Genomic DNA, 115,343 nt, shown 5'->3' with positions numbered 1-115,343 from the left:
GCCAGCCTGAAATTGAATTTACCCATTATGATGTGGATGGAAATGAGGTCTACTCAGCTAATTTCCAAGCTGTAATGTGATGAATGGAATCATCTTAAATTGGTAAGAGCCATGAATAAGGACTCTATTACCGCATAAATACATAGCAAAAATTAAAAAAATGAAAGCAAGGACAATTGTTTTAATGAGTTTAATAGCAATTATAGTATCATCTTGTATATCAAAACAAGAAGGAAAACATTTATTTATACTTTCCGGTCAATCTAATATGGAAGGATTAAGACCTGAGGAGTCCTTTACTCCTGCAATCAAAGATGAATTTGGAGAAGAAAATGTGATTATTGAAGAATATGCAAAAGGAGGTCAACCCATACGACGTTGGTATCGGGGTTGGAAACCATTAGTAGGAGAAGAACCTAAAGCTCGACCTGAATTGTACGACTCCTTGATGACCAAAGTTTATAAAGGTATCGAAAACGAAAAAATCGCAACAGTAACGTTTGTTTGGATGCAGGGAGAGCGTGATGCAAAAGAAAAATTAGGAGAAGTATACGAAAGAAGTTTGATAGGACTTTATACCCAGCTAAGTAATGACCTGGAACGCAAGGACATAAACTTTATAATTGGGAGATTAAGTGATTTTGATATGTCAAATGAAAAATATCCCCATTGGACTATGGTTAGAGATGTTCAGGTAAAAGTGGCTGAGTCTAACCCTCGCTTTGATTGGATTAATACTGATGACCTTAATGATGGAGTTAATAGAAAAGGAAAAGAAATAAAAAATGATTTACATATGTCGTTAGAAGGATATGTAATTATGGGTAATCGCTTTGCAGACAAAGCAATTCAGTTAATTGAAAATACGAATTAACAAAGCCCTTTGAAAAATTAAACAGGTGTTTATTAAAGCCGTTGTACTTCATTTTGGAAAGTGTACTGCATACAAAGATTTTAAATTTAAATAAATAGAAAATATAACAAGCCATGAGATTTAATAGAGCCATATGCCTATTAGTAAGTGTTACCTTAACTAATTTAAGCAACAAATGCTTTTGTCAAATTTCTAAAAATGTTTCTCCTCGTTATAATATCACGTTGGACGAAGCTCATATTGGAAGTTTAGAAATAGACAGCATGTTACTTAATAGTTGTGAGAAATCACCATCAAATATGACTAAATTCTATCTTGATTCACGAAAATTATTTAAAAAAAAGCAAGGTCGATTTTACCGATAGACAGATTGTTGAGGCTGCGTTAAATAATAATATAAGATTAATGGGTGGGCCTATGCTGGGCGATATAACAGAAAATGGAGTAAGTATTTGGTTCAGGCCATCCAATAAATTGCCAATTCATATAAAAGTAAATGCTTTAAATAGCAATGAAGAAAAGGATTATACTTTAAAACCTGATGTTGCAGGCAAGGAAAAGCGGATTGTATTAAAAGATTTATCTTCTTCTACGAAGTACACCTATGTAGCAAAACAAAAAGGGATTGAAATAGCCGAGGGAACTTTTCGAACATCACCAAAATTAGACGAAAATAATCAGATAAGACTGGCTTTTGGTTCAGGTTTTCATAAAATAGGGCTTCATAATCCAAACCTCATGAACACCATATTAAGAAGGGAACCAAATGCAATGTTGCTTTTAGGGGACATTGCAGTTGATGATCGGGAAAATAATTTTAGCATGCACAAGTCTGATTATTTACTTCGTGATGTTTCCAATGCATGGAAAAAACTCGCTTCCAATATTCCTGTTTACGCAAGTTGGGATGACCACGATTATCTTAATAACGACCTAAGTGGGGTTCCCAAAAGATTTACGGAAAAAGACAGAGAAGAACTTAGAACATTATGGCGTCAAAACTGGAACAATCCTCAAAATGATGGGGAAGGAATTTATTTCAGTACTCGAATTGGTCAGGTTGAACTAATAATGCTTGATACAAGGTCGTGTCGTACAATTGAAAAACTGGGTCAATATGGTTCCTATTTGGGTGCAGAACAATTAAAATGGTTCAAGGATATCTTAAAAAAATCCACGGCACATTTTAAGGTTGTCTCAAGTGGAACTATGGGGAGTGATTATGTTTCAAATGGTAAAGATTCATGGGGTACTTGGGATACAATGGTTCGCGAAGAAATCTTCAATTTTATGGAGACGGAAAATATACCGGGTGTGCTATTAATAAGAGGAGACCGGCATGGTGCACGGGGTTTTACAATTCCCAGAAAATCAGGATTTAAATTTTACGAATTTGAGGCGGCATCTTTAGGTGGAGTGCCCGGGCTGGATGCAATTGCAAAAGACGCAACGAATCAAATATTCGGTTATCATGGCAATGGATTGAAGGCTTTTTGTGAATTTACTTTTAACATGGAAGAAAGTGACCCTCAAGTTGTGTTTAGATTAATTGATGAATTTGGGAATGTTATGGAACAACATACTTTGCTATATGATATGTTGACCCCAAGAAAACAATAAAGTAGTGTGTTTAAAATTGTTGAACAATAAGAATTAGTTTCTAACAAAGGATTCTATAAAAGTCCTTTATCAAAAAATGGAAACCTAGTTAAGTCATTAAATCCATTGGAATTAAAAAATATGTGAAAAATAGAAGCTAATGATAATTAAAAAAGATGGGTGATTACAGGGAGAAGGTTTTGTAATTTTATATCTTTATAAAATCAAAAGTAAGTCATCTTACTTTAAGTTCATTTAAAATACCCTCAACAAATCGGTCAACAGTTAAGTTTTTTAATCTGTAATTAATTGATATATAATAAAATATGCGGTAAGGTTCTAATCCTGCCACCCCGACGAACCTAGAAATAGGTAGTAACAAAAACACTGTTAATCAATTGATTTTCAGTGTTTTTTGTTTTTACACATTTTCTTTGATATCAAATGATATCATTTGTGCACACCTAATTAGGTGTGCAAATCGGTGTGCAACTGTTCACTGGAATTGTAGTAACTTGAAAGAACTTTAGGGTAGTATTTGACTTTTTTCCTTAGTGATCATTGTCTAACTAAAGCGTTTCAAATGAAAACAAACCAGACCTTTACGGTAATCTTTTTTACTAGAAAATCAAGGAGTGTTGCGAACCTCTTATCCATTTATCTCCGTATCACCATTTTGGGCAAACGTGCGGAGATCAGTTTAAAGCGAAAGATCGATGTGGGCCAATGGGACTGTGCCAAGGGCCGGGGCAAGGGCAGGTCGGAAGAGATCCGAAACCTAAATGCCTATCTGGACCAGGTACAGGCCAAACTTCTACAGTGCCACGCCCAACTTGTCCAAGAAGACAAGGTCGTGTCCTCCAATGCCATTAAAACACGTTTCCTTGGGGAAGATGAGGTTAGCAGGACATTGATGGATCTTATCGAATACCACAACGGGAACATGGTCCATGTCTTGAAGCCCGGTACCATGAAGAACTATTATACCACGGAAAAGTACCTAAAGCGATTCTTGAAGTACAAGTTCAAACAGGAGGATATCCCTCTGAAGCAGCTCAATTATCGTTTTATATTGGACTTGGAACATTATTTAAGGAAGTGCACGGACAAAAGGAAACGGTTGTGCCTCAACAATAATGGGGTGATGAAACATTTGGAACGGTTCAAGAAGATGGTGAACCTTGCCGTTAAACTGGAATGGGTAAACAAAAATCCTTTTGATAGGTTCCAATTGAAGTTCAACAAATTCGACCGGGTGTTCCTGACCCAAAGAGAATTAAAGCTTATTGAGGAAACTGAATTCAAACAGTACAGATTACAACATGTAAAGGACTGTTTTGTATTTTCCTGTTATACCGGACTTTCCTATGTGGATGTAAAAGAACTTACTTGGGATAAGATCACCAAGGGGATAGATGACAGGAACTGGATCTATACCAAACGGGAAAAAACGGACGAGCTGGTCAAAATACCCATACTGCCCCAGGCCTGGGAGATTTTGGAAAAGTATAGGGATTACCCTACCCACAATGGATTGCTTCCCATTTGTTCCAACCAGAAGGTGAATACCTATCTTAAGGAGATAGCTGGGGCTTGCGGTATGCATAAGAACATTACCTTCCATGTGGCCAGGCATACCTTTGCCACGACCGTCATGTTGTCCAATGGGGTGCCCATAGAAACGGTCTCAAAACTTTTGGGCCATACCAAATTGTCCACCACGCAGATATACGCTAGGGTAGTGGAGTCCAAGATAAGTGAGGATATTGGTAATCTATTGATGAGGTTTAAGGAAAGGGAGAGCCAAAGTGCTAAGGAAATGGGCCATTAAAATTATGCAAGTATCTATGGTCGAAAAGAACTTAGCAAACGTAATAAATTGGATTTTAGCTGTTGAAAAGAAAGAAATATTTAGAGACTAGCCAATAGCCCAATTGCTGGATTGAAAGGTCAGTATTATAGTCTTACCTTTCACTGATAGACTAATATGTTAGGACTAAAACTTGAGAAGTTGGAATAGAGGTAACTCCAACGCAACTGCAATGGCGTTTAAGGAATAAATAGTAGGGTTGACCTTTCCGTTCTCCAACTTTTCAATGGCTTGTCTGTCCTTACTGCATGCTCGGGCCAGATCGGATTGGGTCCATCCTTTCTTATTGCGCAACTCTACTATACGCTTCCCAACCTTTTTATTTAATTGATCTTTGGTCATACAACAAATGTCATTCTATTATATGACAATCGAATTTAGGCATGCCGCGTAATTTCAATACTGGAACAAATTATGAAATCTAAAAAGAAAAGTCTAAATGTTTTGAACGACATTCATAAGTTGCATAAGAACCTAATTGGGCTCTTAAAACAGGATTCAGGTAATCCATCTAATACTTATAAGGTCTCAATTGAAGTCAAAGATAACAGTGATCTTCTGTTGAACATAGCAAGCCTATTGGAAATATGTGTATTTGCTTTGGACGGAAACGGAATGCTCTTGTCTCCAAACAATCAGAATGTGACCAAACATGACAGCGTTTGCAGGGTATTGGAACTGGTCCTGAATATACTGCCCCATAGTCAAATGGATTTTATGGATTACGTGACCGAAAAGCTGAACGGCTTGGACATTCCCAAAACAAAATCATCTATAAATTAATATCTATGAACCCAAACGAACAAAAGCTGATCAATAGTTTAAGATTCCAGGCCATGGATCATCATCCAACCTTGAAGCCCCACTCCTTCTTTAAAAACAAGTTTGAGGTCAGTCTCTTTTACGTGGATAATCATGTAGACCTAGTATTAACAGTTCGCGCCCTACTTTACTTGGCCATGAAGGCAATTGACCCTGAAATATGTGATGATATAAATAAGAAATATGTGATGATATAAATAACAGGTACGAAAAGGAATATATCCGTCAGGCACTTACAATTGCCAATAGGTTATTGCCGCAAGGCGAAGAGGCGCTCTTAGACGACCTTAACCTTTATTACAGGGAGGAAAAATTAAGGGAGGGATTGCAATAGCAACTTTAAAATAAGATGTTGGACCTCATGAATAAAACCATATATCAAAAAGATAGACATTATTTATTGGCTCAAGAAAAAAACAAATTACAGCGATAAAGTAAGACCTATACCTCACCCATCAATTCTGTTACCGTTTTCCAATAAACCCTGGACGTGTAAGTTTTTTTTTCTGCAAGATGTGCCAAACCGAGAAGATTGTTCTTAAAAAGTAGGTCGATCGGTATGGCAGCCCTAAAGACGGGGTTACAACACGTTAATTATCAATAATATGCAGTTAACGTTTATAACGGTTAACCGAAATATAAACTCGGTTCAAAATGCCATTTTTAAAAGCGTTATTTGGTGACTTTTGCTATACAAATATATATAATTAATCCACTATTTAAAATAAGGGGGGAAATTCTACAGACACTATTAATTACTTTATCTAATTGCTAATTTATTTTGATATTATGGAGAACTAGGGAATTTTAAAGTAATCACAGTACCCTTGTTTAATTCTCCAGTTGCGCTGATTGTTCCACCAAATATTTTCATTATTTTTTTGCACAGGGCCAAGCCCATTCCTGAACCGTTATATTCCTCAATAGAATGTAATCTTGTAAATATATTAAAAATAGATTCCGCATATTTCTGATCAAAACCGATGCCATTATCCACAATTGAAATATAGTGAGTAAATTCATTTCGCGAGTTGTCCAAGATTTCTGATTTTTTTATGACATTTATTTTTACAGTTGGCGCTCTCTCTGGAGAAGCATATTTTAAAGAATTATGTATAATTTGCTGAAACAATTGTTTCATTAAAGATTTGTTGCCAACGGTATCGGGTAAATTTTCATATTCTATAACTGCTCCACTATCTTTAATAATTTCTTTTAAATCATCCAGCGTTTCTTCCATAATAGAGTTTATATTAATTATCTCAAGTTTACCCTGGAAATGATTTAGACGGTTATATTTAAGAATATCTTGAAGTAGCCTTTGCATTCTATTCGCAGATTTTGATGTTCGAAGTAAATATTCCCTAGATTTCACGGCCGGGATATCCTCAAATTCTGACAGGATTCTTGAAATTAATATTTGAATCTTTCGTAAGGGTTCTTGTAAATCGTGTGTACTAATCCAATTAATATTCTCCAGTTCTGCATTTGTTTCCTTCAAAATTTGACTTTGACTTCGATACCTTTTTTGCTCTTCATTAAGCATTATCAGGATAATTTGATTATAAAGTGAATGCACATATTTGGCAGTGCTATTTAATTCTGGTTGCAACCAAGCACTACTTCGATTTTTGACAATTTGTTTCCATAGATCAAAAGAATTTCTTGGATGAAGTCCATTCCTATCTTTTATAATTGCTTTTTCTGGATCGCCCCCCCATTTTACTTCAGAAATTGTCTCAGGTTTATACCATAGGATACTATTACCATTTCCTAAGGAATGATAGATAATTCCGGCTACGTCTGGTCCACAATTTAGTTCAGGAAAATAATCATGAAGTTTATTTGTAATAAAAATTTTTCTGTCAGTATATCTGGTGATTTCCTTAATAAGGTTAAGTATTTGATCATTACTTGGCGTTAGGCCATTTTTATGAATTTTATCGCCTATAATTATTGAAACACCCGCTGCATTACATAACAACAATAAATTTTTATTTAAAACATACGTTTCAAAATTATCCATTCCCTCTGGAAGATTCAGGCCAGTAAGTCTTTCAAGTGCTAAGGAAGTCTCGCGCGCAATTTTATATTCATCATTGGATTGACGTAAATCTATTTGGGATGTAAGAAATTGTCCTTGAAGTTTGGCCGCTAATCTAATTTCCGCTGAAATATTTTTAGCTGTATAATGATGACATGCTATCAAGCCCCAAAGACGACCTTGATGAATTAGGGAAATGGTAAGGGTAGCCCCTACGCCCATATTTTGCAGATATTCTATATGAATTGGGGAGGAACTTCTTAAAATGGATAGACTTAAATCCAAATCTTTATTCTCCTTATGATTACCATCATCAGTTGTGAAAATAGGAACCGGCTTATAATCGACATCAACTATTAAGCGAATCTGGTTCCTTAAATATAATTTCCGTGCCTGAGCTGGAATATCTGTATGCGGATAATGCAAACCTATAAAAGGTTCTAAATCTTCCCTGCAATTTTCAGCAAATACCTCCCCATTATACTGCTCATCAAAGCGATAGACCATAACTCGATCGTATCCTGTTATTTGGCGGATTCCCTCAACCACAAAACCACACAGTTCTTTGAGTGAAGTGGTCTTGTTCATATAGGCTAAAAACTGCATGTTTTGGGTGTAAACATCGGTAAGATTTGCTGTTTCTAAAAATTTCGGTTCGCCTTCCAAAACGTAATTAGAATTACTCCTATGTATACTCAGCTGAAAAGCTTTACCGAGAAGATGTAATTCTAAAGGAAAAATGGATAAAAATTTACCATTACTTATAAAATCCTGTAATAAATTATGAGCTTCTTCTCCAAAAATCGCTTCAAAATTTCGCCCTAGTATTTCTTTTAATTGGACATCAACAAAGGTCGAAATATTTGCAGAACAATAGTTGATATTCCAGCCTGAATTAAGACTTAATAAAAAACCGTGAGGTTGAATGCTTCCCGGAATGTGAATGGGCTCATGCTCGCAATTGGTTAAAGTCGCAATATTCCTATTGACTATATCTTTAATTTTCATTTTTTTCCGTAATTAAAAAATGATCATAGATACTATCAAAGGCAAACATTGCGCCCTCTATAATCTCATTTTCACAATTATTTTCATTTTCATATTGGATTAATTTATTTAGAAATGATTTCCACTTACTACCGGTCTTTGTACCGTAACCCTTGAAATATGAAACTCCTTTCCCTTTATTAAGACCTGGTGTAGTTTCAATATTCTTTAAAATATATCTTCCTCCAAGACTCGATCCCTCAACAACATACATTATACCCAATGCAAAAGGAATTGTACATTTTGGATCTTTAAATACTGATTTCGAACCAGGGAGGTTATAATTGAGAAATGAAAGATCTTCCTTTATTAGATGTGTCTTTTTCCTAAGTTCTATATTATCAATTATCTCCGTAAGTAAAGGGAATACCTTTTCTTCCAAATCTCTGTGTACATTATACATTAAGTATAAATAATGTGTGTAGTTTTCTATCTCCATATCAGGAGAAAGTAACAACGAAGAAACTGGTAAACTTTCCAATTTTTTGTGAGCGGGTGCTGTTTGCTTTTTTAGATTGGTCAATAAATCTTGTGAAGTAGAAAGAGTCAATATTGTTCTCATTATAATTTAAAAGCTTTGAAAAGATAAGATTTGTATAGCAATTACCGTATTACAACCTTAAATTTTAAATTATAACCAATGATTTAAAGTAAAATAATTACTTTAAATTTTGATTATCAGTAGGTTAATTTACACTTATTTTAAATATAAGTCAAACGCAAAGTACAAAGAATTTTTAAATTAAAAATAATCATAAGCTCAACTATGCCACTATCTCTGAAGACGAACTCAAAACGAACCATCTGGCATTTATCAATTATTCCTTACCAAAGAATTTATATAAAATCAGGAATTTTTTAGATTCTATATCGCTAGGGATTTGCATTTGCTTAATTATGGTAGATTGATTCAAAATATTAACCAAGTGTCAGAATTGACATTAAATTTTTCTTTAATAAGTTATAATTTTCTTACCACTAAAATGTAAAACTTGGAATTATATCCGAAATATCCCTCTGATTACCATAATTATTTCTGAATCGTATAAAGGAAGAATATCTAAATGAAGCATTTCAATTCTAACAAATGCATTAAGTGAAATTTGCATCTGATTTGATAGTCGAAATATTACGATAAATCAACCTTATTTTAAACTAGTATATTTAAAAAAGTTGAGAGGCGTAAACTAATAAGCATTTATGCCATAAAGAGTTAGCTCTGATATCATTTATAGTAGTAAGTCTACAATTAAAATAAAGGCACAATGAGAATACTTGTTTTGTTTCTATTTTTCTAGTAGCATTTGATAAATCTATATTTAAAACACTGACAAACTTTTTCAATTTTGATTCTCTATTTATTTTTCAATCCCACATCATTTAGATTAGCTTCCGAATAATTCAAGGTTTAAAAAGGATAATGTTGATGTTGAAAAGAGGTCCGTTGGAGACTCATAACTACAAATTATGTTTATAACTTTAGGGTATTCAAAGAAGAATGGGGTGAACTAGCCCCAAATCTAGGTTAACGGCCTATGGTAAGTATTAGTCTCCGTTCTTTTCTAACCCGGTTACATGGACCATATAGAATTTTAGGAATTTACCTGCTAAAGGTTTTAGTCAACGTAACCATCTAAACAGGATAAAGTTATGAAAATCATGGAAACCGTCGGCATCGATGTCAGTAAAGTGACCCTTGATGTCTGTATTCACAGCAACCAGGAACCGGCGACCTTCGAAAACTCGAACAAAGGCTTTACCCAACTGCTTAAATGGGGCTATGGATCCAGCCCCCACCCAAAGGAGCAAATTTTGTTAGCCTTCGAACACACGGGGCTTTATTCGGAACGGTTATCGAATATCTTTCCGAAAGGGACATTCCCCATGCCATGATCTCGGGATTGGAAATAAAAAGATCCTTGGGGATCGCAAGGGGAAAGGACGGTCGGATCAATGCGTCCAAGATTGCTCTGTATGCCTACAGGCCGCGGGATGAGATACGACCTTCACTTGCGCAGTCGAAAGAAATCAGGACCATAAAAAAACTACTTTCCCTTAGGGACCGTCTAATAAGGCAAAGGGCCGGCTACAAGGTAGGTTCAAGGGAACAAAAGGACATCCTCAAACGAAAGGGCAACGAACTTCTTTTCATAGTCCAGGACAAGATGATCAGGGAGCTCTCAAAACAGATCAAGGAAATCGAAAATGAAATGCAACAGATCATAAAAAGTAGCCCTGAACTCGATCATATATTTGTTCTACTGAAGACAACAAAATGCATAGGCGATCAAGTTGCCCTGTTCCTATTGTTATATACAGGGGCCTTTACCAAATTCAGGAATGCCCGCCAGTTTTTTGCATATTACGGAGTGGCTCCCTTTCCCAATCGATCGGGAACAAGTCTTAGGGGGAAGACCCGTGTAAGCCATCTGGCCAATAAGAAGATGAAAAGTCTGCTCGATATGTGTGCCAAATCGTGGATCTGCTATAACATGGAAATAAAGGATTATTATTATTATTATTATTTCCGTAGACTGGCAGAAGGGAAAAGCAAAATGAGCACAGTGAACGTCATACGGAAAAAGCTTATATTACGGGTATTCACCGTAATCAATCGGGACACACCATACGTTGACCTATGGAAATACGCCTCTTAAAAATTATTTTCTCCTCAATATCGCCCCCCACAAAAAGGATGGGGTGTATTGAGGGGGAAATAATCGATCAATTAAAAAAATAATGAAATTTTATTTGGAAAGTTCATAGAATACTTACCATAACTAACCTGCGCATGGATCCTGATTCAATTTTATAGCGTTCGGGAAGATAAGCGTTAAGTAAAATCGAATTAGGGCGCAAGGTGCTTATGGTGAAATGCGGTATTTCCTAAAAAGGGTAAGGCTACAAAAAGCGTAAGGCCACAGGTCGAATTCTGTCATTCTACTGCACCTAACGGTTTATGTGTTTGAAAAGTAGCGTGTACAAAAACGCTAACTTTTAGGATTAACTCAGAACCGAATTTTTAGGGTTTGTTTTCTCTTATTCAATATAAGGAGCCAAATTGAAGAATGTGGCGGCCTATTTCCAGTAAGCAAAAACCTCTAGGAAGGCTTTTACGACCTATGTTTTATACGCAGCCTCGTTGTAAATGGTTATTTTATTGGGTGTGTTAATTCTCTATCTTCTAAATAATTGTACTCTTCCATCAAAACCAACACGTATAAACACATAAACACAATTCCGTAGGATAATTGCCAAATAAGATGTTGTTTTAATCCCTCATCCGAAGTTTTAAAATCGCTTAAGGTCCTTTCGATATTATCATGGTCAATTTTGAATCCTTTTTCTTTATATATTCTCTCAAGTTTTAATTTCTTAAATTTCAGTAGATTATTCAACGACAGTTCACCAACTAGATAACTAATATTATCCTCAAATTCATTCATCTCACGAATTATTGTTGCGTTCTCCGCTAAATTAAAATCATCATATGAGTGAGCTGCTAGATTTCTTATTTTTCTTAATTTGTTTAGAGATGCATAAAATTTATTTCCAATATATCTAAATCCATAAAGCAACTCAATTTTGGAGGAAAACGAACTTAATGGACCTGGGTAATTTGTTAATCTTTTGGTATATGCATTGGAAGTTTGAGGAAGTATTTGTAAAACCAATTTTTCAAGATACTCTTCGATTTTACTTGTTCCGATTAAAACAGCACCTCTTTCCGATTCATTGGTAAGTTTTAGTATAATATCCGCATTTAAGTCTGGATATAAATCACTATCTAATTTCTGAATTATTTTTTCTTGAATAGTCATTTTTCAGTACAACGGTTGCGACTCGTGGCAAGTATGGCAGGCAAGGAAACTTTTCGTTTCCGTCTGGTCTACGAGCAAGAGTTTTTTGATTTGTAATTATTTTTTCTTTTGTTAATTGTCAAATCCAAAAGATTTGGTGGACTCAGCAAATACGCCCAAAGCTTTAAAGACATCACTTTTTGCCCTATTTATTATGGAATTACTAGCAAGCGTTTTTTACTCCACTTCAATACTCAGTCGATTAAATTTATCAAAATAGTTAATATTCAGCTCTTCAAGTTCTTCATAAGTGACCACTTCAATGCCATTAAACATTCGATTTAAGTCTCTTGAAAATTTGTCTTTCATTTCAAGTTTTTCCTCTTTTCTGCCTGCAAGTAAAATATGGTCGAAATTTTTGGTTTTATACCCCAATTTTGATTCTATTTCTAGTTGGTTTTCTTTGTTTTCTGAATATTCTTTGTATCTCCTAACTTGTTCTAAATGAGACAAATAGTTGCTGCTAAACTGAGGTCTTTTTGTTTTCTTTTTTACATAAAAAGTTACATCTTCTTTTTTGACTTCAAAAAATGTTGTTTTTAGAAATTCAGGAAACTCAGTTTTGAGGATGTAATCACATTCTTCATTTGTTTTTTCATGTTCAAAATCAATGAATGCGTCTCTTAAAAGAATCATTTTATTCTGATTAAAAGACTTGTGTAAAATTGTGCGTTCGTTATTTTTTCTGTCGTACTTGATATGTTTGTTGTAGGTTGAATTAAACTCCATTATTGATTGTTCGATTTCTTTTCTTTTTATGATTAACCAATCGTAAATCAGTGATGTTGGTAACTTAATAAATTCTTTAGACACGATTCCGGTTTTGAGTACAAAATAATTTTCAAAATTTTTACTGATTTGATTTTTGTAGTGATTTTTATAGAAAGTTGAATCTTGGAAATTGTGAATGTTTTTATTTAGTATTTCTAGATTTTCTAAATCTGTTATTAATCGTTTGCGCCAAGTCCTTATAGCATTTTCAAATTCTAGAATAAAATAGTCGTGTTGACCAACTTTATTTTTTTGTACAACAGCTTGCCATATATCTGGGGAGATAGTTCCCCTCGTTTCTATATCTGTGTAAAGTATTACAGGAATTGAACTTATTCTAAAATTTCCCTTCGAGTAAGACGTATCGAAACTTTTCTGAATCTAAGAATTTTTGATGCTTGCAGACTATCTAAATTACCTGTAGATGATTCGTTAGTTATTATTGCATCTATATGAAGTTTTTTGTTTTCTAATTGCTCAACAATGAATAATTTAAGGTTTTCAAATGAATTACAAAAGATTAATTCGTTTTCTTCATATCCATAATTCCTGAAAATATTCTTGTAAGTTTCCTCGGATGATTTAAAATCATTAATTAATATTTTCATTTTTCGGCAAATGTATGCTAACGTCTCCGTTAGCATACCTCTTTTATAGTTCTTTAATCTTTAATGTTTCGTCTGGTTTCAATACCTCAAAAGTATAAGTTGAAAATGACATATTATATGTTTCTGAATTCGGGTATTTATGAGCAGGTTTACAAGATATTTTTGAATACAACTTAAATTTCGGGTATTTACTTATTTTTTCATTGACATATTTTTTAGTGGTAGAATCTAACTTATTTAAATTAAAAGTCAATTTGCTTTGGCTAATTTTTGTAATCTCATTTTTTTTGTTTGATTCTTTATTGTAATAGATATCAATTTCTGAAAAAAGAGTTTCTATTTTTTTATCAAACCCTGCCAACAGAAAATAACATTTAAGATTTGAATGACTTGAAAATAAATTCTGTAAACGAATTAAGTCCCAAATTAATGATGCTAAGGAAATTGTAGAGTGTCCAATCCATTTAGATTCTACTGCATATTTCCATTCAGCTTTTTCTGATAGTACAAAATCTACTTGAAGTGGTCTTCCTTGACCTCCATTGCCTAAGGGATGATTAATTTCTGCCTGAGTTTTAAAATCAGTAATACTATTGAGAATTTGACCAATAGGATAGGATAAGTATTTTTCGCTAAAGAGTAGTCCTCGAAAACAATGAAATTCAAAAAGTAGCCATCCAGAAACTCCTTCGCTAATTTTTCTTTGAATATTATTTAGGTTACTCATTAAGTTTAAATTAAAATGGCAAAGAGCATTAGTGTCTCGAGTAGGATTCGAACCTACATCTGATGGTTAAAAATCTTTGCTCTTTGCCTTAAATGCCGCCAGGTTTTACCAATTAAACTATCGAGACATCTATTATTTTCTTTTAAAGAACTGACTTTTCTTATATGCGTTAACGGTTTAGCTCTATGAACAGTACTGGAGCAAACTAGCGTTTACGTTCCGCAACGCACATAGCGAAATCTTTTTGTTTTGTTTTTTCTTTGTCCCGTTTAAAACCTAAATCCATAAAATTTTGTGGACTTCATAAAAATACACAAAACTTAGCGTTTAAAACTTAAGTCCGTACTGTTTGTAGGTTTTTTTTTGGAGGCAGTTTTTTATTTTCCACATACAGGACAAGAGGCAGAGTTGATTGGTCCTAAGCTTTTTCTTAGGTTTTCATTCACTTGTCCTTTTTCAAACTCACTCTTTCCATCGAATTCGTTAATGAACTTTTTTAATTCTTGTTTTTCAGAAGAAGTTAATTTTGTGTACTCAATCTTTAATCCTGTTAATTTATTGCTCATAATCTATTTTTTAAAGTATTTTTAAATTTACCACAAACTGGGCAATTAGAAGATTCCATAGATGTGGGTGTATTTTTGCATCCTACACACTCTTTTTGATATTCTCTTAATGCATATCTCATTCCCATTCTAAGCTCCCAGTCCTTTATGTTATGTTTACTATCTTGTTCCGTTCTTGCTTTTAGACGAGTATTGATTATTTCAAAATTTAAATCAAACTCAGTAAAGTTACTTGGTGGAAATTCTGCTAATTTTTTAAATCTATCGTTTAAGAAATAATGAGCTTGGGCGGCTTCACTTGCGTAAGAAAGTTCATCACTCCATTTGTAAACTACGGAAATTATTGAAATTAAAAGCTGAAGAATTGAAACAGGAACTGCAATTGCCATTAATGCTTTTAGAAAACTGTTATTCAGGCCATATCCCATAGCTGTTGCGCCAATCGTAACTGGAACTAATATTCCTAAAACCGTAATATAACTAATAAGCCTGCCATAGTGATTAGCCCTTTTTTCGAAAATATAGGACTTGCCAAAAGAATGAAATCCATTATCGTGAGATTTAGTTCTCAATCTATCTATTTTAACTTCGTCTGTTTCCATTTTTTTTTAAATTGCCCCCAACTAGAGTGTAAGTAACTTGTGCTTATTTATCCATTATCTAATTTAGTATTTTTTTGTCGCTTATGTATATTTGTTAAACTTGATCCACTTAATTTAAAACTATGCCTTCTTTGAGGAAATCTTCTTGTGCAGGGAAGGACACCAATCATTAAAGTAACATGATGAATTTATAACCTAACAATTGAAATCATAAATATTATGATTTTTAATGTTGGGAATTTAGGACTTCGATGGTTGCAAAGTAGGGCGACAGAATTGGTACTCGCGTCAACAGGAGAACAAACAGAATACTGTTATAATTTAAATATAATTAGTCCAGAATAGTTACCCTTCATTTCCACTTAAATGTTCAGAAAAACTTTTATGAATCCTTTAAAAAAGAGTGTTTTTTACGGTAAATCCACGAAAAAACATTCTAGTACTATAATTTTTAAAGTTACAAGACTTTAATTTTCTTGCCTGATTGGGGTATAGGAATTCTGTTCAATTTAGACGGTTTTTTGGCTTAAATTTTATCGTAATAACCATTCCCATCCAATACCCTCCTGTCGCCTTATGAAGAACGCATAGAAAAGAAATTCATTTTTAAGCTCAAAAAAATATGGGTTCATATTAGGTTTGAACGGAAAATTAGTTCTTCAATTGGACATCAAAATAAGAAAACCCACGCCGTTGTATATGTTGTTCACATTTAGTGAGTGTCAATGACCCCACCTTACGGGTGTACAAGCACCCTCAATAATAAATGGATTAGCCTACAATTAGTTCAATACCTGCTTTCTCAGCCTTGTATTTTAATTTGGTCATGAGCTCGTAATAGCTCCAGTTTCTCAATACAAATTCTTCCTTTTTAGCAATATCCATCTTATCATCCTGATTTAATAAAATGAGCGTTCCTGCCCGATGCTTAGTACAGAGATCAATTAACCTTCGGCTGTATACATGTATACGATGGTGCACATAATCACTTTCTGACTTTCGAAGCCAGTCCACCGCTTTAAGTTTTCTTTTACGTCCTTTGCCCGATTTACAATATGTCGCCCCAATTTGTGCTCGTTTGTACGCTGCCTGAATTGCCAACCTCCGATACAAAAATTCTTCTTTCGAACCAATGGTAAGTTTTGTTTTGCCGACTTTCACAATTATAGGGTATTCCAGGGACAGGGAAGCCTCCGCTATTAACGCCGGATCTAGACTATTCCTTTCTTTTTCAATTTCAAATACTGCCAGCCAATAGGTTTTTCCATCTTTGAGTTTAATGTTTGAAGTGCAAAGCTTGATGTCCCCTTCGACCAGACGCTCCAAAAGTTTATGTTTGTCAGTGAAATCCTTTCCCAAATAGGTTTTAAAGGGAATGGAGAATAAGCGAAAACAAAATGCTTTTTTATCCGGATTATAGGATATCCGTCCCATGCTTTTTGGAGGGAACGGAAATGCCATTTCCCTTTTAAAGTTCTTTAATGAGCACTGCCCCTGCCAATATTCCGATTTGTTTTTATTAAAAGTGGATAAAAGGTTATTGTTCAGGCTCGATAAAATATCGGTAGGGATTTCTCCTTTAAAGCGATCGGATATCATTCGGTAAGTGGTATTGATCCGGGAACGTTGCAAGATGCCGTCTTCCTCTTTTCTTTCATCGGCCAGTTTGTACTTGATCCCTTCGGAAAGATAAAAGAAGTCTTTGATCATTTCCTGTACGTACATGTGGGAGACAATAATGTTCGCCGCTCTAAAGCACCGATTTTGATACTGGTAGAGTTTGTCCAGTTTCTCCTTACGCTCTTCTTTGGTAGGTAGATCTATCAGTAACTGGATTCTTCTAGTGAGTTTAATAGTTGATTTTCCCATATTAAGCCAATTCTAATTTTACTTCCTGACGGACATTCGATAGCTTGTATGCCGCTATAAACTCTTTATGAACTTTTTTTTGGGGTAGGTTCAGGACTTCGGCAATAAAAGCAAAGGAATACTTCTTGTTGCACCGCAACTCCAATACCCTTTTCTGTTCCTCGGTCAATATTCTTGGGACTTTTACTTCATTACCGGAACACTTTTGGTCATTTACACGACTGCTCCCAAAATGGATAATCTTTCTAATTTCCTGAATAGCCTTTTTTACATCTTGACTGGTCTTGCTAATGCTTGTTCCCATTACCTCGGCAATGGCTTTATATTGGAAGCCATATTTTAAACAGAGGTTGATCAGATGTCTCTTTTCTGCGGTTAATAAGGGCAGTACAACTTTGATTTGGTCGAAGGCTTTTTGTTGTGACTCCTGATTTCGTAAATGTTCATTGTCATTAAGCGGGTCATAGCCCATCATATAGTCCTGGTAATTATCGTAGCCTTCTAAGGAATAAACTTTCCTAAAGAACTTGTTTTTTGGCTTGCTGTAGTATGAAATACATTCTCTTTTCATGACAAACCTTAAGAAGTAGAAGATATGCTTTGGGCTTTCGATATGGTCCCTATGGATCCATAGCTTTAAAAAGGCATCTTGAACCAAGGACTCAATTACAAATTCATCATCTATAAATCGCTTGCCCACCCAAAATATATTTCTGCTGTATGTAGCATGAATTTGTGCAAAGGCGGATGTGTCACCATTTTTTAACAGTTCAAAATTTTTTAGAAGGTGAATATTGTTCTTCATAGGTTTGATTTTTGGCGATTATGATTCTCTAATAAAATGATTGATCTTTGGTCTGGGAACATGTTCTTTTACTTTGTCCCTAAAGGACATTCGCTCCCATACCGCTCCTTCATCCCTGCGAAATACTTCTTGGAAGCTATCCAGTTTTGATATCAGAAAGGATACCATGTTTCCGGGGATATGCACTTCTTCTATATCTTTGCATATAGTGTTAAGCTTAAGCAATAGATATCTGGGATGGCAATAGTTTTTTGATATAACGGTCCACTCAAAATATCTCACTATGGCTATAGGTTCCTGACCGTTTATCAAATCTTTTATTTCCGTGCTTTTCATTTTTTGAACTAACCTTGATTCTTAGCCATAAAGTAACAATGCTGTTTTGCGGTACCGAACCAAAACCATTGGTATGTTACCAAATGGATTGGGTATTTTACCAATAATGTTTGAGGATTTTCCACTATCTTTACCTACACAACATATAGGATAAGTTATTATATTTGATATATGAGCACAGCAACAAAACCAAACCATATCGGCAGAAAGATTGGTCGTATCAGGGAATTACGCGGCATGAAGCAGGAAGCCTTGGCCATGGAGTTGGGCATTAGCCAACAAAGCGTTTCTTTATTAGAGCAAAGTGAAACTATAGAGGAAGAAAAACTGGAAAAGGTTGCCAAAGCCTTGGGCGTTACTGCGGAAGCGATCAAAAATTTTTCGGAAGAATCTGTACTTAATATAATTTCAAATTCCTTTCATGATAATTCTGTTTTGAATGGCGTTTTATACAATCCAACATTCAATCCTATTGATAAAATTATAGAGCAATCTGAAAAGATTGAGGAACTATATAAAAAATTGTTAGCTGCTGAAAAAGAAAAGAATCTCTATTTAGAGAAGCTATTGAACAAAAAATAGATTTCCTTTTTTACAGAGAGTATAGAATTTTAAAACCATATCCGTTTTCATTTAAAAAGGAACCGGTTATGGTTTTCTTTTTTATTAAAGATCATAAGTTCTTTGCAACCATCGGGAGCCAATCAAGATCGTCTTTGTGGCAACAAAGACACATCTTGAATTCTCTATTTGCCGTAAAAATTTGCCTAAAAATGGAGCTTTCGGAAGCTTTTGCCGTAAAAATCTATTATCAACATAGACTTTTTCGGATTAAATACTTGATAATCAGTACAATATATGCAGTAACACCGCTTTAGCGTGTTACCCTCTTGCTGTCACTCTTTTACTTATCAAGGTTCTTTTTAAAACGTATTTCGCCAAATACACCAACTACATTTCACACCGATCATTAATTAAAAATATTATTTTCACCTCTACCGTCACCCGGCATTTTTTTGTTTCAACTCATTTTGGTGTCCGGATAAAGGAGTTTATGTTTTAAATTCTGACATATTATTAAATATTAATACCGAAATCACACATCCAAATCACAAAAATTTCTCCAATTCGGGTAGGCCTAAGTCCCTAAAATAGATTGGGCAATGTATACTTTTTATTATTTTTACCAAGTAAACAGTTAATTTAATATGTCCCCTCTAAGCAAAATTCATAAAAATCTATTTATTTTAATTTATCTAAATGAAATAGCCCCACTTTCCGCTGAATTAAAATCATTTTTGGGCAACAAAATAAAAAGCAAGGTTTACGCTAAAAATCATATCATTAACAGAGAAGGAGAAATTTGCAATAATTTACACGTCATAAAAAAAGGAATGGTCCGCGGTTATTTCATCAGTGACAGTACCGACATTACGACATGGATAAGTAGTGATGGAGATATTTTCACTTCGATTACAGGTTTTTTTAAAAATGAACCCGCCAAGGAAAATATACAGTGCCTTGAAGACACCTATTGCGAGTATTTGGAATATCAAGACTTTCACTATTGTTTGAAGAATTTTCCAGAAATGCGGGAAATAAACCGTATCATGATGGTGGAGTATTATATTCATGCTGAGAACCGAGCATTTATGACCAGGATTCCCAATGCGAAAAGTCGTTTGAGCTATTTTTTAAAAAATGCGGATCCAAAAGTGGTAGAAAGGATTTCGAAGAAATTTTTAGCTTCTTTCCTTGCGATGCGTCCAGAAACACTTTCCCGAATATTAACCTACCCTTTCTTACCAAAGTAGTTGCCTACTGCAAACTAAGGAAATTTCAACAACATAAAGACCAATTCAAGTCTAAGTCGTATTAACAAAGCATGTTTGTTAACTACGGTCATTATGGTTTTAGTCCTATATGGTATAGAGCATTTCTCCTTTGTACTAATACCGTTTCACTTCAAACAGCCATTTAATTATTCCTCCGACTTTTGAGTGTTAGAACTTAAAAAAAAAGATCCACTTGACATTTGTCAAGTCTTGGAAAGATTACATATAATACAACAATACCTACGTCGTTATAATCCAAAACAAACATAGATGTAAAGAAAAATACTACAAAATGAATTTTTACAAATCAACCGCTAAACAACCATTTCAAACTACAATTATGAAAACCACAATTAAAACAATCTTATCGACTTTTATCATCCTAATGGTCTTGGGATGTGGAAAGGCTATAGCTCAAACTGATATTCTTGTCGTAATAGATCAGGATTATGCCAAAAGGAATGAGGTACTTTCACAACTGCCCTCTGGTGCGGCTGTAATAAATCTAAAATCTAATTCCAATCCATGGAAGGATATTCGTGAAAAGCTAACTTCCGATAAAGACTTAAAGCAAATTCACCTTTTTGTTGAATCTGGATTTAATTCACTACTTATGGCGGGAATTGAATATAATGCGGAAAAAGTTCAATCAGAATTTGAACTTTCCATGCTGGAAGGTATATATACAGGAATCCACTATCAATTATACCTCTATACTTGCAACCTGCCTTCCAACCCTGAAGGACTTGAACTTATAAAAGAATTGGGTAACAAGACTTATTTTAATATTGCCGCTTCTACAAATTGTCAAGAAGGAGCAGACCATGATTTTAACTTCGATTATACTACTCTAGACCAGCCTATTGCAGGTTCTATTTTCAAAATCTAAACCAATCAATAAAATGAAGAATTTTTTTAAACGACTCGTCGTAATGGTCTTTCTATGTCAAATAGGAATCATTCTTGCCCAAAATGTTGGGATGACTGTACAGCAAGGCCCCAATATAGATGTAATGTTAACGGTAGGAGCCGCCAATATTGACCTAAGTACATTTGAATCAGATTTGGAACAGGCAATGCACACCAAAGGGATCCCGCTTGGGAAATTAAGAGTGGAGGCATTCCAAAGAAGTTCCATATCCTCTGATCAGGCCGATGCCAGTGATATATTCAATAGTTGGAACAAAATGAACTTTAATGGGACTGAACCTCCAGTTCATAGCAGTTATACCGGAAATTACTTTTCCTTTGATGCAAATACCAATAGAGTTTTTGCGGATTACGTTAGTCGGTATAATGGATATGGATATGCCATGTATGATCCTTCCGGTGATATTTCCGATGGAACAATTTCGGCTACTTTTGGACTCAACGGGGCGCCTGGGGCCCATGCAGAAGTTGGATTTATTTTCCGTAAAGTAGATAATAACAATTTTTATGCATATATCATTGACAACCACACAGCATGTGGGAACTTAATGAATTATGCAAATGGAGATGGCTACCCTGCGGAAGCTATTTTGAAGAGAGAGAATGGTGTTACAACCATTCTTGCCGTGAATACAAATAGTATAAGAACAGGCTTACCTAGCGGTTGGAACTCATCCCGATCTGATATGTTTGCTGCTTACTATGACGGTCAACAAATAGATTTTAAAATCGAAATGGCCGGAGATAATATAAAAGTATCCCGTAGGGGTGGTGGCGGAAACGCAGGTACAGATTGGATTCAATCATTTGATATTACAGAAGATGCTCATGCTGACGGTAGTTACGGTTTTTACGTCCATGAACAATCCGGAGCTTACTTTAAGGACATTGAAATTACAAAGTTATCGCTAAGGGCATTCAAAGATGTTTTACGTGAACCACAATGGCGTAGCAAGGCTTTACGTTTCAACGTAAACCTGGATGATCTGGAAGTTGCGGATTTCGAAGATGACAGTGATCTTTCCGAAATCCTAATGAGGACAATAAACGAGGACATCCATTATTTGGGTTGGGGTGTAAATGCCAATCAGGCCCAATTTGAAAGGTTTATTAGCCAAAATAATACTCAAGGAATTTTTGTGAACCGGGACACCAGTTCATACGCCAGCTCTGTAGATCAAATTGCACAATATATCTTTGAGCAATACCAAGTTGGAACCATTAGTGAAGGAAATTATTTTATTGCAGGTACTACCGTAGAAATTGATGTAAATCCTACACAACTTAAGACTAATACAGCCAACGCTAATTATCCTGCAGGCCGTTGGAAAATAAGTCATGACGAAACTCATTTTCCAAATAATACGGGTAAAGTATCTTGGGATGGCCTTTACTTGGAGGATGTACCGGAACTCTATAATAAAACTGGTAAATATACTTTTACCTTTGAAGACCTTCCAACTGCACCAACGACTCTTTATTTTCATAGAAAACCAGTGGCCAGTTTTACCTATAGTCCAAATTCAGGGCTTATTAGCGATACTTCCTATGATCTGGATGGAGGTTCGAATAACGGAATCGCACAGGCAGAATGGAAATGGAAAGAGGTAAATGCCCAGTCAACAAATGATTGGAATTTAGGCCAGTTTGATAAAAATAGTGTTCCGAATGGGCAATATTTAATAATGTTGAGAGTTCAGGACCACCAAGGTGTTTGGAGCAGTCCAACGAGCATTTTTGTTGAGAAATCTGCGGCCACCGCAGGAACAGAAGATCTTCCGATCGCACAGTTTAATATTAGTCCAGATGTATTGACTACCTATAATGGTGCCATGGCCATTACTATAGCCAATAACTCGGTGGATCCTTATTCCAGAACCCTGGATAATGAAGAGTGGATAGTTGTCAAGAGAGTATATGATGTCAATGGCGATCCAACGGATACGGAAATACACAATACCTCCACTCCGCTTACGGATTTCACTGCTTATAACAATGAGAGTGCCGAGTATATAATTAGCTTAAGAACCAGAACGGATACTGGGGTATGGTCCCAACCGTTCTATAGAACTTTGACGATTATAGATGACAGTACTGCCCCTACTGCCAATGCAACCCCTCAGAATGGAGTTGTGAACACAGAGGATATTATTACATTGGCTTTTCAAGATGAATCTACCGGAAGTGGATTTGATGTACAGCGATATGCCATTACTCAAAGTAATTCAGCACCTGCCAATGAAGCTTCCAGCTGGAAGTCTTGGAGCAATAGCCAGACCAAGGACATTACCTTCTCTTCAGGAGGTAGCGGCTGGTACATTCATGCTGAGGTAAAGGATAATGCGGGAAATTTGGGTACAGCAACTTTTGGACCATATGATGTAACTTTGATATTAACAGCGGTAGCTGACCTGGCACTTACCGATGAGGACACAGCATCCTCTCCTATTAACATCCTTTTTAATGATAAATACGACCTTAACAGTGTACCTGTAATTAGCATTACTGTACAAGGAACAAAAGGTACTGCCGTAGTTGATGGGAACAACAATATTGTCTATACACCTAATCAAGACCAAAATGGAACAGATACGGTAACTTATTTGTTGGAAGATTCAGGAGAGAGTTCATCTGCAGATATTACCATCTCTATTCAGCCTGTGGATGATTTGCCTCTTGCTGTTACCGATAATTTTGAAGTTGATGAAAATGGAACAATTAATAAAGACGTCGCAACAAATGATATAGAAGTGGATGGGGATGACCGTGTTTACCATTTGGTGGATGGGCCGGCCTATGCTTCTAACTTGACTTTTAATACTGACGGCACTTTCACTTATGAACATAATGGTGATGAGCAGATCTCAGATTCCTTTACCTATAATTTTGAGGATGCAGTATCCTTTTCAGAAACGGTGACGGTTAACTTAACTATTAATCCTGTTAATGACCTCCCTACTGGTGGTGATGTAACTGGAAATGTAGTTGAAGATGTACCTACCGCTTTTTCGGTGGATAATTTTACATTCAATGATGTGGATACGGAAGATAACTTCAATGGAATCCAAATTATAACTTTACCCACTAAGGGAACATTGTTTTATAATGGAAACCCAGTGGCATTGAATGATTTCATTAACGATGTTACTTTGTTGACCTACACTACTGAGCCTGGTGAATTTGGGACCAATTATGCTTCCTTTAAATTTAAGGTGAAGGATCAAGCTGACGCAGTGAGTACAACAAGTTACGATTTTGGCATAACGGCTTTGGAAGACATGGATGGTGATGGTCTTCCAGATCTCTCTGATCCTGATATTGATGGTGATGGAACTTCCAATGATGAAGATGACTTTCCAAGAAATCCCAACGAGGATACCGATACCGATGGTGATGGTACTGGAGATAACGAGGATACGGATGATGATGGTGACGGCACACCCGATACCGAAGATGCCTTCGCATTGGATCCCAACGAGGATACCGATACCGATGGTGATGGCACTGGAGATAACGAGGATACGGATGATGATGGAGACGGCACACCCGATACCGAAGATGCATTCCCATTGGATCCCAACGAGGACATAGATACGGACGGTGATGGTACTGGGGATAACGAGGATACGGATGATGATGGTGACGGCACACCCGATACCGAAGATGCCTTCCCATTGGATTCCAACGAGGATACCGATAGCGATGGTGATGGCACTGGGGATAACGAGGATACGGATGATGATGGTGACGGCACACCCGATACCGAAGATGCCTTCCCATTGGATCCCAACGAGGATACCGATACCGATGGTGATGGCACTGGAGATAACGAGGATACGGATGATGATGGAGACGGCACACCCGATACCGAAGACGCCTTCCCATTGGATCCCAACGAGGACATAGATACGGACGGTGATGGTACTGGTGATAACGAGGATACGGATGATGATGGAGACGGCACACCCGATACTGAAGATGCCTTCCCATTGGATCCCAACGAGGATACCGATACCGATGGTGATGGTACTGGGGATAACGGGGATACCGATGATGATGGAGACGGCACACCCGATACCGAAGATGCATTCCCATTGGATCCCAACGAGGACATAGATACGGACGGTGATGGTACTGGGGATAACGAGGATACGGATGATGATGGAGACGGCACACCCGATACGGAAGACGCCTTCCCATTGGATCCCCATGAGGAGACAGATACGGACGGGGACGGCACTGGTGATAATCACGACAATGATACCGATGGAGACGGTACACCCGATACCGAAGACGCCTTCCCATTGGATCCCAACGAGGATACCGATACCGATGGTGATGGTACTGGGGATAACGAGGATACCGATGATGATGGAGACGGCACACCCGATACGGAAGATGCCTTCCCATTGGATCCCAACGAGGATACAGATACGGACGGGGACGGCACTGGTGATAATCACGACAATGATACCGATGGAGACGGCACACCCGATACGGAAGACGCCTTCCCATTGGATCCCAACGAGGATACCGATACGGACGGGGACGGTATTGGAGATAACGAGGATAACGATGATGACGGTGATGGTACACCGGACAGCGAAGATGCATTCCCACTTGATCCCTATGAGGAGACAGATACGGACAGTGACGGAACTGGTGATAATACCGATAATGATTTGGATGGTGACGGTACTCCCAATGAGGAAGACGCCTTCCCATTGGATCCCAATGAGGATACCGATAGTGATGGTGACGGTACGGGCGACAACGAGGATAACGATGATGATAATGATGGGCTTCCTGATGAGGATGATTATTTTCCTATCAATGCCCAGCCCACTTTAATACCAGCCCAGGCCTTTACACCAAATGGTGACGGAATCAATGATTCCTGGATGATTCCTGGTATAGAGAATTATCCCAATTCACTAATTAAGGTCTATAACAGGTGGGGCCACGAAGTATTTGTTAGTAAAGGATATAGGAACGATTGGAATGGCTCCTATAAATCGAACAGCAACAAATTACCTTCCGGATCGTATATGTATATCATTGACCCTGCGAATGGTTCTGCACCTATTCAGGGTTGGTTGTTCATCAATTATTAAAACTATTAGTTTATCAAATAAAATTTAAAATGAAACTTAAAATAATATATTTTGTCCTAACCGTTTTATTGAGCGTTGGTGCTTTATCGGCCCAGCAGGACCCTAATTTCACATTTTACCGATATAATATGAACCTTATAAACCCTGCTTTTGCAGGGTCTAACGACGTAAGCGATATTGGGGTCGGAATTAGGAGTCAATGGGCAAGTATCGAAGGTAGCCCGGAAACCCAGACCGTTTTTTTTGGTACCCCTGTTGGAAAGAATCTTGGTCTTGGAGTATCAATTATAAATGATAGGACGTTCATCGAAAACCAAACATCGGTTGCGTTAGATTTCTCATATCACCTGCAGTTAAATGATTACATGCACTTATATTTGGGGATAAAAGCGGGTTTAAACTCTTATAGAGTAAACACAGATGGTTTAGTGACGTATGGTATCCAATCCGATCCAAGTTTAATGGATATTGATGGTGGTTTTACCCCGAATATCGGATCCGGTGTCTACTTAAAGGGGCAATCCTTTTATGCATCCTTATCGGTTCCAAAAATATTAACCCCAAACAGGTTGGACAACGACAATGGAATTGCAAAACAAGGAGAGGACAAGATACATGTATACGCTTCTGCAGGTTATGATATTCCATTGAATGGCAACATCACCATTAAACCGTCTATACTTGCCAGATATGTAAATTCATCACCAATTTCAATTGACCTAACTGCGGCATTTATGTTAGGGGAGAGATTTGAGCCTGGCGTGGCGTATCGTTTGAATGAAGGGTTTGGCGGATTTTTTATTTTTAAAGCCAGTAGAGGTCTACACATAGGATACGCATACGAAACGGCACTTGAAAATGCCGTTTCCAACTTGAACAATGGCACCCACGAGATACTTTTAAAAATAAAAATATAATCATGCAATGTACGTTTCAATATATCACAACTGCTTAACTTTCTATTACTTTAACATTGCTTTATGTGCAGGCAATTTTCAATTATTGATTGGTTTACTTGAAATGTTTAAAAGTAGTTGTGGAATTAGGCTTAATTAATTCTATTTGTAACTTTATAGCACTAAAGAACAGCAAATAATATCTTTAGAGTTCTTACTTGTTATGTAGTGTACAAATAGGTGTGTAAAACGAAATGTAATCTCATAAACAATTAAAATACAGTGCTTTAGGTATAGGTAGTTAGGTCTGCCACCCCGACGAACCATGGTTTTGTTGATGCAAACAAAACCATAATGTATTAAAAACCAGAAGATTAATATTTTCTGGTTTTTTTTATATCCAATTGAAAACAAGGGTGACGATGTCCTATACGATGTCCTATTTTTGTCGGGCAGGATTTCGTAAATTGCACATCCTGATTCGATTTTTCGTGTGATTTGACTTTCGCTTAACGGATTGTTCCACTTAAAGCGAAACATATGAAAACTTCTAACTCGTTCAGTATCAACTTTTGGCTAAAAAAGACGGCCAAAAAAAAAGACGGACAGATTCCCATCTACGCCCGCGTCAGATTTGAGGGCAGATATTCGGACATCAGTGTCCATAGATCGACATCTGAGGAATGTTGGTGTCCTATTTCTGGTAAAATCGACCATCGGGTCAAAAGTGCCAATAGTATCAACAAATACCTTGACGATGTACACGCTAAACTATTGGAATGTCATAGGCAGTTATTTGCAGAGGGTACGCCGATTACTTCACAGGCCATCAAACTGCGGTATCTGGGAAAGGACAAGCCCTTCAATACCCTTGGGGACATTATCCGATATCATCGTTCCCATGAAACCTCCAGACTTGAGAAAAGTACGGTCAAAAACTATGCTGCCACCGAGGAGTACCTGAAACGGTTCATCAAGAAAAAATTCAACGCCGCCGATATTGGCCTTCCCTTTATCGACTATACGTTTGTCATCGGGTTTGAGAACTACCTCCGTAGCTGTTCCCCGATCCAGAAACACAGACCCTTGAACAATAACGGGATCATGAAACATATGGAAAGGTTCAAGAAACTGGTGGGCATTGCCCATAAGTTTGGTTGCGTGCAACAAAATCCCTTTGGCTTCTATAAAATGAAGTACGAGGAGTACGACAGCGATTTTTTGGAAGAACATGAGATAAGAAAAATTGCGTTGCTCAAGGTACCGGAAGCCGGGATTGGGTTGGTCAGGGATATTTTTCTTTTTGCATGTTATACAGGGCTGAGTTACATTGAGGTCAAATTGTTGATGCCAAAGGATATTGTAAAGGGTATCGATGGCGAACTTTGGATCAACGTTAGGCGTAAAAAGACCAAGACTCCGGTGAGAGTGCCACTTCTTTTCCAGGCAAAAGAGATTTTGGATAAGTACTCGGCCCATCAGAATTTGGGAAATGGAGATTTTCTTCTGCCCGTATATTCCAATCAAAAATCCAACGGATATCTGAAGGCCCTGGCCAGACGGGCTAAGATCGACAAACATTTGACCTTCCATGTTGCCCGGCATACCTTCGCTACGACCATAACCTTAATGAACAACGTTCCATTGGAAACGGTTTCAAAGCTATTGGGACATACCAAGCTCTCCACGACCCAGCGATATGCCAGGGTAGTGGAGAAGAAAATCAGCAAGGATATGGGAATGTTGAAAGAACTGTTGGATAAAAAAAGGGAAAACCACCCAATTCAAAATAGAGACGGGTTTGCTCCTTTAAGGGTAATAAAGTAAGGCAATATATTCATGGAAACAAAAGCTGAACAGGACGGAACAGTAAAGAGAGACTGCGGGCCTTAAAAAGGGAGCACAGGACAAATTCACCAATAAATCCCACTATATACCAGTATTTTAAATCTTTACTTTCAGACTAAAATTTGTTTTTTCCAATATGCAAATATTAGAAAAATCAAAATGTGCTAAGATTAGCAAATATAATCGTGGTAAAATTAGTAAATTCAACCGTCATTACCATTTTTTGGGATATGTAGGTTTGCTTTCCATTACCGGGTAAGCTTTTTTACACTTTCAGCACTTAAATTTCTAACAACATTTATTTCTGTTAAGCGGATGATTGGTTTAATGAAAGATTGACTTTTTGAGTTATCATGTTAGATTATAATGTAGTTTAACGTTTGAACATAACATAAGCGTTTTTGATAACCACCAATAGGAGGGAGATGAGAATAATAGTTTTTAATGAACTTATCATGGCTTGTCATTTATTGTTTCCAATTAAGATTTCCATTTTTGTCGAACATTTCGATAGATGGATTCCCTAAACTGTCAACCTTTAAGATAATTCTTGGTATCTCGTTGGCATCTTTCATAATCAGAGCGGTATTTCCGTTTTCTGTTATCAGGTTAATTCTATTAATATTGTGACCTGGTTTGCCTGACAAGTCTTTGTCATTAATAATCAAACCGGCTTTAAAATAATTATCCTCTTTATTATCCTGAGCGAGAACACCAACAGCATCGGCATTTTGATAGTCTAAAGCTATAACATTTAAATTTGTGGTTTCATTATTAGTTATGGCAATACCTCCTCGTTCATCACCGATTTTATTCCGCTTAAATGCATCTCTTTAAACAACATAGTTACAAGCTCCTTACATACTTGCTCAAACTTATCGGTTTTCTACCAAGCAATTTTTCAAGTGAATCCGATGTAAATGAAAATTCACCCGCTTTAATCCCGTTTGCCATACTTACTAATAAATCTGCTACTTCAACAGGCATTTGATAGCTCATCAATTCTTCTTTAAAATCGGTATCCGCAATGTCAATGTGCTGAATATTCATTTTCTTTTCAGCGTTTATTAGCTGTGCCAATTCGGCAAATGAATACGCTGTATTTCCTGTGATTTCATAGGTTTGGTTTTGGCGTGTGCGTTCGGTCAGTACGTTTGCAATGGCTTCTGCAATATCAGTCCTTGAAACAAAACTTACTTTTCCTTTTCCAGATGGATAACGGATTTCGTTGGTCTGCAAGGCGTTTCCAATCAGTTCGGGTATGGCTTCCATATACATACTGTTTCTGAAAAACGTGTAAGGGATATTTGTTTTCTTTATCAGTTCTTCCGTGTGGTATTGCGTTTCCGTTCCTTGAAAAATAGTGTTCGGTCGGGCTTGTACCATACTTGTATAAACAATGTGCTTTATGTTGTTTTTTGCCATTGCATTTACTACATTTTTTTCCTGCTGTTTGGCTGTCTCCACATCTACCCCAATAGTAGAAATCTGTAATACTTTTTCTACACCTTTAAAGGCTTGTTTGAGTGTTTCATAATCGTTGTAATCCGCTTGCCTGATAATTACTCTCTGTTCCTTAAAATCGTTTATCGTTTCGGGATTTCTCACGATGGCAACAATGTTTGTCGGTGCGACTTTCTGCAATAAAAATTGAATAGTCGCTTTTCCCAAATGTCCGTTTGCTCCTGTGATGGCTATCATAATTATACTTTTCCTGCAAAGTTATCAGCCTGTTTTGTCTTAAAATTGGATAAAACCGACAGCCATTAAACCTTCCATTCAGGAAAATTCGCAACTTGTTCGTTGGCCTTGTCTATAAAATGCTTCGGGCTTGTTCCTGCAAACTCCTTAAAATCCCTGATAAAATGCGATTGGTCAAAATAATCGTTTTGATAAGTAATGTCTGTCAACTTATTAAATTGGGTTTGACGTATGTTTTCCAAAGCGGATTGAAAGCGGTTTATCCTTGCAAATAGCTTGGGAGAGATACCAATGTGCTGTTTAAAATACCGTTCCAATGAACGTTCGGATAAGTTTAGTTCGTTTTGTATGTTCGGTAAGCTCACGCCTTTTTGTAGTTGGGTAGTTGCAAAATTTACTTTTTCGTTTTCCGCTTTTCTTTGTTCAGCCTGTTGTATCAAAAAGGACGATAACAATTTAATTCTTTGTTCGGCAGTAGCAGTATTTAAAAGTTGGTCGGTTATATTGATTTTAATCAGTTCGTTGATGTCAATATGTTGGTTGGTCAGTTCGTTTGCATCTATTCCAAAAATAGATTTTAATGCAGTAGGTTGAAAATAAATGCCAATGTTACGGAAAGGTTGTACTGCTTTATGTTCTGTATATCGTGTCGTTTGTCCGTACAAAAATAACTGTGGTAGCTTTTTATTACCTTTATCAAGAAATGCTTTTTTGTTCTCTTGAAAAATTAGCCCTGGCAAGCCGTCCGACATTATTTTAAAAGTCTTTTCCGAAAAATTTAAAATTTCGTCTTCCAATATCCAAAAGTATCTAACGTACTTTCTCAATGATTCTATCGAATATATTTGTTGATAGTTCACTTTGCCAGTACTATTTTTGTTTGCAAGGATGATTGATAAATAATCGCTAACGCTATATTAGTAAGGAGTCACTCATGGGTTAAGTTCAACATTTGAAACGAATTTAAAGTCTTGATTTTAGTATTGGATCTCCTTTACTTTTAGCGTTTAGATGTTTTCAGTTTTGTTTTTATCGTTTTGACCGTACAGCTTTTATTTTTTTCAATTTCTCGTCAGCAATATACTTTTCGTATTCCAGAGTTTCTACTCCATAAATTGCAATTTTCCCATTACCATCAAAATGAATTCCAAAGCCATATCTTTTGGCTAAAGGAGACGTTCTCAAACAAGCTTGTCCTTTGGAGAAAAAAAGTTCTCTAGCTTCTTTATATTCAGTTTTGGTCAAATCATTTCTATCTGCGAATACCATAAATAATATGTCATCAGAGGTATACTTGTATGGATTTTTCGCAACTAGCTCAAATTGAATTTCTGCAATAGTTCTTTTTTCTTTAGCAGGAGGTTTTGTCCCACATTCAGCCTTTGAGTCTTCTGAAACTTCTATAAAAGTGTCAAAATAATTTGTCGTATGAACCTTCATTATCCTAAATTATAAAAATGATTTTCCTGAATGATTTTACCATTCTTCCAACGCTGAACCGATATTTGTTTGTAATCAAGTCTGCCAAACATTTTATTGGTAAAAATGTAATGCCAATGAGCAACAGATAAATTTTCTTCAATAATTGTAGAAAGTAATTCAAGTTTTTCAACTTCTGAATTGGAAATAAAATTTTCAACCGCCTTTCGGAAATTTTCCATTCCTTTGGTTGGTTCATTACTGTTGTCTGTTGAAATAATTTCTTGGTCATAGAACTTATCAACAGCTTCAATAAATTTATACTGCTGAACAAGAGAGTTAAACTCTTTTACTGTTTCTGTGAATGTTGTCATTTTAATTGTTTTTTGTGTGTTTCAAAGGTCGTCCTACAATGACCGCTAACGCAGCGCTATGTGTAGTCCGCGATATTTTATGGAAATATAGTGAAAACCTTTTTTGGTTTTCGACGGTATTGGGAATAAAATGTGGCGGTCCAGATTACATATAGTGACTTGATATGTTGCGTTGGTTTCTTCCGTTAAGCGTCGTTCTTAGAAAAAGTACCCTTATCCTACGGTTTTATGTGATCTGACATAGCGCTGCGATGATGTTGCATTTCCCTTTGTGCGGGAATCGAGGTACGAGATGTAGCACATAGGGTCGACGTAGGAGAATGCAACATCATCGGTCTCGTGTATGAGCAGTAGCGGATTTCAACCCACTAAACTGTCAGTTAGCACCGACCTTTGGTTTATAGTTTTACGTTTCAAAATAGCACTGAACTCGCTATTGCTTATACACATCTTTGTTAGCGGGTCGTTTTTTATTTGTTTTTCACAATTCTAAATCCCAAATCGTCAATTTTGAATGAAAAAGGATGGCTTCTTCTTCGAGTTGTCGCCATAACACTTCTTTCTTGGTCGCACCATCCACCACCACGGAATACACGATAAGAACCGTAAACAGTTTCATCATAAATATCCGTACACCATTCCCAAACATTTCCCAACATATCGTACAGTCCCCAATTATTTGGCATTTTTTGTCCGACTTCTTGCGTGTGATTATTGGAGTTTTCTTTAAACCAAGCGATTTCACTCAATACTCCATATCTAATGTCTTTGGTTCCTGCTTGGCAAGCAAATTGCCACTCTGCTTCTGTTGGCAATCGAAATCCATTTGCTTCTGAATTCAGCGTTACAATTTCAGTGACCAAATCAATTTCATAGCATTTATCTTTTCCTAAAGATTCAGAAAGAGTGTTACAAAAACTTACTGCATCAATCCAAGAAACTGTTTCAACCGGGAGCTTGTCGCCTGGAAATGTACTTGGGTTTTGATTGGTTACTGTTAAATACAAATCTTGTGTTACCGGATATTTTAAAATGAAAAACGATTTAATCTCTGTTGTCCATTTTTCTTTTATTCTGTCATCACGTAATTCTATTGTTCCTTTTGGAATTTGAATCATTTGCTCAGCAATAATTGCTTCTATGTCTATCTTTGTAACATTCACTTCCCTGACAATTTTGTAAATGCTTCATTCGTTGATGAAACAAAGCTAATTTGGTTTCCCTTATTGCTTTCATAAACGAAATCTTTCAGGCTCTTGCTATTGAATGTCGAAAAATCTCCCACAATAGCCAATTGAACACGATAAGTTGAAAATTTTTGAAGGATTTCTCCCGCCATTCGATTTTTGAGTTCAAAAAAGTCTGGAGTAATATTTTTTTGATGAATGACAATTTTATCAAATCCTTGATAGTAAACGTTCCCTAATAAATTCAGTCCATCATCTACGTTGTTTATGAGGATTTGTTCTGATGAAAGTTCAGCAATCTTTATGTTATTTATCTCGTGTGTATTTGTTTTCATTTCAATCTCTGGCGTATGTTTTTTTAAATGTCACGTCCTAAAATACGGCTACAGATTAATATTTGTTTTTAAGCGGCATATTGATGCACGTAATTAGGTGTTTTATACTTTAAAGATAAATGTAATCGTTTAGTGTTGTACAATTTGATCGCATTTTTGGTCGCTTTCTTAGCTTGAACGACACTGGCAAAAGTTTGGTCGAGATAGAATTCATCTTTGAGTATTCCGTTGACCCTTTCTGCTATTGCGTTTTCATAGCAATGGTTCTCTTCGGTCATACTGATATCTATCTTCTTTCTTTTTAAAATTTGCGTATAAATATTGCTGCAGTATTGAATTCCCCTGTCAGAATGGTGAATAAGTTGCTTTGTGTTTTTAGCATTGTAAATTGCTTTGTTCAGTGCCCTTACACAGCCTTTTAGTTCCAGACTGTCACTTAGGTCATACCCGACTATTTTACGTGAGTACATGTCCGTGATCAAGGCCAGGTAACAGAATCCTTTAATGGTTCTGATATAGGTGATATCTGAGGCCCAAACTTGATTTGGCCTGTTGATTTTCAGGTCTTTTATGATGTTCCCGTATTTATAGAACCTGTGATGGGAGTTGGTGGTTCTAGAAGAATATTTTTTTCTTCTTATTAGCAACCCGTTCTCCCTTAGGATACGGAACAGTTGGTCCCTACCGATTTTCAGGTGTTGCCCTTGAAAGTCTTCATGTAGGGACTTGATCAGTTTCCTGGTTCCTTCCCTGGGTAGCGTTCTTCTACTTTTTCTAACGAGCCCGACAACGGTCTGTTCCATCTCTTTTTTAGTGTTATAGCGTTTATGGAATTTGTAATAGGCATCTCTTTTTAAGGAGAAGGCATCACAAATAGCCTCGATCGTGAACGGTCTGTCCTTTCTGTTTTTAGGAGCTGTTTTCATTAGGGCTCGATGTTTAAGTTTTTTTTTAATTCTTCTACATCTTTGTAGCCAAGCTTACTGGCCGCTACTTTGAGATAACTGTCATCAATAAGCTTATCGAGGTCTTTCTTTATGAGAAGTTCCTTTAGCTGTTTAAGCTCTTTTTGCAGGGCTTTGATACGGCTTAGTTCATCATCTGTTTGCACGGTTACACGGGTGTTCATTAAATCCTTGCGATCATACTTTTTGATCCATACGTTTATAGTACTGGATTGTATACCGTAAGTTAATGCAATTTGTCTTTTGGAATGGTTTCCTTTGGAAAGTTCTGCCAATACTTTGAGTTTAAAGCTCTCGCTATAACGTCTCACATATCCATCATTTTTATACATATACATTTGGTTTTTTGTATACATATTTCAGGACGGGTCAAAATGCCCGCTAACGGTAAACTGTATGAGTAGTGGTGGATTTGCGTGCAATTTTCCGTCCATATTTTTTTGCATTCCGTCAATACTTTCGGTTTGATTGTGGTGGAAGCCTTGTTATATCAATTATTTGTTGATTCTATCTGTTCTTTTTCAATCAAATTTAAGGCAATTTGCAACGCTTTAATTCTACGTTCAAGTAAAGTTTGTTGAGAAGAATTTTCCTTTAAATTAGGTAGTGCTTTTTCACATTTGCTTAGAAGTGACATAATTGCAACATTGGCTTCATTCAATTCTTCTTTTCTATGATTCATTTTTGATAATCTTTCGTATGTTGTTTATTACGAACAAGTTGAGCTGAAAAAAGTTTGTTTTTCAGCTTCCATGATTTCCTCTTTGTTCATTTTTATTTTGTTGATACTACAATGATTTTATTGTTTCCAATTAACATTTCCATTTTTGTTGAACATTTCGATAGAAGGATTCCCTAAACTGTCAACCTTTAAGATAATTCTTGGTATCTCGTTGGCATCTTTCATAATCAGGGCGGCATTTCCGTTTTCTGTTATCAGGTTAATTCTATTAATATTGTGACCTGGTTTGCCTGACAAGTCTTTGTCATTAATAATCAAACCGGCTTTAAAATAATTATCCTCTTTATTATCCTGAGCGAGAACACCAACAGCATCGGCATTTTGATAGTCTAAGGCTATAGCATTTAAATTTGTGGTTTCATTATCAGTTATGGCAATACCCCCTCGTTCATCACCGTTTTTATCATAAAAAATAATCCCTGCTGGATTAACTGCCCTTTGAAATGTTTTACCATTGATAATGGGAGGCGGAATATTATCCATATTGGAAATTACGATTCTGTTTTTCCCGTTTTTGTCTTTAATGTTAATCCTTTCAGCGTCCATAAATCCATCTGAGCCATTTAGTAGTATGAAACTTAAAGCGGTTAAGAGTGCGATATTGAATACGACAAGTGTATAAAACGGAATTTTAAAAGTTTTTGATGTTGTTTGCATGGTTTAAAAATGTATTTAGATTGATGATGTATGCTGCTTTTTTATCCTTCGTATATGTGAAATTCTGTTACCGTTATAAAATAGCCATCGGGGTCTCTGAACGAGAATTCCTGTCTGTGTGAATTTTTATTTAGGTGGATTTCTTCTTCAATACTCCATTCGATTTCTTCAAGGTTATGCTTCACTTTCTTCCAATCAGAAGTCCTAAAATAAAGTAACAAGCCATTTCCTGCTGTTAAACTTTGGTCTTTCATCGTTGGGTGACCGTCCCTTTCCCAAGCGTGCAGACAAAGCACAATTTCATTGTCCTTATTCGTCAGAACGGAAAAATGGTCTCCACCGTGTGTAATGTTGAATCCAAATATATTTCTATACCATTCAGCACTCACTTCAACATCTTTTACGGCAATTATTGGGTCAAGTTTTGTCATTTTGTTTTCTATTTATTGTTTATGGCGGTGTTCGTTGTTTTGTTAAGCTTTAACAGCAGGCATGATTTTTCAAATGTAATAAATCAACGATTCCTGAAAAGTGTCACCTTAAAAACTAGCTTTGGGCAAACCTTTATTGAAATCGGCCGATAGCACTTTCGTTATAACTTTTCAGCTTCCGTAGGTTAAAGTATAAGAACTCAGTGCATTGTTATTTTTACTATAGGACTTCGTGAATATAAATATTTGAGAGGCGAACTCCGTACCTATTTAGGAGCGGAGCCGTCTACTAGATTGTGCTTTTGTGCTTTTTAATCTTATTTGTTCAACGTATAATAGAAGTGAACCACTTGCTCTTCTCTTGTAGGATTAGTTTTTCTATAAAAATCAATCGCATAATCATCAATCTTATCGGCTTGCACAAATACTTCTTCAAATCCTTTCTCTTTATAGAATTTATTTACTTCTGCTATGAGTTTCTTACCGATTCCGTTTCTTTGAAGATTTTTGTCCACTGCCAAGTCATAAATGTATGCGAGAGGTTTTTCTGAATAATATTGATCCAAAACGTATGTTGTTAAACCACCCACAACTTTGTTATCATGTAAAGCAACAAAAACATCAAAGTTGGTACGATTAAGAAGGCTTTGAAGATGCTTTGAGTCGGGAATTGAAAAATCTGTCATCTCGAACACATATTCAAATAATTTGACAAGTTCAACAAATTCTGTCAAGTTGGTTTCTTCAAGTCTTTTAATCTTTACTAGTTCTATTATACTCATTTTATAATGTCAATCTTTATTATTTTCTCGCATGTCACAATGGTCTAGTATAACCGTCAGTTACGGCTATATTAAGTGAAAAATTTCAAACAAGGCACATAATTCAAGTAATTCCGAGTGGATTCGGACGAAGTCGAATCCGCCATAGTTGCGGTTATACATCTTAAGTTAGCGGTAGTTGTTTTTATTTCAGTTTCCATTTTTTAACTATGTCTGCGTTAAATCCGTCTTTTTCTTTTGGGTTTGGTTCGCCTTTTCCTGTTGAGATTAAATTGTACAGACTTTTGTTGATGTAATTACCCCAGGCGTCATTGCAAACCTCAAAACATTCGTCCTTTGGTGTCAGTCCATCGTGAGTGAATTTGATTTTTGTCTGCTTACTGTTTTCATCAATTTCAAAGATTAGTTTTGTGTCAACCCATTCGGCTTTGTCTTTCGTAAAACTAAAATGATTGTCAATGATTTTGTATACCAATTTCTCGTTCGGAACTTCTTCTATAAGTTTTATTTTGCACAAATGAATGTCCTTAAAGTGGTAGAGAAAGGTTTCGCCCAATCTATCCGTATTTCCTTCAATATCTTCAGACCACCAATCACGAAAATTTTTGATTGCTTGAAAAACAGAATTTGGTTTTTGCTTCACAACGATTGTTGTTGTATAATTTCCTGTGTTCATTTTACTGATTTTTGTTCATTAACGTATCTAATCTGTTCAGTTTGTTTTTCCAAAAGTTATCAAAGAAACTCAACCAATTTTGAAGCTCAATAAATCCATCCTGTTTTAGTTTGCAATGTCTTTCCCTGCCAATATTTTCAATGGTTATGAAGCCACTTAATTCCAAAAGTTTTATATGTTTTGAAATTGCAGGACGACTTATTTCAAAGTTTTCCGCTAAAGAATTTATACTCTGACTTTCGGTTGAAAGTAGTAGTAAAATTTGTCTTCGGTTGCTATCTGCAATGGCGCTAAATGTATCAACTTGTTGAAAACTCATTTGACCTATTGATTGTTTAAATGATTGATGATTTTCTGAATATTTTTTCCCCAACCATCTATCATTGCCGTATAAATTGCAAGATTTTCGCCTGTAAACCCTCTATGTATTAATTGTAATTCTGTTCCGCTTTCTTTTTTAATCAAAGTCCACTCCACGACTGATTTTAGGTTGAAAGTTCCATCTCCCGAACCTGCATTCCAAGAATAAATTAGCTTTTTCATAGGGGTTATTTCTAAAACTTTGCAATGAAAAATCCCATCACAATTGAATTGGGGTAGTGGATTTGTTCTGAAAGAAAATTCGTGATTTAGGACAGGTTTAAAATTAGTTGGCATAAGCCATTTTTCTAATAATTCTGGATTTGTCAGGTATTCCCAAACGTTTTCGACCGAATTTGGGAAAAAGTAGGTTTGCTTAATGTCCTGTGTCATATTTATGTAACTTTTTGGTTACGCAAATATATACGTAACTTTTTAGTTACACAAATTTTATTTGAATTTGAGTTTAAAATTGATGAATTCGGTGCCCTCAAATATTGTTTAACTAAAAATTTCATTATCATGGAAACAAAAGCAAAGTCGAACGGAGTAGCAAAAAGACAAACTGCGACCGTTAAAAAGGAAGTACAGAACAAGTTGACCAATGAGTCCATTGGAAAAACAGTAGCACCTGAAAAGCCGGTTATCAACTTGGACGACCGCATCCAAAAGTTCGAGAAACTACGTGGGTTGGCCACGCAACGTGAACGGTTGACCGAAACCTTGAACGAGCTTACAAAGTTCAATTATAATCAGGATGGTTCGTGTTCTTTCCACATTCGGGATTCCAGAAACTTGGAGTTCAAGACCACCAACTCCAATCTGATAAAGTTGGTCACTACGCATTTACAGTCTACTTTGGAACAGCGTAAGGCCGAAATTGAACAAGAAATTGTACAACTCGAACTTTAATCTTAAAAGTTCATTAAATGTGAAAGCCTGCTCCAAAAGAGCAGGTTTTTCTTTTTATTCATACCTCCACAGTTTATTAACTAGAAAAGTGCTTGAGACCACTTATATCTGCGAGGTAATCCTTGTTTTGATTTTCTAATAGCACCCTACTTCGTTGGGAGGGGAAGGCTACAAAAACAGTAAGGCTGCAACCGTTAGGGTTATTCCTGAAGAATTCACATATTATTTATGGCCCAATTCTGAATTTCTTTGATTACCGGCAGTAAAGTCATGCCTTTTTTTGTTAGAGAATATTCCACAGTTGGAGGAACCGTTGCGTAAGCCTTTCTGTTAACAATTTTTCTTGATTCAAGTTCTTTAAGGGTTTTAACCAACATTCTGGTATTAATCCCTTCTATTGCCCGTTCCAGTTCTTTGAATCTCAATTTACCGGCCATTAAAGTATTTATTACGGTCATCGTCCATTTACCTGAAATCAAATCCATCGCTTCTTGAAAAGGACATTCCAATAATTTTTCATTATTTTTTTCTTGATTAACCTGCATATTACTTCATTACTTTAATTTTGGTCACTACTATACATATTGGTAACTACTTGTGAAAGTAAACTTATAATTTGAAATTTGTAAAAAAATATTAATTATGGAAGTAGAAGAAATTCAAACCTACATACTCGACAATTTTGAAAATATAAAGCTCTCATCTGCTGATGGCAATTTGTTCTTCATGCATCCTAGTAACGACAAACTTCCTTTTGTTACAATACTTACCAAAGATGATGAGTATGACTCTGTGTCAAACCTTGATAGAGAGGGTTTTTATCGTTTAAATTTTTGTATGGACAAAGAAATTTTTAAATCAAAATTTGGAAACCTTACTCATAGAAAAGGGCTTGAATCCTATATGGATGTGGGAATAGATTTTACAAAAGAGGACACGCTATTGCCCCACCCTACCTATGGTTCTATGAACTGGGTCTGTGTTGTTAAACCTTCAAAAGAGTTGTTTGATTCTATAAAGAAATATTTGAAATCATCATTTGAGACTTTAAAGAGAAATAAAAATTAAACGTAGAAGAAAAACAACCGCTAATATCATATAAAATAGGCGATTTGTTGTTGAGTTCAACTTTGGTAGAAAACAGTAGTTTATACCTAACTGAAAGTTACGCACCCCTTAACCGCCTAATTTTCACACACTATCCGTTATCTGGCACTGTAACACCACATAGACACTTCAAGCGACAGTAAATTATTTTTTAAAGACAAATGCAGAAATATTATTTATCTTTGCAACTAAAATACTTATCAAATAAGTTATATATATGGGGACGAATTCAGTAATAGAGTTAAGAAAAGCTGGGCAGCAATACACGTTTGCTTCACTTCAAATGCATGAAACTATTGCTAAATCAGTAGGGTTTTCAGCGACAGACCATAAATATCTTGGGTTTTTCCTGCAAAAAGGCAAATTGACTGCTGGTGAACTAGCCAAACTATCAGGATTAACAACTGGTGCAGTTACAGGTCTAATAGACAGATTTGAAACAAAAAAACTTGTGAAAAGAGAATTTGACGCAACTGATAGGCGGAAAGTATTTATCGTTCCATTCAAAGAAAAAATAATGAAGCTGTTTGAGCCGTATTACAAAGATTTTCAAGAAGAAACGGAAAAACTAATTGCAACATTTTCAAGAGATGAAAGAAAGATTATTCAAGACTTCTTTGAAAAGTCAATCAAATTAATGAAAGATACACACAACATGTTTAACAATTAAAACCTATAAAAAATGAAACAAGTATTTATCAATCTTGCCGTAAAAGACCTTCAAAAATCAATGGATTTTTACGCCGCATTGGGATTTACAGTTAATCCTCAATTTTCTGACGACTCAGGAAAATGCATGGTTTGGAGTGATAATATTTTTGTAATGATTTTGACGCATGAAAAGTTTAAATCGTTTGCAACCAAGCCCATTGCAGATACAAAGTCGAATTTAGCAGGACTTTTTTCACTGTCTGTTGACAGCATAGACAACATGAACAAAATGGTTACCAATGGACTTAATTCAGGAGGAACCGAACCAAATGAAATGCGTGACTATGGATTTATGCAACAGCGAACCATTGAAGATTTAGATGGACACACTTGGGAAGTCTTCTATATGGACATGAGTAAATTTCCTAGTGAAACTAATTCATGACTTAAATAAAGTATAAAATGAAGAAAAACAGAATTATTTTTTGGATTACAACAAGTATCATCTTTTTATGGGAAGGGTTGATGCCGTTAAGTACCTTACTGTTTGCACCCGAATATATTAATGCCGGGACAAAACCTTTAGGTTATCCTGACTATTTCGCTTACGCATTAATTATCTGCAAAGTCTTAGGAGCAACAGCGATAATGTTACCAAAATTACCAAACAAATTGAGAGAATGGGCTTATGCAGGTTTGACATTCAACCTGATATTTGCTGTAATCAGCCACATTGTAGTGGATGGGAATATCGGCTACATTTTAACTCCAGTAGTAATCGGTGGCATACTTACAATTTCGTACATATATAACTCAAAAATTAAAACAAATGGCTAAGACAGACTACAAAACAATTGACGAGTATCACCGAGTTTTTGCAGGCGACACTCTCAAAAGAATGCAAACCATTCGTGAATTAGTGCACGAGGTTGCACCTGAATCACAAGAGGTTATCAGCTATCAAATCCCTGCTTTCAAATTAGGCGATAAATATCACTTAATTTACTATTGTGCATTTTCAAAGCACTTGACTATATCAAGTCCTTGGAGCGAAGCAATGCTGAAAAAATTTGAAGTGGAATTGAAGGATTATAAGGTTTCAAAGTCAGCTATTCAACTTCCTCTTGACAAGCCTTTGCCCATAGATTTAATAAAAAGAATTTTGAAGTTTAGGAAAAAAGAGTTTGAAAATAAGAAATAGCAAACCAACTAAAGATACCTGTAATCAATAGATATATAGTACATTAGCTATGAAAAGCAATGATGAAAAAATAAACGAACAAGGCGCAACAGCTTTTGCTCAAACTTATTTTCACGGAACAAAAGCCGATTTAAAAATTGGCGACCTCATTGAAGCAGGTTTCAACTCAAACTTTGGGCAACGAAGAAAGGCAAAATACAATTTCTTATCCGCAACCTTAGATGCAGCTATTTGGGGAGCAGAACTTGCCTTAGGTGATGGACAGGAAAGAATTTATTTAGTGGAACCAATAGGTGAGATTGAAGACGACCCAGATTTAACAGATAAAAAGTTTCCTGGAAATCCAACAAAGTCCTATCGTTCAAGAGAGCCATTTAGAGTTGTTGGAGAGATTACAATTTGGCGAGGACATCCGGCAGAACAAGTTAGAGCAATGAAGGAACATCTTGAAAAACTTAAGAAACAAGGGGTTAACTCACATAATGACCAATAAAAGGAAAACCACGACCCGCTAACATTGTGCAGGTGTAATGTGGGCTAAAGTGCAAAAATTGAACGAATTGAATATTAACAAACATAAAGGTCAATCCGAAAGCGAAGCACTTCTAATGCCACACTACTATAAACAAAACCGTGCCGTTAACAACAATTATGAAAAGAATTAAATGGAGGGAATAGGAAATACACCACTTATAAAATTGAAATATCTAACAGACTCAGATAGTGCTGATGTTTATGTAAAATTTGAAGGGGCAAACCCTACTGGAAGCATGAAAGACAGAATGGCTCTTTCAATGATTGAAGGCGCTGAGAAAAGAGGTGAGTTAAAGGCAGGAGGAACGGTAGTGGATTATACTGGTGGAAGTACTGGTAGTTCTTTGGCAATGATATGTTCTGCAAAAGGCTATAAAGCTCATTTTGTTTCATCGGATGCCTTTGCGGAAGAGAAGTTGCAAACAATGAGGGCTTTTGGGGCCAAACTAGATTTGGTTCCAAGTGAGAATGGAAAAATTACAGCCAAAGTAATTGATAATGCTATTAAAAAAGTCAGAGAGATAGCAAAACAGCCTAACACTTTCTATACCGACCAATTTAAAAATGTTGATAACCGAAATGCATACCATAAAATGGCACATGAGATAATGTCTGTTTTGGGGACAAACATAGATGAGTTTATAACTGGTGTGGGAACAGGCGGTTGTTTTTCGGGAAATTCAGAAATATTTAAAAAGGAAATCCCTGGAATTAGATGTATTCCAATAGAACCGTACAATGTGAGAACTTTGACCGGCGGAGATACAAGTGGAACACATAGACTTGAGGGAATGGGAGCCGGATTCATTCCAGAGATATGCAGAATGGATTTGGCTGACGAGATAATTTCAGTAAAAGATGAAGACGCTTACGAGACTGCCAGAAAGTTAGCAAGACTAGAAGGTATATTTGGAGGAATCACATCTGGTTCAAACGTTTGGGCAGCCCTACAAAGAGCAAAGCTAATTGGAAAAGGGAAAACCATTGTAACTGTGATTTGCGATTCGGGTTTAAAGTACCTAAATGGAGATTTGTATAAAATAAAAAATGTGTAAAACAAAGATGGTAACCGTTGCACAGGCCCCTGACTGGCCATAGAACCGATTAATATGAGCCCTTTTACAGGGCTTTTTTCTTGTCGGCTCAGAAGTTGTAATTCAATTTTTGATACTTCAGGGAATTTGAGAATTGGATACAGATTTTAAACAGAAAAACGCTGTGCAACATTGTAGCCGTAATTATTGCGGATTCGAATCGGTTGGTTATAGGAGACCATTGTGTTGTTCTATGGCTCATCCGGAATAAAGATTAAGCAAATATCTTAAATTCCTTTTTTTGGATTTTCATTTACTAAACCCTTCTAATAGATTTATGGATGAGCACTTTTTTCCCGAGTCCATAGTGAAATTGAGTCCGCTTCTTGAAAATCGGAAAGCCAAAGCTTCGGTTTTCTTCACAGGATTATCGGCAAAGCCTACTTGGGCCTTTGCTCGATAATCCTTAAAAACCTAGCTCTGTCCTGTACATTTTAAGGGGTTTATAATGGATAAAGCCTTTGTCGTTTTTCGGGGCATCGAAAAACGGGCACAGTATAACCAATTCCAATCCAAATTCCATCCCCTACACTCGCTTAACTGCCTGTACGCTCCCTTGTGGACGGCTTTTGGAAGAATTGCTAATACTCTTATGGAACTTGTCAAGACCATAGCAGGTTTCAGTGAAAAATAAGGTTTCTACTTCCTTGAATCCGCCGAAAAGGCGGATTGCTACGTCTCAGACACTCCTGATTTGTTCCCTAAAAGTCTTGACAAAACCCACTTTATCCATTAGTGCCATGCACGCAAGAAATCAAACAAACACCCCTTAAAATTTAATCACGATTGAATGGAAAAGGGAATTATTAATCTTTTAAATATTTAGTTATGAGCAGTATTAAAAATCATGTACAGTTGATCGGGAACGTAGGGCAGGAACCGACCGTTACGAACCTTGAAAGTGGCAAAAAAGTAGCCCGTCTGTCATTGGCGACCAATGAGTATTACAAGGACGGCAAGGGCGGAAAACAGACCGACACCAATTGGCACACAGTTGTCGCTTGGGGCAAGGTTGCCGACATCATCGAAAAGTTTGTCGATAAGGGCAAGGAAATCGGCATCGTGGGCAAGTTAAAGACCCGAACCTACACTATGGACGATGTCAACCAACGCTATGTTACCGAAGTTGTAGCCGATGAAATCCTATTGATGGGCAACAAGTAGAAAAAACAAAGAGGGCACTAAAACCAGTTTTCAATTAGTGTGTGCCCTCTTTTCATTATCAATCTTAATCAGAATAACAATGAAGAGTAAAGTTAACGAAATACAGATAAGTTACCGAGAAAAGATGGCAACTTTAAAATCCGATCCTATCAAAAGTTCAGAGCATGCAGCAAAATTGCTTTTTGACACTTGGGACAAGAATACCATTGGATTACAGGAAACCTTTAAAATCCTATTGTTGAACAACTCCAACAAGGTCAAAGGGGTCTATCCATTATCGACCGGGGGCATTACGGGTACTTTGGTAGATGTGCGCATCCTGTTCGCCATAGTACTAAAAACCCTTTCCGTTGGAATTTTACTTGCCCACAACCACCCAAGTTATAAGACCGAACCCAGTGAAGCGGACAAAAAGTTGACCGATAAAATTAAACGGGCAGCGCAACTTTTTGACGTGAGGGTACTCGACCATTTGATTATCACGCCCAATGGGGAGTATTACAGTTTTGCCGATAACGGATTGTTATAACCTTCAAAAAGAAGCTATGATTCATTTAAATTATAACAACCTCGATGACGAAACTCAACAAAGATTGTTATCGATGTCAAAAAAAGACATCGAAAAGCGGTTCGGGGAACAATTAAGGAACTACGCTAGGGAACACTTTAAAAATCACAAAACCCTATTGGAAGAAGAAGCGATACGAAATCTATACAATTACAGGTATAATTTTAAAATCTGACGCATCAAATTGAACCAAGTAAGCCCATTTATTATGATGGGCTTTTTTTATGCCCAACAAGTTGAAAATCGTATCTTTAAAGCGTTGGACAACAACATTTTTTTGGTCATTACCAATCCCGTCCCGATAGCTATCGGGATGGGTGATTTGACTTTCCTTGAATGACCAAATCCATAGAAATGTAACATAAAAAGCAACTGACTTTTTATTCAGGTTGTTCGGAAAATTTTGGTCCCGCAGGGACGAAATTTGGAGAAGCAAGAGGGTAACACGCACAGCGGTGTTACGGCTATCTATTTGCCTGTAAAATACTGTAAATCATAACCTTAAAAACATATAAGTAATTGATTAACAAGGGCTTTTACAGTAAATGCAGCCAGACCGCCCATAAACAGGCGATTTTTTACAGTAAAATGGAAGAAGGTAACTATCAAAAATATCGGTTTTCGGCAATCAGCATCAAAAAGAAAACGGCCGTACGCTTTCGGGCATTTTCCCGTCTGGTGTCGGATTCCCATACACGTACCCTGGAGGCCGTCATGGACTTTTTTGAACGGAACGACCTTTCTCCCAACGATGACCTGGGGATCAAGAACAACCGGACCAACAAACGTATCAATGCCGTGATTGCCATCCTGAAGAACATCGAAAAGCAACAGACCCTGCCCACTAAGGTCATGTTGGACACCTTGTTTCAGGAAATGTCCCAAGTGGAGGACCAAGAAAAGGAAGAAAGCTTTGATTTCGGAACACCGGAACCTTTTAGCAGGGACAGGGAACTGGAGCATTACCAAAACCGCTATGAGGAAATGCGGCAACAGCTCGGTCGGTATAAAAACCGTATGCAGGATGTAATGGAACGAATGGATTATGTAAAAGGAACGTTCGGCAAAGGGTATTTTAGACTGGATATGGGCAAGGATGAATTTGAAAAACTTAAAAAGGGATTATAGGATGTACATCACCATCACAGCACAAAAAACTGAAGGCAACTATGCCCAAAGTGCCTCCAATTTTGTGGACTATCTGGAAAAGGAGAACGAGGGCAAGATCGTAGAAGAACAGGAACTCTTTTTTAGTCAATATGGGGAGGAAATATCCGCAGAAGAGGTCATCAGGGAAATCGACGGGAACACCGCCAAGCTGAAAAAGACCGAACCCAAGTTCTATTCCATTACCCTGAACCCGAGCGGACGTGAACTGAAAGCCATACAGGATTCCCCCGAAGCACTCAAACGCTATACAAGGGAAGCCATGAAGGAATACGCCAAAGCGTTCCATAGGGAAATTGACGGTAGGCCCGTTACCGTTGATGATATTAGGTACTATGCGAAGGTGGAACGGCAGCGCACGTTCAAGGGAACCGACAAGGAAATCCGGGAGAACCAACCCTATGCCACACGGATATTGGAGTTAAAGCAACAGATACGTGTTATTGAGGCAGGACAGCAAGCGGGCAATATCCGTAAACTAAACAAGGAAATCCAAAAATTTGAGGTAGCGGCGCCGTACCAATTGAACGGTAAACGCATTGTTCGGGGAATGGCCAAACCGGGACCGCAGAGCCACGTACATATCATCGTCAGCCGAAAGGATGCCAACAACCGATACAGCCTTTCCCCTGGGAGCAAGCACAGAGCCTCCGAAGTGGAAATGCACGGCAAGTCCGTAAAACGAGGCTTTGATAGGGATTCCTTTATCAAAAATTCCGAAAAGACATTTGACACCATGTTCAAGTTCAAACGTAATTATGTAGAGAGCTATACCGCCCGCAAGACTTTTTTAAAAGACCCCAAACTGTACTTTTCCCTGATAACCAAACTGCCTACCAACGAAAAGGCCGTGGCCTTTAAATTGCTTCAAAGGTCTGGGGTAAATACCACCTTGTTGAACATCCCTACGAATAAGCTCCAGCTCACCATCAAGGCCATCAACCAACTGAAAAAAGGCATTGGCAAGGCCATCGAATCAGGCTCCATCGGGATATGAACTGGCAGTGGGAACATATCGCCTTTTATATTATCGTACCTGTTTTGTTCGTAGGCACGATACTCTATGGGCTGTTCTATGCGGAAGGAAAAAACTCGACCGATAAAAAGTACAGGGTACGTTTCAAGCTGAAAAATGGCAGGTTCAAAATTGACAATGTCCGTAGAGGGGTTTCCATCATCGGTTCGGCAGGTAGTGGAAAAACGGAGAGTGTCATCTATAATTTTTTAAGGCATTTCAGCAAATGTGCTTTCTCTGGGGTCATCCACGATTATAAGGATTTTGAACTCACCGAGATTGCCTATCCACTTTTCAAGGAAAAAAATATAAAGTTCTATACCATAGCCTTCGACCGCATCCAGTATCGGGTCAACCCGATTGCCCCAAGATACTTGCCCAATGAAGAAAGTGTCAATGAGGTGTCCCGGGTGCTTATGGAAAACCTCTTGGAACAGAACCTTTCGGAAAATACGGGGAGCAACAAGTTCTTTTCCGATGCCGTAGAGGGTCTCTTGGCGGGACTTATCTGGAAAATGAAGACCGGCTATCCCGATTTATGCACCCTGCCCCATATCATTGCCCTGTACCAGACCATGGGCAGCAAGAAACTGGTAGCCTTCCTGAAATCGGATTTTACTTCTTGGAACATGGCCAGTGCCTTTATCAACGGTATCGAATCAGAAAAGCAGACCGCCGGGGTAAAAAGTACACTCTCCAATGCCTTTAAAAAAATCAGTTCGCAAAAGCTGTTCTATGTGCTTTCAAAAGATGAAGTGCCCCTTGACGTTAACAATCCCAAAAATCCAGCGGTGATTTCTTTGGTCAACCATCCGAAATATGATACGGCCTATTCCCCGGTCATCGCCATGATAATGCATACCATCATCAAACAAATGAGCGTCCGTAACCGTAACTTTTCCTTTTTGTTGATGGAAGAGGCCCCGACCCTCAAACTGCCCAATATGCACCGTATTCCCGCAACGCTTAGAAGCTATGATATCTGTACTGTTTATGTGATGCAGGACAAAATCCAGAATGACCTGCTTTATGGTGAAAAGGCAAGCAAGGCTATTTTGAGCAACCTGTCCTATCAGTTTTTCGGGAAGGTGAACGACCCCGATACGGCCAAGTACTACGAACGTTTCTTTGAGATTATCAAAACGCCGACCAAGAGCATCAGTAAAAGTAGCGGGCTGAGTTTTGAGAGCCGTATCACCAAAGGTGAACGGGAAGTTTCCAAACGGAGGGCTGATGTTTTTTTCCGATTGAAACAGGGCGAGTTTGTTGCTTTTGCCGATGGGAAGGATAAAAAAATTAGGTTTGCCCATGATTCTATCAAAAGAGAAATACCCCATCAAAATATGCAAACTTCAGAAGCAGATATTGATTTTAATTATAAACGGATATTTCAACAAGTAAGCCAAATAAAACTAACAGGTAACGGTTAGGTCTTAATCATCACAAAACAACACAATAAATTTGAAATAAGTTGAAAATTCTAATTTAGAAGAAATCTTTTATTATTACTAAATCATTAAATATTTATACCTTTGTTTAATAAAAATTCATCCTAAAATGGCCTTTATTGAATAAACCATGATGTTTTATTGTGACTGGCCGAATTTATTGGGTCAATAAAATATGGTTTATTACAATGAAATACCTCCTCCAAAGGCCTTAAGTAGTTATATAAAAAACTTTTGGTGTCTCGACATATTCGATGACGAATGTAAGGCCAAAACCATTAATGTCCTGGCTGATAAATTCCCAAGGCTTGTTATCCAATGCCTCGATGGAATGAGTGGGACAAAATATGCGACTACTTTAGAAGAAGTGCCCTTTGCAAGCATATGCGGGGTGGCAACTGAACACGCAAAATACGAAATGTGTGGCAGGTATTCCCATGTCGCCATTCGCTTCTACCCACATGCTATTAAGGAAATTTTCGGGATCGATGCGCATTATGCTCTAAATACCTTCTTAGACCTGCATAATTTTTGGCCAAGTGATTTTATCTTAAAAGTCATGTGTGCCAAAACCTATCATGAAAAAATTAGACTGCTTAGCGACTTTATATTATCCCAATTAAGAAAGAGAGCAGTAAAACACGATAGCTTGGTTACACATTTTCTGTTTAATGGTTATAAAAATTCATATAGGGAAACCATGACAGATTATCAAATCAGTGAACGGCATTTCGTGAGACGTTTCAAGCAAACGGTAGGCATTACACCAATGATGTACAGAAGAATGTGTCGTTTTGAGGTGTCCTTACACAAATTAAGGACTAACGATTTTAATGAACTGGTGGACATTCCGTATGAATTCGATTATGCTGACCAATCACATTTCAACCGTGAATTCAAGTTGTTCACAGGGCTCACCCCTACGCAATTTTTGTCCCTTCAAAGAAGCGTTGAAGAGAGCAACTCCTTTCTCTCTGAATAAACATTGAAATGTCTGATTTATTCTATTGAATCGCGTCACAAATAAATATGTTTGTCAACATCGTTCGTCAATCAATAAATGGAAGTGTGAGTAGGTTTTTCAATACGTGAGTTTACTATCAAATAGCAACAAAATAAATGCAAAAATTTAATGCAATATTAGAAATAATTGGAGTCAACCCGTTTGTATTTGTACCAATAAAAATACTTGACGAGATTTTTTCTGTTGCTGGAAAGGATAAAGGTAAAATCCCAGTATGCGGAACGGTAAACGGTAGAAAATATACACAGACTTTGATTAAGTACAGCGGTGAGTGGCGACTTTATATCAATACGACCATGCTCCGCGATTCACCTAAAAAAATCGGGGAAAGCATTGAAGTCGAAATAGAATTTGACCCAAAAGATAGGACAATACAATCACATTTTAAACTGACCAAAGCACTAGAAGAGAACAAGGAAGCTCAAAAGATTTTTGATGGTCTATCGCCTTCGAAACAAAAAGAAATAGTACGTTATATTTCATTCTTGAAATCTGATGAAAGTATTGCACGGAATGTTGAAAAAGCTATTGGTTTTTTGCTCGGAAAAAACCGATTTATTGGGCGTGATAAACCATTGTAAAAATGATTTACAAAAAACACATACCGGGGTTTCCGCTGTCACAGTATATAGAATATATAATTTATGCCAATGGCCCACAATCCCTGCCTTACCTTATGGAGTTGCCGGATGGTAAGGTAAACCTGATGATAGAATTGAACGATGCCACCACCAATACGTTATTTACGGAAAAAAACCTACAGGGCAAACATACCATGAAACATGGATGGATTTCTGGCTCCAACCCAGAGGCGATAGTCTATCAATGCAATAATGACTCGGCCATTATGAGCATTCGTTTTGCTCTTGGAGGTTTTTATGCACTGACTAAAATCCCAATGACAGGAAGTATTTACCCGGGCTTGGAAACTGAACTTTTACTTGGCTCATCCTTCAATAAATTGTATCAAAAACTAATTAATGAACTGGATATCGACCTAAAATTTAAACATATCGAATACTACTTTACAAATTATATCAAAGACAATGTTTTTCAAACTTCCATTGTAAAATTCATTGATAATAATTTGAATAAACCTATTGATTGGCTCGTCTCAAAATCAGGTTATTCACAAAAACAACTGATTCATTTAGTTAAGACCCAAACAGGTTTTTCACCCAAATATTTACAGCGTCTCCAAAGGTTTCAGAGAGTTGTAAAATGTTTAGAGCATCAGGTGGATAAAATAAATTGGTCGGGCATAGCCCATGAACATGGTTATTTTGACCAAGCACACTTTATAAAAGAATTTATCCATTTCACCGGACATAGCCCCGTTGCATATTCCAATATCAACAGGGCCACCGAACTCAATAGGGTGTACACCACCATCAAACTTTTCTAGTAAGTAAATTTTTTACAATGGAAAGAAACGGGCAATCCCGAAGTTTGCCAAAAAGAAAGTATTATGTCAACAATCAACAAGTTTAAAATCAACGTTCAACAAGAGGTGTTGGACGATTTGTCGGCTCGTCTTCACAATACCCGTTGGATTGAGGAACCTGCTGGCTCGGGTTGGGGCTACGGAACCAATTCTGGCTATCTTAAGGAATTGGTAAATTATTGGAAGAACCATTACAATTGGCGTAAACATGAGGAAGAATTAAATAAAATACCACAATACACAACTGTAATTGATGATGTTACCGTTCATTTTCTTCATATAAAGGGAAAAAGCACATCAAGCAAACCTCTATTGCTAATACACGGATGGCCGGATTCTTTCCTTCGCTTCATAAAAATAATTTCATTGCTAACAGATAATCAAAATTCATTTGATTTAATAATACCGTCCATACCTGGTTTTGGCTTTTCTAGCCATCATGCTGTTAATAGTGATGTTACGGCGCAAATATTCAATAGGCTGATGTCAGATGTGCTTGGTTACGGTCAGTATTTTATAGCAGGTGGCGATATGGGAAGCGTGGTTGCAAAGTCTATGGCCAATCAATTTCCTGAGCGTGTAAAAGCAATTCACATTACAGATGTAGGCTATCCGGATGGCACAGAGGATTGGAGTACCATGTCTCAGGCTGAACAAAAGTTTGGACAGACAATCCAAGGATGGTTCTTTACAGAGGGAGCATTCAACATGATACAATCCACCAAACCACAATCGTTAGGATATGGACTCAATGACTCTCCGGTAGGCTTGGCAGGATGGATTTTGGAAAAATTCAATTCATGGAGCGACAATAACGGTGATATAGAGAACAGTTTTACGAAAGACGAACTGATTACAAATATTATGGTTTACTGGGTAACACAATCCATTAATAGTTCCATCCGTACCTACGCAGAGAATGGAAAAATGGCCTATATGGGCGGTTTAAAATCATCTCAAAAAGTAACTGTACCAACTGGGGTTTCCTTATTTCCAAAAGAAGCTCAATTTCCTAAAGAATGGGCTGAACGAATGGTAAACTTGGCAAGCTTTACAAAAATGGAAAAAGGCGGTCATTTTGCGCCAATGGAAGTTCCGTATGTTTATGTAGTTGAACTAAACAATTTTTTTTCGCGATTTGATATATAACTATTCGCCAGAGTTAGCAGACAAATAATGGCATATCAATAAGACAGAAATTAAGAACAGAATTTTAAAAATTGACAAATGATAAAATTAATAAACCTGAACAGTAAATTTATAGGGCATTGGAAAGGCACATATCGTTTGGTGCTTAGCTGGTTGCCAGAACCTGACTATATCTCAGTTTCAAATATGGAGATTAAATCCGTTGCAAATGGCAAATTCCTTGTTCTGAGCTATGATTGGCAACATGAAGGAATTAAACAGGACGGTTTACTATTAATTGGCAACCATAATAAAAAGGCAGATGTTACAGCTTCATGGGTTGATTCTTGGGGCATGGGCGGAAAAATCATGAATTGTTTTGGAGCAATAAATCAACAAGGTGATATTATCATAAAAGGCTCTTATGAAGTACCGGATGGTCCTGATTGGGGTTGGCGAATTGAGATTCCATGTCCCACCAAGGATACTTTACAAATTATCATGTACAATCTCACTCCTGAAGGGGAGGAATCCCTAGCAGGTGATGCGAATTACACACGAGTTTGAATCACAATGCTAAGTAGTATGAGAAAAATAGTATTGATTATCCACACTTCGATTGATGGATTTGTAGCAGGGGAAAATGGCGAATTTGATGAATTAGTTCAAAGCCCTGAAAACCTTGATTTTGTTTGTAGTCTAACCGAGAAGGCTGACGCTGTTTTGGCAGGTCGCATGTCGTTTCAAATGCTGGACAGTTACTGGCCCACTGCCCACAAAAACCCAGATGCCTCCGCCAGTGAAGTAAAGTATTCAAATTGGTACAACAGTACCGAAAAGATAGTACTATCAAAATCGTTCACTGAAAAGAAAGGTGGTAGTGTTAAAATCTTATCGGAAAATATTAAAGATGGCCTTTTGCAGATGAAGAATAAGAAAGGCAAAAATATTTTGCTGTTCGGCAGCCCGTCGGTTTACAAAGCATTAACAAAACTGAATTTGATTGATGAGTATTGGATGATTGTGTACCCTGTTCTTTTGGGAAAAGGCATACCGCTTTTTGATGATCTAAAAACTTCGGTAAAGTTGAAATGTTTGAGTTCAAAACAGTTTAGTAAAGGGGAAATAGCAATTCACTACAGTGTAGAAAACTAAAAATATGAGGACAGAAAAACTAATCGTAAAAGACCAAACAGAAATCAACGCTTCCAAAGAAAAAGTTTGGGAAGTATTGACAAACCCAGATTTTATAAGGAAATGGGACGACATTCCTGAAAATTATCCAGGCGGATATTTAAAATTAGGGAGCATAATTGAATGGGAAGGTTATTCAAAAATGACCGTAACAGAATTTAACAAGCCAAGTAAACTAAAAATGAACTTGTATCTGCCCAAAGTTGAACTTGCCCCTTCAGCGTATGATGTAAATTACACCTACTTTCTAAACGAAGAAAATGGAAAAACAACTTTGAGGTTTGAAATTGGGGATTTTTCCCCATTACCAAAAGCCAAAGACTATTATGATGCTTCATTAGAATGGGTTGAAACTGCCAAAAAGAAAATCAAGGAGCTTGCCGAGAAGTAGAATATAGATTTAGTTTGATTAACAGATGTGAAGAAGCTGTCCCCTGAATATTTATAGGGCGACAACCAATAAAACGATAGAACAAATGAATAAAGTATTTCAAAAGTTGATTTTGACGTGCGCTATCTTAAGCAGTTCTACCGCAGTAAAAGCTCAAGTGGACTTTCCTAACCCAAGCCCTATGCAAAGGGTAATTCAGAACTTTGGTATGTCGAAGATTGAATTACAATATTCAAGACCGGGAGCAAAAGGAAGGAAAATGATTGGATATGTTGAACCCTTTGATTCCGTATGGAGGACAGGAGCAAATGCACCGACCAAAATCACATTCTTTGACCCTGTGGAAATTATGGGACGCAAGATTGATTCAGGAACCTATGCTATTTATACCATTCCACGGAAAAAGGTATGGACGGTGATCATTAATAAAGGTATTCAAAACTGGGGTTCTGATGACTATAAAGAAAGTGATGATGTTTGTCGATTTGAAACAACGAAAGAAAAATCCAGCCAATTCAGAGAAACACTGTCCTTTGAGTTTAACAATGTCAAACAGGAAAGCTGCAGTCTTGTGCTGAGTTGGGAAGACTGGTCTATTACCATACCCATCAAAGCAAATTACAAAGACCGGCTCAGAAACCAGATAGAAGCCAACATCACAAGTTCAAATCCGAATTACTGGGAAGCAGCCCAATTCTATTATGAATATGACAGCAATCTCCAAGCTGCATTGGAAATGATCAACAAGGCAATTGAGGGATGGGAAAAAGTAAACGGTAAGCCTTACTGGCAGCACTATTACAAAGCTAAAATATTGAAGGATTTAGGAAGAAAGACAGAGGCTATGGAAGCGGCTAAGTTGTCAGCAAAACAAGCAAGAGAACATGGGAACCGAAATAACTATCAGAAGCTGAATGAAGATTTGATTAAATCTTTGTAGCCCTCCCACTTTTATAGCCTTCCCTAAAAATTGATCTTTAAACAAACTTGTTCAATATTTTAAGAAGCATTTAGATTTAAGATTCAACTTACAAAGTGAAGATTAGATTTTGGTCATTTATGAAAGCATATTGGTTAGGGACATGGGGGTGGTCCACAATAAATTTGCCATGTCAAAAACATTAATCAATATATTAAAATGAAAAAAATTAACATAAATACCCAAAAGTTTTCCAAAAGTATTTTGACAGTAGCCGGATTACTCGTTGTTGTAATTATAATAGTAGCTTTTACATCGGAAGATAAAGAAGTGGTCGAAGCTGCACCCATATCCCAAGCGATGCCGGTAGAGGTATCCACTCCGGTTTTTGAAAAGATTACTGAATGGGACGAATATACCGGCCGTTTTGAGGCCAGCAATCGGGTGGAAGTACGGGCCCGTGTAAGTGGATTTTTGGAAAGTGTCAATTTTGTGGATGGACAAAAGGTAAAAAAAGGGGATGTACTTTTTACCATTGATGATAGACCCTTTAAAATTGCATTGGATCAGGCAAATGCAGATTTAAGTCAAGCCCGGGCATCCTTAAAAACGGCAGTGGATAATTTTGAAAGGGTAGAATCACTTCGTGAATCGGGAGCCGTTTCCATAGAGGAATACGATCGCAGAAAACAAGCGTTGGAATATGCCAAGGCAAGTATTCAATTGTCCCAAGCAAGGGTCGATGATGCCAAACTGAACCTGGAATTTACAAGGGTCAGGGCACCTATTGGCGGTTTGGTGAGCAGGGATAGGGTAAATGAGGGCAACCTGATAGATGGGGGGGCTGCCAATTCCACTTTACTGACCACTATTGTCGATACAAGCCCGATCGACTTTTATTTTATCGGAAGTGAATCCGATTATCTAAAGTATGTCCGTTTGGCAAGAAGCGGGAAAAGAGGGGCTGCCCGTTCCGAGGGCATCCCGGTATTCATTAAACTTCAGGATGAAACGGATTTTGTTCATGAAGCAAAAGTGGATTTTGTGGATAATGAAATAGATAATAGCACGGGAACAATAGAGACCCGCGCAGTATTGGAGAACAAGGACGGCCTGTTAGAGCCCGGGATGTTCGGAAAAGCAAGGATAATGGGAAGTGCCGAATACGAAGCCATTATGATTCCCGATCATATAATCGGGACCAATCAATCCATTCGTTTCGTGTATGTTCTGGGAGATGATAATCTTGTAACCGTAAGGAACGTTACATTAGGGCCGTTGCACTCCAATGGATTGAGAATCATAAGGAAAGGTCTGTCCCGTGAGGATAAACTCATCACCAATAACATCCAAAAAATAGGCCCTGGTATGGTCGTTGCCCCAATAGAAGCCAACTTTCAAAAAGAAAGGTCGGAAGAATTGGCAGTGACCGAATTGGAACGATGAACATCGCATTTAAACAACCCTAAAAATTATTGTAGTCCCATACGATCGCTCCTTTCCTATCCATAAAATCGGAGAAGAAAGGAGCAATGGGAATCTCTTTTTCCAATTGTAAACAAGATTATGAAATTCAGTCACATTTTTATAAAAAGACCCATTTTTGCCGCAGTACTTAGCGTGCTTATACTCATTGTGGGGGGCTTGGCCTATTTTTCCTTGCCGGTATCGCAATTTCCCGATGTGGCCCCACCAACGATAGAAGTGGTGGCGCTATATCCAGGAGCCAATGCCAAAACACTTTCGGAAACGGTGGCATCGCCACTTGAAAAGGAGATCAATGGGGTCGTGGATATGATCTATATGACCTCCCAATCATCCGCAGATGGCCGGGTTGTACTGCAAATAGCCTTTGAACTGGGTACAGACCTTGATAGGGCGCAGGTACAAGTTCAAAATAGGGTTTCCATAGCGGAACCGAAGTTACCAGAGTCCGTTCGTCGACTGGGTATTACGACCAAAAAAATAGCTCCCGATATTTTATTGGCAATCGATATAAACTCCCCGAAAAAAACGTATGATCCAACCTATATGGGCAATTATGCGACCCTTCAATTAAAGGACGAGCTGGCGCGTATTAAAGGTATTGGGGACATACAAATATTTGGGGCAGCGGAATATGCCATGCGCATCTGGTTAGATCCTGATAAGATCGCCAATTTGGATATGACGGCGGGCGAAGTCGTTGCAGCACTTAGGGAACAGAATGTTCAAATTGCAAGTGGAACGTTGAATACCTTGCCTTCTGGCAACCAATCCGCTTTTGAGGTAAATATCCAGACACAGGGAAAACTTACTACTGTTGAGCAGTTCGAAAATGTTATTGTAAAATCCGATGGAAACGGACGAATAGTGCAATTAAAGGACATTGGGCGTGTAGAGCTCGGTGCGCAGAATTATAGCTCAAAAGGATATTTGGGCAAAGATCCTATAATTACGATGCTTATACTGCAACAGCCGGGAGGAAATGCTTTGGAAACCGCATCTGAGATCAAGGCAAAAATGGCGGAACTTTCCAAGAAATTTCCGGAAGATCTGGAATACAAATTAACATATAACCCAACAGAATTTATTCAAAAATCGGTCGATGAAGTGTACCGTACCATTTTTGAGGCGACCATTCTGGTCGTATTGGTGATATTGTTGTTCCTGCAATCCTGGAGGGCCGCCATTATCCCGATTTTGGCTATACCCGTATCGCTTATCGGAACTTTTGCCGTGATGCAGGCCATAGGTTTTTCACTGAACAACCTTACTTTGTTCGGAATTGTGCTGGCCATTGGTATTGTGGTGGATGACGCCATTGTTGTGGTGGAAAATATGGAACGCTATCTGGCCAAGGGATTTTCCCCCAAAGAGGCCGCACATAAAACAATGGATGAGGTCGGGGGAGCCTTGGTGGCCATTGGGCTGGTCTTGATCGCCGTATTTGTTCCCACGGCATTTCTGGATGGAATTTCGGGCCAGTTTTACAAACAATTTGGAATGACCATTGCAGTGGCGACCGCTATTTCCGTATTTGTCTCACTGACCTTGAGTCCTGCCATGGCCGCACTATTGATGAGACACGAACCAAAGGACAACAAAAGCAGGTCTATCCTATTAAGGCCCTTCACGTATATCGGTAACGGCTTTAATCGCTTTATGGACAGATTGTCGGACAATTACGGGAAAACGGTCCAAAAATTGGTCAGGACCGGAGCAATGGTGTTACTGGTTTATGGTGGCCTTATCATAATTACTGGCTTTGAGTTTAACAGGGTGCCCAAAGGGTTTATTCCAGCTATGGATCAACAGTATTTCATTGCATTGATCCAGTTGCCACCAGGGTCATCCATATCCAGGACCGATGAAGTTGTCAAGGAAGTAATCGACTTGACCTTGGAAATCGATGGTGTGGATAATGCGGTTTCTTTTACAGGTTTGGATGCTGCATCTTTTACGAATGCCTCAAATGCGGCTACCATATTCCTGACCTTGGAAGACTTTGACGTTAGAGGAAAGAAAGGCTTGGATTATCAGGAATTGTTAGGGACCATTCAAGGGAAAACGTCGCAAGTGGACGATGCTTTCGTAATCGTGGTCCCTCCACCGCCCGTTAGTGGTATTGGTAATGCCGGAGGGTTTAGGATGATGGTTCAGGACAGGGCCAATTTGGGAACGGATGCACTGTTGAATGCCACTTATGCCTTGGCGGCAGCGGCGAACAAAGATCCCATGTTAAGTAATGTGTTTACTTTTTTTGACAATCAAACGCCTCAATTGTACTTGGATATAGATCGGGTAAAGGCCGAGAAGTTGGGTGTAAATGTTAATGAGGTTTTACAGTCATTGGAAGTTTATATGGGATCGGCCTTTGTAAACGAATTCAATTATCTGGGCAGGACATTTCAGGTTACCGCACAGGCGGATGCCCCTAACCGGTTAACACCAGATGATATATCGCGTATTAAAGTAAGAAACAACAAAGGTGAAATGGTCCCATTGGGTACCATATCGAACCAAAAGGACATTGCGGGGCCGGCGAGGATCCCAAGATTTAATCTGTACCCTGCTGCCTCTTTGAACGGGGATGTATCCCCGGGCTATAGTTCTGGACAGGCCTTGGAGAGAATGGAACAATTGGCTGAAGAAATTCTTCCACAGGGAATCTCATTTGAATGGACCGAAATGGCCTATCAGGAAAAACAAACCGGGAATACGGCAGGGATCGCGTTTCTTCTGGCCGTTGTATTTGTCTTTTTATTGCTGGCGGCCCAATTTGAGAGCCTTGTGCTCCCCCTTGCGGTCATATTTATAGTGCCCATGGTTTTATTGTCGGCAATCATCGGAATTGATTTGGCCGGATTGGATAACAATATCATGGTACAAATAGGGTTGATCGTTCTGGTAGGGCTGGCAAGTAAGAATGCCATTTTGATCATCGAATTCGCCAAACAGTTGGAAGATCAAGGGAAGGATCTTAAGACCGCCGTAATAGAAGCCTCCAAATTAAGGTTAAGGCCTATCCTAATGACGGCCATGGCATTTATATTGGGGGTGGTACCTTTGACCATTGCTACCGGGGCCGGTTCGGAACTCCGGGTATCTTTGGGGATCGCGGTATTTAGTGGAATGCTGGGCGTAACCGTTTTTGGTATTTTCCTGACTCCGGTATTTTATTATTTGGGTAGAAAATGGACCTCTGGACCTTCCCGGGCCAGTACCATTAAACCGGTTCCATCAAGTATCGAAAATACCGAATTAACATAAAACTTTAAAAATGAAGAATTTATTGATAGTTGGCATATTGGCATTCCTGTTGGTCTCCTGTGGAATTACCAAACGCGACTTTGAGGTGGTGTCCAAGGTAAATGTCAGAAAGGATTTCTCCATAGTGGATAGTTCCAGTATTTTTACCAAAGTGGCCACGGCCCAAAATTGGTGGTCCGAATTTAATGACCCCGTTTTGGACACTTTGATTGAAAAAGCAAGAAGGCACAATCTGGATATCAATTCGGCCATAGCCAATCTCTTTGCCGCACGGGCCCTGTTGAAGGAAACCAAATTGGATCGATTACCAACGGTGACCGCCAATGGCGATTACTCCAGGACCCGGCTCGGTGAAAATGTCTTTGTACAGGGAAGCAACCCCACCTTTAGCACTTATAGCGGTAGTTTTGATGCCTTTTGGGAGGCCGATCTGTTCGGAAGGGTTTCCAATCGCATTAAAGGGGCCTACTCGGGCAAGCAATTGGCGTTGGCGGATATGCAGGGCGTATATGTAAGTATTTTTGCCAAGGTAGCCAATGATTATATGGAGTTGAGAGGATCCCAGTATCTATTGGATATAGCGCAACGCAACCTAAAGGGGCAACAGGACACCTATGATCTAACGGTCAAATTGTCGGAGGCCGGTACCAGCAATAGTCTCGACGTATCCCGGGCATTGGCGCAATTGGAGAATACCAGGGCTACCATTCCCCCTTTAAAGGCAAAAATCGAAGCATTGAAAAATAGCTTGAGCGTATTGATCGGGGAAGTGCCCGGTAATTTGGATTCGACTATGGTAGCCAAGCGGCCTTTGCCCAGTTTGCCCTCCTCGGTGGCTTTGGGCGACATAAACGAATTGTTGCGCAGACGTCCGGATATACGTAGGGCCGAAGCTGCCTTGCAAATTCAGATAGCGAAATACAATCTATCGGTGGCGGAACTATATCCTAAAATCCAATTTGGGGGGTCCATTGGGTTTTCGGCGGTCGATTTTTCAAATTTTGGAAGCAAGGAATCCTTTACATGGAGCATTATGCCCAGCATCAGTTGGGCTGCTTTTAACTTGGGTAGGGTAAAACAACAGATCAGGCAAAATGATGCATTGACATTGGCGGCCCTGAATCAGTATGAAAAAACCGTATTACAGGGATTGGAAGAGATCAGAACGGCTTTGAGCAATTATACAAATGAATTGCAGAGAAGGGAAACATTAAGGACCTCCTCAGAAGCCAGTGCAGAGGCAGCCAAATTTGCCAAACAGCGATTTAATGCCGGTTTGGATAGTTTTATAGACTATTTAAGTGCGGACAATACGCTTTTGCAAGCAGAAAATTTGTTGGCCATAAGTGAGATTTATTCAGCTACTTCCCTAATTGCAATATATAAAGCCTTGGGAGGCGGTTGGGAAATTATCTCGGAAGATGAATTGAACACTAAATTTGTACAAATGAAAGGTACCGGGCAACGTTCCAAATAGACCTTTTATATGGATTGAGTGGAACTTCCCTTTCTTTACGGAATAGGGCAGTTTCCTTTTTTTTGTATAAATAGAATGGATACCCTTATAGCTTTTAAATGACCAAGGGCGTCACCTTTGGACCATATTTTATATTTTGATATGATGACCAAGACCGAAATTCCAGTTTTTGAAACCAGCAATGATTTCCATGCGGCAATTGGATTTGAGCACAGAAGCCATATACCCAATTTTGATATCTATGCCATTGAAAGGTTGGAACCTTCGGCAAGTAGGTGTATGCCACCATATCGGCAAGGGTTTTATCAAATCGGGTTATTGAGTTATGTAGGGAACAGTAGGTTGAATATCAATACAGATTGGCTTACTATGGAAGGATATCCGCTGTGGTTTGTAGTCCCAGGACAAGTTTTTTCATGGGTTCGAGATGAAAAAATGGCCGGATTCAATATTATGTTCAAAAAGGAATTTTTGATGAATGGGGTTTCCAATTTGGTGGAAGATTTTCCTTTCCTAAAGATGTCCGAGAATAGAGTATTGATATTGACAAAAGAAGAGCGCGAATCATTGCTTTTTGATGCTCAAAGAATGAATTCAGTGTACCAAAACCCCCATCCATACCAAGAAAAAATGTTGGAAGGGATGTTAGTCTCTTTCTTGTATTTTTGCAAAGCGATCTATGAACGTCATAAAACCACCGAAAATCATCTATCACGTGCCCAGGTGATTACCCAAAAGTTTGAAGTTCTTGTGGACAAGATGTATGTGGACACCAAAAATGTAAGCGATTATGCCGAGCAGCTCAATATTACGCCTAATTACCTTACTACTACGGTTAAAAAGTTGACAGGTAAAAGTGCAAAGGATATAATTCAGGAAAGGCTCCTAATGGAGAGTAAAACTTTGCTGAAATTTTCTGATCTGGATATTGCAGAAGTCGCTTATAGATTGAATTTTCAAGAACCTACCCATTTCACAAGGTTTTTTAAAAAACTAAGTGGAACAACCCCGAATAAATTTCGTCAATCGAACTGATGAAAAGCAATTTAAACATGTCTTATGGATTCAGTTCAAAAAATCATTATATGGGTCATTTATTAAAGAAAAGTGGTTCTTTTTCGAGATTGTATTTAGTTAAATTTGCCCTATAAATAGTTGTTTTCATGAAGGTTAATAGATCAGCAGTAGTTACAGAATCGGGGAATGGATTGGGAAGTACCTTTGCCAACATCTTATTGGACAATGGTTATAGTGTAATTCTTGCAGCCAATAAGAAATGTCACAAATTACTATCGAAAGATGGTGGTGAAATACAATCTTGTAAGTTGATAGAAACAGATTTCACCTCGGAAGAAAGCCTTCTTGCATTAAAAAAAAGTATTAGTTCGGAATTTGGAAGATTAGACCTATTGGTGAACAATGCAGAACTAGCTAATGGTTTTGGTCAAAAAATAGATGAAATAAGTATTGATGAAGTCAGGAAAGTATATGAGATAAATCTATTTTCCGTCATCCGGGTTGTGCAATTATTGAAACCGTTGCTCGAAAAAAGTGAGTGCCCTAGCATAATTAATGTTACTAGCGCACTGGGTGATATTAATAAAATGAAGGACGATGGATTCTGCTATTCCAATTATTGTATGACAGCCTATGCCACTTCAAAAGCAGCATTGAATATGTTTACCCATTTACAATCCAAAGAATTCAAACCCACAAAAATTAGAATTAATAGTTTTGACCCAGTAGTAATGGAGAATTGCACCTACAATTCAGTTTCCATTTGTGATGATGTTAAAGAAGAATTTATTTCGCTGATAAAAAAGTAAGGTTGTAATGTGTGTTCTGGTCGTACTTTCTTTTCAAGTTGAACTCTTTTTTGAACAAATTTATTTTAAGAAGTGATTTAAACTTTTTTGGGATCGAAAGATAGGGGGCCAAATTTTGTTCCATAGATTCACCCGTGCACATTCAAAAACCATAACCGGAAAGTTTAAATAAACGGTGATTTAAATTCAATTAGTGAAAAATAGTCTCTAAATTTTATTAGGATCATGACAACGTAAGCATATCGAAACGGTCAAAAGTCACCTTTTTGGTTATTTTTTTTAAAAAATAACATAACATAGTAAATAATGAAAAATTATTGGTTCAGTCATTCCTAAGGGTTTCGGCAGGGTTCACCAATAGGGCACGCACAGATTGCATACTTATGGCCAATAATGCTACGACCAAAACAAGCACAAATGGAATAAAAAACATCCATACGGTTATATACATTCTATATTCGTAAGTCTCAAGCCAATATTGGGCTGCAAAATAAATCAGGGGAATTGCTATGATACCCGCAATCCCCACCAAGGAGAGCAGGTTTTTGGGAATAAGCAAAAGTGTTTGCAGATTGCTCGCTCCCAATACCTTCCTGATCCCGATTTCCTTTAATTTCTGCAATGCCATTTGCGAACCCATCCCGAACAAGCCTATGGCTGCTATAAAGATGGCAAGGATTGAGAACAGCATGCAAATAGTCCCAATTTTAATATCTGCCTGATACTGTTTGTTGAAATACTCATCGAGAAAAAAATAATTGAAGGGATCTTTTGGGAAAAAGCGTTGGAACTCTGACTCAACAGTTGCTAATGTGCTCTTGAGGTCTCTTGCCCCGACATTTATCGTAATATAATTGGCCAAGTATCGATCCTCGTACATTAGCATCATATTGGCAATGCCAGATCGAAGGGATTGTTGGTGATAATCCCTGATTACGCCAATTATTTCGGCTGTTTGTTCTGCAGGGCCATATTTAAAGGTAACTTTTTGATGTATTGCCTCTTCAGGTGAATTGTATTCCAGTGCCCTGGCAGCGGATTCATTGATAATGACCTTGTGGGGGTGATTGCCGTACATCCCATCATCAGGGAAGTATTCGGTCTTATCCTCTCTCCGGAAGCCTCTGCCCGCTATAACTTCCAAACCATATGTTTTTATGAAATCATGATCTACGGGAAGAAAATCAACACTCCGTGATTGTTTTTTGCTTTCCGAAGGTTTTCGAATACCATCGGTCAAATTTACTGTCTTTCCTGGTATTTCGGTGGACAGGGACACACTGTTGATATTGGGATCTTGGGTCAATTGATTCTTGAAAACCTCCAATCTGTCCAATGCACTGGAATACTCATCGGAATTCCAGTCGATGGGCGTGTTCACAATAATGTTTTGTTCGGATTCGAAACCAAGATCCTGATCCTGCATAAAGGAATATTGATTGAAAACTATATAAGTGCCGGATACCAAAGCAATGGATATCACAAATTGGCCAATGATCAATCCCTTTCTGAGTAAGAGACCATTTCCGGATTGGTGAAATCTTCCCTTTAAAACTTCGACAGGCCTAAACTTTGAAAGTACAAAGGCTGGATATAGGCCGGCAAGAATTCCACCAAACAAAAGAAGTGTGAGCAGGGAAAGCCAGATAAGCGGTCTGTTCCACATTCCATGATCCAGGACTTCAAACTGTACCAAGGCATTGAACGGTTCCATAAGTAAGATTACCAGAACAAGGGCTATGAGAATCGAGAAAAAATTAATCATCAAAGACTCGATCAAAAACTGTGCGATTAACATTTTACGGTTTGCACCGATCACTTTTTTAAGCCCTACTTCCTTAGCCCTTTCCAAGGATTTGGCAGTTGACATATTGATGAAATTAGTAAGGGCGATCCCGATCACCAAAAAAGCAATTATCACCAAGAAATTCAAAACCATGGGACTTGAATTTATGGACATTTCCTTTTTTAAGTTGTTGGTTAAGTGGATATCCCCAACTGGCTGTAGATTCATCCGGACCTTAAAACCATAGGTATCCATAATATCCCCAAGGTTTTTATCTACAAACTGTGGCAATTTTGCCTCCAATACCTGAGGACTCGTCCCAGGTTTGGTCTTCACATAATTGTAGAATTCGGGCCACGCCCAATTGGCATCGGTGCCCTGTCCCAAGGTGGAAAAGGATACTAAAAAATCAAAGTTGAGATGGGTGTTCTGAGGTAGATTTTTGAAAACTCCGTTCACTATGGCATTGTATTCTGAGTTGACAATGATGCTTTTACCTATGGGGTCTTCATCGCCAAAAAATTGTTTTGCCGTTCTTTCCGAAATAACGACCGTACCTGGTTTGTCCAAAGTGGTTTCAATAGTTCCTCCGATCAAGGGTATTTGAAAAAGCTCAAGGACTTTTCCATCGGAATAATAGGCCTGGAAATCGTTTAGGTTATAACGTACTACATCCCCATTTTGACGTATATAGGACAATACCCCCCTGGCATTCATCAACTTCATATCCACCATACGGGCAAATGACTCGATTTCAGGGAATTCAGCTTTCATGGCAGGCCCTACTGCCGGATGGTTTGTCGCCGCAGTTTCTAACCGATCCACTGTACTTCCAGACGAAAGGGTGACCCTATATACATGATCCAAGTCTTTATCATAGCTTTTCTCAAAGGCAATATACTGTATCAAAATGATGAAAGCGGCAATTCCAACAGCAAGCCCTGTGGTATTGATAAGGGAAAAAAGTCTATTCTTTATAAAGAAACGAAGTGCGATTTTGAAATGTTTTCTTAACATGATTTATTTTTTGATTGATGAACATTGGATGTTTCCTTTGGGATGGCACTAGAGCTAAACACAAACTTCTTGAACGTATCAATTTTTACCCAATTATTATTCCAATTTAATAATACTCTAATTATCAGAATTTTATAATTAGAACTATAAAAATAGCCCTATAGAAGTGTAAAAAATATTGACAAAAGAATGTCCATTAATTTTACAATGACAAATACATCCTCGTAAGAAAGTAAATCCAATAATCGTAAGACCATACCCATGATTGTATCAGCAAAGCAATGAGGGAGCGATTTCTTTATAAAGTATTTAGTAGGAAAGAATGGGAATATGGGTGGTAGTGAGCATTTTTTAGAAGGGGATTCGCCATTTAGTATCAAAGCTCCCTCTGATTTTTTGTTGGCCATGTTTATGGGAGCCGATTTCTTCGTTGCAACGCAGTACTTGATTTTTGAGACTTGCCAATCACTTCAATCCATTACAGCTCCAACCAAAAGCAGGATGAACATTTGCCTTGGCATATGATTTATGTACTCCATAATTCGATAGTTTTCCCGCCAAAAAATGGTAAGCTATTATCTGTTCAAATCCCTATAACTGCATATTAATAATTCTGTGTGAATGAACTTAAACTGGAAACGCCGGACATAGTATACCACCCTCGCCGGTTCAAAGTGACCATAGCTGGCCGGACGAAAGTGACCCACCTTCGCCGGGCCAAAGTGGACCACCTTTAGATTAGATCTATCTGTAAAAAGTCTAAGTGCTTTTTTTGTTAAAAAGCACCATGGCGAACAAGCAGATAGACATGCGAAAAACAAAACTGATTTACAAACTTTACACCTCCGGCACGAGCAAACGGGGGATAAGCCAACAATTGGGCATATCCCGTGTCACGGTCAGGAAGTACATCGAATTCTTCAAGCGGTACCGTTTTACGGCCTACGAAGTGGAGAAGATGACCCTGGAGGAACTCCACGGCCTCTTTAAGGACGGGCAAAAGCGCAAGAGCCAACGGTTGCTGACCTTAAGGCAGTACTTCCCCTATTTTGACAAGGAAATAAGAAAGACCGGGGTTACCCGACAGTTGCTGTGGGAGGAATATTATGCCAAGCATCCCGATGGCTTCAAACTCTCACAGTTCAAGTACTGGTACGCCGAATGGCGCAAGGAGACCTCGCCGGTAATGCACATGGAGCACAAGGCCGGCGACAAGCTCTTTATAGACTTCACGGGAAAGAAACTCCACATCGTTGACAGGGACACCGGTGTACTGAAGGAACTGGAGGTGTTCGTGTGTATACTCGGCAGCAGCCAATACACTTATGTAGAGGCCTGTGCAAGCCAAAAACTGGAGGACTTCATCCGCTGCACCGAGAACTTCCTATGGTTCTATGGCGGCGTACCAAAGGCCCTGGTGCCCGACAACCTGAAGTCGGCGGTCACAAAGAGCAGCCGTTACGAGCCCAAGGTCAACGAGGTGTTCGCCGACTTTGCCGAACACTACGAAACGGCGGTACTGCCCACACGTACCTATAGGCCAAGGGACAAGGCCATAGTGGAGAACACCGTGAAGATAATCTACACCAGGGTGTTCGCCCCTTTACGCAACCAGGTATTCCACAGCATAACGGATCTCAACATGGCGATAAGGGAACTGTTGGAAAAACACAACGTAATGCCGTTCAGGGGAAGGGAATATTCCAGGCGTTCGCTTTTCATGGAAATCGAGAAGGGAGAACTGATGCCCCTGCCGGGGAAACGCTATGAGGTAAAACGCTATGCCCAGGCCACCGTACACAAGAACAACCATATCTATTTTGGGAAGGACAAGCATTATTACAGCGTGCCCTACAGACATATAGGCAAACAGGTCAAGCTGGTCTATACCGACAGTATCGTCGAGATCTACCTTAAGCACGAAAGGTTCGCCGTACATACAAGGAACAGGAAAAAATACGGCTATACCACCTTGGCCGACCATATGCCATTGCACCATCGTTTCGTAAGCGAGTGGAGCAGCGAAAGGTTCATCGATTGGGCGGGCAATATCGACGAATACTGTAAAGAGTACATCATTGCCATCCTGGAAAAGAAGCAGCACCCCGAGCAATCCTACAAATCCTGCCTCGGCGTACTCCACCTTGCCAAAAAGTACGGAAGGGAACGCCTTGACAGTGCCTGTAGGCGTGCCTCGGAATATGGGGCGTACAATTACAATATGGTAGAGCGCATCCTCAAAAAGGGATGGGACCAGATCGATGACCGTAATGATGAAGGAATGAAAATGCCCGAACACAAGAACATAAGGGGCGGAAAATACTATGAATAAAAACACTTAAAACTGGACATATGAACGAAAAAACAATGCAATTGATGAAAGAAATGAGGTTCTATGGAATGCACAGGGCCTTTGCAACAACAATGGAAACCGGAGGTGCCGATACCGATTATACCAATGACGAACTCATTGCCTATCTCATCCAGAGCGAATGGGACGACCGGCACAACCGTAGGATAGAGCGATTGACCAAGTCCGCAAGGTTCAGGGATACGGCCGTCATGGAAGCTATCGACTACCGACCGTCACGCCAACTGGACAAGAACCTGGTCCGGCGACTAGGCTCTTGCGACTTCATCCCAAAAAGGGAGAACATACTTATTATCGGTAGTACCGGTGTGGGAAAAAGTTATCTGGCCTCGGCCATCGGCCACCAGGCCTGCTCCTTGGGGCGAAAGGTCATGTACTTCAACACCGCCAAGCTCTTTACCCTGCTCAAGACATCAAAGGCCGACGGTTCCTATCCAAAACAGATAAACAAACTTGAAAAACAGGACTTGCTCATCTTGGATGACTTCGGCCTTAAACCATTGGACAACATCAACAGGCATGCGCTTATGGAGATCATCGAGGACCGTCACGGCAAAAGGTCCACTATTATAGCATCACAACTACCAGTCGAAGTATGGCATGACATCATAGGGGAAAAAACACTGGCCGATGCCATCCTCGACCGTTTGGTGCACACGGCACACAGAATCGACATAAAAGGAGAATCAATGAGAAGAAAATTGAAAAATAAAAACTAAGTTTAACTCAAGGATAGATCAAATCTAGGCAGTTCGTTTACCCTGGTCAGTTTCATCCGGCGAAGGTGGGTCACTTTACCCGGCTTATCCATAATGGAAGAAAAAGAACTGAACAATGTCACATTTCCCATTCCAAAATTGTCTAATAATAAAAAGGAATAATGGATGATTTAGAAACACTTACCAAAAAATTATTTCCCTATGCGTATAACATCTTGGGAAATATTTCGGACAGCCAAGATGTGATTCAGGATGTTTTGATAAAATTCAATGAAAAAGAAACCGGTTCAGTTTCCAATCCAAATGCCTATCTCATAAAATCGGTCACCAATACGGCTATCAATCTGAAAAATAAAAACGACCGAGAAAGGAACCAACGAATTTCACTTCCCGAACCCATCATAATAGCCAATCAAGGAGAAAGCAAAATTGAAATAGAAGAAATACTCAACTATTCCATGCTTGTCTTGCTCGATGTATTGAACACCAAGGAAAGAGCGGTTTTTTTACTGAAGGAAGCATTTGATTACGACCACGAAGAAATTGCAAATATCTTGTCTGTATCCGTGGAAAACTCAAGAAAACTATTATCCAGAGCCAAAAAGAAACTTAAGCAGAAGAAGCCCGATATTGTAACAACTTCTTCAAAAGATAGAATATACTTAGGAAAATATATAGAAGCTATACGAAGCGGAGATGTTGTAACCTTGGAACAAATGCTCTCCGAGGAAGTTCAGGTTTTGGCAGACGGAGGAACCAAGGTGAACGTAGTTGCTCAACTAACCTCGGGTATAGACGATACTATAAAACTAATAACTTATGTCTTCGAGCATTATCAAAAAGATTTTAGAATAGAGATCGATAAAATAAATCATCAACCGGCACTTTTATTTTATGACGGTACACTCTTAATTAATTGTCAGGTATTTGAGCTAAATAAAGACGGAAGGATAACCCATATTTTTTCAGTTGTTGATCCTGATAAATTATTACCAAATTAATTTTTTCTCCTTTTATTATCACATTTTGGCATTTGTTTTTGTCTTATAAGAAAAACATATAACATGAAAGCAATTATCATCATTGATGCTCAAAATGAATTTTCTAAAAATGGAAAACGTCCTGTACCAAATTTTATAGATGTAATTGAAGAAATATTCAAACAAGTTGAATTTGCAAGGGAAAATAACATCCCTATTGCATGGGTAAGACATTTTAATCAGCCTAATGAAAGTTCTGCTTATATTCCTGGTACATGGGGAAGTGAATTTTATACAGGTTTAGGTCCCTTAAAGGATAAAAAGCTAGAAAGAGAATTCCATAAAAATGTTTATGGGGCGTTTACAGGGTCTAACATAGGTCAATGGCTTAATTCATTACACATCACAGAAGTAATTATAATGGGATTTTATACACATGGTTGTGTCTCTACTACCGCAAGAGAAGCAATTATGGCTGGGTTTAATGTATCACTACCAATAAATACTACTGGAGCTTGCAATATCGAGCATGAGTTATTGGGTGAAATTACGGCCAATGAAGTTCGCAGATCTTCGCTATTACATTTGGCCAATATGGGAGCAGAAATTCTATAAATATTGTTTGAAGATCCTTTTGTATATAATTTCAGCAGGTCATTTTTCTATTCCCTCGAATTTTTTTGCCCCGATGAAAAGAGCAGGGATTTTCGAGTTTATTCGAACTACTAGGGAAACAATAGCAATTACCAACATTGACCACAATATTTGAAGGGAATGCAAACAAGATATGAACTAGAATAAAAAAAAGAAAATGATGAAACAGAAATTCTTTAGTACATACAATGATTATACAGGTTTGATCATTCGACTGACCATCGGCATCGTTATGTTTCCACACGGAGCGAGGGCTATGTTGGGCTGGTTTGGTGGCTATGGGTTTACCCAAACTTTGGAGGGTTTGCAACAGATGGGACAGCCGTGGCTGGTGGGGCTATTGGTTATTTTAATAGAGTTCTTTGCACCCATTTTTATAATAACGGGCTTTGCCTCCCGATTTTGGGCAATTGTATTGGGTGGACTTTTTGTCGGAATAATTTTATTTGGTGGACATCTCGAGCATGGCTTTTTCATGAACTGGTTTGGCGATAAGGAGGGCGAGGGATTCGAATATCACTTGTTGATGATTGGTTTATGCCTGACACTGTTCGTTCAGGGCAGCGGAAAATATTCACTGGACAATTTGATATCCAAAAAACTCACAGCTTAAATGTAAACAACGATAATCCCGATACACGAACTTTTATAGTTAATGAACTGTCAGGTATTTGAGAAAAATAAGAACGGAAAAATCACCAATATTTTTTCGGTAGTTGACCCGGAAAAACTAATGTCTGTATAATTCCTCCATTAATTTGTCACGTTCCAGGATGTGAATTTGTCTTACAATAAACAAATATGATGAACACATTATTAAGAATAGACAGTAGTTTCCGAATTCAAAATTCGATTTCTAGAAAAGTGGGCGATTATTTTATACATGAATGGGGAAAACAGAACCCTAACGGTAAAATTATTACGCGAGATCTTGCCCAAGACCCGATTCCCCACTTGGACCATAGTACATGGAAAGGCTTTTACGACAGTCATAGTCCGACCGATCTATTAAAACGATCGGATGTTTTAATCGAAGAATTGTATAAATGCGATGAAATTCTGATCACCAACCCGATGTACAATTTCGGATTGCCATCTTCCCTTAAATCCTATTTTGATTTAATTGTTCGTTCAGAAAAAACATTCCGATATACTGATGAACAAGAGGGTTTGCTAACCAACAAAACAGTTTTTGCGATAACGGCGATGGGAGACCGAAACGAGCCGTTGGACGTCCTGTCCCTTTCTGAAACCCATTTACAAAACATTCTCAATTACATAGGCATTGAAAACATCAACTATTTTTTGATAGACGGAACATCCGATAAAGAGTACGCTGTCGAAATCATGTCAAAGCAACAAAAACGAATAACAGATATTTTAAGAACTCTAGATCCCGTGAAAAATTAAGAACCATCAAAATATTTAAAATGAGGCCGTCGCATTTTTTGACATTTAAAGTGGATTGAAATTAGCGCTTTGGCCAAGAAAAAGCATGGAAAACGCCCCGGGTATTACACAGCAAAATCCTTCTGCTTTGGAGTTTACCTTAGGACATAACGTAGTGAGCAAAGAAGAAGTGGATGCGATATGGAACTTGCCGGAAAAGCAGGGGCAAAAATCATTAAACCTGCCTCAGAAGCTTTCTGGGGTGGTTACGCTGGTTATTTTCAAGACATCGACGGGCACCTTTGGGAGATTGTCTACAATCCTAAGCTTGTTCCCGAAGATTGATAAAGAAACAATCACAGCATTGAAGCGTAAGAAATACAATAATTTTAAATAAGCAGCTCATGGAAAAAATCAAAAAAGCCATCGAAACCTTTGTAAAAGGCGGTGACAACAACGATGTAGCAATTCTCGACCAAATATTACATCCAGATTACCAGAACATTCAAGATGGACATTTTGAACAAACAGGAATTTTTGTTTTCTCAAAAGAACAATACATTGATTTGGTCCGGACTAAAAAATTCGGCGGTCATCCCCGAACCATAAAGTATGAAGATGTTCATCAAATGGGAAATATTGCCATTGCAAAGACAATGCTGGAAAGTGACCAATTAAAATTCAATTCAACAATCGTTTGCGTGCTTGAAAATGAACAATGGCAGGTCATAAGCAACATCCCGAAAATTGATATGACAAACTAAAAGAGTTTAATGGAAATGTTATTTATAAAATGGTCTCTGTGTTTTGCACTACTGCTCCCCCCTATCGTTTTATCTGCTCAAACAGACAATGATGAGCAAAAGCAAAGTTCTCCTGTAATAATGGAAATATTGGTGGGCAACGACGGTTATGCTTCGCAAATGATCATAAATAAAGGATTTAGTGCAATTCCCAGATTAGGATTTTTTAGTGTCACCAATATTTCATCGAGTTGGGGCGAAAAGTTGTCCCAAGATGCAATGAACCAGATAAACCTGAAGTACGACTTTTTTAAAGGAATGGGAGTTTTTGGAGGAGTTCACTATACTCCGGTAACCGGACTACGCCCTACAACGGCATTGATGTACACAAAAGGTTCGGGAACATTTGTTTTTATGGTAAGCCCTAGATTGATCGGCTTTAACGAAGGTGGCATCATAGAGGGGTTTGCGATGGTAGAATACAAACCCACAATAAATGAAAATTGGAGCATTTATTCCAGACTTCAAGGATTGTACAACCAAACCATTTCTGATGGGAATCATGCAAGAAGTTACCTGATGCTACGAACCGGAGTAAGTTATAAGGATTTCAGTTTTGGTTTAGGCGCTAATTGGGATGCTTTTGGTGCGGAAAAAATAACGAAAGAAAACTATGGCGTGTTTCTATCTGCCAATTTGTTTAATTAAAAAAATGGAGTTGCAATATATATGCGTTTTTTTCAAAAATATGAGTTTTACATATTCAACTTTCTGGTTGCTTTTCCCATGACCGTGGTAATGGCTTTTGGTAATACAGCAATCGCAGAAGGCTTTCACGAAAATTTCATCCAGCATTGGGTAAAATCTACCGCCATAAGCCTTTGTATCAGCTATCCTGCTACCTTGATCATTGTACCGATGGCAAGCAAATTCATGAAAAAAATAACGACCAAACATTAGAATTGTGCAAAATGGCGCTACCAACAAAATATCGCAAATTATTTTAAAGATTGACAGCTTAGGGAATCCCTCTATCAAAATATTTGACAAAATGGACACCTTAACTGGAAACAATAAAACCATAGTACAGCAATTAAAATATGAACATCAAAAGTCATCCCTCCATCTTATATTTCGGTACACCGGTAGCACTTATCAGTACTAAAAATGCCAATGATACAGACAACCTTGCTCCTATATCCTCAATTTTCTGGTTAGGTTGGAGGTGTATTATTGGTCTTGGTGCTTCATCCCAAACGACCAAAAATCTGATGGCGACAAAAGAAGCCGTTATAAATTTACCCTCGGTACAAGAAGTAGAAGCCGTGAACTTATTGGCCAAGACCACTGGTTCCAATCCTGTTCCGAATACCAAAATATTAAAGGGATATCGTTTCGAAGAAAACAAGTTTGAATTGGCAGGATTGACAAGGGCAACATCTGAAACCGTCAAACCTTTTAGGGTTAACGAATGCCCCGTGCAAATGGAAGCAGTTGTCAAAGCCATTCATAAATTGGCGGAGGATGATAGTACACAGCACGGGAGAATTATGACATTTGAACTTAAAATAAACAGCGTTTATTTAAACAAATCTATCATTATGGATAATAATCCAAATCGAGTTGACCCTGATAAGTGGAAACCTTTGATTATGAGTTTTCAGGAATTTTATACAACAGGAAATAAGGTGCATGAATCAACCTTAGCACAAATCCCCGAAAACTTATACAATAGTTGAAAAAGAGGTTCAAGCAAAGAGGAAAATAAACCAGGTCAATCTCCTCCTTCCTTAAAACTGAAAAGCAGAATTGAAGTCAATGATATTGACATTCTTAATTTGAAGAAAAACTAAAAAGTAGAAAAATAAATTTAACAGAATTTAAATGAGTAAAATATTAGTAATCAACTCCAGTACAAGAGCAGAAAACTCGCACAGCAGAGCGCTCACAAAACTCTTTGTAGAAACCTGGTCGAAAAAACACCCTGAAGACACCTACAACTATCGGGAAGTGGGTTTAACTCCCGTTCCGCATATTACCAATGAATGGATTGGAGCTTCTTTCACAAAGGTTGAAAACAGGACCGAAGAAAACCAGAAACCTTTAGAGCTGAGCAATGAGCTCGTAAAGGAATTAAAGGAAGCAGACATCTATGTTATCGGAGTTCCCATGTACAACTGGTCCATTCCAAGTGGCTTAAAGTCATATATAGACCATATCATGCGGATAAACGAAACTTGGAAATTCAGATCAGGAAAACCGGATGGGGATTATGTAGGATTATTGGAAAATAAAAAACTGTTCATTTTATCGAGCAGAGGAGATAACGGATATGCCGAAGGAGAACGTAATGCCCACATGAACTTTCAGACCAATTATCTACAAACTATTTTCAAAATTCTGGGCGTACACGATGTTGATATCATTTCGCTGGACAATGAAGAATACGGGGGCGAACTTTTCGAGAAATCCCAACAGGAAATACATAACAGAATCATGAAGATAGCCTAAACATAACCCGAAGATAATAATAACCATAGAAAAAATGATATGCAAAACGATTTAGGATTTTATTCCATTATAGAATACGATGTAGACACGCCCGATGTACAAGATCTGTTTGTTGAATTGTTTGCCGAAGTTCAAGAAAAGTTCGTTGCCCCTTATCCCGGATATATTTCATCCACATTTGTGGCAAGCATTGATGGAAAACGAATCTATAATCTTGTGCATTGGGCATCCGAAGCAGATTTTGATCACTTTGAAAAAGTTTCCGACGCAAAAAGCCGTTTGGAGGCTCGGGAACAAGTCATATCAAAACTAAAAGACAAAGCCCATTTTAGAGAGGTTGGTTCGCCCAGATATCGGGTTTTAAAAACCGTAACTCCCACCAAAAATGAAGAATGATACCAATTCATGATTTACTTTTATTTGGATTGGCGGCACTCATCATGGTTCTTTCACCTGGGCCAAATATGATTTATCTGATTTCAAGGTCGCTATCCCAAGGAAAGAATGCTGGAATTATTTCGCTATTCGGCGTGCTGTGTGGCTTCCTGTTTCATATACTTATGGTATCGTTTGGGCTTACCGCTATATTTTTTGCCATACCCTATGCATTTGTAACAGTGAAATTTCTTGGTGTTGGATATCTTTTATACTTGGCATATAAGTCCATTAGGTCAGGAGATAGAGTTTTTGACACCAACCAAAATCTTAAGCCCAACAAACCGCTCAAGCTATTTAACATTGGATTTATGACCAATGTGCTCAATCCCAAAATGGCAGTGTTTTATCTTTCATTTTTTCCACAGTTCATAAAACCCGAAAACGGTTCAATTTTAAGCCAGAGCTTTCAACTTGGAATCGTTCAAATCATCATAAGTTTTGCTGTTAATTTTCTGATAGTGATTTCAGCTGCAAAAATGGCAAAATGGTTTGCAAGAAAACCGATTTGGTTAAGGATACAAAAATGGTTCATGGCTTCTGTCTTAACCGGACTCGCTGTGAAAATGGCATTAATAAAGACAAAGTGAAAATTAAACAAGCTTGGTTATGAAAATGAAGAAATAATAGAAATAAATTTAAGCTTTAGATGGAAAAGGAAGATTCTTAAAAAAGTATATGCTTTCAGTATTAAAAACACCTTCGCTTGGCTATTATCAGTGAACAAAAAAATTCAACATACAATAACTTCATTTGAAGAATCAATAAATACTATTGAGAATGAAGCGTTTGATATACTACAAAAAGCTGAGGAATGTGTCAAAAAAAGTAAAGTAGCGCTTGAAGCATTAAATCGCTATATCATTACAAACCCATTTAAAGACATTGAAAGTGAAATACACTTTTTTAAACACCAAAAACCCAAGATTTTCAGTAGGCTCATTTATTATTCTAAGCTTTTTGGTATTGAAGGCAAGCGGCCTAGAGGAAGCAATAAATCCCAAGTTAAATACTTAAATGGTCATATCGAAAAACTTCAAGCTTATTTCAATGACAACCTAGAATTCTATCATTATTTGTAATAGTTAAGACTTAATCTGACAATCTTAATAAATTAGTTTAACCCTTAAATTAGATTTGTCAGATGAGTACAGAAGAGAAGATCATCAAACCAAAGTTAGGACTGCTGGAACTTGCCAAGCAGTTGGGCAATGTATCCCAAGCCTGTAAGGTCATGGGATATAGTCGGGATAGTTTTTATAGGTTCAAAGAACTTTATGAGCAGGGTGGAGAGCTGGCCCTTCAGGAAATTTCGAGAAAGAAGCCCATTTTAAAGAACCGTATCGGCGAAGAAATTGAGAAGGCCGTTGTAGCGATGGCTACCGAGCTTCCTGCCTATGGACAGTTACGTGTTTCCAATGAACTGAAGAAGCGGGGAACGTTCATATCTCCCGGTAGTGTACGGAGTGTTTGGTTACACCATGACCTAGAGACCTTTAAAAAACGGTTGAAGGCCTTGGAGGCCAAATCCGCCCAGGATGGCTTCGTGCTGACCGAGGACCAGTTACAGGCCCTGGAACGTGCAAAGGAGGGGAAACAGGCACACGGAGAGATAGAAACGCACCATCCGGGCTATCTGGGCGCACAGGACACCTACTATGTTGGTTCCGTCAAAGGGATTGGCCGTATCTATGCGCAGACCTTTATCGACACCTATTGCAAAGTATCGTTCGTAAAGCTCTATGACCGCAAGAACGCCATTACGGCCGCCGACCTTCTCAATGACAGGGTAATCCCCTTCTCCCAGCAGAAAGGACTTCCCTTGCTGCGCATATTGACCGACAGGGGAACCGAGTACTGTGGAAAACGGGAGCACCACGAATACCAGCTTTACCTGACCATTGAGGACATCGACCACACCAAGACCAAGGCAAAGAGTCCGCAGACCAATGGAATCTGTGAACGTTTCCACAAGACCATGCAGAATGAATTCTTCTTTGTCGCCTTTAGAAAGAAGGTCTACAAGTCCATCGAAGAGTTACAGAACGACCTCGATCAGTGGATCGGGTGGTACAACACCGAGAGGACGCACACAGGAAAACACTGCTATGGCAAGACACCTTTGCAGACTTTCGAGGATTCAATACTTTTAGCAAAAGAAAAGCTCATCGATCACAATGAGCTTAAAAGTTCTTTTCAAGTGTCGGATTAACCACAACTGTCAGGTTAAGTAGTGGCTAGTACATATAAATTATATGAATAGCTTTCTGTTTTTTTGAATAATGAATTTATTTTTGTACTCTTGATTGTAAATTGAACACCGTTCCTGCAGGATCCTGAATCCAATGCATATTTTCAGGAAGCTCTTCCAATTCATCACATGTTTCCACACCGTTTGAACGCAAATACTGTGTTGCTTCCTCAACTTCAGGAACCGTAAGCTGCAACCAGGTTTCGGAGTGGGTATAGTTGTCCACACAGTCGAGCCATATAACATTGTTTCCAAATTTTACTTCATGCGTCCTTGAAACAGTCGGATTGTCAATCGGTTTTTCTTCAACTTCTAATTTTAAAATATCTCTATAGAAAGTAACCGTCCGCTCATATTTATTTTTAGGGATCTTTATGGCAATGTTAATGCCTGCTTCAAATTTATTCTCCATTTTGTTCTATAAATTAATCATTCTTAATTCTGTCCTGTAACCAACTCTGAATTCCTATTTGTGAAAAAGTACGCCCACCTGCTCTTCTTTGCCTTTTCCACTTACAGGGTCAAAGTGAAAGTTTGTGGTAATAAAACCTGTCGTTTTACTGAATCGTCCTGTACCTTCGATAATGTCCCACATAACGGCACCTCTTACTACTTTTCCCCCTTCCATCTTTTTGAACGCGCCTTTTCCCTTAGTTTCAATTTTAAGTGTATCGTTATTACCAAAAATAATGTTTCCTTTTTCAGTAAAAGAATCATCGCCTAAACTTATTACTACTGTTTCGTATTTAATCAAGTTTACCTTCTTGATTTTCTCAAAATTGTCAGTAGAATCCGTAAAGCCCCGAACACCGATTCCTGAAACTTGAAGAACATTGTCTTTCCCAAGAGTTTTATTTGCTTGGGTATGAAATGTAATGTGGTAGCTCTCAGATTTAGCAGAATTTGAAAATTGGCCCACATGAGTATAATTAAAAGATTTGTAAGGGAAAAAAGAATTGATTGTGAATGCTATAGCAAATAAACCGAACCCATAAACACAATGGATGATAAGACTCATAAGTCTTGCTTTGTTGGGGTCAGGTAAATGAGTCCCGGCCACTCCAAAGCCAAATGCCGGTTGCATTATAAAAAATGGGGCAACCATAGTAAATAAACCAATAACCAAAGCAGGAAAAAGCGTGGGGTTGTCCAACCATTTTTTTCCAAAAGTTGCAACCAATAAAAATGCGAAGAATATCCCGATGGAATAATGGGATACTTGCCCAATGATCTGTTCGTACTTGATCGGGGTTGAATCAAAAATCTTATCATGATAGAATTTTCCGTTGAAGAGATGTCCTATCCACCGCCCTAAAAATCTATAATCAAGCCCTTTTATTCCAAAAAGGTTTAAAACAAAGGCATAAATATCCATAGTAAAGGTAGCTCCAATGCCTATTGCCACAATTTTAAGTATTGTATTCATTTTTATTTAGTTTTAAAGGTTTTGTACAACAAGAGCAAAGACATTAAAGCAAATGCGACCCCAGCGGTTTTAAATGCCAATGAGTAGCCTGAGACCATATCGTTTTCGAAAGCGGCAACCGACATGAATACGGCAAGACCTACTGTAGGGCCAAGTTCCATCGAAGTATTCATAACACCTCCTGCCAAACCAATTTCGGAAGGCCTGACATTTGCCGTGGAGAGCACAGCCGAACCTGAAAAAATCATTGATAATCCAACGGGCAGTATTGTATGTGCAGGCAAGAGGTCAACGACAAAACTACTATCATAATCAATGAATGTTAATAATATGAAAGCTAAGGTACTTAGCGATAACCCGACTAATGTAGTGATAAGGGTTCCCCATTTTCGAACCATTAACATTGCATATTTGTTCATTACCACCAGAACTATTGCAAACGGCAAATAAGCGCCGGCAGTCTCTAGGGGAGTCCACTCTTTTACTTGTTGCAGGAACAAGGTCAAAAAAAACATAGACAGTCCAGAGGCGGCAGCAGCCATAAAAATACTTATTAACCCAACAGAGCGTGTTTTGTCGAGCAGATAATCGGGAGGCAATAAAGGGGTGTCCACTCTTTTTTCTATAAAGTAGAAGGCTACGATGAACACCATACCTGTTACCAATGGAACGATCACTTGAGGCGAACCCCAAGAGTAGGCATCCACGACAATTAGCGCATAACTGGATACAGAAATGCCCAATGTTGCCAAAATTGTGCCTTTAATATCCAAGCCCAATTGGTCAGTGTTGACGTTTGATAAATTGATTCCTTCAAGTCTATGCTTTACAAATAAAATTGCAATGACCGAAATTGCGAAAGGGATGAGAAATAGCCAACGCCAAGGAGCAAAAGCAATGACGGCACCTCCCAAAACAGGACCTAGAGCTGCTCCCAAGACGGAAAAAGCTCCCCAATGCGCCATTGCATTATTGAATTGGGATTCGTCAGTAAAAACCTTTTTCAAAATCCCAATAGAAGCAGGTGCTATTAAAGAGCCCCCAATTCCCTGCAAAAACCGAAGTCCAACGAGCAATTCAAAATTACCAGCAAACACAATGAGCAATGAAGCTAGTGCAAATATTGAAGAGCCTATAATAAATACTTTTTTTGAATCGTATTTGTCAGTTAATCTACCGCCAAACAATAACAGCCCACTGTATGGAAGCCCATATGCAGCCGTGATAAGTAATAAATCTGCTTGCTGCAAACCCATTTCAAGGGCTATCTGCGGTAGCGGCACAAAAATTAGGCTAATCGTAAATATCAACGTAACCTGTATGGTAGCTAGTACATAAAAAACAGACCTCTTGTTTTGATTGTCCATAAGACGAAAATTTCTTTGCAAAAATGCATTGAAACTTAACTGTCTGGATAGGACAAAAAATGAAAATAATTGTACTTATCTAAAATTGTCGCGGAATGCTTGTGGTGTATAGTTTGTATGTTTTTTAAAGAATCGAATGAAGTAAGCAGGGTCTTCATAGCACAATTGAAAGGCAACTTCATTTATTTGATTGGAAGTTGCCAGCAATAATCTTTTTGCTTCCAGAATAATCTGTTGGGTAATCAGTTGGGAACAAGTCTTTCCCAATAAATTTTTGGTAATGCTGTTTAGTTTATATGGGGTAGTATGAAGCATGTTCGCATATTCATTGACTTCTTTATTTGTACATATTTCGCGCTCCAATAATTGCACAAACTCCTCCAACAATACTTGCTCATATGGTTCCTTTCGTTTCGGCAGGGTGTTTTTCTCCGATATATTTCTCGTTAATTCTATAAAAAGCATATCTAAATTGGCCTTAATGATTTCTTCGTACCCCATTTCCCTGCGGGTGAATTCATTAAAAATAAACCTTGAGACGGATAGAATCGTATCGAATTTAAAACTTTCCAATTTGTAACAATTATGAAGAAATGCTTTCCGAAAGGTTTCTTTTCGGTAATTGTTTGAAGGAGTATAAAAATCTGCATCAAATGTAATCAGATAGCCTTTGCTGCCTTGCTCAAGAGTTAAACGGTGGACTTGTCCGGGACGGATTGGGAAAACTGAATTTGAGGAAACAGGAAAATCATTAAAATCAATGGAGTGCACCCCATTTGCATCTTCCAGGACAAGCAGAAAGTAGAAATCATGACGATGCAAGTCTTCCTCCATCCTTTTGTCCACAAGCAGATTGCCAAGATCGATCGTTTCAAAACCTCCTGAAAAATAGGGCTCCCTTAGTTTTCGAATGGCAATTTTCTGCATTTAAAAATTAGAATGTTGTATTAGTGAAAATCGGCTTCCTTGAACAGTTGTTCGGGACACCTTTTTTAGTTGTACAACTATAAATTGATTTTTGTTTCTGGTTACTGTTTTGAAAATGGGCTCCTTGCAGTTTCAAAAAGATTGAAATATAAAAATATAACAAGGATAATCAAATCAGGTAATGCAAATACTTATAGCCAAGCAAAAATAATAAAACATGGTTTGCCACGACAGTTGTTTTTTTTCAAAACATCTTATTAATGACATCTTTTCCATTCATATGTTAGATCTCAAAAAAAATCGATATGATGCGAATTTGAATCTTTTCTTGGCTAAGCATCATGTTTGGAGTTATAAATCATTTATCGGTACCTCTTAAGTTTTTCTCTATACAATTTATAGAAGGAAGGTCATTTTTAGGAAAAATAGCCATTTTCATGAATTTTGTTAGACAGACTTTGGTTAAATAACTGTTCTCCAACCAACATTACGGCTTCTTACGTTGATATTATTTCCTCATACGTTGATGTGCATCGGTTATCTGTAGGCATATTTGCAATCCTAAATATTATTTAAAATAATTCTAAATAATGAAAATACATTTATTTAAAGTACTTCCTCTTCTTATCATATATTATAGTTTAGGAAGTGTATATGCCCAACAGACCAGTGGCAGTTTAATCGGGACGATATCCGATATAAATGGACAGCCCATTGTAAATGCTTCCATACTAATGGAAGATACACATAAAGGAACTGCAACGGATCAACTGGGAAAATTCAAACTTTATGATATTGAACCCGGTGAACATTCTTTTAAAATTACCGCATTGGGCTATGAAAGTGTCTTTAAATCCATCGTCATAAATGCAAATAAAGAGCATAGATTAAACATAACCCTAAAAGAAAGTTCCATAGGTTTACAGGAAGTGGTCATCACGGCCGAGAAACGGGAAACCGTACTCCTTGAGACCCCAATAGCAATTTCTGTATTGAGTTCAAAAAAGATGGAAGACTATAGGCTTTGGTCTATGAGGGACCTCAGTGCCGTTGTCCCCAACCTATTGATCTCCCATGTGGGCAGTGACCTGCCTTCCTATACCATTAGGGGCATGTACTCCAATGCAAGAGACCAGGCCATAGCAGTATATGTGGATGACATTATGCTGTATGACTATAATAACTTGCTGAATTTGTACAATATTGAAAGAGTGGAGATTTTAAGGGGTGCCCAGGGAACATTATATGGTAGGGGCGCCATGGCAGGTGTAATCAATATAATTACCAAAAAACCCGGCAATACGACCAATGGTTTTGGGGAGGCAAGTATAGGAAATTATGGGACGGAACGCTATTCTGCGGGTGTCAATACACCGATAGTTAAAAATAAATTGTTTGTAGGTATATCGGGCAGTTATAATAAAGCAGACGGATATTATACCAATATATTTGACAATCAGGTATTTGACAAAAACGGGCAATTGGAAGGACATCTAAGCCTTCGATATCTCCCATCCGAAAACTGGGCACTTACTTTAAATGCAAAGGCCCAGAAAACTTTCAATCACGGTACGTTTCCGTATATAGCAAATGATAGTATTGCCCTATCGGACGGCTTTATAACCGATCAAAATGTAAAAGGGGTCCATCACAGACAATGGTACAATACTTCCCTTTCAATAAAGCATCATGGTAAATGGTTTGATGTGACAAGTATTACAGGCTTTCAGTACAGAAACATCTTTATTAAAAATGGATTATGGGACGGGGATTGGAGTTCCTATGACTTTTATGAAATTGGTTATGGAGGGAGCCCCAAGGATAATAGTGGCCGTACTTTTACACAGGAAATACGTTTCAATAGCAAAGACGAAAAATCCAGTAGGTTTAATTGGACAACGGGTGCATTTTATATCCACCATCCTGAAAAAGAAACAACATTGTTGGTTGTGGGAGAGGATGCCGGCACTATGTTAAACGACCCTTATGCCCCCTACACCCTTAAAACACCATCTAAGCTTACCAACGATGGTTATGCATTTTTTGGGCAAGCCACCTACAAACCAACACCCAAACTCAACATTACCGCAGGATTAAGATACGACAGGGAAACCAAAGTGCGCTACACACAGACCACAATGATAAAGGAGGGCCTTCCGGATACAGAATTGGTAGAGAGAACCCGATTAAGCGGAAAGTATAAAGCCCTATCGCCCAAGGTCAATGTATCATACCTTCCAGGAAAAAGAACGATGGTATATGCAAACTATTCCAGAGGTTTCAGGGCAGGTGGTTTAAATGCAATAAGTTCGGACCCGGATCTTTATGCCTATGATCCGGAATTCAGTAACAATTATGAACTTGGTTATAAGTCAGACTGGTTTGATCAAAAATTGTTCGGCAACCTAACATTTTTCTATACCGATTGGAGCGATATGCAGGTTACGGCTTTCGGCAACACCCCTGCCGAAACCGGTACTCGAAATACAGGGAATTCTAGAATCAAAGGAATGGAATTGGAAATTATGACCGTTCCGTTAAAAGGGCTGAACGTAGATTATAATTTTAGTTTCAATCATGGAAGGTACACAAAGCTTACCAAACCGGATGTAAGCACGGGCAAGGAAATAGACCTGAAAGGAAACTGGCTTATCATGCAGCCCGAGTTTACTTCTATGTTCGCCGTGCAGTACACAACCAATCTTTCAAAAGAAATAAAAGGAACGATACGCGGAGAGTGGAGCTCCATTGGGAAAAATTATTTGAACATAGAGAATTCCGTAAAACAAAACCCCTATTCCCTGTTCAACACAAAAGTTGGAGTTTCCTATAAGAAAACAGATGTTCATTTTTGGGCAAGGAATATCTTTAACAAACGCTACCTTTCATTTGTATATCCCTCCGGCGCTCCATACACAACGCTGGGCCTACCTGCAACATTTGGAGTAAGTATACTCTCCAAATTTTAGCTCTTAGGTTTGAAAACAACGAGAAAATACTTTGTGCTGGGGCTGTTGTACAGCACACAAACGGTTCCCATCGCGTTTATGGGAACGGCCTTGCCCGCCATTATGCGTTCCGAAGGGGTGTCTTTAAAAGCCATAACATATATGTCCTTGGTGGCCATACCCTCTACCATCAAATTTCTATGGGCGCCCCTTGTGGACAGGTATGGGAAAAAATATTTTAATTGGGCAACCGTTTTTACCATCCTATACGTGCTATTTTTTCTTCCGTCCGTATTCCTAAACGTTCATCAGACCTTATTATTAGCTATTTTATATACCCTGGCCATGGCCTGCATGAGCTTTCAGGATATTGCAATGGACGCATTCGCTATAAAGTCTCTTAGAACTGGACAACGTGCCATAGGCAATGGCATACAGACCGGTGGCAACTATTTAGGGCTTTTAATAGGTAGTGGGGCGCTAATGTTGTTTTATGATCAATTGGGCTGGAAAAATGCGATTTTAATATTAAGTGCCATTACCCTTCTGCCCATATTCGCCACCATTAAATACGCCAACGAAAGTAAAAAAAAGCAAACCCGGAAAGATATAGCGTTTAAAGATTTCATAACCTATTTTAAGGAAAAGGAATTTAGAAAATGGATTCCTGTGGTCTCAGTTTTATTGATTCCCGCCAATTTAAGTTTCTCTTTCTCCGGTCTTTTGCTAATAGACAAAGGTTTTGCATTAGATCAGGTGGGTTACCTGTTCGGGATAGGAGGGGCATGCGCTTCAATAGTATCCGGGTTTTTATCGGGTATTCTCCTCAAATCCGCATCCAACCGTCATAAACTAATGGCAGCGCTCTGCAGCTCTATAATTTGCGTGGTCTGTTCCTTGGCCTTGTTTACAGTAGATGGAATGCAAGCCTATTCACATTTACCCTATATTCTAATAATGGGGTTGATGGTGGGCACTAACACCATGGTAATCAATGATGTTTCAATGAGTTATGTCCGAAACGGAAAAGAAGGTACAGATTATTCCATACAGTTGTTTCTACGTTATTTGCTCTATACTCCCGCCATAATTTGGTGTGGTAGCGTTATTGAACAATTTGGGTACAAAACTGTTTTTTACGGATTACTTGTTATAATGATGTTTATTTGGGTTTTGGTTTTTAAAAATTTCAACTTCTTAACCCGTCGTAATAAAGAAACGTAATATACAGGGGATTAGTCATTTTTTAATTCGCTGGGCAATACACCGTATTTACGTTTGAAAGCAGCTGTAAAATGATGAGGGTGCCTGTATCCAATACGATCTGCAACTTCGCCTACATATAATTTTTCATCCAACAACATATGTTTGGCTTTTGTCATTCTGTAATCGCGTAAATAACCAAAAATGGTGGTGCCGAACAGTTCTTTAAATCCTTTTTTAAGCTTTGTCTGGTTTATCCCTACCTGCTGGGCCAGATCAACAATGGAAAAAGAGGTGGCGTAATTTTGTTCAATATATGTCCGTACATCATACAGACAATCAATATCACGCGACCTTAGTTTTAGGTTTCCATCGTTATTATTAAATGATTGAACTTGCAGCAAAAGAAGCTCAGCTGCCTTGGTTTCAATAAACAGTTGTTGAAGCGAACCTGAGAAAATATTATAGTTCAATGCAGTAATACACTGGTACATTTCGAACCGTATTGGATATTTCGGTGTTGTCTCGTAACCCGTTTTACAGAAAATGTTTTGAAGCCTGTTGGCAAGTGGATCATCTTCATTGATCAGTTTTTCAAAAAAAGATTCACGAATGGCCAGTTCCAAAAACTCATATTCATGATTTTGGGTCACCAGACCTGTTTCCGGTCTTGCTTCGTCTTGGTAATAAGCACTATAAGTATTTAATGCAGAAGGAGTCCTTTTCTTAGTTGGATTCTTGTCTTTCAGCACAAAATGGGTTGCATAAAAGGAATCACTGAAGTTTATTGAAAAACTGCTATTTGCTTTGGCAATCTGTTTACCATGTATTAAATGAAAGTGGTTCAAAGACAAATTCTTCAACTCCAATGAAATTGTTTCGTCTTTAAAGGCCATCATACTTTTGGAGAGTTCATTACTAAAAAAATTGTTCTTAAGAGATACCGTCTCAGCTCCCAATCTCATTTTATATCCCATAAAATTACTTCTTCTTACGTTGTTTTATAATCTCCAACAGTTGATTTCCAGCTGTTTTAAATCATCATATTTGCAACTTCAAATATAGTTATTTAGAATCAAACTAAATTAATTAAGGCCAATAGCGGTAACTAAAATAATAAAGAGGTATGGCAAAAAAATCTAAACTTATAAGCACCGGAGCTTTATCACGGTTATTGTCCCCTGTAAGAAACTATGTGATAGCTGGATGTGTCCTAGCTGTTTTAAGTGCCGCACTAGGGTTAGTGCCCTATATAGCCATTTCTGAAATTGCCCGGTTGATTATTAAAAATACAGGCGTCTCTTATCAAACGATATGGATGTGGGTTTTCATTGCCATTATCGGAACAGCAGTTAGATTGTTCTTCCTGTTCTATTCTTCAAAACTAGGGCACATTGCAGATGCTGAAATCTTGTACAAAATTCGGGTCGACCTTGTTCGCCACCTCGGAACAATTCCCCTAGGGTGGTTTAAGGAAAAAGGGTCCGGTGCCATTAAAAAAGTAATGACCACCGATCTGGAGGAAATGCACCAGTTAATAGCACATTCCCTTCGCGAAATGCTGGCGGCCATAACCACTGTAATTGTTGGGTTATCATACCTGTTCTTGATCAACTGGCAAATGACCATGGTAAGCATTACCGTATTGCTCATCATGTTCGTCAGTTATAAAATTGCAATGCGTTCCGCTACCGTTCATATGGATAGATTGCTGGATGCAGAAGTAAAAATCAGCACCTCTGCCGTGGAATATGCAGATGGTATTACGGTAGTCAAAACTTTTGGTGTGGGCGGCAGGTTATTGTCCAGATTTGACAATGCGGTCAAAGAATATACAAATGCCTTGCGCGTTTGGGTTTTAGAAACACAATATAGCTCTGCCGTTTCGAGGCTTTTTGCTTCAGAAGTAACCTTACTGGGCGTTCTGGTGATTACCGGATTGTTGTTGATTGGCAATGGCACGCTATTGGTTGAAGATTTTCTGCCATTTCTTATAGTCGGCATTGGCCTGCCCAATACATTGGTACCTGCCGTCCATGGCTCCCAAGGATTGCGAAAAGGTAGGTTGTCGGCATCCAATATAGAAAGAATACTGTCTCTACAAACCATAGACGAAAGCAAAAACCCTCAAAAGCCCAAAGCGTTTTCAATATGTTTTGATAAGGTGTCCTTCGCATACTCCGCCAATAACGATGTTGTCCGAGATATTAGCTTTGAATGTAAACAAGGCTCCATTACCGCATTGGTAGGGCCCTCCGGTTCTGGAAAATCTACGCTGGCCAATCTTATACCACGCTTCTATGACGTGCGGAAAGGACGCATATCCATTGGAGGGATAGATATCAAGCAGATCGGTTCCGAGCATCTTTTGGGCAACATGTCCCTTGTATTTCAGGATGTTGTACTGCTCAATGACACGGTCATGGAAAATATTCGGATTACCAAACCAGATGCAACGGAAGAAGAAGTGCAAAATGCGGCCAAAGCGGCCTATATACATGAGGTGATAGAACAGCTTCCGAAAGGATACAATACGGTTCTAGGAGCTAAAAACAGTGGTCTTTCTGGTGGGGAACGCCAACGATTGACGATTGCCAGGGCAATTCTATCCAATGCTCCCATAGTGGTCCTGGACGAAGCTACGGCATCATTGGATCCGGATAGCGAGGTATTGGTGCAACGAGCCCTAAATACCCTTACCAAGCATAGAACGGTCATTATGATCGCCCATCGTCTGTATACCATAAGAAATGCCGACCAAATTGTTGTTCTTGATAAAGGGGAAGTTGTCGAAAAGGGAACACATCAAGAATTGATTAAAAATGAAGCACTCTATTATAAAATGTGGAGAGCCCAAAGCAGTCATTAAACCGCAACCATATATTTAATACTTAAGCTACATCAACAAAAATGATCAGACGATTCTATACACTTTTCCCGGACAAAAATGTCATTCTACAATTGACCGTTTTTCATATTGCCCTTGCGTTGCTCCAAGGATTATTGCTGGCCTTTTTGGTTCCTATACTCGAGGTAGTACTACGACCACAACCAGATTTCCCAAGTATTGAACCGTGGTTGACAGCGGGGTTTATTTGCTTTCTGCTATATCTCGTTCTCACGGTGATGGCAACACCAATAGGTTTTGGCGCAAGCATGAAAATGGCCGCCCAATTAAGAAAAAATGCCATGGCCCGCATTGCACAATTTCCACTGGGTTGGTTTACAGGGGATAAAAAAACGAGATTGGCCCGCAATCTGACCACCGACATCGGCTTGATTGCCCAATTGGCCGTAACGGTAGGAGCGCCGACCATTGTTGCTTTATTGGTACCTACGGTCATCATCATAGTTACTTTTTTTATAAACTGGATAACGGGTTTGATTTTGCTGATCATTATGCCCCTATCGCTTTTCGTTTTGAGATGGGCCGCCAGAATATCGGCGGAAGAAGACATTAAACTGGATAAAGCGGCAACAAAAATAGCAGGAAAGGCCATTGAAATCGGTCAGGCCCAGTCTGTGCTTCGAGCTGCCGGAAAGGGAATCCAGGGAACAATGTCACTTAATGAAACATTAAAAGAACACCGTATTGTTTATCGCAAAGGTTTAGAACGGGCAACATTGCCTTTTTTAAGCTTCATTGCAGCAATAACCATTGGGTTTGTCATAGTCACCGTATTGGTGGCCCACCTTTTTCTAGACCAATCACTTTCTGTTTCCGTTGCCATAGTATTATTTATTCTGGCGGTACGGTTTTTTGAACCTTTGGCACATTTAACAGAGTTGATCGGGGCATTAAAAGCCATGGACAATGCCATAATGAGGGTACAGGACCTAATGCGGACCTCTACCCTCAAAATGCCCGAGCATCCGGTCAGGGAAATTAAAAATACAAACATCCAATTTAAAAACGTATCATTTGGTTATGGGGAGAAGCCGGTTATAAAGAATGTGTCATTCAGTTGCCCTCAAGGAAGTACCACAGGGTTGATCGGTGTTTCGGGATCGGGAAAAACTACGCTCATACGGCTCATTGCCAGATTTTATGACATAGACCAGGGTATGATAACCATTGGCGAAACCGACATTAAACAGCTCGACTATTATCATACCTTGATGAAGGATATTGCAATTATTTTTCAGAATGTTTATTTGTTCGATACATCCATAAAAGAGAACTTGTTGATAGCCAAGCCCGATGCGACCGAAACAGAATTGAGAGAAGCTGCAACGGCAGCACAGCTCAATGAAATGCTCGAACGTTTGCCAGACGGCTGGGACACCAAAGTAGGTGAAGGCGGAATGCAACTTTCGGGAGGGGAACGCCAAAGGGTATCCATTGCAAGGGCATTTCTAAAAAACGCACGTATTGTCTTAATTGATGAGGCATCCTCTGCATTGGACCCTGAAAATGAGAAAGCGATCAGTCTAGCGATCTCCAATCTCACAAACAACCCCGAAAGAACAGTTATTGTCATTGCACACCGTTCAAATATTCTGAAATACGTAAATCAAATCATTGTATTGGACAAGGGCCAGGTTGCCGAATTTGGGAGCCCAGAAGAACTTCTAAAGAAAAACGGAATGTTCGCCCATCTTTATAAGCAATTTGAAGAATCCCGGAATTGGGATATTAACATTAAAAGTTGATATTTAAATTCCCCTTTGCCAAGTTTGGGAAAGTATGTCAAGGATATAAATTTTGATTAGGTAATGGCAAGGCAAGGTACAAGGAAAAGAAACGGACAATTATAAGTACAAATTTTATCGGATGACAAATCCATTAAATTGAAAATCTCCAAAGCTGATGTTGCCATGTTCATTTTATTTCAATTGAATTCAAACAAATACTTAAATAAAGCTTATGAACTATCCTACCTAGTTTACTGCCAATGAAATTATATGAACCTTATAACCTTTGACTAACTCTATCCAAATTGGAATTCATTGGCTATTATCAGTGAACAAAAAAATTCAACATACAATAACTTCATTTGAAGAATCAATAAATACTATTGAGAATGAAGCGGTTGATATACTACAAAAAGCTGAGGAATGTGTCAAAAAAAGTAAAATAGCGCTTGAAGCATTAAATCGCTATATCACTACAAACCCATTTAAAGACATTGAAAGTGAAATTTACTTTTTTAAACACCAAAAACCCAAGATTTTCAGTAGGCTCATTTATTATTCTAAGCTTTTTGGTATTGAAGGCAAGCGGCCTAGAGGAAGCAATAAATCCCAAGTTAAATACTTGAATGGTCATATTGAAAAACTTCAAGTTTATTTCAATGACAACCTAGAATTCTATCATTATTATAGAAGAGGAGCCACCTCTCTAGATGAGCAATATTTTTTAAGAGGAAAAGCAGATATTCGCCTGTATCCCGACACCTTTCACTTTTATTTAGATAAACAATTCTCAACAAGCCATGATGCTACGGTTGCCACTATCTTGGCATACGATATGCTCATTATTCATTTAAAAAAACAAATAGACAAACTTGACAATAATGGTATGGAAATGATAAGCCCACCACAACCAATACACTCCTCCAAGCTTTTCTGGACAGGAAGTAAAACAGACCTCATTGAACTCATTTATGCACTTGATAGTAGCGGTGTCATCAACAGTGGAACTGCAGATATCAAAGAAATTGCTGTAGTATGCGAGTTGGTCTTTAATATTGATTTGGGCAACTATTACCACACTTTCATTGAGATACGTTCTCGAAAATCCAATAGCACCAAGTTCATCGATAAAATGAAAGAGACCCTGACAAAAAGAATGGAAGAATCCAATGAGTGATTTTCCCAACCTAACCCCAAGTTGGGTGTTTTAACAATGAGGTCATTTTACATTTTATTTGATGGTTTTTGATAGGGCAACTATTTGTTGAACAGACAAATAAGCCCTATTTCCTTTAAAAAATATTTCCAAAAAATCATTCCCAAGGTGGGTTCAACTATTGAAAAATATCCACCAAAGCCCATCAATTTTGTAAAACGAAAGTCAAATCAGAAGAGAGGCCATCAAATTAGGTGACAGTAAGGCGATGGTCTCTTTTATTTAAATCGTTTTTACAAATGGCAGCAACAATCATTACCACTGAAGACCTTCGGGAATTCAAAATGGAATTACTCGACGACATCAAGCAACTTCTTAACAACCAGTCCGGGCATACTTTCAAAAAATGGCTGAAATCCCCAGAGGTAAAAGAGCTTTTGGGAATCTCTTCCGGCACCTTACAGAATTTAAGAATCAATGGCACATTGCCCTATACCAAGGTGGGCGGTGTACTCTATTACGATTACGAGGAGATTATGAACGTGATGGAAAAGAACAAAATCCACAACAAAGTCTAACGGCTCTTTGGAACAAATAAACTACATCAAGCACCTAAACGCCGTGTTCCTGCAATTCTCCAAGGACGGCCGTTTAAACCCCACGCACATCAGCCTGTACGTGGCCCTGTTCCAGTTATGGAACAATTACCACTTCCCCGATAATTTCCATATCAACCGGGAAGAAGTGATGCAGTTTTCAAAAATTGGTTCAAAGACTACCTACCACCGTTGCATAAAAGAGCTGCACTATTGGAAATACCTGTTATACGAGCCTTCCCACAATCCCTTTCACGGGAGCAAAATCAAGATGTTCAATTTTGGGACAAGTGATGGACAAGTACTGTACCCAAGCCCTACCAATATCGGGACAAGCAATGGACAAGCGGTGGTACCTATAAACAAACATATACAAACTGGAAAAAACAATACAAACGGGAATAAACTTGACCGGCCCAAAAATGAAAATGAGGTCATCGAATTTTTTCTAAAAGAAAATTGGCCGGAACTGGAGGCCAAAAAATTTTACAACCATTATCAGGGCATCGGTTGGAAAGTAGGCGGCAAAACAAAAATCATCGATTGGCAGGCCACAGCTCGCAATTGGATGCTAAAAGCCGACGAGCTCAAAACGGAAAAAACGATGGTTGCGGTTGGCCAAAACACGGACAACCTAAAGACGGGTTCCAATAAAAATTATAGTGAACCCCTATGAGTTCCCATAAACCACATATCATCATCGAGGGCAGCGTTCAATATACCTTGGGAACTTTTAGGAACAATGAAATCATTTACGATTTTGATAAAATGCTCGTTTACCTCAATGCCAAGGGGAAATTGCTCTTTGGCAAAAAATTCAGGATTTATGAAGAGGACCGCAATATACTTTTTAAGCTGTGCAATTATTACATCAAGGACGAGGCGAACTGCAAAAAACTCGGCATTGATATCCATAAGGGCATTTTGCTCTCCGGTCCCGTGGGTTGTGGGAAAACCAGTCTGATGAAACTATTGCGCCATATTGTGCCCCACCGTAAACCTTATGAAGTCATCCCTACCCGGAACATTGCCTTTGCCTTTAACAATATCGGCTATAAAATCATTGAAGATTATGGGGATAAAAAATTCTACTGTTTTGACGATTTGGGCGTAGAACCCACTGGACGGCATTTTGGGAAGGACTGCAATGTCTTGGGTGAAATATTGTTGTCCCGTTACGAACTGTTCCTGAACCATAACATCCAGACCCATGCCACCACCAACCTTAATGCACAGGAACTGGAGGAACGTTATGGGAATCGGGTACGCTCACGAATGCGGCAAATATTCAACTTGATTAGTTTTGATATGAAGTCCAAAGACAAAAGGCGTTGAACATTCACGAGCACCTTTAAATAACAATCAGGACGACACGAGCTAATTGTTCAATTTGGTGGCTTTTGATAAAGGGAGTGGAGATAAGAGGAAGTGATTCTTTATTCTTCCCAAATAATACTAAGAGCCTTGTCCTTGTATGTAATGCAATGTTCAAAGAACTTTCTTTGTATATCGCCGTCCTTTACATAGTTGAAAATATCAACCGCCCATATTTCTTCTTTTTTAAATAAATTGTCGGTAATATTTTTAAAATACTCCCCCATTACGGTATTAGGAGCTACCTTGTTTTCGTACAATAAGTATTGATAAGGGAATTGTTCACTACAATATTTCCAGCATATTTTGCCATTTTCCCCGTAGATGATCATTATATCGTGATTCCCAATATCAGCAAATCTAAATGCACAGGCAGTTCTGCTAACGCTATATTCATCTTTCAAAAAGTCTATTAATTCAATACTAAACTTTTTGCGATAAAAGTCTTTTGAAAACCTTTCTTGGGGCATCAACAAACAAGATGCAAAAAAATCTGCTTCCCGTTCTATCTGATTAAACTGCTTTTGATTTGTTCTTGATGGATGCGGTTTCAACAATCCCTTTTTCAATCCAATTCTATGGGAGTCTATGTAGTAGTGTCCAAGCTCGTGGGCCAATGTGAACCGTCCTCTTGCGGAATCGGGCCTGTTTCCCAGATCTGTATTTATGTGAATATAGAACTTTCCGCTATCATAGAAAGTCATTCCATCAAAAGTGTCCTTGCCATAACTATCATAAAATACGGACAATCCTTCATCTTCTAAAATCCTGTCAAGTGGTGTAGCCTTCTCTTGGTACTCCAATGCAATATTTTCAGCCAGTTCCTTTATGTCTGGTCTATTCCGAATCACTAGAATCTTGGTTGTGCTTTTTTCGCATTTTATCTATGATGTGCTGCGGCAAGTCTTTGTTTCCTTTTCTGGCAACCATTCTTAGGCTTTCTATTTCGTCATCAACATCATTTTCAAACATTGTTAGGATTTTTGGTTCTCTATGAAATGTACCCTTAATTATCGCAATTGGATCAATTGATTTTTCATCCAGTTTATAGTCATAATCTTCATATAATCTATTGAATCTATCAAGCTCAAGTTCATTACTGGGAAAGAGGAAACCTGTTGAACCTAACCAACTGTCCAATTGAGCAATCTCGATTAGTTCTATTTTCTTAGGCTTGGCCATTCAAAATGTTTAAATAGTTCGTAACGTGTCTGTGTGCATCTCCGTAGTAGGTGTTCACGGACTTTTGAGTTAAAGAAAGTTTTTCTCTCAACAATTTAGTGATTGATCTTGGGACCTTTTTACCTTCCTTTTGGTAGGCCCTATAGGTAAAATAAATAATACGGTGTTTATCGGATAATTGAGTAAGGGCTCTTTCTATGGTGTTTAGTTTTGCACTAACTATTCTCTTCGCCTCAGGATCTGGGATATCGAACTTATCCAATAATTCATCAGCGTTAGAGACCAAGCTTAAATCTTCTTCCTCGGTTGGCTCGGCACAACTATTCTGTTCACCATATTTTATTATTTGCGTGTATAAAATTCGATACATCCATAGAAGTATCCCTTTGTCCAAATCTTTGGCCTTGGATTTCTCCTTATCAAAGGTGGGGTACCTCCATACCCTAGCAAAAGTACAGTTCGCTATTTCCAAAGCAACCACTTCACTATATCCATATTTATTGCAATAAATCTCAGACTTGCGTTTTAAATCCTTACCAAAACGATAGCAGAATTGTACAAAAGCCAATTGGGCTTCAGCAGGAAATTCTTCTTTAAAAGAAATGTACTCTAGCAGTTCAACGCTAGGCATTTTCTCGAAATCTATGTCTTGTTTCGTATCAGTATTCATCTATATACCAAAACGGATATATCTATTAAGGTATATGAGTGGACGGCACTCACAAAACCTTGGTTTAACAAATAAAGTGCTAGTAAATAATTAATGGGGAGGTTCAAATATAACGAAAATCCCTTCCATTTTAAAAATTAGATTATGGCAAAAGATTCATCGGGTAAAAAATTCAACAGAATCCCGGAACACAAAAGAAAAGTAGGCGGTAAAACCATAACCGTCAAAGAACACATTAGAAGCAACAGGAAAGACAGTAAGGGATAGTAAAGAGCGGAACTCCACAGCTCTAAATGGAGATTGTTTAACCTAAAAATTCATTTTATGAATAGTTTTAATTTCTCCAAAGGAGAGCTAAGTATATGTCATAAAGGCAATTGTGTCAGTGCGCATGGCGATTTTGCAAAAGCTATCATCTTTGGCCTTGCAACTCTTATTGTTATAAGTGGCATAGTCTCAATGTTAGAGCAATCTGACTAGAGGACTGATTATGGTAGCTCCAGTATTGGAGTTACCATAATTAAGATAAATCTGTCAATATGACATAGTTAGCGAAAATTAAAGATTGGCGCAAATATTGAAATCAAAATGTTAAGAAAACACTAAAAGATTATGAGATTAGACAACAATAGCCTCCGTCCTTTTATTGACAAAATAAGGTTACATAAAGACAATATGGGAAAATACAGGGATCAAATTGATAACCTGAAAAAAAAATTAGAGGACAAAATCAAAAATGATGACAGCAACGGATTGAGGGTTACAAAGTTCCTTTTGGCTGGCTCATGGAAAAAACATACAATCCTGCGACCAACAGGAGATAATCCAATAGATATTGATTTGGTACTATATGTTACCGGTGACGATAACATCCAGAATGACTTAAAGAAATTGCATGACTTTATTGTTGAGTACTTAAAAGAAATATATCCACAAAAGGATATAATGCGAGATGTAGATGCCAAAGGAAATACAAAATCTATTAAAATAAGATTTTCTGGTTCGGGACTGGAAGTAGATATAGTGCCTGTGGTTCCTATTGAAAGCCCTAAAAATTATGTTTGGCAACCACAAAGAGGTGGTGGCGGAAAGTATATCACAAGTGTAGAAAACCATCTTGAATTTTCAAACGGGCTCCGCAAGGATAACCCTTCTTACACATCAATTGTAAGGGCTTTGAAATGGTGGAAGAACTATAAAGAACTAAAGCCTTATGACGATGAACCAGGCATTTCTTCATTTTCAATTGAATTGATTGTAGCTTATTTGGATACCACTCAAGGTGTGGAAACAGGTATTGAAGAAGGTATTATAAGATTTTTTCAATTCTTAAGCGAATCAAGTTTTCCCGAAATTTCATTTGACCATGCTATTAACAGTATCCCTTACTACGATACACCCATATACGTAGCGGACGATACCAATAACGAAAATAACTCCGCGAAAAAAATAGATGACAATAAATGGGCAGAAATTATTGAGGAAGCCGAGGATGCCTTCGATTCCCTTAACCTAGCTCAATCAAGAAATAATGAAGGCGCAACTATAGATGAATGGAAGCGTGTTTTTGGTCCAACTTTTAGCTTAAATTAATTATGTATAACACACAGACAAATACAAATACTTATACGGTAGTCGATATCAGAAAAACTTTTGAAAGTTGTGAGGCTGATATTCGCACCATAGCTAGAAGAACCGGCAAATGGTCTACCGACTATGTTGACAAGATAATGCACGATATTATAAAATTGGCAGAGAACAAATATCTCGATAAGGTGTCTATTGCACTTAAAAGAAGGTCAGATGACTATACAATACGTGCGGCAAAGTTTAAAATAAATGAGGATGGTAACAAATCAGATAGTGATAGGGCCGGACGCAATAATGACTGGCAGAACATTGATGATACTTATTTGACCGTATATCTTTCTTACACCAACAGATGGCGAACATTATCTAGTCAACAACAAAAAGAGTTTTATGATAACAACGACTTCAAGATTGGATGGGTAACCACATCTGATGATACAACATTCTCCCATTTAACCTCTAGCAACGCACAGTTATATGCTAGCAAAGGCTATGAACTTCAAAAAACCAACTACAAATAATGGCTGCAATTTTTGACAATACAATTGAACTTCCCAACAAAGAGGTTCAAGCACAAACGGAATCTCTTATTGGGTTTGAAAATAAGTTTAAACGCATATACAATAATCTAAAGTTGCTTTTAGACCAAGATAGTCTTACGGAATGGAGTAAAAAACACCATAAAACCGAGCTACCTATTATAAAACAATTGAAAGAAAAGTACCCATTAATTATTCTCGCAGGAGATGCTGGTACGGGAAAAACCATTTCCGCTGTTTCTATCGCGGATAAGATGACTAGGGAGTTAAAAAAAGAAGGGTTTTTCTTAAAATTGAGCACCCGCGTAAGAGGTGAAGGATTGCATGGCGAAATGGGAAAACTAGTAAATGATGCCTTTTCAGAATTAAAATCTCAGGCGGGCAAAAGACGTTTTGCTTTCCTATTAATTGATGAAGCTGATGCTATCGCAACTACTCGTGGAACAAATCAAATGCATCAGGAAGAAAAGGCCGCTGTAAATACTTTGATACAGAAAATTGATGAAATTAGGGAGTTAAATGGACGGGCAATAATTTTTATGTCAACTAATAGACTGCACTTTATTGATGAAGCTATTCTACGTAGGGCAGCCGTTATATTAGAATTTGAAAGGCCTACCCTTGAAGAATGTAAAGAATTGTACGCTCAAAGTCTATATGGAATGAGTTTTACTGAGAAAGAACTTGATGAGTTGGCCTTGATGTCGGCTACTAATGGAGAATCTGGTTTAGGCTATTCTTTTTCCGATATCCGACTGAAGGTTTTGCCGGAGGCCATTGCAAATGCATATCCTAATCAACCTTTATCTTTTTCAATCTTAAAGGAAACCATTAAATCTATTAAACCAAGCCCAGCGATAAAATGATCCGAAAAATACTTCAAGCGATACTATTCATGGGAATACTTATATACGGGTATTTCTTTTTGTCAGGCTCTGATTTACAACCAGAATTTATTGGAGCCGGAATAATTGGGCTATTTGGTTTATTTGCATTACTTCTTGAAACAATTATAACCAATCACAAAAGGTTATGGTTAACTATTTACAGCAAGTGGTTAGGTCTTAGAGGTCAAAGAATCAGATTTTCCATGTCATATTTGTACCGTATAAAAGTAGATGATAAATACCTATTGGTCAAAAACAACAATTTTTCCCATTATCAATTGGTTGGAGGTAAATACAAGGTACTTGAGGGGACAAGATCTTTCTTGCAAAAAGAGTTTGATGCAATCGATGATCCCAAATTGCCAAATAAAGATTTAATGAAAGATGATTTTGCATTGTTTATTCCAGCCGGAAAGGCAATTAAGTTTTTGGATTGGTTCAATAAAGGTGAAGACCGTGAAATTAGTCATTGGAGAGAGTTTTATGAGGAATTGATTGAGGGCAAGGCAAAATTGTTAGACAAGGAAAAATTCCCATATGTTAATTATAATTTTAAAGGAAAAGTAACAACACCAATAAAAAGAACTCCTGGTTGGAATTGTTACGAAATTTTGCAGTATGATATTTTGGATATTGTGCCAACTCCCGAACAAAGACAAGAGCTTAAAAAATTGCAAGAAAAAGGAGATACAAAATATTACAAATGGGCAGATGCGGAACTGATTCAATGTTTGGGTCACGACAACAGAACAAAAAAACAAGAGTACAATATTGGTATTCACACGAAATGGGCTTTGAATATGAAATGGAGTAAAGAATGAGGGATACTATTAAAACAACTGTAGAATTCAGAAACCCATACCATATAGAACCACCTGGATCTCTTAAGGAAATATTATCGCACCCAGTCATTAATGGGGAGTCCTTGGAGTTAGCCATTTTCCAAGAACATAGATATGCCTTCTTTTTTTGGAATAAATGGGTTCGCGATAGAAGCTTAGCAGATCCACCATGCCTTGTTTCCTTGGATTGGCATCAGGATTTATGCTTCCCCTGTGAAACTGAAAAAAAGTGGCTTAATGCCCTAGATTTATCTAGTGATGCGGACGTTTCAGTTTTTTCATGGGCTAAACTTGCTGGGAACAATGATGGACATATTCTATGTGCAGCATATTTAAATCTTATTGGAAATGTTTATGTGCACTGTAGACAAGGAACGTTTAAGCAGGACTGGGAAGACGAAGAACTTATAGATAAGTTCGGAAACCCACATATAATAAGAAAGTTTGAGAAATATGAAGAACTTGAAGCCAGTATGTTACAATCAAATGAAGAAAAAGTATTTTTTGATATTGATTTGGACTTCTTTGTGCTTGATAGTGGTCTGCATAACGGCACCTTTGACTTTACATATATTGAAGATGAAAGTATTCAAAAAATGCTTCATTATGAAAGACCACTCATGAAATGGATTTTTAACAGGTTGCAAGGTTTTACCATCGCCACCGAACCAGAACACTGTGGGGGTCTTTTAAAGAGCAATAAATTCCTCAGTGTGATAAACAGGTTATATTTTGAGCCGGAATTATTTTCTCCTGATTGTAATTGGAAATGGAAGTCAAAAAAACCTAGATAAGATATTTTTTGCCCAAACGATGACTCCTGAAAGAACAATGGTAAACACATTCCTCAAGTTCTTTACAATCTCAATAAGAAAATCTTTCATAACCGTATATTTAAATAGTTATACAATCCCATCAAAACAGCCAATGCCATAGCCCTGATGTTTTTTGGCTTCAAATAATAATCAGCTTCATCGGCATGGGTCATAAATCCCATTTCAACAAGTACGGACGGACAGTACCCTATAGTTTCCCGGAGTACCTGAAAATTGGCAAACTTCACACCTCGTTCCTTAAAACCCAGATTTCCCGTACTTTCCTTTAAAATAGAAAGACCTGTGGCAATTGATGCCTTGATATGGTTTTCTCCATCTGCGGAAGTATGGACATACACCTCTATTCCCTGCGAAGTCCTGAAAGAGGCATTACAGTGCAACGACACAAACACATCCGCTTTGAGCGCCCTGGCCAACCGACCCCTATCCTTTAGGGAAATCAAGGTATCGGTATATCTGGTCGAGTAGATAGTAAACCTATCAGCAAAAAGGGTCTTGTTAAGTGCTACAATTTCTTTAGCGACATTCAAAACCACATCTTTTTCCAATACATCATTTACACCTATTGCACCGGAATCGGTTCCACCATGTCCAGGGTCAATCACAATTATCTTTTCCTGACCAAAAATCATACAACAATGAAGTGCCAAAAACAGAAAACTGACGTTTTTGAAGCCCAGCCCCTTCCAAAATTTTAGAGTTATCAACATAGGTCCTTCAAATTTCCATACGATTTGATGCCAATTCGCATCAAACAAAAACAATCGGATTTAAAATTTATTTTATTCACAAATAACTGAATATCAATTATTTGAATTACAATATACAGTATTTTTCAAATATCAAAATCAAGTAAATTTTAAATCGATTTCATTATGAAAAAATCATTGTATGTAACCATTCTTTTGCTGTTCATTTCAAGTACGACTTTTGCCCAAATCGGGGGCATCGAAGATTCCGTCAACGATGTTTCCGATACCATCCGTGCCATTTTCCCAATTATTCTGGGAGTTATATTCCTTATCGGCTTCCTTTTCAATGCTGGACATTTCTTCGGTGAAAATGCCGATTTGAAAAAAGGAATCACACGGGTACTGGTCTTTGTACTGATTGCCGGAGCCGTAGTAGGCATCTTTACTTACCTAATCGGAATCGTTGTTTAATGAAACGGTTCGAAGTCTATAAAAACATACGCAAGCGAGCTGTGATTATGGGGTTGCCCATATCCCTGTTCACCTTGATGATGACATCCGTTATTGGCTCTTTATTGTTCATCATCTTTTCGTTCAGTTTTGTGGTCATCGTTTCCGTGTTCCTATGGAACGGGGCATTATATACGGTGCTGACCCACCTTACCTAAAACCCTGCTTTGATGCACATCAAAAAGGTATTTCCACAAACTATCAGCAATAAAAAAGGCAGTCGCTTGAATTATGAAAAAGATTAACCTATCAGCATACCATCCCATTTTGGACATCCAGGGCCATATCATTTTTGCCAACAATGGCAACGTGGTTTTGGGCTATCAGGTTCACAACCCTGAAATCTATTCCCTTTCGGAAAAAGATTTTGAGGACATGCACGGTTCGTGGTTCCAGGCGTTCAAGTCATTGCCCGTGGCCACGGTCATCCACAAACAGGACATTTACCGCAAAAGGCGTTATACGGCGAACAAGTTGCCCAACGATACTTTCCTTCAAAAAGCGACCCACGATTATTTTAAAGGGCGGGATTACCTAAAACATAGTTGCTACCTGTTCTTTGTCCTTCCGTACAACAAGGCATTGAACGCCGCCAAGTTTACCAACCCGTTCCGTAAGGTCGAAAAGGGCATCCATAAACAGATGGACCATACAGTAAAGGAATTCATCGCTTCGGTGAACGATGCCGTTTCCTTTGTCAACAATAGCCGAAGGGTGTCCCTTACACCATTAAAAGAGAACGAAATCCTCGAACTGACCGACGCCTACTTTAACGGGTTCAATGAAGGTTTTGATACCGATATTCAATTAAAGCCTGCCCGCCGTGGTGGGAAATCCAATATCGAAATCGGCGACCATCACTTTGATGTTTTGGCTATCAATAGCGAACTGTGCTTTGGCGATGTGGTGCAGAGTAGCAAGACCAACGATAGGTTCACTTCGGACGATTTTACATTCCATCAGGGATTTATCGATGGATTGGGACTGGACCTCAATGAAAACCATATCGTCAACCAAATCATTTATCTGGATGACAAACACAAATGGCGAAAACTGCTCGACAAGAAAATCGAGGAACTGAAGAAGAGTTCCAATTTCGGCACGCAGAACAAGGTCATCCTAAAGAAAATCGAGGACATAGTTGCCAAGATAAACGAGGACGACAGTTCAAGAATCATCAGAGGCCATCTCAACATCATTTTTTGGGATAAGGATGAAGCACAGTTAGAAAGAATCGCTTCTAAAATAAAAACCGAGTTCAAGGAAATGGACATCATACCGTACTACCCCAAAGGCGAGGAACGGAAAAACTATTTTTCAAACTCCTATTGCTGTTTTACTTCGAACTTTTCCAATGAGGATTTGTATGTCACAGACCTAAAGCATGCACTTTGCCTGTATATCAATAATACCAACTATCAGTCGGATGCTACAGGAGTCATCTTTAATGACAGGCAACATAACATTCCCGTGCTAAAGGATGTATGGGACGAAAAGAAGAAACGTATCAAGGCCCGGAACTTTGCCATTTTCGCCCCAACGGGCGAGGGCAAATCCTTTTTGGCCAACAACATCTTACGCCAATATTTTGAAAGTGGTGTCCGTCTGGTGGTGATTGACTTGGGAGGCTCGTATGCCAAGTTCGCCAAGCTCTATCCCGATAAGCACATCATTTTGCGGTACGAACAAGGAAAAAATCTGGGCATCAACCCTTTTTACATCTCCGATGATAAGGATTTGACACCTGAACGTTTGGAGGATTTGGCCATTTTCATTTTGGAGCTGTTGGCCTCGGGAAAGGCAACCACAAAAGCCGAGGAAGTGGCCGTTAAAAAAGTATTACGGTACTATTATCTAAAAAATAGGAATAGCACCCATTCCCTTGAAAACCTGTATCGGTTCGTTGATGCGAAAAAGGACAGCCTTTTGGAAGAGCTGCACATCCAGGAACAGCATTTCAATATCTATGATTTTCTGCACATCCTTTCGGAATATGTTGATGATGGGTTGTATAGCTTCCTTTTCAACGTCAGCGAGGACCAGACCTATAAAATCGAGGACAAACGCTTGATTGTCTTTGAACTGGACGAAGTGAAGGACAATAAGGAAATCCTCTCGGTGATGCTCAAGCTTATCAAGTCGGCCATCCAACGCACCATTTGGAGGAACAAGGCCGAAAAAGGCATTATCCTTTTTGATGAGTTTGCCAAACAATTGAAGTTCGGCAACGTATTGGAAAGCGTGGAGTTTTACTATCAGGCCATCCGGAAACAGAACGGTGCCATCGGGATTATTCTTCAATCCATCAACCAACTGCCCAACAATTCCACATCGGCAAGCATCCTTGAAAATACCCAGGTCATTTATAGTCTACGTAATGAAAAAGGCTATGCCGAGTTGAAAAACAGATTGAATCTTTCCAATCACGACCTGAACCAGTTAAAATCCATTCGGAACAATCTTACTGGAACACGAAAATATACCGAAATGTTCATCAAAATAGGAAAGGAAAGCAACATTTTCCGATTGGAGGTGCCACCCGAGGTTTTTGCCGCCTACCTCACCGATGGACAGGAAAACGAGTCCATAATGGCCATTTATAGAGAAACAAACGATATGGAAACGGCCATTGGCCGCTTCTTACAATAATCACAATAATAATCACTTTAAAACACAAACAAATGAAGTACAAAATCAAAAAAATAATCTTATCCGCAACGTTGCTCATACTTGTGAGTGCCACTGGCACCCGTGCCACGGCCCAAGGAATGCCCGTATATGACAACACCAACTTTATTTCCTTTATGAAATCGTTGGTCGAATCTGCAAAACAGACCAGCAACCTGATGCAGACCGTCAAGTTTCTCAAACAGCAAAAGGAGAACATCGATAAGGTCAACAATGTCATCAAACAGCTCAAAGCGGTTCAGGAACTGGCAAAGAACAACCAACGACTTTTCAATGTGGTACAGGACGATTTAAGGGACATCCTGAACTCCCCGTTCATCAAGCCCGATGAAGTTACCCGTATATCGGATTCCTTCGACGCCATCATCCAGAACTCAATGGCGAGTATGGAATATATCGACAAAATTCTGTCGAGCGACAACCTGAAAATGACGGATGCCGAACGTGCGGCGGTCCTCAAGGAAAAGGAATTGGAGTCCAAGGAAATGGTAGCCGAAATCGAGGCGAAGACCAGACGGTATCGGGAGATTATCGCCTTTCGTGAAATGCAGCACAAAATCAATAACCGCGAAACCAATTATTGATGTCGGGTATTTTTTTGGGTATAGGACTGGAATATGTGGACACTATTTTCCAGACCATAAAGAATAGTGACTTCTCGCAATATACCATTGGGGGCATGAAGGCCCTTGCGGTACTGTTCTTTTTGGTCAATATCCTGAAAAAATACAACGAGGGCGTAGCGAACAACGAGGGCTATACCTGGGGATTGACCCCTGCGGAACTGGCGAAGAACTTTGCAGTGGTCATTCTGGTCATATTTTCTACACAGGTATTGGGCGTTTTCGATGCCATTTTGGTGGCCATTGAGACCCGATACCGGGACACGGCTCCGGCACTCCTCCCGTTGCAGTTGCAGGATATCGACATCGAACAGGATGTGGGTGCCCTGGAAGCCGCCAAAAAGGCAATGGCCATGCTATATGAAGCCCTAGTCACGCCTTTGTACGGGATGAAGATGCTGGCCTTTATCATCGGGGTGTTCCTTTGGCTGTTGGATTTGTTCATCTATCCCCTGTTTCTGGCGGAGCGGTTTTTCCTATTGGGAATCATGCAGGCGTTTTTCCCGTTGGTCATCAGTTTGGCCGTGTTTGAAAAGTTCAGGTCGCTGGCGTACAATTTCTTCAAGCTGTATGCCGGGGTGTATATGTTGGTACCGGCCTTCTTTTTGGTCAACGTATTCGTGAACAACCTTTACACTGAAATCAACACCAATTTTTGGAGCAATCTGTTCGGAACGGATTGGGGAAGCAGCTTTTTTGCCCCGTTGCTGCAACTGGGCTCCATCGGGTTCATCGTATTCCTGAAGTTTAAACTGTACCGTAAGGCCATCTCGTTCACCCTTAAACTTTTCAGTGGTGGATAAGTGCCTAAGGCACATTAGGTAAATGAAAATTAATTACTATATGAAAACACCTTATAAAAACATATACGACGTCCTAAAGGTGAACCGCTTTATTGTATTGACGGTCGTTATCGGGGCCGTACTGACCTGCATCGTTTCCGTACTGATGGTCATCAAATTACATAAGAAAACTGTGGGCAGTGCCTTTATGGTCAATTCGGACGGTAGCGTGATTCCCTTGAAATTGGTCTCCCAACGGGAAAATCTGAACGTGGAGGCCTTGGCACATTTGGAACTGTTCCATACCTATTTCTACAACATCGATGCGAGCAATTATGAAAGGAATCTGGAAAAGGCATTGTGGTTGGGGAACAGTTCGGTGGATGCCCTGTACCGCCAAAAAAAGGCCGATGGGGTCTACAACCGTTTGTTGCAGTATTCATTGGTGCAAAAAGTGTTGAGTATCGAATCCAAAGTGGATATCGAAAACGAACCCCACAAGTTTGAGACCAGGACCGTTTTTGAAATCAATCGGGGTTCCGTAACCGATACCTACGAGCTTATCACAACGGGGAACCTTATCAAGGTGGATAGGAACTTTCCGAACAATACCCACGGATTGCTGATTACCAATTTTTTTGAAAGCAGCTTACGAAAAATCAATGATGAACAATAAAATTCAGATAATATGAAAGTAGAAAAAAACAAAATCATCTTTTCCATTGTATTGGTATGCATCCTGCTTTTTATAGGTAGCTATGCCATGCTGGTATTGGGCGGGGATGAAGAACCGACTTTGGAAAACAACCAAGTTCCCGTGCCGGAACTGGAGGACGACCAAAAGCAGTACGATTCCAAATTGGATGCCCTGAACGATTTAAAAGAAGTTAGGGAAACCAACGCACCAAGTATCTATGATGAACGGCTGTTGGATTCCACGGGCGTTTATGACCCGGATTTGTTGGACAAGGAAAAGATGAGATTGGTGGACAGTATCTACCAACAAGGGCAGATAAAATATTCGGAACAATCTTATGAAAATATCAATCCGAGGTACAGGCCATCGAAACCGACTATTGAGAAGAAAAAGGACACTATCGATGTCATTCATGAACAGGAAACCGAAGTCGAGGTCAAAGAACGTGCTTTGGAGCACCAGCTCTTTTTTGCTTCCCATCCCATTGAGAATGACGATTTGAGCGCAAAAAATACGGACACGTTCATACACGTCCGTGTGGATGGCACGCAGACCGTCAAGAACAATTATCGCCTACAGATGCGGCTCCTAAAGGATGCCACCATTTACGGGCAGCGTTATTCGAGGAATACGCCCATTTATGGATTTGTCAGTTTTAAGCCCAATCGGGCCATTATCGATATTGAAAACATAGACCATCGACCCGTAAAATTAAGGGCACATGATTATCAGGACGGTAGCGAAGGAATTTATGTAGAGAACAGTTTCAGGGCGGAAGTTACCAATGAAATTGTCGGGGATATGGTGGACGATATCAACATTGCCGGAGTACCACAAGTAAGCGGGTTCAAGAAGATTTTCCAGCGAAACCACCGCAATGTTAAAGTGACGATTACCAATAACTATAAGCTCATTTTAAAAATATCCAAGAACAAATTTCAAGGAAAGCCCATGATGGGCAATTATTAAATATCAATCTTATGAAAACTTTTATCACTTTACTGTTATTGACTTTTACAATCTCGATACAGGCACAGAGACCACTCGATACCATTTATGCCAATGACCAAAAGAACGTTGCTTTGTTCTTTCCCAAACCTATTCGACAGGGTATTACGGGAGCTTCCAATTTTGTGTTTACCTACAATCGTGAAAAGGAACAGTATTTTGGGCTGTTACAAGCAAAACAGGGAACCGAAAGCAATCTTTTGGCCGTTACCAGTAACGGGAAGGTGTATTCCTATATCTTAAAATATTCCGACAAACTTCCCAAACTGAACTACTTCATCGGTGGGGATGAAAGCATCGGCAATGAAATTCCCGCACTAGAAATGCCCAAAACCAAAAACACCGCTACAAACAAGGATAGAACCGCTTATTTTCAAAGGGCAAGCGAATATTTGCTCAGATCCAGTTCTGAAACCATTGCCACAAAACGCAAAAAAGGAATCCGGTTACAGTTGCAGAAAATGGCCTATGACGCTTCCGAGGTATATCTGGTCATTGAGGTCAAGAACCGATCGGTAATCGATTTTGAAATCGACTATCTCAATGTGTACCGGACCAACGGCAATAACAAACGGAAAGCCTCTTACCAGCGGTTAAAACAAGAGGTTGTTTACAAACATAAAATGTCATATTCCATTATCAATGGGCAGAGCCAACGTTTCGTGTATGTACTCCCAAAGTTTGTTTTGGGCGATAACGAAAAACTGATGCTGGAGCTGAAGGAACTGAACGGGAGCAGAAGAGTTGAATTATCCTGGAAAAAGTAAAATCCTAAAACAACGGCATGCATCTTGCAATAAAATGTAAACAATTTTGTTTATATTTGTAATATGATTGCGTATGCAGAAAAATATAAAGGAATGCACCCCGGCTGGGTACTGAAAAGAGAACTAAAAAAGCGTTCCCTTAAGCAACGCCCTTTTGCCCTGTCCATTGGGGAACATCCCCAGACCCTGAACGCCATTACCAAGGAGAGACGTGACCTAAATACCGCATTGGCCCTTAAGATCGAGGATAAACTAGGGTTGGGGGAAGGTAGTTTGGTTCTCTTACAGGCATTTTATGATATCAAGAAAGAGAAAGAGGGTCAGAACGCAAGGACGCCTGATTTTTCGATTTTGCGAAAATCCCTTTTCTGGGATACGGATATCGAAAAAATCGATTGGCAAGGGCAATATAAAGCGGTTATCCGCCGTGTTCTAGAACGTGGCAATGCCCAGGAGAAAAAGGAGATTTCCCGATTTTATGGTGCAAAAAAGGTTGCTGCCGTTGCCAATTCCATAAACGCAACCTTTGCTTCACGCTAGATTAAATCGACCAAAGTGCTCTATTACAATACCATAAACAATCTACTCAAAGATAGCCTTGTCAAATTAATGGGCGCGAAGGAGTTTGAAGGTTTTCGCTTGGTAGGAGGAACCTCCCTCAGTCTTCAAATCGGACACAGGGAATCCGTGGATATTGACCTTTTCAGTGATACCCCCTATGGCTCTATCGATTTTAAGGGCATCGATACCTATTTGGACAAAGAGTTTCCATATGTGGATGATATCCGTGAATTGTTTCCAGGAATGGGAAAATCATATCTCATTGGAAACGATAGAGATAACGCTATAAAGTTGGATGTATTCCATACCGATGATTTCATCACGCCTGTAAAAATCGAGGACGGAATCCGAAAGGCCGCCGTTGAAGAAATAATTGCCATGAAATTGGACGTGGTACAACGGGAAGGACGGAAAAAAGATTTTTGGGACCTGCACGAACTGCTTTCAGGTTATGGCGTTGGGGAGATGCTGCAATGGCACGAAAGACGATATCCCTATGGCCATGATAAATCGTTGATATTACAGAATTTCATCAATTTCGAAAGGGCTGATGAGGACTTTGACCCCATTTGCCTACGAGGAAAATATTGGGAGTTTGTCAAGGAGGATATCAAGGAAACCATCGAAGCATTTGACAAAGGAAATACCTGAAATTCCTACCAAGTAACCCATCATTTCATTAAGGACCTTTTTTTCTAATAAATATTGTTCCAAATCTGAACCAATCCGTTACATTTGTTATGTGAAAGTCCATATTTCACACGACGATGTCCTATAGGATGTCCTATTTCAAATATTGGATTATAAGATTCTGGAATATAGTGGGTTATGGTATAGGTTTCATCTCTGCCACGATTCGAACCGTTTAATTCTAATTTGAGACATCAAATTCTTATTACTCCTTACCAATCACTACTGCACCATAAAATCCTCCGACCATCAGTTTTGCTACTATATGTCATTAAAGGATAAACACCAAAACGAGGTTTGTCTTAAAGCAAAACAGCAATATAAATCTTTCAACCAGGGCATCTGTTTATTTGACCATGTTCCTGCGGAAGTTCAAAAACCTTCCACTCCAAGACTTCCCGGGCGAACCGCTGCGCCGGTCCGCATCCGGGACCTTTCCGTTCCATATTTTTGAACCCCCTCGCACCGCGCAAAAACCCAAGCGGCGAAAAAACCGTTTGCCTTTTCCCTCCCTGCCCACAAAAAGCTTAGATATTTCCTGAATTCCGTAATTTTTTTGATACCATTTAAGACCATTTAAATTCGTCGATTGCTCTTAAATGGTCCCTATTGTCCTTATGTGGTTTTATGTTATAAAATATTGATTATTAGATTGTTATAATTCATTATGATATGTTATATTTATCCACGTAGGTGGATAGCAAGTTATGTTTTAAGCATCTTAAAACGCCTACTTCTTACGAAGTGAAAAACGATAAAATCGATTTAAAAAATGGTTGGAAACAAAGGCGGCAGAAAACAGTTGGGGGACAAGAAAGGGGAGCATGCCATAACGCTTCGTTTCAATGGCAGGGAACTGGAAAAGGTAAAGGCCATCCTGCAGTCCTATAACCTCGATTTTGGGAAAAGGGGAACCGTTGGCCCATTCCTAAGAAAGCTTATCCTTAATAGGGAAACCATAAAGGGGAAACGGATACCCGATAGTATTTCGAACCTCAGTTACCAATTGAACAGGATAGGCACCAACATCAACCAACTGGTCAAGGTGGCCAACTACAAGAACAGGCGAAGCCCAAATTCAAACTTGGACAGGGAGATGCAAAAGGCCAGCGAACTGATGCTGGAACTCATGGAGACCATCAACACCAAAGATCAAGAATGATAGCAAGGATTCTATATCGGAACAGCGTTCAGGGAGTATTGAACTATGTATTGGGCAAGGCCGAAAGCACGATACTCGGCTTCCAGAACACTTATTCTGATACGGACACCAATACGGAGTTTTTTGGAAGGGTCCTCTACTATCTCGGCAACCGGCACGATTCAGAAAAACGGTATGTACATGCCACTATCAATCTTCCCCGTGGCGAACAATTGGACGACAAGGACTTTTTTGAACTTTCCAAAGCTTACATGGAACATATGGGCTATGGGGAACAGCCCTTTATTGTAGTACGCCACTGTGATACCAAGCACGAGCATGTCCATATCGTATCGACCACCATAAAGGAGGATTGTCTGCAGATAAATCTTAACAACGATTTCAGAAGGAACGTGGCCACCTAGAAATACCTAGAAAAGCAGTTCGGGCTCTCCTCGTCGCCCGATACGAAACAGACCAAGGAACTCCCGATATATGGAATGCCCCAATTCAAGAACGAGGACATCAACGGGGTCAGGTTCTATTTGCAGGACATTGTTAGCAACACTTTGCAAAAGTACAAGGTGAGGAGCTTTAAAGAACTTTCCGAATTTCTGAGGCCCCACCACATTCAGCTAAGGACCGTAAATCACAATGGTAGGATAGGCGTATCGTTCGGCATCGAAGTAAAGGACGGCTACAGGTCGAGATTTATCAACGGTTATACCGTCCACTCACAATTGAGCGGTCCAAAACTGCAAAAGGTCTTTGAGCTCAACCAAAAATCCAAGTTATTGCCCATGGTCAAAAAACGGCTGGAAAAACAACTGCGTACCACTTTTGGACTTTTCAGGACCATCGGCCCCGAACACCTTCCCGATATCCTGAGATCCCATCAAAAATTGGATTGTAGGCTAAACTATGACGGACAGGGAAAAGCAGTGGATTTCTCGATATATGACAAATCGGGATATGTCCTCAATAGCAAAGAAATGGAGAAGGATATAGGAATCCTAGAAAACCCGGCACTGTTCGAAAGTGAATATATCCAGATGTATGCGGAAAGCGTTCAGCTGCAATTGGAGCTCCAGCGGTGCATCAAGGAAGCTTATCGGAACACCTATCAAGATTCAAGGAGCAGTGCCCTTTTCTCGGAACATATCGATAGGATGCCCCTAAAGTCCATAGTAACGGAAATGGCCAAATCGGAACGCTTTAGGTTTCTCAGGAAATATCTAAATACCGACAACCGAAACCTGGGCGATCTGATACAAGCGCAATTCGAAATTACAAAGGACAAGCTTTATACTCCGGAATCGATAAGGGAGGAACGGGAATTGCAAACAAAAGCGGGACTGATAAAACAGGCGATCTACAAACAACTGTTGGAACCTACCAAGCAAAGGGAAGTCCTTTTTGAATTTATTCCCAGCCTGGGTACCATATATGACAACGGTAACCTTACCTATGCGAATTCTAACCGGCACAAGGCTGAGCTGAATATGGGCCCAATACCGATGCCAAACCAAATCGATTTTTATGTATCCCCCGGCTTTATAAAGGAAAACGAAAAAGTATTGGACGGAATTCTGAACGACAAAACGGCAAAGGAAATCAAATTAAATCCGACCGCGATATTCCTGCCGTTGATGTTTCCGAACCTCTACCATGCCATGACCCCAACATACAGGCAACAGTTTGAACATCTGAGCATATCTTCCTGCCACAAATTTGCTGAGCGAATGCACGTACCCTTCGAAAAATCCCCGAACGACTATATCCAGTTTTTCAATGCCAAAGGATTTTATTTTGAGAAACAGGGAGAGAAAATATGCATCGGTTCTATATATTCCAAGTACCCGGTAAAAGTTTTTATAGCACCAAAAACACAAGCTTATCTGGAATCATCGAACGACCTAAATAGGATATTGAATAATCAAGCAGAAACTTTGGCTGATATCAGAACCGATGGGCAGGACAATTTGAAAGGCCTCTGGTCTGCACATCTAATGGAGCGGGGGCAATATAAGAAGGCCGCCTATTTGTATATTTTGGAGGGAGTTACACCGAACCTCCCATTACAGTTATTGGAACATCACATGGAGAACGGATTCAAGGAAGCCCTGGTTGCCGTTACCAAAAAACGGATCGATGCCGAACAGAGCCGACTCCTTCGACGAGGAATCTATGCCCTGGGCAATCTGTTGGCAAGCAAAAATTTTAAAGAGGAAGAAGTTTTCAACGGATTTAAGGATGAGCTGACGGATTATTCCAAGCACAAGGGCAGGGGGTTTTCGATGTAGACTTCAAAAAAGCCGTTATATAATAGGTATTGGCACAACACTATGGGTACTTTTATTGTGGTTAGGGAAAGAATTAAAATTGACGACCACCTTCCTATAACCATCGTTAACTTGTCAAAAGTTTGAAAAATCCGTAAATTGGTATTCTAACTTCAATGGCTTTGAGCAAGAAAATACTTCATACAAATCAATTGAATCCTATTACTTTCTGGGACCTCGATCTGAATTTATTGGATATGATAAAAGACAATGATTTTATTATTGCAAGGGGCTTGGAGCGTGGTTCTGATGCGGAAATATGGAATATTGAATCCGTATACTCCCAACAAGAAATCATTGCCGCATTGGAAAGCACCAATTGGGTTTCCAAAAAAGTATTGAATTTTTATAAAACCATTTCAATATGAAGGAGGTTTAGTATCATTCTGAAAGTTTCTTATAAATCTCATCCTGATATGTATCAATTTTGCTTTTCCTAAGACCGGAAAGATATGCCTGTGTTGTGCTTATGCGCCTATGTCCCATCATCTGGGAAATGGCGGTAAGAGGGATGCCGATATCGTCCGCTCCCGATGCGAATGTGTGGCGTGCGGCATAGCTGGTTACGTTTTCTTCGATACCTGCCATTTTCGCAAGTTCCTTAAGATTCTTATTGTACCGTTTTCTCGCCCATGTTACTTTATTGTATTGATCTACTGGATTTCCATCCGGGATGATATCCAACAAATAATCCGATTTTCGCTTGTCCTTGGAAAAGTAGTCCAATATGGGAATAAGTTGGTCATGGATTTTGATATTGAAAGGTTCTTCAGTCTTTTGGCGGGCATATTGGATGCGACCGTCCACGATATTGGAAAGCTTCAACCGTGCCAGATCGACAAACGACATACCATTGAGTAAAAAGCTCATCATGAAGATATTCTTGTCCCGAAACAAGGCGGTGCCCTCATCTAGTTCCAGTTCGGATATCTTACGGATAGCAGAAAGAGTAAGTGCTTTTTTTTGCGGCTTTCCATTTCTTATGGTGTAGTCGTCAAAGGCATATCCTTCCTTGTCCGCAATGCCAGCTTTTATAGCTTTGCGGTTGATTGCCCTAACTGTGCGGAGATATACACTAATACCACCTAATTTGTTGCCTTTGGCCAAGTAATGCCGTTCAAAACGGTTCAAAAAATCAAGGTTCAGCTCGTCAAAAGTAAAATCCCGATTTTTCCTAAAATTTTTAACTGCGTTCAGGGTGTGCTGGTAGACTCGTGCATTGCCAACACGCTTGGCCTGTTTTAATTCTTTGATCTGATTATCGGTGAACTGGAAGAACGTAATTTTGTTCGTTGATTGTGTGATATGATTTCGGACTTCGGAAATACTCATGTATTTTAGCTTTCCATGGTCATCCAATCGGGTAAGGATGTCGACCATATGTGCCATCTTTTTCTGGAGTAGGTTGTTTAATCTCCCTGGGGATTCAGTTCCTTTGAATGAAGGTTTGATTTTTAGTTTATTATCGTCCCAGTCGGTAACCTCAATTTGGTGTCCCGTTGCAATGCTCGTACTCTTACGATTATGGGTAAGCCGAAATATGAGCGGATACGTTTTAGTATTTTTACGTCGGGTGTCCAATGAAATTTTAATATATGTTTTCATCCATCTTGTTTTTCATTGCACGCAGATTGCACGCATAAAGTGATAAAGTATGGTTTAAAATGCAATTAAATATACAAAAAAGCTCTGAAAACCCGCTATTTTAGGTTATATTAGTACATATAACACCAAATCATACCTGCCTGTCACGCAGGGGGTCGCGGGTTCGAGTCCCGTCCGGACCGCTAAAAGCCTTCAACAAAAGTTGAAGGCTTTTTTGTTACCCAACCGGGAACTAGGGGGTCATGACCATTGTTGCGTTTAGGAAAAAATTGTAATTATTTTTAAACGCTGTGTTATAGCACGTTAATTTGTCAAATCTTTAGAGGTAGCTAATGCAATCACTCTACCACTGTTACCTACGGCATTATAAAAATGGTAAACAACGCCATTCCATTTTATTACCCAGGGTTTATGGGATCAAGTCCGAAATCTGGGTTTTTACCATTTTAAGAATATAATTTAATCAAGCGATATAAGAAGTATTCCGTATTCCTGACTCCCCTAAATTGTGATCTAAAAGCCTTTACTTTGGCAT

General features: G+C 38.6%; 123 protein-coding genes and 1 tRNA gene (1 of these 124 running past the window's edge). 84 read left to right on the top strand and 40 right to left on the bottom strand.

Annotated features, from left to right (window positions below; all coding sequences use genetic code 11):
• The 4 genes from QSE00_RS05160 to QSE00_RS05145 all read left to right on the top strand — a co-directional run.
• Window positions 1–80 carry the 3' end of an alkaline phosphatase D family protein gene (locus tag QSE00_RS05160; RefSeq protein WP_286105134.1) on the top strand. It extends 1,309 nt beyond the left edge of the window, so 80 of the gene's 1,389 nt are visible here — the last part of the coding sequence; its start codon lies off the left edge, out of view; the stop codon is at window positions 78–80.
• An 80-nt stretch (window positions 81–160) separates the two neighbouring features.
• Entirely contained in the window at window positions 161–874 is a 714-nt protein-coding gene (locus tag QSE00_RS05155; RefSeq protein WP_286105133.1) for a sialate O-acetylesterase, read from the top strand.
• 315 nt (window positions 875–1,189) lie between these two features.
• A complete protein-coding gene (locus QSE00_RS05150; RefSeq protein ID WP_286105132.1) occupies window positions 1,190–2,494 on the top strand; it encodes an alkaline phosphatase D family protein in 1,305 nt (434 codons plus the stop codon).
• Window positions 2,495–3,056: 562 nt separating this feature from the next.
• Window positions 3,057–4,304 carry a site-specific integrase gene (locus tag QSE00_RS05145; protein WP_286105131.1) on the top strand — a complete coding sequence of 416 codons (1,248 nt, stop codon included), beginning with the start codon at window positions 3,057–3,059 and terminating at the stop codon, window positions 4,302–4,304.
• Window positions 4,305–4,469: 165 nt separating this feature from the next.
• On the opposite strand, the gene QSE00_RS05140 is transcribed toward QSE00_RS05145, so the two are convergent.
• Window positions 4,470–4,685: a helix-turn-helix domain-containing protein gene (locus QSE00_RS05140; protein WP_286105129.1), complete on the bottom strand. Its 216-nt coding sequence runs from the start codon at window positions 4,683–4,685 to the stop codon at window positions 4,470–4,472.
• 72 nt (window positions 4,686–4,757) lie between these two features.
• Here QSE00_RS05140 and QSE00_RS05135 point away from each other — a divergent pair, with 72 nt between their 5' ends.
• Both QSE00_RS05135 and QSE00_RS05130 read left to right on the top strand, forming a co-directional pair.
• Window positions 4,758–5,126, top strand: a complete 369-nt coding sequence (locus QSE00_RS05135; RefSeq protein WP_286105128.1) for a hypothetical protein — start codon at window positions 4,758–4,760, stop codon at window positions 5,124–5,126.
• A gap of 5 nt (window positions 5,127–5,131) precedes the next feature.
• Window positions 5,132–5,362, top strand: coding sequence for a hypothetical protein (locus tag QSE00_RS05130; protein WP_286105127.1), 231 nt, complete (start codon window positions 5,132–5,134; stop codon window positions 5,360–5,362).
• Window positions 5,363–5,952: 590 nt separating this feature from the next.
• Here QSE00_RS05130 and QSE00_RS05125 read toward each other — a convergent pair.
• Both QSE00_RS05125 and QSE00_RS05120 read right to left on the bottom strand, forming a co-directional pair.
• Window positions 5,953–8,217 carry an ATP-binding protein gene (locus QSE00_RS05125; protein WP_286105126.1) on the bottom strand — a complete coding sequence of 755 codons (2,265 nt, stop codon included), beginning with the start codon at window positions 8,215–8,217 and terminating at the stop codon, window positions 5,953–5,955.
• Window positions 8,207–8,818, bottom strand: a complete 612-nt coding sequence (locus tag QSE00_RS05120; protein WP_286105125.1) for a biliverdin-producing heme oxygenase — start codon at window positions 8,816–8,818, stop codon at window positions 8,207–8,209. The genes QSE00_RS05125 and QSE00_RS05120 overlap by 11 nt, the downstream gene beginning before the upstream one ends.
• Before the next feature lie 1,210 nt (window positions 8,819–10,028).
• Here QSE00_RS05120 and QSE00_RS05115 point away from each other — a divergent pair.
• Window positions 10,029–10,913, top strand: a complete 885-nt coding sequence (locus QSE00_RS05115; protein ID WP_286105123.1) for a transposase — start codon at window positions 10,029–10,031, stop codon at window positions 10,911–10,913.
• 495 nt (window positions 10,914–11,408) lie between these two features.
• Here QSE00_RS05115 and QSE00_RS05110 read toward each other — a convergent pair whose 3' ends face one another.
• From QSE00_RS05110 to QSE00_RS05065, 10 genes are all read right to left on the bottom strand, one after another.
• Entirely contained in the window at window positions 11,409–12,077 is a 669-nt protein-coding gene (locus QSE00_RS05110) for a hypothetical protein (RefSeq protein ID WP_286105122.1), read from the bottom strand.
• 216 nt (window positions 12,078–12,293) lie between these two features.
• A complete protein-coding gene (locus QSE00_RS05105; RefSeq protein WP_286105121.1) occupies window positions 12,294–12,929 on the bottom strand; it encodes a Shedu anti-phage system protein SduA domain-containing protein in 636 nt (211 codons plus the stop codon).
• Window positions 12,930–13,219: 290 nt separating this feature from the next.
• The gene (locus QSE00_RS05100; protein WP_286105120.1) at window positions 13,220–13,495 is read right to left on the bottom strand and encodes a hypothetical protein; all 276 of its coding nucleotides are present in this window, start codon (window positions 13,493–13,495) and stop codon (window positions 13,220–13,222) included.
• 43 nt (window positions 13,496–13,538) lie between these two features.
• On the bottom strand, window positions 13,539–14,222 hold the full coding sequence (locus tag QSE00_RS05095) for a hypothetical protein (protein WP_286105119.1): 684 nt from the start codon (window positions 14,220–14,222) through the stop codon (window positions 13,539–13,541).
• Window positions 14,223–14,254: 32 nt separating this feature from the next.
• A tRNA-Lys gene (locus QSE00_RS05090) sits at window positions 14,255–14,349 on the bottom strand.
• A 250-nt stretch (window positions 14,350–14,599) separates the two neighbouring features.
• Window positions 14,600–14,788 carry a hypothetical protein gene (locus QSE00_RS05085; protein ID WP_286105118.1) on the bottom strand — a complete coding sequence of 63 codons (189 nt, stop codon included), beginning with the start codon at window positions 14,786–14,788 and terminating at the stop codon, window positions 14,600–14,602.
• Window positions 14,785–15,390: a mobilome CxxCx(11)CxxC protein gene (locus QSE00_RS05080; RefSeq protein ID WP_286105117.1), complete on the bottom strand. Its 606-nt coding sequence runs from the start codon at window positions 15,388–15,390 to the stop codon at window positions 14,785–14,787. Before QSE00_RS05080 ends, QSE00_RS05085 begins: the two co-directional genes overlap by 4 nt.
• Before the next feature lie 771 nt (window positions 15,391–16,161).
• Window positions 16,162–17,259: a hypothetical protein gene (locus QSE00_RS05075; RefSeq protein WP_286105116.1), complete on the bottom strand. Its 1,098-nt coding sequence runs from the start codon at window positions 17,257–17,259 to the stop codon at window positions 16,162–16,164.
• A gap of 1 nt (window position 17,260) precedes the next feature.
• Entirely contained in the window at window positions 17,261–18,064 is an 804-nt protein-coding gene (locus QSE00_RS05070) for an RNA polymerase sigma factor (protein ID WP_286105115.1), read from the bottom strand.
• An 18-nt stretch (window positions 18,065–18,082) separates the two neighbouring features.
• The gene (locus QSE00_RS05065; RefSeq protein WP_286105114.1) at window positions 18,083–18,400 is read right to left on the bottom strand and encodes a hypothetical protein; all 318 of its coding nucleotides are present in this window, start codon (window positions 18,398–18,400) and stop codon (window positions 18,083–18,085) included.
• 171 nt (window positions 18,401–18,571) lie between these two features.
• On the opposite strand from QSE00_RS05065, the gene QSE00_RS05060 reads away from it, so the two are divergent.
• The 6 genes from QSE00_RS05060 to QSE00_RS05035 all read left to right on the top strand — a co-directional run bounded on the left by QSE00_RS05060 (window position 18,572) and on the right by QSE00_RS05035 (window position 29,002).
• On the top strand, window positions 18,572–18,982 hold the full coding sequence (locus QSE00_RS05060) for a helix-turn-helix domain-containing protein (RefSeq protein WP_247097774.1): 411 nt from the start codon (window positions 18,572–18,574) through the stop codon (window positions 18,980–18,982).
• 626 nt (window positions 18,983–19,608) lie between these two features.
• Complete coding sequence (locus QSE00_RS05055; protein WP_286105113.1) at window positions 19,609–20,214, top strand: Crp/Fnr family transcriptional regulator; 606 nt, start codon at window positions 19,609–19,611, stop codon at window positions 20,212–20,214.
• Between the two features lie 361 nt (window positions 20,215–20,575).
• On the top strand, window positions 20,576–21,124 hold the full coding sequence (locus QSE00_RS05050; RefSeq protein ID WP_286105112.1) for a DUF4347 domain-containing protein: 549 nt from the start codon (window positions 20,576–20,578) through the stop codon (window positions 21,122–21,124).
• Window positions 21,125–21,137: 13 nt separating this feature from the next.
• Window positions 21,138–26,279, top strand: a complete 5,142-nt coding sequence (locus tag QSE00_RS05045; protein WP_286105111.1) for a thrombospondin type 3 repeat-containing protein — start codon at window positions 21,138–21,140, stop codon at window positions 26,277–26,279.
• A gap of 29 nt (window positions 26,280–26,308) precedes the next feature.
• Complete coding sequence (locus tag QSE00_RS05040; RefSeq protein WP_286105110.1) at window positions 26,309–27,196, top strand: PorP/SprF family type IX secretion system membrane protein; 888 nt, start codon at window positions 26,309–26,311, stop codon at window positions 27,194–27,196.
• A 519-nt stretch (window positions 27,197–27,715) separates the two neighbouring features.
• Entirely contained in the window at window positions 27,716–29,002 is a 1,287-nt protein-coding gene (locus QSE00_RS05035; protein WP_286105109.1) for a site-specific integrase, read from the top strand.
• An 867-nt stretch (window positions 29,003–29,869) separates the two neighbouring features.
• Here QSE00_RS05035 and QSE00_RS05030 read toward each other — a convergent pair.
• The 15 genes from QSE00_RS05030 to QSE00_RS04960 form a co-directional block, all read right to left on the bottom strand.
• Window positions 29,870–30,724 carry an SDR family oxidoreductase gene (locus tag QSE00_RS05030; protein WP_286105108.1) on the bottom strand — a complete coding sequence of 285 codons (855 nt, stop codon included), beginning with the start codon at window positions 30,722–30,724 and terminating at the stop codon, window positions 29,870–29,872.
• 65 nt (window positions 30,725–30,789) lie between these two features.
• Window positions 30,790–31,551 carry a helix-turn-helix transcriptional regulator gene (locus QSE00_RS05025; protein WP_286105107.1) on the bottom strand — a complete coding sequence of 254 codons (762 nt, stop codon included), beginning with the start codon at window positions 31,549–31,551 and terminating at the stop codon, window positions 30,790–30,792.
• Window positions 31,552–31,753: 202 nt separating this feature from the next.
• Window positions 31,754–32,164: a DUF6157 family protein gene (locus QSE00_RS05020; protein ID WP_286105106.1), complete on the bottom strand. Its 411-nt coding sequence runs from the start codon at window positions 32,162–32,164 to the stop codon at window positions 31,754–31,756.
• Window positions 32,164–32,517 (bottom strand): nuclear transport factor 2 family protein, encoded by a 354-nt coding sequence (locus QSE00_RS05015; protein WP_286105105.1) that lies wholly within the window; start codon window positions 32,515–32,517, stop codon window positions 32,164–32,166. The genes QSE00_RS05020 and QSE00_RS05015 overlap by 1 nt, the downstream gene beginning before the upstream one ends.
• A 470-nt stretch (window positions 32,518–32,987) precedes the next feature.
• Entirely contained in the window at window positions 32,988–33,680 is a 693-nt protein-coding gene (locus tag QSE00_RS05010; RefSeq protein WP_286105104.1) for a formylglycine-generating enzyme family protein, read from the bottom strand.
• Window positions 33,677–34,039: a DUF4180 domain-containing protein gene (locus QSE00_RS05005; RefSeq protein WP_286105103.1), complete on the bottom strand. Its 363-nt coding sequence runs from the start codon at window positions 34,037–34,039 to the stop codon at window positions 33,677–33,679. The genes QSE00_RS05010 and QSE00_RS05005 overlap by 4 nt, the downstream gene beginning before the upstream one ends.
• A gap of 68 nt (window positions 34,040–34,107) precedes the next feature.
• Window positions 34,108–34,965 (bottom strand): IS3 family transposase, encoded by an 858-nt coding sequence (locus tag QSE00_RS05000; RefSeq protein WP_286105102.1) that lies wholly within the window; start codon window positions 34,963–34,965, stop codon window positions 34,108–34,110.
• Window positions 34,965–35,336, bottom strand: a complete 372-nt coding sequence (locus QSE00_RS04995; RefSeq protein WP_286105101.1) for a transposase — start codon at window positions 35,334–35,336, stop codon at window positions 34,965–34,967. Before QSE00_RS04995 ends, QSE00_RS05000 begins: the two co-directional genes overlap by 1 nt.
• A gap of 158 nt (window positions 35,337–35,494) precedes the next feature.
• Window positions 35,495–35,686, bottom strand: coding sequence for a hypothetical protein (locus QSE00_RS04990; protein ID WP_286105100.1), 192 nt, complete (start codon window positions 35,684–35,686; stop codon window positions 35,495–35,497).
• Between the two features lie 117 nt (window positions 35,687–35,803).
• Window positions 35,804–36,403 (bottom strand): hypothetical protein, encoded by a 600-nt coding sequence (locus QSE00_RS04985; protein ID WP_286105099.1) that lies wholly within the window; start codon window positions 36,401–36,403, stop codon window positions 35,804–35,806.
• A 41-nt stretch (window positions 36,404–36,444) separates the two neighbouring features.
• Window positions 36,445–36,834: a VOC family protein gene (locus QSE00_RS04980; RefSeq protein WP_286105098.1), complete on the bottom strand. Its 390-nt coding sequence runs from the start codon at window positions 36,832–36,834 to the stop codon at window positions 36,445–36,447.
• Between the two features lie 317 nt (window positions 36,835–37,151).
• Complete coding sequence (locus QSE00_RS04975) at window positions 37,152–37,616, bottom strand: GNAT family N-acetyltransferase (RefSeq protein ID WP_286105097.1); 465 nt, start codon at window positions 37,614–37,616, stop codon at window positions 37,152–37,154.
• Between the two features lie 184 nt (window positions 37,617–37,800).
• Window positions 37,801–38,292, bottom strand: coding sequence for an SRPBCC domain-containing protein (locus QSE00_RS04970; protein WP_286105096.1), 492 nt, complete (start codon window positions 38,290–38,292; stop codon window positions 37,801–37,803).
• Between the two features lies 1 nt (window position 38,293).
• Window positions 38,294–38,611, bottom strand: coding sequence for an ArsR/SmtB family transcription factor (locus tag QSE00_RS04965; RefSeq protein WP_286105095.1), 318 nt, complete (start codon window positions 38,609–38,611; stop codon window positions 38,294–38,296).
• A 5-nt stretch (window positions 38,612–38,616) separates the two neighbouring features.
• Window positions 38,617–39,045, bottom strand: coding sequence for an SRPBCC family protein (locus QSE00_RS04960; protein WP_286105094.1), 429 nt, complete (start codon window positions 39,043–39,045; stop codon window positions 38,617–38,619).
• A gap of 129 nt (window positions 39,046–39,174) precedes the next feature.
• Between QSE00_RS04960 and QSE00_RS04955 the strand changes: the two genes are divergently transcribed.
• Window positions 39,175–39,564, top strand: a complete 390-nt coding sequence (locus tag QSE00_RS04955; protein ID WP_286105093.1) for a hypothetical protein — start codon at window positions 39,175–39,177, stop codon at window positions 39,562–39,564.
• A 215-nt stretch (window positions 39,565–39,779) separates the two neighbouring features.
• Here the strand turns inward: QSE00_RS04955 and QSE00_RS04950 are convergent, their stop codons facing one another.
• Window positions 39,780–40,109 (bottom strand): winged helix-turn-helix transcriptional regulator, encoded by a 330-nt coding sequence (locus QSE00_RS04950; protein ID WP_286105091.1) that lies wholly within the window; start codon window positions 40,107–40,109, stop codon window positions 39,780–39,782.
• A 97-nt stretch (window positions 40,110–40,206) separates the two neighbouring features.
• Here QSE00_RS04950 and QSE00_RS04945 point away from each other — a divergent pair, with 97 nt between their 5' ends.
• From QSE00_RS04945 to QSE00_RS04820, 26 genes are all read left to right on the top strand, one after another.
• On the top strand, window positions 40,207–40,632 hold the full coding sequence (locus QSE00_RS04945) for a DUF6194 family protein (RefSeq protein WP_286105090.1): 426 nt from the start codon (window positions 40,207–40,209) through the stop codon (window positions 40,630–40,632).
• A 256-nt stretch (window positions 40,633–40,888) separates the two neighbouring features.
• Complete coding sequence (locus tag QSE00_RS04940; RefSeq protein WP_286105089.1) at window positions 40,889–41,341, top strand: MarR family winged helix-turn-helix transcriptional regulator; 453 nt, start codon at window positions 40,889–40,891, stop codon at window positions 41,339–41,341.
• A 12-nt stretch (window positions 41,342–41,353) separates the two neighbouring features.
• Window positions 41,354–41,767, top strand: a complete 414-nt coding sequence (locus QSE00_RS04935) for a VOC family protein (RefSeq protein WP_286105088.1) — start codon at window positions 41,354–41,356, stop codon at window positions 41,765–41,767.
• Between the two features lie 17 nt (window positions 41,768–41,784).
• Window positions 41,785–42,159 carry a DoxX family protein gene (locus tag QSE00_RS04930; protein ID WP_286105087.1) on the top strand — a complete coding sequence of 125 codons (375 nt, stop codon included), beginning with the start codon at window positions 41,785–41,787 and terminating at the stop codon, window positions 42,157–42,159.
• A complete protein-coding gene (locus tag QSE00_RS04925; RefSeq protein ID WP_286105086.1) occupies window positions 42,152–42,523 on the top strand; it encodes an iron chaperone in 372 nt (123 codons plus the stop codon). Before QSE00_RS04930 ends, QSE00_RS04925 begins: the two co-directional genes overlap by 8 nt.
• 49 nt (window positions 42,524–42,572) lie before the next feature.
• Entirely contained in the window at window positions 42,573–43,016 is a 444-nt protein-coding gene (gene arr, locus QSE00_RS04920; protein WP_286105085.1) for an NAD(+)--rifampin ADP-ribosyltransferase, read from the top strand.
• A 172-nt stretch (window positions 43,017–43,188) separates the two neighbouring features.
• A complete protein-coding gene (locus QSE00_RS04915) occupies window positions 43,189–44,112 on the top strand; it encodes a PLP-dependent cysteine synthase family protein (protein WP_286105084.1) in 924 nt (307 codons plus the stop codon).
• An 867-nt stretch (window positions 44,113–44,979) separates the two neighbouring features.
• Complete coding sequence (locus tag QSE00_RS04910) at window positions 44,980–45,315, top strand: single-stranded DNA-binding protein (protein WP_286105083.1); 336 nt, start codon at window positions 44,980–44,982, stop codon at window positions 45,313–45,315.
• Window positions 45,316–45,394: 79 nt separating this feature from the next.
• Complete coding sequence (locus QSE00_RS04905) at window positions 45,395–45,844, top strand: JAB domain-containing protein (protein ID WP_286105082.1); 450 nt, start codon at window positions 45,395–45,397, stop codon at window positions 45,842–45,844.
• Window positions 45,845–45,860: 16 nt separating this feature from the next.
• Window positions 45,861–46,058 carry a hypothetical protein gene (locus tag QSE00_RS04900; protein WP_286105081.1) on the top strand — a complete coding sequence of 66 codons (198 nt, stop codon included), beginning with the start codon at window positions 45,861–45,863 and terminating at the stop codon, window positions 46,056–46,058.
• Window positions 46,059–46,402: 344 nt separating this feature from the next.
• Window positions 46,403–47,011 (top strand): BfmA/BtgA family mobilization protein, encoded by a 609-nt coding sequence (locus tag QSE00_RS04895; protein WP_286105079.1) that lies wholly within the window; start codon window positions 46,403–46,405, stop codon window positions 47,009–47,011.
• 1 nt (window position 47,012) lies between these two features.
• Window positions 47,013–48,047, top strand: coding sequence for a MobB family relaxase (gene mobB, locus QSE00_RS04890; RefSeq protein ID WP_286105078.1), 1,035 nt, complete (start codon window positions 47,013–47,015; stop codon window positions 48,045–48,047).
• Complete coding sequence (locus QSE00_RS04885) at window positions 48,044–49,495, top strand: type IV secretory system conjugative DNA transfer family protein (protein ID WP_286105077.1); 1,452 nt, start codon at window positions 48,044–48,046, stop codon at window positions 49,493–49,495. Before mobB ends, QSE00_RS04885 begins: the two co-directional genes overlap by 4 nt.
• Before the next feature lie 193 nt (window positions 49,496–49,688).
• Complete coding sequence (locus QSE00_RS04880; RefSeq protein ID WP_353477443.1) at window positions 49,689–50,495, top strand: helix-turn-helix domain-containing protein; 807 nt, start codon at window positions 49,689–49,691, stop codon at window positions 50,493–50,495.
• Window positions 50,496–50,632: 137 nt separating this feature from the next.
• A complete protein-coding gene (locus QSE00_RS04875; protein WP_286105075.1) occupies window positions 50,633–51,118 on the top strand; it encodes a YdeI/OmpD-associated family protein in 486 nt (161 codons plus the stop codon).
• Between the two features lie 2 nt (window positions 51,119–51,120).
• Window positions 51,121–51,942 (top strand): helix-turn-helix domain-containing protein, encoded by an 822-nt coding sequence (locus QSE00_RS04870; RefSeq protein ID WP_286105074.1) that lies wholly within the window; start codon window positions 51,121–51,123, stop codon window positions 51,940–51,942.
• Between the two features lie 63 nt (window positions 51,943–52,005).
• Window positions 52,006–53,130, top strand: a complete 1,125-nt coding sequence (locus tag QSE00_RS04865) for an epoxide hydrolase family protein (RefSeq protein ID WP_286105073.1) — start codon at window positions 52,006–52,008, stop codon at window positions 53,128–53,130.
• A gap of 78 nt (window positions 53,131–53,208) precedes the next feature.
• Window positions 53,209–53,676 carry a DUF1579 family protein gene (locus QSE00_RS04860; protein ID WP_286105072.1) on the top strand — a complete coding sequence of 156 codons (468 nt, stop codon included), beginning with the start codon at window positions 53,209–53,211 and terminating at the stop codon, window positions 53,674–53,676.
• A gap of 18 nt (window positions 53,677–53,694) precedes the next feature.
• Window positions 53,695–54,264, top strand: coding sequence for a dihydrofolate reductase family protein (locus tag QSE00_RS04855; RefSeq protein ID WP_286105071.1), 570 nt, complete (start codon window positions 53,695–53,697; stop codon window positions 54,262–54,264).
• Window positions 54,265–54,268: 4 nt separating this feature from the next.
• On the top strand, window positions 54,269–54,694 hold the full coding sequence (locus tag QSE00_RS04850; protein WP_286105070.1) for an SRPBCC family protein: 426 nt from the start codon (window positions 54,269–54,271) through the stop codon (window positions 54,692–54,694).
• 85 nt (window positions 54,695–54,779) lie between these two features.
• Window positions 54,780–55,634, top strand: coding sequence for a DUF2911 domain-containing protein (locus QSE00_RS04845; RefSeq protein WP_286105069.1), 855 nt, complete (start codon window positions 54,780–54,782; stop codon window positions 55,632–55,634).
• A 198-nt stretch (window positions 55,635–55,832) separates the two neighbouring features.
• Window positions 55,833–57,059, top strand: coding sequence for an efflux RND transporter periplasmic adaptor subunit (locus tag QSE00_RS04840; RefSeq protein ID WP_286105068.1), 1,227 nt, complete (start codon window positions 55,833–55,835; stop codon window positions 57,057–57,059).
• 120 nt (window positions 57,060–57,179) lie between these two features.
• A complete protein-coding gene (locus tag QSE00_RS04835) occupies window positions 57,180–60,365 on the top strand; it encodes an efflux RND transporter permease subunit (protein ID WP_286105067.1) in 3,186 nt (1,061 codons plus the stop codon).
• A 10-nt stretch (window positions 60,366–60,375) separates the two neighbouring features.
• Window positions 60,376–61,842, top strand: a complete 1,467-nt coding sequence (locus tag QSE00_RS04830) for an efflux transporter outer membrane subunit (RefSeq protein WP_286105066.1) — start codon at window positions 60,376–60,378, stop codon at window positions 61,840–61,842.
• Window positions 61,843–61,959: 117 nt separating this feature from the next.
• Window positions 61,960–62,877, top strand: a complete 918-nt coding sequence (locus tag QSE00_RS04825; protein WP_286105065.1) for a helix-turn-helix domain-containing protein — start codon at window positions 61,960–61,962, stop codon at window positions 62,875–62,877.
• A 128-nt stretch (window positions 62,878–63,005) separates the two neighbouring features.
• Window positions 63,006–63,668, top strand: a complete 663-nt coding sequence (locus tag QSE00_RS04820; RefSeq protein WP_286105063.1) for an SDR family NAD(P)-dependent oxidoreductase — start codon at window positions 63,006–63,008, stop codon at window positions 63,666–63,668.
• Window positions 63,669–63,990: 322 nt separating this feature from the next.
• Here QSE00_RS04820 and QSE00_RS04815 read toward each other — a convergent pair whose 3' ends face one another.
• Window positions 63,991–66,471 (bottom strand): ABC transporter permease, encoded by a 2,481-nt coding sequence (locus tag QSE00_RS04815; RefSeq protein ID WP_286105061.1) that lies wholly within the window; start codon window positions 66,469–66,471, stop codon window positions 63,991–63,993.
• Window positions 66,472–67,258: 787 nt separating this feature from the next.
• On the opposite strand from QSE00_RS04815, the gene istA reads away from it, so the two are divergent.
• The 16 genes from istA (at window position 67,259) to QSE00_RS04740 (ending at window position 78,485) form a co-directional block, all read left to right on the top strand.
• Complete coding sequence (istA, locus tag QSE00_RS04810; protein WP_286105060.1) at window positions 67,259–68,803, top strand: IS21 family transposase; 1,545 nt, start codon at window positions 67,259–67,261, stop codon at window positions 68,801–68,803.
• A 20-nt stretch (window positions 68,804–68,823) separates the two neighbouring features.
• On the top strand, window positions 68,824–69,561 hold the full coding sequence (gene istB, locus QSE00_RS04805) for an IS21-like element helper ATPase IstB (protein WP_286105059.1): 738 nt from the start codon (window positions 68,824–68,826) through the stop codon (window positions 69,559–69,561).
• A gap of 161 nt (window positions 69,562–69,722) precedes the next feature.
• Window positions 69,723–70,562: a sigma-70 family RNA polymerase sigma factor gene (locus QSE00_RS04800; RefSeq protein ID WP_286105058.1), complete on the top strand. Its 840-nt coding sequence runs from the start codon at window positions 69,723–69,725 to the stop codon at window positions 70,560–70,562.
• Between the two features lie 63 nt (window positions 70,563–70,625).
• Window positions 70,626–71,156 (top strand): cysteine hydrolase family protein, encoded by a 531-nt coding sequence (locus QSE00_RS04795; protein WP_286105057.1) that lies wholly within the window; start codon window positions 70,626–70,628, stop codon window positions 71,154–71,156.
• Between the two features lie 196 nt (window positions 71,157–71,352).
• On the top strand, window positions 71,353–71,808 hold the full coding sequence (locus tag QSE00_RS04790) for a DoxX family protein (protein WP_286105056.1): 456 nt from the start codon (window positions 71,353–71,355) through the stop codon (window positions 71,806–71,808).
• A 188-nt stretch (window positions 71,809–71,996) separates the two neighbouring features.
• Window positions 71,997–72,605 (top strand): FMN-dependent NADH-azoreductase, encoded by a 609-nt coding sequence (locus QSE00_RS04785; protein WP_286105055.1) that lies wholly within the window; start codon window positions 71,997–71,999, stop codon window positions 72,603–72,605.
• Between the two features lie 55 nt (window positions 72,606–72,660).
• Entirely contained in the window at window positions 72,661–72,981 is a 321-nt protein-coding gene (locus QSE00_RS04780) for a VOC family protein (protein WP_286105054.1), read from the top strand.
• A 7-nt stretch (window positions 72,982–72,988) separates the two neighbouring features.
• Window positions 72,989–73,348 (top strand): nuclear transport factor 2 family protein, encoded by a 360-nt coding sequence (locus QSE00_RS04775; RefSeq protein ID WP_286105053.1) that lies wholly within the window; start codon window positions 72,989–72,991, stop codon window positions 73,346–73,348.
• 9 nt (window positions 73,349–73,357) lie between these two features.
• Window positions 73,358–74,035, top strand: a complete 678-nt coding sequence (locus QSE00_RS04770) for a hypothetical protein (protein ID WP_286105052.1) — start codon at window positions 73,358–73,360, stop codon at window positions 74,033–74,035.
• Between the two features lie 21 nt (window positions 74,036–74,056).
• Window positions 74,057–74,287 (top strand): DUF2798 domain-containing protein, encoded by a 231-nt coding sequence (locus tag QSE00_RS25150; RefSeq protein WP_353477442.1) that lies wholly within the window; start codon window positions 74,057–74,059, stop codon window positions 74,285–74,287.
• Between the two features lie 140 nt (window positions 74,288–74,427).
• Window positions 74,428–75,066: a flavin reductase family protein gene (locus QSE00_RS04765; protein WP_286105051.1), complete on the top strand. Its 639-nt coding sequence runs from the start codon at window positions 74,428–74,430 to the stop codon at window positions 75,064–75,066.
• Window positions 75,067–75,211: 145 nt separating this feature from the next.
• Window positions 75,212–75,838, top strand: a complete 627-nt coding sequence (locus tag QSE00_RS04760) for an FMN-dependent NADH-azoreductase (protein ID WP_286105050.1) — start codon at window positions 75,212–75,214, stop codon at window positions 75,836–75,838.
• A gap of 39 nt (window positions 75,839–75,877) precedes the next feature.
• A complete protein-coding gene (locus tag QSE00_RS04755) occupies window positions 75,878–76,234 on the top strand; it encodes an antibiotic biosynthesis monooxygenase family protein (protein ID WP_286105049.1) in 357 nt (118 codons plus the stop codon).
• Window positions 76,231–76,863, top strand: a complete 633-nt coding sequence (locus tag QSE00_RS04750) for a LysE family translocator (RefSeq protein WP_286105048.1) — start codon at window positions 76,231–76,233, stop codon at window positions 76,861–76,863. Before QSE00_RS04755 ends, QSE00_RS04750 begins: the two co-directional genes overlap by 4 nt.
• 129 nt (window positions 76,864–76,992) lie before the next feature.
• Window positions 76,993–77,355, top strand: a complete 363-nt coding sequence (locus QSE00_RS04745) for an RteC domain-containing protein (RefSeq protein ID WP_286105047.1) — start codon at window positions 76,993–76,995, stop codon at window positions 77,353–77,355.
• 62 nt (window positions 77,356–77,417) lie between these two features.
• A complete protein-coding gene (locus QSE00_RS04740) occupies window positions 77,418–78,485 on the top strand; it encodes an IS481 family transposase (protein WP_286105046.1) in 1,068 nt (355 codons plus the stop codon).
• 76 nt (window positions 78,486–78,561) lie between these two features.
• Here the strand turns inward: QSE00_RS04740 and QSE00_RS04735 are convergent, their stop codons facing one another.
• The 4 genes from QSE00_RS04735 to QSE00_RS04720 form a co-directional block, all read right to left on the bottom strand.
• Window positions 78,562–78,936 (bottom strand): VOC family protein, encoded by a 375-nt coding sequence (locus tag QSE00_RS04735; RefSeq protein WP_286105044.1) that lies wholly within the window; start codon window positions 78,934–78,936, stop codon window positions 78,562–78,564.
• A 54-nt stretch (window positions 78,937–78,990) separates the two neighbouring features.
• The gene (locus tag QSE00_RS04730; RefSeq protein WP_286105042.1) at window positions 78,991–79,950 is read right to left on the bottom strand and encodes a DUF2938 domain-containing protein; all 960 of its coding nucleotides are present in this window, start codon (window positions 79,948–79,950) and stop codon (window positions 78,991–78,993) included.
• Window positions 79,951–79,952: 2 nt separating this feature from the next.
• Window positions 79,953–81,317, bottom strand: a complete 1,365-nt coding sequence (locus QSE00_RS04725; RefSeq protein WP_286105041.1) for an MFS transporter — start codon at window positions 81,315–81,317, stop codon at window positions 79,953–79,955.
• A 75-nt stretch (window positions 81,318–81,392) separates the two neighbouring features.
• Window positions 81,393–82,244 (bottom strand): helix-turn-helix domain-containing protein, encoded by an 852-nt coding sequence (locus QSE00_RS04720; protein WP_286105040.1) that lies wholly within the window; start codon window positions 82,242–82,244, stop codon window positions 81,393–81,395.
• A gap of 590 nt (window positions 82,245–82,834) precedes the next feature.
• Between QSE00_RS04720 and QSE00_RS04715 the strand changes: the two genes are divergently transcribed.
• Together QSE00_RS04715 and QSE00_RS04710 are read left to right on the top strand one after the other, a co-directional pair.
• Entirely contained in the window at window positions 82,835–85,213 is a 2,379-nt protein-coding gene (locus tag QSE00_RS04715; RefSeq protein ID WP_286105039.1) for a TonB-dependent receptor, read from the top strand.
• A gap of 9 nt (window positions 85,214–85,222) precedes the next feature.
• The gene (locus QSE00_RS04710) at window positions 85,223–86,416 is read left to right on the top strand and encodes an MFS transporter (RefSeq protein ID WP_286105038.1); all 1,194 of its coding nucleotides are present in this window, start codon (window positions 85,223–85,225) and stop codon (window positions 86,414–86,416) included.
• A gap of 11 nt (window positions 86,417–86,427) precedes the next feature.
• Here QSE00_RS04710 and QSE00_RS04705 read toward each other — a convergent pair whose 3' ends face one another.
• Window positions 86,428–87,372 (bottom strand): helix-turn-helix transcriptional regulator, encoded by a 945-nt coding sequence (locus QSE00_RS04705; protein ID WP_286105037.1) that lies wholly within the window; start codon window positions 87,370–87,372, stop codon window positions 86,428–86,430.
• A 149-nt stretch (window positions 87,373–87,521) separates the two neighbouring features.
• On the opposite strand from QSE00_RS04705, the gene QSE00_RS04700 reads away from it, so the two are divergent.
• The 6 genes from QSE00_RS04700 to QSE00_RS04675 all read left to right on the top strand — a co-directional run bounded on the left by QSE00_RS04700 (window position 87,522) and on the right by QSE00_RS04675 (window position 94,117).
• Window positions 87,522–89,264 (top strand): ABC transporter ATP-binding protein, encoded by a 1,743-nt coding sequence (locus QSE00_RS04700; RefSeq protein WP_286105036.1) that lies wholly within the window; start codon window positions 87,522–87,524, stop codon window positions 89,262–89,264.
• 41 nt (window positions 89,265–89,305) lie between these two features.
• Window positions 89,306–91,048: an ABC transporter ATP-binding protein gene (locus QSE00_RS04695; protein WP_286105035.1), complete on the top strand. Its 1,743-nt coding sequence runs from the start codon at window positions 89,306–89,308 to the stop codon at window positions 91,046–91,048.
• Between the two features lie 310 nt (window positions 91,049–91,358).
• Window positions 91,359–92,207 (top strand): RteC domain-containing protein, encoded by an 849-nt coding sequence (locus QSE00_RS04690; RefSeq protein ID WP_286105034.1) that lies wholly within the window; start codon window positions 91,359–91,361, stop codon window positions 92,205–92,207.
• Between the two features lie 278 nt (window positions 92,208–92,485).
• A complete protein-coding gene (locus tag QSE00_RS04685; protein ID WP_286105033.1) occupies window positions 92,486–92,764 on the top strand; it encodes a helix-turn-helix domain-containing protein in 279 nt (92 codons plus the stop codon).
• A 7-nt stretch (window positions 92,765–92,771) separates the two neighbouring features.
• On the top strand, window positions 92,772–93,458 hold the full coding sequence (locus tag QSE00_RS04680) for a hypothetical protein (RefSeq protein ID WP_286105032.1): 687 nt from the start codon (window positions 92,772–92,774) through the stop codon (window positions 93,456–93,458).
• Window positions 93,455–94,117 (top strand): P-loop NTPase family protein, encoded by a 663-nt coding sequence (locus QSE00_RS04675; RefSeq protein ID WP_286105031.1) that lies wholly within the window; start codon window positions 93,455–93,457, stop codon window positions 94,115–94,117. The genes QSE00_RS04680 and QSE00_RS04675 overlap by 4 nt, the downstream gene beginning before the upstream one ends.
• 101 nt (window positions 94,118–94,218) lie before the next feature.
• Here QSE00_RS04675 and QSE00_RS04670 read toward each other — a convergent pair whose 3' ends face one another.
• Genes QSE00_RS04670 through QSE00_RS04660 form a run of 3 tightly spaced genes read right to left on the bottom strand, consistent with a single transcriptional unit; the run spans window position 94,219 to window position 96,008 of the window.
• A complete protein-coding gene (locus QSE00_RS04670; protein ID WP_286105030.1) occupies window positions 94,219–95,007 on the bottom strand; it encodes an ImmA/IrrE family metallo-endopeptidase in 789 nt (262 codons plus the stop codon).
• Window positions 94,994–95,338, bottom strand: a complete 345-nt coding sequence (locus tag QSE00_RS04665; protein WP_286105029.1) for a hypothetical protein — start codon at window positions 95,336–95,338, stop codon at window positions 94,994–94,996. The genes QSE00_RS04670 and QSE00_RS04665 overlap by 14 nt, the downstream gene beginning before the upstream one ends.
• Window positions 95,325–96,008 (bottom strand): RNA polymerase sigma factor, encoded by a 684-nt coding sequence (locus QSE00_RS04660; RefSeq protein ID WP_286105028.1) that lies wholly within the window; start codon window positions 96,006–96,008, stop codon window positions 95,325–95,327. The genes QSE00_RS04665 and QSE00_RS04660 overlap by 14 nt, the downstream gene beginning before the upstream one ends.
• A gap of 144 nt (window positions 96,009–96,152) precedes the next feature.
• On the opposite strand from QSE00_RS04660, the gene QSE00_RS04655 reads away from it, so the two are divergent.
• From QSE00_RS04655 to QSE00_RS04630, 6 genes are all read left to right on the top strand, one after another.
• On the top strand, window positions 96,153–96,275 hold the full coding sequence (locus QSE00_RS04655; protein WP_286105027.1) for a hypothetical protein: 123 nt from the start codon (window positions 96,153–96,155) through the stop codon (window positions 96,273–96,275).
• A gap of 345 nt (window positions 96,276–96,620) precedes the next feature.
• Window positions 96,621–97,601, top strand: coding sequence for a CBASS oligonucleotide cyclase (locus tag QSE00_RS04650; RefSeq protein WP_286105026.1), 981 nt, complete (start codon window positions 96,621–96,623; stop codon window positions 97,599–97,601).
• 2 nt (window positions 97,602–97,603) lie between these two features.
• Window positions 97,604–98,119: an HORMA-1 domain-containing protein gene (locus tag QSE00_RS04645; protein ID WP_286105024.1), complete on the top strand. Its 516-nt coding sequence runs from the start codon at window positions 97,604–97,606 to the stop codon at window positions 98,117–98,119.
• Entirely contained in the window at window positions 98,119–99,003 is an 885-nt protein-coding gene (locus tag QSE00_RS04640) for an ATP-binding protein (protein WP_286105023.1), read from the top strand. The genes QSE00_RS04645 and QSE00_RS04640 overlap by 1 nt, the downstream gene beginning before the upstream one ends.
• Window positions 99,004–99,032: 29 nt before the next feature.
• Window positions 99,033–99,845 (top strand): SMODS-associated NUDIX domain-containing protein, encoded by an 813-nt coding sequence (locus QSE00_RS04635; protein ID WP_286105022.1) that lies wholly within the window; start codon window positions 99,033–99,035, stop codon window positions 99,843–99,845.
• Window positions 99,842–100,660, top strand: a complete 819-nt coding sequence (locus tag QSE00_RS04630; RefSeq protein WP_286105021.1) for a UPF0489 family protein — start codon at window positions 99,842–99,844, stop codon at window positions 100,658–100,660. Before QSE00_RS04635 ends, QSE00_RS04630 begins: the two co-directional genes overlap by 4 nt.
• Window positions 100,661–100,746: 86 nt before the next feature.
• On the opposite strand, the gene QSE00_RS04625 is transcribed toward QSE00_RS04630, so the two are convergent.
• Window positions 100,747–101,412: an N-acetylmuramoyl-L-alanine amidase family protein gene (locus QSE00_RS04625; RefSeq protein WP_286105020.1), complete on the bottom strand. Its 666-nt coding sequence runs from the start codon at window positions 101,410–101,412 to the stop codon at window positions 100,747–100,749.
• A 165-nt stretch (window positions 101,413–101,577) separates the two neighbouring features.
• Here QSE00_RS04625 and QSE00_RS04620 point away from each other — a divergent pair, with 165 nt between their 5' ends.
• From QSE00_RS04620 to QSE00_RS04555, 14 genes are all read left to right on the top strand, one after another.
• Window positions 101,578–101,865: a hypothetical protein gene (locus QSE00_RS04620; RefSeq protein WP_286105019.1), complete on the top strand. Its 288-nt coding sequence runs from the start codon at window positions 101,578–101,580 to the stop codon at window positions 101,863–101,865.
• Window positions 101,865–102,062, top strand: a complete 198-nt coding sequence (locus QSE00_RS04615) for a hypothetical protein (protein ID WP_353477441.1) — start codon at window positions 101,865–101,867, stop codon at window positions 102,060–102,062. The genes QSE00_RS04620 and QSE00_RS04615 overlap by 1 nt, the downstream gene beginning before the upstream one ends.
• 73 nt (window positions 102,063–102,135) lie before the next feature.
• Window positions 102,136–104,553: a TraG family conjugative transposon ATPase gene (locus QSE00_RS04610; protein ID WP_286105018.1), complete on the top strand. Its 2,418-nt coding sequence runs from the start codon at window positions 102,136–102,138 to the stop codon at window positions 104,551–104,553.
• 32 nt (window positions 104,554–104,585) lie between these two features.
• Window positions 104,586–105,176 (top strand): TrbJ/VirB5 family protein, encoded by a 591-nt coding sequence (locus QSE00_RS04605; RefSeq protein ID WP_286105017.1) that lies wholly within the window; start codon window positions 104,586–104,588, stop codon window positions 105,174–105,176.
• Complete coding sequence (locus tag QSE00_RS04600; protein WP_459076832.1) at window positions 105,176–106,018, top strand: hypothetical protein; 843 nt, start codon at window positions 105,176–105,178, stop codon at window positions 106,016–106,018. The genes QSE00_RS04605 and QSE00_RS04600 overlap by 1 nt, the downstream gene beginning before the upstream one ends.
• Window positions 106,019–106,058: 40 nt before the next feature.
• Entirely contained in the window at window positions 106,059–106,673 is a 615-nt protein-coding gene (locus QSE00_RS04595) for a conjugal transfer protein TraK (protein ID WP_286105015.1), read from the top strand.
• Between the two features lie 12 nt (window positions 106,674–106,685).
• On the top strand, window positions 106,686–107,663 hold the full coding sequence (gene traM / locus QSE00_RS04590; RefSeq protein ID WP_286105013.1) for a conjugative transposon protein TraM: 978 nt from the start codon (window positions 106,686–106,688) through the stop codon (window positions 107,661–107,663).
• An 11-nt stretch (window positions 107,664–107,674) separates the two neighbouring features.
• A complete protein-coding gene (locus QSE00_RS04585) occupies window positions 107,675–108,469 on the top strand; it encodes a DUF4138 domain-containing protein (RefSeq protein ID WP_286105012.1) in 795 nt (264 codons plus the stop codon).
• Window positions 108,470–108,532: 63 nt separating this feature from the next.
• Complete coding sequence (locus tag QSE00_RS04580) at window positions 108,533–109,009, top strand: helix-turn-helix transcriptional regulator (RefSeq protein WP_286105011.1); 477 nt, start codon at window positions 108,533–108,535, stop codon at window positions 109,007–109,009.
• 69 nt (window positions 109,010–109,078) lie between these two features.
• Complete coding sequence (locus QSE00_RS04575; RefSeq protein ID WP_286105010.1) at window positions 109,079–109,681, top strand: nucleotidyl transferase AbiEii/AbiGii toxin family protein; 603 nt, start codon at window positions 109,079–109,081, stop codon at window positions 109,679–109,681.
• A gap of 811 nt (window positions 109,682–110,492) precedes the next feature.
• Entirely contained in the window at window positions 110,493–110,882 is a 390-nt protein-coding gene (mobC, locus tag QSE00_RS04570) for a plasmid mobilization relaxosome protein MobC (RefSeq protein WP_286105009.1), read from the top strand.
• Complete coding sequence (locus QSE00_RS04565; protein WP_286105008.1) at window positions 110,879–111,286, top strand: relaxase/mobilization nuclease domain-containing protein; 408 nt, start codon at window positions 110,879–110,881, stop codon at window positions 111,284–111,286. Before mobC ends, QSE00_RS04565 begins: the two co-directional genes overlap by 4 nt.
• Before the next feature lie 75 nt (window positions 111,287–111,361).
• A complete protein-coding gene (locus tag QSE00_RS04560) occupies window positions 111,362–113,164 on the top strand; it encodes a hypothetical protein (protein WP_286105006.1) in 1,803 nt (600 codons plus the stop codon).
• A gap of 161 nt (window positions 113,165–113,325) precedes the next feature.
• On the top strand, window positions 113,326–113,571 hold the full coding sequence (locus QSE00_RS04555; protein ID WP_286105005.1) for a DUF6922 domain-containing protein: 246 nt from the start codon (window positions 113,326–113,328) through the stop codon (window positions 113,569–113,571).
• Window positions 113,572–113,584: 13 nt separating this feature from the next.
• Here the strand turns inward: QSE00_RS04555 and QSE00_RS04550 are convergent, their stop codons facing one another.
• The gene (locus QSE00_RS04550) at window positions 113,585–114,808 is read right to left on the bottom strand and encodes a site-specific integrase (protein ID WP_286105004.1); all 1,224 of its coding nucleotides are present in this window, start codon (window positions 114,806–114,808) and stop codon (window positions 113,585–113,587) included.
• Window positions 114,809–115,343: the final 535 nt, after the last annotated feature.

It is taken from the genome of Arenibacter flavimaris (assembly GCF_030291335.1).
Taxonomy (GTDB): Bacteria; Bacteroidota; Bacteroidia; order Flavobacteriales; family Flavobacteriaceae; genus Arenibacter.
Note: the sequence above shows the minus strand (reverse complement) of the source record. Positions and strands in the feature narration are given on the sequence as shown.

What these genes read in the sequence shown, in the direction of transcription:
- QSE00_RS04630 (WP_286105021.1), top strand. Translation starts at nt 99,842, where the DNA reads ATGAGGGATACTATTAAAACAACTGTAGAATTCAGAAACCCATACCAT.
- mobC (WP_286105009.1), top strand. Translation starts at nt 110,493, where the DNA reads ATGGTTGGAAACAAAGGCGGCAGAAAACAGTTGGGGGACAAGAAAGGG.
- QSE00_RS04655 (WP_286105027.1), top strand. Translation starts at nt 96,153, where the DNA reads ATGGCAAAAGATTCATCGGGTAAAAAATTCAACAGAATCCCGGAACAC.
- QSE00_RS04750 (WP_286105048.1), top strand. Translation starts at nt 76,231, where the DNA reads ATGATACCAATTCATGATTTACTTTTATTTGGATTGGCGGCACTCATC.
- QSE00_RS05120 (WP_286105125.1), bottom strand. Translation starts at nt 8,818, where the DNA reads ATGAGAACAATATTGACTCTTTCTACTTCACAAGATTTATTGACCAAT.
- QSE00_RS05040 (WP_286105110.1), top strand. Translation starts at nt 26,309, where the DNA reads ATGAAACTTAAAATAATATATTTTGTCCTAACCGTTTTATTGAGCGTT.
- QSE00_RS05080 (WP_286105117.1), bottom strand. Translation starts at nt 15,390, where the DNA reads ATGGAAACAGACGAAGTTAAAATAGATAGATTGAGAACTAAATCTCAC.
- QSE00_RS04960 (WP_286105094.1), bottom strand. Translation starts at nt 39,045, where the DNA reads ATGACACAGGACATTAAGCAAACCTACTTTTTCCCAAATTCGGTCGAA.
- QSE00_RS04650 (WP_286105026.1), top strand. Translation starts at nt 96,621, where the DNA reads ATGAGATTAGACAACAATAGCCTCCGTCCTTTTATTGACAAAATAAGG.
- QSE00_RS05015 (WP_286105105.1), bottom strand. Translation starts at nt 32,517, where the DNA reads ATGACAACATTCACAGAAACAGTAAAAGAGTTTAACTCTCTTGTTCAG.
- QSE00_RS04840 (WP_286105068.1), top strand. Translation starts at nt 55,833, where the DNA reads ATGAAAAAAATTAACATAAATACCCAAAAGTTTTCCAAAAGTATTTTG.
- QSE00_RS04775 (WP_286105053.1), top strand. Translation starts at nt 72,989, where the DNA reads ATGGAAAAAATCAAAAAAGCCATCGAAACCTTTGTAAAAGGCGGTGAC.
- traM (WP_286105013.1), top strand. Translation starts at nt 106,686, where the DNA reads ATGAAAGTAGAAAAAAACAAAATCATCTTTTCCATTGTATTGGTATGC.
- QSE00_RS04885 (WP_286105077.1), top strand. Translation starts at nt 48,044, where the DNA reads ATGAACTGGCAGTGGGAACATATCGCCTTTTATATTATCGTACCTGTT.
- QSE00_RS04600 (WP_459076832.1), top strand. Translation starts at nt 105,176, where the DNA reads ATGTCGGGTATTTTTTTGGGTATAGGACTGGAATATGTGGACACTATT.
- QSE00_RS05045 (WP_286105111.1), top strand. Translation starts at nt 21,138, where the DNA reads ATGAAGAATTTTTTTAAACGACTCGTCGTAATGGTCTTTCTATGTCAA.
- QSE00_RS04795 (WP_286105057.1), top strand. Translation starts at nt 70,626, where the DNA reads ATGAAAGCAATTATCATCATTGATGCTCAAAATGAATTTTCTAAAAAT.
- QSE00_RS04560 (WP_286105006.1), top strand. Translation starts at nt 111,362, where the DNA reads ATGCCCCAATTCAAGAACGAGGACATCAACGGGGTCAGGTTCTATTTG.
- QSE00_RS04790 (WP_286105056.1), top strand. Translation starts at nt 71,353, where the DNA reads ATGATGAAACAGAAATTCTTTAGTACATACAATGATTATACAGGTTTG.
- QSE00_RS04830 (WP_286105066.1), top strand. Translation starts at nt 60,376, where the DNA reads ATGAAGAATTTATTGATAGTTGGCATATTGGCATTCCTGTTGGTCTCC.
- QSE00_RS04660 (WP_286105028.1), bottom strand. Translation starts at nt 96,008, where the DNA reads ATGAATACTGATACGAAACAAGACATAGATTTCGAGAAAATGCCTAGC.
- QSE00_RS04645 (WP_286105024.1), top strand. Translation starts at nt 97,604, where the DNA reads ATGTATAACACACAGACAAATACAAATACTTATACGGTAGTCGATATC.
- QSE00_RS04705 (WP_286105037.1), bottom strand. Translation starts at nt 87,372, where the DNA reads ATGGGATATAAAATGAGATTGGGAGCTGAGACGGTATCTCTTAAGAAC.
- QSE00_RS04610 (WP_286105018.1), top strand. Translation starts at nt 102,136, where the DNA reads ATGAAAAAGATTAACCTATCAGCATACCATCCCATTTTGGACATCCAG.
- QSE00_RS05095 (WP_286105119.1), bottom strand. Translation starts at nt 14,222, where the DNA reads ATGAGTAACCTAAATAATATTCAAAGAAAAATTAGCGAAGGAGTTTCT.
- QSE00_RS05145 (WP_286105131.1), top strand. Translation starts at nt 3,057, where the DNA reads ATGAAAACAAACCAGACCTTTACGGTAATCTTTTTTACTAGAAAATCA.
- QSE00_RS04985 (WP_286105099.1), bottom strand. Translation starts at nt 36,403, where the DNA reads ATGCAAACAACATCAAAAACTTTTAAAATTCCGTTTTATACACTTGTC.
- QSE00_RS04975 (WP_286105097.1), bottom strand. Translation starts at nt 37,616, where the DNA reads ATGAGTATAATAGAACTAGTAAAGATTAAAAGACTTGAAGAAACCAAC.
- QSE00_RS04940 (WP_286105089.1), top strand. Translation starts at nt 40,889, where the DNA reads ATGGGGACGAATTCAGTAATAGAGTTAAGAAAAGCTGGGCAGCAATAC.
- QSE00_RS04915 (WP_286105084.1), top strand. Translation starts at nt 43,189, where the DNA reads ATGGAGGGAATAGGAAATACACCACTTATAAAATTGAAATATCTAACA.
- QSE00_RS04860 (WP_286105072.1), top strand. Translation starts at nt 53,209, where the DNA reads ATGATAAAATTAATAAACCTGAACAGTAAATTTATAGGGCATTGGAAA.
- QSE00_RS04585 (WP_286105012.1), top strand. Translation starts at nt 107,675, where the DNA reads ATGAAAACTTTTATCACTTTACTGTTATTGACTTTTACAATCTCGATA.
- QSE00_RS04635 (WP_286105022.1), top strand. Translation starts at nt 99,033, where the DNA reads ATGGGAATACTTATATACGGGTATTTCTTTTTGTCAGGCTCTGATTTA.
- arr (WP_286105085.1), top strand. Translation starts at nt 42,573, where the DNA reads ATGAAAAGCAATGATGAAAAAATAAACGAACAAGGCGCAACAGCTTTT.
- QSE00_RS04965 (WP_286105095.1), bottom strand. Translation starts at nt 38,611, where the DNA reads ATGAGTTTTCAACAAGTTGATACATTTAGCGCCATTGCAGATAGCAAC.
- QSE00_RS04925 (WP_286105086.1), top strand. Translation starts at nt 42,152, where the DNA reads ATGGCTAAGACAGACTACAAAACAATTGACGAGTATCACCGAGTTTTT.
- QSE00_RS04900 (WP_286105081.1), top strand. Translation starts at nt 45,861, where the DNA reads ATGATTCATTTAAATTATAACAACCTCGATGACGAAACTCAACAAAGA.
- QSE00_RS05030 (WP_286105108.1), bottom strand. Translation starts at nt 30,724, where the DNA reads ATGATAGCCATCACAGGAGCAAACGGACATTTGGGAAAAGCGACTATT.
- QSE00_RS04870 (WP_286105074.1), top strand. Translation starts at nt 51,121, where the DNA reads ATGATTTACAAAAAACACATACCGGGGTTTCCGCTGTCACAGTATATA.
- QSE00_RS05130 (WP_286105127.1), top strand. Translation starts at nt 5,132, where the DNA reads ATGAACCCAAACGAACAAAAGCTGATCAATAGTTTAAGATTCCAGGCC.
- QSE00_RS05050 (WP_286105112.1), top strand. Translation starts at nt 20,576, where the DNA reads ATGAAAACCACAATTAAAACAATCTTATCGACTTTTATCATCCTAATG.
- QSE00_RS05055 (WP_286105113.1), top strand. Translation starts at nt 19,609, where the DNA reads ATGTCCCCTCTAAGCAAAATTCATAAAAATCTATTTATTTTAATTTAT.
- istB (WP_286105059.1), top strand. Translation starts at nt 68,824, where the DNA reads ATGAACGAAAAAACAATGCAATTGATGAAAGAAATGAGGTTCTATGGA.
- QSE00_RS04970 (WP_286105096.1), bottom strand. Translation starts at nt 38,292, where the DNA reads ATGAACACAGGAAATTATACAACAACAATCGTTGTGAAGCAAAAACCA.
- QSE00_RS04880 (WP_353477443.1), top strand. Translation starts at nt 49,689, where the DNA reads ATGGTTTATTACAATGAAATACCTCCTCCAAAGGCCTTAAGTAGTTAT.
- QSE00_RS04715 (WP_286105039.1), top strand. Translation starts at nt 82,835, where the DNA reads ATGAAAATACATTTATTTAAAGTACTTCCTCTTCTTATCATATATTAT.
- QSE00_RS04955 (WP_286105093.1), top strand. Translation starts at nt 39,175, where the DNA reads ATGGAAACAAAAGCAAAGTCGAACGGAGTAGCAAAAAGACAAACTGCG.
- QSE00_RS04640 (WP_286105023.1), top strand. Translation starts at nt 98,119, where the DNA reads ATGGCTGCAATTTTTGACAATACAATTGAACTTCCCAACAAAGAGGTT.
- QSE00_RS05140 (WP_286105129.1), bottom strand. Translation starts at nt 4,685, where the DNA reads ATGACCAAAGATCAATTAAATAAAAAGGTTGGGAAGCGTATAGTAGAG.
- QSE00_RS05155 (WP_286105133.1), top strand. Translation starts at nt 161, where the DNA reads ATGAAAGCAAGGACAATTGTTTTAATGAGTTTAATAGCAATTATAGTA.
- QSE00_RS04785 (WP_286105055.1), top strand. Translation starts at nt 71,997, where the DNA reads ATGATGAACACATTATTAAGAATAGACAGTAGTTTCCGAATTCAAAAT.
- QSE00_RS04725 (WP_286105041.1), bottom strand. Translation starts at nt 81,317, where the DNA reads ATGGACAATCAAAACAAGAGGTCTGTTTTTTATGTACTAGCTACCATA.
- QSE00_RS04735 (WP_286105044.1), bottom strand. Translation starts at nt 78,936, where the DNA reads ATGGAGAATAAATTTGAAGCAGGCATTAACATTGCCATAAAGATCCCT.
- QSE00_RS05085 (WP_286105118.1), bottom strand. Translation starts at nt 14,788, where the DNA reads ATGAGCAATAAATTAACAGGATTAAAGATTGAGTACACAAAATTAACT.
- QSE00_RS04565 (WP_286105008.1), top strand. Translation starts at nt 110,879, where the DNA reads ATGATAGCAAGGATTCTATATCGGAACAGCGTTCAGGGAGTATTGAAC.
- QSE00_RS04815 (WP_286105061.1), bottom strand. Translation starts at nt 66,471, where the DNA reads ATGTTAAGAAAACATTTCAAAATCGCACTTCGTTTCTTTATAAAGAAT.
- QSE00_RS05000 (WP_286105102.1), bottom strand. Translation starts at nt 34,965, where the DNA reads ATGAAAACAGCTCCTAAAAACAGAAAGGACAGACCGTTCACGATCGAG.
- QSE00_RS05115 (WP_286105123.1), top strand. Translation starts at nt 10,029, where the DNA reads ATGGGGCTATGGATCCAGCCCCCACCCAAAGGAGCAAATTTTGTTAGC.
- QSE00_RS05065 (WP_286105114.1), bottom strand. Translation starts at nt 18,400, where the DNA reads ATGAAAAGCACGGAAATAAAAGATTTGATAAACGGTCAGGAACCTATA.
- QSE00_RS04850 (WP_286105070.1), top strand. Translation starts at nt 54,269, where the DNA reads ATGAGGACAGAAAAACTAATCGTAAAAGACCAAACAGAAATCAACGCT.
- QSE00_RS04575 (WP_286105010.1), top strand. Translation starts at nt 109,079, where the DNA reads ATGGGCGCGAAGGAGTTTGAAGGTTTTCGCTTGGTAGGAGGAACCTCC.
- QSE00_RS04615 (WP_353477441.1), top strand. Translation starts at nt 101,865, where the DNA reads ATGAAACGGTTCGAAGTCTATAAAAACATACGCAAGCGAGCTGTGATT.
- QSE00_RS04675 (WP_286105031.1), top strand. Translation starts at nt 93,455, where the DNA reads ATGAGTTCCCATAAACCACATATCATCATCGAGGGCAGCGTTCAATAT.
- QSE00_RS04950 (WP_286105091.1), bottom strand. Translation starts at nt 40,109, where the DNA reads ATGCAGGTTAATCAAGAAAAAAATAATGAAAAATTATTGGAATGTCCT.
- QSE00_RS04930 (WP_286105087.1), top strand. Translation starts at nt 41,785, where the DNA reads ATGAAGAAAAACAGAATTATTTTTTGGATTACAACAAGTATCATCTTT.
- QSE00_RS05035 (WP_286105109.1), top strand. Translation starts at nt 27,716, where the DNA reads ATGAAAACTTCTAACTCGTTCAGTATCAACTTTTGGCTAAAAAAGACG.
- QSE00_RS04685 (WP_286105033.1), top strand. Translation starts at nt 92,486, where the DNA reads ATGGCAGCAACAATCATTACCACTGAAGACCTTCGGGAATTCAAAATG.
- istA (WP_286105060.1), top strand. Translation starts at nt 67,259, where the DNA reads ATGGCGAACAAGCAGATAGACATGCGAAAAACAAAACTGATTTACAAA.
- QSE00_RS25150 (WP_353477442.1), top strand. Translation starts at nt 74,057, where the DNA reads ATGCGTTTTTTTCAAAAATATGAGTTTTACATATTCAACTTTCTGGTT.
- QSE00_RS04740 (WP_286105046.1), top strand. Translation starts at nt 77,418, where the DNA reads ATGAGTACAGAAGAGAAGATCATCAAACCAAAGTTAGGACTGCTGGAA.
- QSE00_RS04820 (WP_286105063.1), top strand. Translation starts at nt 63,006, where the DNA reads ATGAAGGTTAATAGATCAGCAGTAGTTACAGAATCGGGGAATGGATTG.
- QSE00_RS04835 (WP_286105067.1), top strand. Translation starts at nt 57,180, where the DNA reads ATGAAATTCAGTCACATTTTTATAAAAAGACCCATTTTTGCCGCAGTA.
- QSE00_RS04720 (WP_286105040.1), bottom strand. Translation starts at nt 82,244, where the DNA reads ATGCAGAAAATTGCCATTCGAAAACTAAGGGAGCCCTATTTTTCAGGA.
- QSE00_RS04875 (WP_286105075.1), top strand. Translation starts at nt 50,633, where the DNA reads ATGCAAAAATTTAATGCAATATTAGAAATAATTGGAGTCAACCCGTTT.
- QSE00_RS05060 (WP_247097774.1), top strand. Translation starts at nt 18,572, where the DNA reads ATGAGCACAGCAACAAAACCAAACCATATCGGCAGAAAGATTGGTCGT.
- QSE00_RS05135 (WP_286105128.1), top strand. Translation starts at nt 4,758, where the DNA reads ATGAAATCTAAAAAGAAAAGTCTAAATGTTTTGAACGACATTCATAAG.
- QSE00_RS05100 (WP_286105120.1), bottom strand. Translation starts at nt 13,495, where the DNA reads ATGAAAATATTAATTAATGATTTTAAATCATCCGAGGAAACTTACAAG.
- QSE00_RS05070 (WP_286105115.1), bottom strand. Translation starts at nt 18,064, where the DNA reads ATGAAGAACAATATTCACCTTCTAAAAAATTTTGAACTGTTAAAAAAT.
- QSE00_RS05110 (WP_286105122.1), bottom strand. Translation starts at nt 12,077, where the DNA reads ATGACTATTCAAGAAAAAATAATTCAGAAATTAGATAGTGATTTATAT.
- QSE00_RS05075 (WP_286105116.1), bottom strand. Translation starts at nt 17,259, where the DNA reads ATGGGAAAATCAACTATTAAACTCACTAGAAGAATCCAGTTACTGATA.
- QSE00_RS04910 (WP_286105083.1), top strand. Translation starts at nt 44,980, where the DNA reads ATGAGCAGTATTAAAAATCATGTACAGTTGATCGGGAACGTAGGGCAG.
- QSE00_RS04550 (WP_286105004.1), bottom strand. Translation starts at nt 114,808, where the DNA reads ATGAAAACATATATTAAAATTTCATTGGACACCCGACGTAAAAATACT.
- QSE00_RS04730 (WP_286105042.1), bottom strand. Translation starts at nt 79,950, where the DNA reads ATGAATACAATACTTAAAATTGTGGCAATAGGCATTGGAGCTACCTTT.
- QSE00_RS04995 (WP_286105101.1), bottom strand. Translation starts at nt 35,336, where the DNA reads ATGTATAAAAATGATGGATATGTGAGACGTTATAGCGAGAGCTTTAAA.
- QSE00_RS04905 (WP_286105082.1), top strand. Translation starts at nt 45,395, where the DNA reads ATGAAGAGTAAAGTTAACGAAATACAGATAAGTTACCGAGAAAAGATG.
- QSE00_RS04845 (WP_286105069.1), top strand. Translation starts at nt 54,780, where the DNA reads ATGAATAAAGTATTTCAAAAGTTGATTTTGACGTGCGCTATCTTAAGC.
- mobB (WP_286105078.1), top strand. Translation starts at nt 47,013, where the DNA reads ATGTACATCACCATCACAGCACAAAAAACTGAAGGCAACTATGCCCAA.
- QSE00_RS04760 (WP_286105050.1), top strand. Translation starts at nt 75,212, where the DNA reads ATGAGTAAAATATTAGTAATCAACTCCAGTACAAGAGCAGAAAACTCG.
- QSE00_RS04700 (WP_286105036.1), top strand. Translation starts at nt 87,522, where the DNA reads ATGGCAAAAAAATCTAAACTTATAAGCACCGGAGCTTTATCACGGTTA.
- QSE00_RS05005 (WP_286105103.1), bottom strand. Translation starts at nt 34,039, where the DNA reads ATGAAAACAAATACACACGAGATAAATAACATAAAGATTGCTGAACTT.
- QSE00_RS04980 (WP_286105098.1), bottom strand. Translation starts at nt 36,834, where the DNA reads ATGACAAAACTTGACCCAATAATTGCCGTAAAAGATGTTGAAGTGAGT.
- QSE00_RS04625 (WP_286105020.1), bottom strand. Translation starts at nt 101,412, where the DNA reads ATGTTGATAACTCTAAAATTTTGGAAGGGGCTGGGCTTCAAAAACGTC.
- QSE00_RS04935 (WP_286105088.1), top strand. Translation starts at nt 41,354, where the DNA reads ATGAAACAAGTATTTATCAATCTTGCCGTAAAAGACCTTCAAAAATCA.
- QSE00_RS04665 (WP_286105029.1), bottom strand. Translation starts at nt 95,338, where the DNA reads ATGGCCAAGCCTAAGAAAATAGAACTAATCGAGATTGCTCAATTGGAC.
- QSE00_RS04695 (WP_286105035.1), top strand. Translation starts at nt 89,306, where the DNA reads ATGATCAGACGATTCTATACACTTTTCCCGGACAAAAATGTCATTCTA.
- QSE00_RS04755 (WP_286105049.1), top strand. Translation starts at nt 75,878, where the DNA reads ATGCAAAACGATTTAGGATTTTATTCCATTATAGAATACGATGTAGAC.
- QSE00_RS04800 (WP_286105058.1), top strand. Translation starts at nt 69,723, where the DNA reads ATGGATGATTTAGAAACACTTACCAAAAAATTATTTCCCTATGCGTAT.
- QSE00_RS04865 (WP_286105073.1), top strand. Translation starts at nt 52,006, where the DNA reads ATGTCAACAATCAACAAGTTTAAAATCAACGTTCAACAAGAGGTGTTG.
- QSE00_RS05020 (WP_286105106.1), bottom strand. Translation starts at nt 32,164, where the DNA reads ATGAAGGTTCATACGACAAATTATTTTGACACTTTTATAGAAGTTTCA.
- QSE00_RS04990 (WP_286105100.1), bottom strand. Translation starts at nt 35,686, where the DNA reads ATGAATCATAGAAAAGAAGAATTGAATGAAGCCAATGTTGCAATTATG.
- QSE00_RS04765 (WP_286105051.1), top strand. Translation starts at nt 74,428, where the DNA reads ATGAACATCAAAAGTCATCCCTCCATCTTATATTTCGGTACACCGGTA.
- QSE00_RS04605 (WP_286105017.1), top strand. Translation starts at nt 104,586, where the DNA reads ATGAAGTACAAAATCAAAAAAATAATCTTATCCGCAACGTTGCTCATA.
- QSE00_RS04770 (WP_286105052.1), top strand. Translation starts at nt 73,358, where the DNA reads ATGGAAATGTTATTTATAAAATGGTCTCTGTGTTTTGCACTACTGCTC.
- QSE00_RS04580 (WP_286105011.1), top strand. Translation starts at nt 108,533, where the DNA reads ATGATTGCGTATGCAGAAAAATATAAAGGAATGCACCCCGGCTGGGTA.
- QSE00_RS04855 (WP_286105071.1), top strand. Translation starts at nt 53,695, where the DNA reads ATGAGAAAAATAGTATTGATTATCCACACTTCGATTGATGGATTTGTA.
- QSE00_RS04945 (WP_286105090.1), top strand. Translation starts at nt 40,207, where the DNA reads ATGGAAGTAGAAGAAATTCAAACCTACATACTCGACAATTTTGAAAAT.
- QSE00_RS05125 (WP_286105126.1), bottom strand. Translation starts at nt 8,217, where the DNA reads ATGAAAATTAAAGATATAGTCAATAGGAATATTGCGACTTTAACCAAT.
- QSE00_RS04620 (WP_286105019.1), top strand. Translation starts at nt 101,578, where the DNA reads ATGAAAAAATCATTGTATGTAACCATTCTTTTGCTGTTCATTTCAAGT.
- QSE00_RS04595 (WP_286105015.1), top strand. Translation starts at nt 106,059, where the DNA reads ATGAAAACACCTTATAAAAACATATACGACGTCCTAAAGGTGAACCGC.